This is a genomic window from Marivibrio sp. (genome assembly GCF_040218065.1).
Taxonomy (GTDB): Bacteria; Pseudomonadota; Alphaproteobacteria; order UBA8366; family Aestuariispiraceae; genus Marivibrio.
This window is the reverse complement of sequence record NZ_JAVJQE010000015.1, coordinates 280,419-393,789: the sequence shown is the minus strand read 5'-3', so window position 1 is coordinate 393,789 and position 113,371 is coordinate 280,419. Positions and strand designations below refer to the sequence as shown.

Annotated in this window: 105 protein-coding genes, 1 other RNA gene, 1 pseudogene and 1 riboswitch (2 of these 108 only partly in view); of the genes and pseudogenes, 60 read left to right on the top strand and 47 right to left on the bottom strand. The window is 69.3% G+C overall.

Translation table 11 applies throughout. The annotated features are described in order from the left end of the window. Nucleotides 1–81, bottom strand: the start of a protein-coding gene (phbB, locus tag RIB45_RS17690) for an acetoacetyl-CoA reductase (RefSeq protein ID WP_350051901.1). The gene continues 642 nt to the left of window position 1, outside the view; 81 of the gene's 723 nt are visible here — the first part of the coding sequence; the start codon lies at nt 79–81; its stop codon lies beyond the left edge, outside the window. A 326-nt stretch (nt 82–407) separates the two neighbouring features. On the opposite strand from phbB, the gene RIB45_RS17685 reads away from it, so the two are divergent. Continuing rightward, nucleotides 408–1,763: an MATE family efflux transporter gene (locus tag RIB45_RS17685; protein ID WP_350051899.1), complete on the top strand. Its 1,356-nt coding sequence runs from the start codon at nt 408–410 to the stop codon at nt 1,761–1,763. Nucleotides 1,764–1,974: 211 nt separating this feature from the next. Here RIB45_RS17685 and RIB45_RS17680 read toward each other — a convergent pair whose 3' ends face one another. The 4 genes from RIB45_RS17680 to irrA all read right to left on the bottom strand — a co-directional run bounded on the left by RIB45_RS17680 (nt 1,975) and on the right by irrA (nt 5,364). Continuing rightward, nucleotides 1,975–2,577, bottom strand: a complete 603-nt coding sequence (locus RIB45_RS17680) for a DUF3501 family protein (protein ID WP_350051897.1) — start codon at nt 2,575–2,577, stop codon at nt 1,975–1,977. A 43-nt stretch (nt 2,578–2,620) separates the two neighbouring features. Continuing rightward, nucleotides 2,621–3,979 (bottom strand): heterodisulfide reductase-related iron-sulfur binding cluster, encoded by a 1,359-nt coding sequence (locus RIB45_RS17675; protein ID WP_350051895.1) that lies wholly within the window; start codon nt 3,977–3,979, stop codon nt 2,621–2,623. A 280-nt stretch (nt 3,980–4,259) separates the two neighbouring features. Next, a complete protein-coding gene (locus RIB45_RS17670) occupies nt 4,260–4,679 on the bottom strand; it encodes a rubrerythrin family protein (protein WP_350051893.1) in 420 nt (139 codons plus the stop codon). Nucleotides 4,680–4,938: 259 nt separating this feature from the next. Beyond that, nucleotides 4,939–5,364, bottom strand: a complete 426-nt coding sequence (gene irrA, locus RIB45_RS17665; RefSeq protein WP_350051891.1) for an iron response transcriptional regulator IrrA — start codon at nt 5,362–5,364, stop codon at nt 4,939–4,941. Between the two features lie 341 nt (nt 5,365–5,705). Between irrA and RIB45_RS17660 the strand changes: the two genes are divergently transcribed. Continuing rightward, entirely contained in the window at nt 5,706–7,718 is a 2,013-nt protein-coding gene (locus RIB45_RS17660) for a transglycosylase domain-containing protein (protein WP_350051889.1), read from the top strand. A 12-nt stretch (nt 7,719–7,730) separates the two neighbouring features. Here the strand turns inward: RIB45_RS17660 and RIB45_RS17655 are convergent, their stop codons facing one another. From RIB45_RS17655 to RIB45_RS17640, 4 genes are all read right to left on the bottom strand, one after another. Continuing rightward, complete coding sequence (locus RIB45_RS17655; protein WP_350051887.1) at nt 7,731–8,336, bottom strand: LuxR C-terminal-related transcriptional regulator; 606 nt, start codon at nt 8,334–8,336, stop codon at nt 7,731–7,733. A 154-nt stretch (nt 8,337–8,490) separates the two neighbouring features. Continuing rightward, the gene (locus tag RIB45_RS17650) at nt 8,491–9,069 is read right to left on the bottom strand and encodes an ankyrin repeat domain-containing protein (protein WP_350051885.1); all 579 of its coding nucleotides are present in this window, start codon (nt 9,067–9,069) and stop codon (nt 8,491–8,493) included. A gap of 79 nt (nt 9,070–9,148) precedes the next feature. Continuing rightward, the gene (locus tag RIB45_RS17645; protein WP_350051883.1) at nt 9,149–9,913 is read right to left on the bottom strand and encodes a cobalt-precorrin-6A reductase; all 765 of its coding nucleotides are present in this window, start codon (nt 9,911–9,913) and stop codon (nt 9,149–9,151) included. Further along, entirely contained in the window at nt 9,910–11,025 is a 1,116-nt protein-coding gene (locus tag RIB45_RS17640) for a cobalt-precorrin-5B (C(1))-methyltransferase (RefSeq protein WP_350051882.1), read from the bottom strand. Before RIB45_RS17640 ends, RIB45_RS17645 begins: the two co-directional genes overlap by 4 nt. A gap of 154 nt (nt 11,026–11,179) precedes the next feature. Here RIB45_RS17640 and cobA point away from each other — a divergent pair, with 154 nt between their 5' ends. The 3 genes from cobA to RIB45_RS17625 are packed head-to-tail and all read left to right on the top strand — an operon-like array spanning nt 11,180 to nt 13,865. Further along, nucleotides 11,180–12,031, top strand: coding sequence for a uroporphyrinogen-III C-methyltransferase (gene cobA, locus RIB45_RS17635; RefSeq protein WP_350051881.1), 852 nt, complete (start codon nt 11,180–11,182; stop codon nt 12,029–12,031). Beyond that, entirely contained in the window at nt 12,028–13,359 is a 1,332-nt protein-coding gene (locus RIB45_RS17630) for a cobyrinic acid a,c-diamide synthase CobB (RefSeq protein ID WP_350051880.1), read from the top strand. The genes cobA and RIB45_RS17630 overlap by 4 nt, the downstream gene beginning before the upstream one ends. Then, the gene (locus RIB45_RS17625; RefSeq protein WP_350051879.1) at nt 13,356–13,865 is read left to right on the top strand and encodes a YcgN family cysteine cluster protein; all 510 of its coding nucleotides are present in this window, start codon (nt 13,356–13,358) and stop codon (nt 13,863–13,865) included. Before RIB45_RS17630 ends, RIB45_RS17625 begins: the two co-directional genes overlap by 4 nt. Before the next feature lie 87 nt (nt 13,866–13,952). Here RIB45_RS17625 and RIB45_RS17620 read toward each other — a convergent pair whose 3' ends face one another. The 3 genes from RIB45_RS17620 to cobO form a co-directional block, all read right to left on the bottom strand. Next, nucleotides 13,953–15,434, bottom strand: a complete 1,482-nt coding sequence (locus RIB45_RS17620) for a cobyric acid synthase (RefSeq protein WP_350051878.1) — start codon at nt 15,432–15,434, stop codon at nt 13,953–13,955. Nucleotides 15,435–15,500: 66 nt separating this feature from the next. Next, complete coding sequence (locus RIB45_RS17615) at nt 15,501–16,202, bottom strand: lipid-binding SYLF domain-containing protein (protein WP_350051877.1); 702 nt, start codon at nt 16,200–16,202, stop codon at nt 15,501–15,503. Between the two features lie 61 nt (nt 16,203–16,263). Next, nucleotides 16,264–16,887: a cob(I)yrinic acid a,c-diamide adenosyltransferase gene (gene cobO / locus RIB45_RS17610; RefSeq protein ID WP_350051876.1), complete on the bottom strand. Its 624-nt coding sequence runs from the start codon at nt 16,885–16,887 to the stop codon at nt 16,264–16,266. 199 nt (nt 16,888–17,086) lie between these two features. On the opposite strand from cobO, the gene RIB45_RS17605 reads away from it, so the two are divergent. Continuing rightward, nucleotides 17,087–18,388, top strand: a complete 1,302-nt coding sequence (locus RIB45_RS17605; protein WP_350051875.1) for an MFS transporter — start codon at nt 17,087–17,089, stop codon at nt 18,386–18,388. A 46-nt stretch (nt 18,389–18,434) separates the two neighbouring features. On the opposite strand, the gene RIB45_RS17600 is transcribed toward RIB45_RS17605, so the two are convergent. Both RIB45_RS17600 and RIB45_RS17595 read right to left on the bottom strand, forming a co-directional pair. Continuing rightward, complete coding sequence (locus tag RIB45_RS17600; protein WP_350051874.1) at nt 18,435–19,151, bottom strand: glutamine amidotransferase-related protein; 717 nt, start codon at nt 19,149–19,151, stop codon at nt 18,435–18,437. Further along, nucleotides 19,151–20,143, bottom strand: a complete 993-nt coding sequence (locus RIB45_RS17595) for an adenosine kinase (RefSeq protein WP_350051873.1) — start codon at nt 20,141–20,143, stop codon at nt 19,151–19,153. Before RIB45_RS17595 ends, RIB45_RS17600 begins: the two co-directional genes overlap by 1 nt. A 153-nt stretch (nt 20,144–20,296) precedes the next feature. Here RIB45_RS17595 and RIB45_RS17590 point away from each other — a divergent pair, with 153 nt between their 5' ends. Both RIB45_RS17590 and RIB45_RS17585 read left to right on the top strand, forming a co-directional pair. After that, a complete protein-coding gene (locus RIB45_RS17590; RefSeq protein WP_350051872.1) occupies nt 20,297–21,058 on the top strand; it encodes an EI24 domain-containing protein in 762 nt (253 codons plus the stop codon). Further along, nucleotides 21,055–21,570, top strand: coding sequence for a hypothetical protein (locus RIB45_RS17585; RefSeq protein ID WP_350051871.1), 516 nt, complete (start codon nt 21,055–21,057; stop codon nt 21,568–21,570). The genes RIB45_RS17590 and RIB45_RS17585 overlap by 4 nt, the downstream gene beginning before the upstream one ends. 315 nt (nt 21,571–21,885) lie before the next feature. Here RIB45_RS17585 and RIB45_RS17580 read toward each other — a convergent pair whose 3' ends face one another. The 7 genes from RIB45_RS17580 to RIB45_RS17550 form a co-directional block, all read right to left on the bottom strand. After that, nucleotides 21,886–23,124 (bottom strand): phenylacetate--CoA ligase family protein, encoded by a 1,239-nt coding sequence (locus RIB45_RS17580; RefSeq protein WP_350051870.1) that lies wholly within the window; start codon nt 23,122–23,124, stop codon nt 21,886–21,888. A gap of 46 nt (nt 23,125–23,170) precedes the next feature. Beyond that, nucleotides 23,171–24,025: an ABC transporter ATP-binding protein gene (locus RIB45_RS17575; RefSeq protein WP_350051869.1), complete on the bottom strand. Its 855-nt coding sequence runs from the start codon at nt 24,023–24,025 to the stop codon at nt 23,171–23,173. Between the two features lie 48 nt (nt 24,026–24,073). After that, nucleotides 24,074–25,414, bottom strand: a complete 1,341-nt coding sequence (locus RIB45_RS17570; RefSeq protein ID WP_350051868.1) for an ABC transporter substrate-binding protein — start codon at nt 25,412–25,414, stop codon at nt 24,074–24,076. 196 nt (nt 25,415–25,610) lie between these two features. After that, on the bottom strand, nt 25,611–26,690 hold the full coding sequence (locus RIB45_RS17565) for a branched-chain amino acid ABC transporter permease (RefSeq protein ID WP_350051867.1): 1,080 nt from the start codon (nt 26,688–26,690) through the stop codon (nt 25,611–25,613). A gap of 29 nt (nt 26,691–26,719) precedes the next feature. Then, entirely contained in the window at nt 26,720–27,643 is a 924-nt protein-coding gene (locus RIB45_RS17560; RefSeq protein WP_350051865.1) for a branched-chain amino acid ABC transporter permease, read from the bottom strand. Between the two features lie 16 nt (nt 27,644–27,659). Further along, the gene (locus tag RIB45_RS17555; RefSeq protein ID WP_350051864.1) at nt 27,660–28,511 is read right to left on the bottom strand and encodes an ABC transporter ATP-binding protein; all 852 of its coding nucleotides are present in this window, start codon (nt 28,509–28,511) and stop codon (nt 27,660–27,662) included. A gap of 54 nt (nt 28,512–28,565) precedes the next feature. Next, nucleotides 28,566–30,590, bottom strand: a complete 2,025-nt coding sequence (locus tag RIB45_RS17550) for an AMP-dependent synthetase/ligase (protein ID WP_350051863.1) — start codon at nt 30,588–30,590, stop codon at nt 28,566–28,568. A gap of 290 nt (nt 30,591–30,880) precedes the next feature. Here RIB45_RS17550 and RIB45_RS17545 point away from each other — a divergent pair, with 290 nt between their 5' ends. Next, a complete protein-coding gene (locus RIB45_RS17545; RefSeq protein ID WP_350051861.1) occupies nt 30,881–31,498 on the top strand; it encodes a TetR/AcrR family transcriptional regulator in 618 nt (205 codons plus the stop codon). Nucleotides 31,499–31,684: 186 nt separating this feature from the next. Here the strand turns inward: RIB45_RS17545 and RIB45_RS17540 are convergent, their stop codons facing one another. Then, nucleotides 31,685–32,710 carry a polysaccharide deacetylase family protein gene (locus RIB45_RS17540; protein ID WP_350051860.1) on the bottom strand — a complete coding sequence of 342 codons (1,026 nt, stop codon included), beginning with the start codon at nt 32,708–32,710 and terminating at the stop codon, nt 31,685–31,687. Nucleotides 32,711–32,969: 259 nt separating this feature from the next. Between RIB45_RS17540 and RIB45_RS17535 the strand changes: the two genes are divergently transcribed. From RIB45_RS17535 to RIB45_RS17400, 28 genes and pseudogenes are all read left to right on the top strand, one after another. Then, nucleotides 32,970–33,560 (top strand): malonic semialdehyde reductase, encoded by a 591-nt coding sequence (locus RIB45_RS17535; RefSeq protein WP_350051858.1) that lies wholly within the window; start codon nt 32,970–32,972, stop codon nt 33,558–33,560. 28 nt (nt 33,561–33,588) lie between these two features. Then, entirely contained in the window at nt 33,589–34,290 is a 702-nt protein-coding gene (gene tsaB, locus RIB45_RS17530) for a tRNA (adenosine(37)-N6)-threonylcarbamoyltransferase complex dimerization subunit type 1 TsaB (protein WP_350051857.1), read from the top strand. Between the two features lie 15 nt (nt 34,291–34,305). After that, a complete protein-coding gene (locus RIB45_RS17525) occupies nt 34,306–34,845 on the top strand; it encodes a GNAT family N-acetyltransferase (protein WP_350051856.1) in 540 nt (179 codons plus the stop codon). 277 nt (nt 34,846–35,122) lie between these two features. Next, nucleotides 35,123–35,545 (top strand): Ros/MucR family transcriptional regulator, encoded by a 423-nt coding sequence (locus tag RIB45_RS17520; RefSeq protein ID WP_350051855.1) that lies wholly within the window; start codon nt 35,123–35,125, stop codon nt 35,543–35,545. Between the two features lie 202 nt (nt 35,546–35,747). Then, on the top strand, nt 35,748–36,200 hold the full coding sequence (locus tag RIB45_RS17515) for a Fur family transcriptional regulator (protein WP_350051854.1): 453 nt from the start codon (nt 35,748–35,750) through the stop codon (nt 36,198–36,200). 153 nt (nt 36,201–36,353) lie between these two features. Then, complete coding sequence (locus tag RIB45_RS17510; protein ID WP_502882581.1) at nt 36,354–37,211, top strand: GNAT family N-acetyltransferase; 858 nt, start codon at nt 36,354–36,356, stop codon at nt 37,209–37,211. A gap of 24 nt (nt 37,212–37,235) precedes the next feature. Continuing rightward, nucleotides 37,236–38,180: a lysophospholipid acyltransferase family protein gene (locus RIB45_RS17505; RefSeq protein ID WP_350051853.1), complete on the top strand. Its 945-nt coding sequence runs from the start codon at nt 37,236–37,238 to the stop codon at nt 38,178–38,180. Nucleotides 38,181–38,350: 170 nt separating this feature from the next. After that, complete coding sequence (miaB, locus tag RIB45_RS17500; protein ID WP_350051852.1) at nt 38,351–39,766, top strand: tRNA (N6-isopentenyl adenosine(37)-C2)-methylthiotransferase MiaB; 1,416 nt, start codon at nt 38,351–38,353, stop codon at nt 39,764–39,766. Then, complete coding sequence (locus RIB45_RS17495) at nt 39,763–40,779, top strand: PhoH family protein (RefSeq protein WP_350051850.1); 1,017 nt, start codon at nt 39,763–39,765, stop codon at nt 40,777–40,779. Before miaB ends, RIB45_RS17495 begins: the two co-directional genes overlap by 4 nt. A gap of 1 nt (nt 40,780) precedes the next feature. Then, complete coding sequence (ybeY, locus tag RIB45_RS17490) at nt 40,781–41,308, top strand: rRNA maturation RNase YbeY (protein ID WP_350051849.1); 528 nt, start codon at nt 40,781–40,783, stop codon at nt 41,306–41,308. Between the two features lie 5 nt (nt 41,309–41,313). After that, entirely contained in the window at nt 41,314–42,258 is a 945-nt protein-coding gene (locus RIB45_RS17485) for a hemolysin family protein (RefSeq protein ID WP_350051848.1), read from the top strand. Nucleotides 42,259–42,271: 13 nt separating this feature from the next. Continuing rightward, nucleotides 42,272–43,867, top strand: coding sequence for an apolipoprotein N-acyltransferase (lnt, locus tag RIB45_RS17480; protein WP_350051847.1), 1,596 nt, complete (start codon nt 42,272–42,274; stop codon nt 43,865–43,867). 600 nt (nt 43,868–44,467) lie between these two features. After that, nucleotides 44,468–44,905 (top strand): helix-turn-helix domain-containing protein, encoded by a 438-nt coding sequence (locus RIB45_RS17475; protein ID WP_350051982.1) that lies wholly within the window; start codon nt 44,468–44,470, stop codon nt 44,903–44,905. A gap of 295 nt (nt 44,906–45,200) precedes the next feature. Further along, nucleotides 45,201–46,385 carry a methionine adenosyltransferase gene (metK, locus tag RIB45_RS17470; protein WP_350051846.1) on the top strand — a complete coding sequence of 395 codons (1,185 nt, stop codon included), beginning with the start codon at nt 45,201–45,203 and terminating at the stop codon, nt 46,383–46,385. 13 nt (nt 46,386–46,398) lie between these two features. Then, the gene (gene trmB, locus RIB45_RS17465; protein ID WP_350051845.1) at nt 46,399–47,100 is read left to right on the top strand and encodes a tRNA (guanine(46)-N(7))-methyltransferase TrmB; all 702 of its coding nucleotides are present in this window, start codon (nt 46,399–46,401) and stop codon (nt 47,098–47,100) included. 173 nt (nt 47,101–47,273) lie between these two features. After that, the gene (gene rimP / locus RIB45_RS17460; RefSeq protein WP_502882580.1) at nt 47,274–47,855 is read left to right on the top strand and encodes a ribosome maturation factor RimP; all 582 of its coding nucleotides are present in this window, start codon (nt 47,274–47,276) and stop codon (nt 47,853–47,855) included. Nucleotides 47,856–47,943: 88 nt separating this feature from the next. Further along, complete coding sequence (nusA, locus tag RIB45_RS17455; RefSeq protein ID WP_350051843.1) at nt 47,944–49,605, top strand: transcription termination factor NusA; 1,662 nt, start codon at nt 47,944–47,946, stop codon at nt 49,603–49,605. Between the two features lie 43 nt (nt 49,606–49,648). Beyond that, entirely contained in the window at nt 49,649–50,455 is an 807-nt protein-coding gene (locus RIB45_RS17450; RefSeq protein WP_350051841.1) for an RNA-binding protein, read from the top strand. Nucleotides 50,456–50,515: 60 nt separating this feature from the next. Then, nucleotides 50,516–53,146, top strand: a complete 2,631-nt coding sequence (infB, locus tag RIB45_RS17445) for a translation initiation factor IF-2 (protein WP_350051840.1) — start codon at nt 50,516–50,518, stop codon at nt 53,144–53,146. A 54-nt stretch (nt 53,147–53,200) separates the two neighbouring features. Next, nucleotides 53,201–53,629, top strand: a pseudogene (gene rbfA, locus RIB45_RS17440) (30S ribosome-binding factor RbfA); the annotation flags it as partial. A gap of 18 nt (nt 53,630–53,647) precedes the next feature. Next, complete coding sequence (gene truB, locus RIB45_RS17435; RefSeq protein WP_350051838.1) at nt 53,648–54,580, top strand: tRNA pseudouridine(55) synthase TruB; 933 nt, start codon at nt 53,648–53,650, stop codon at nt 54,578–54,580. Nucleotides 54,581–54,634: 54 nt separating this feature from the next. Beyond that, nucleotides 54,635–54,904: a 30S ribosomal protein S15 gene (gene rpsO, locus RIB45_RS17430; protein WP_350051837.1), complete on the top strand. Its 270-nt coding sequence runs from the start codon at nt 54,635–54,637 to the stop codon at nt 54,902–54,904. 459 nt (nt 54,905–55,363) lie between these two features. Next, entirely contained in the window at nt 55,364–57,544 is a 2,181-nt protein-coding gene (gene pnp, locus RIB45_RS17425) for a polyribonucleotide nucleotidyltransferase (RefSeq protein WP_350051835.1), read from the top strand. A gap of 465 nt (nt 57,545–58,009) precedes the next feature. Further along, a riboswitch (cobalamin riboswitch) is annotated at nt 58,010–58,270 on the top strand. Nucleotides 58,271–58,358: 88 nt separating this feature from the next. Further along, complete coding sequence (locus tag RIB45_RS17420; RefSeq protein ID WP_350051833.1) at nt 58,359–58,538, top strand: CbtB domain-containing protein; 180 nt, start codon at nt 58,359–58,361, stop codon at nt 58,536–58,538. Between the two features lie 34 nt (nt 58,539–58,572). After that, entirely contained in the window at nt 58,573–59,328 is a 756-nt protein-coding gene (locus RIB45_RS17415) for a CbtA family protein (protein ID WP_350051832.1), read from the top strand. Next, nucleotides 59,325–60,062, top strand: coding sequence for a HugZ family pyridoxamine 5'-phosphate oxidase (locus RIB45_RS17410; protein WP_350051831.1), 738 nt, complete (start codon nt 59,325–59,327; stop codon nt 60,060–60,062). The genes RIB45_RS17415 and RIB45_RS17410 overlap by 4 nt, the downstream gene beginning before the upstream one ends. 342 nt (nt 60,063–60,404) lie before the next feature. Further along, on the top strand, nt 60,405–62,012 hold the full coding sequence (locus RIB45_RS17405; protein WP_350051830.1) for a phosphoenolpyruvate carboxykinase: 1,608 nt from the start codon (nt 60,405–60,407) through the stop codon (nt 62,010–62,012). A gap of 146 nt (nt 62,013–62,158) precedes the next feature. Continuing rightward, nucleotides 62,159–63,544 carry a hypothetical protein gene (locus RIB45_RS17400; RefSeq protein ID WP_350051829.1) on the top strand — a complete coding sequence of 462 codons (1,386 nt, stop codon included), beginning with the start codon at nt 62,159–62,161 and terminating at the stop codon, nt 63,542–63,544. A 16-nt stretch (nt 63,545–63,560) separates the two neighbouring features. On the opposite strand, the gene RIB45_RS17395 is transcribed toward RIB45_RS17400, so the two are convergent. The 5 genes from RIB45_RS17395 to RIB45_RS17375 all read right to left on the bottom strand — a co-directional run bounded on the left by RIB45_RS17395 (nt 63,561) and on the right by RIB45_RS17375 (nt 68,374). Then, entirely contained in the window at nt 63,561–64,013 is a 453-nt protein-coding gene (locus tag RIB45_RS17395) for an RrF2 family transcriptional regulator (RefSeq protein ID WP_350051827.1), read from the bottom strand. Between the two features lie 13 nt (nt 64,014–64,026). Then, complete coding sequence (gene dut / locus RIB45_RS17390) at nt 64,027–64,476, bottom strand: dUTP diphosphatase (protein ID WP_350051826.1); 450 nt, start codon at nt 64,474–64,476, stop codon at nt 64,027–64,029. A 36-nt stretch (nt 64,477–64,512) separates the two neighbouring features. After that, on the bottom strand, nt 64,513–65,778 hold the full coding sequence (gene coaBC, locus RIB45_RS17385; protein WP_350051825.1) for a bifunctional phosphopantothenoylcysteine decarboxylase/phosphopantothenate--cysteine ligase CoaBC: 1,266 nt from the start codon (nt 65,776–65,778) through the stop codon (nt 64,513–64,515). A 235-nt stretch (nt 65,779–66,013) separates the two neighbouring features. Next, nucleotides 66,014–67,582, bottom strand: coding sequence for a 2-polyprenylphenol 6-hydroxylase (gene ubiB / locus RIB45_RS17380; RefSeq protein WP_350051823.1), 1,569 nt, complete (start codon nt 67,580–67,582; stop codon nt 66,014–66,016). Between the two features lie 42 nt (nt 67,583–67,624). Beyond that, nucleotides 67,625–68,374, bottom strand: coding sequence for a class I SAM-dependent methyltransferase (locus RIB45_RS17375; RefSeq protein WP_350051822.1), 750 nt, complete (start codon nt 68,372–68,374; stop codon nt 67,625–67,627). Between the two features lie 95 nt (nt 68,375–68,469). On the opposite strand from RIB45_RS17375, the gene mutM reads away from it, so the two are divergent. The 4 genes from mutM (at nt 68,470) to rpsT (ending at nt 71,137) form a co-directional block, all read left to right on the top strand. Further along, nucleotides 68,470–69,342, top strand: coding sequence for a bifunctional DNA-formamidopyrimidine glycosylase/DNA-(apurinic or apyrimidinic site) lyase (mutM, locus tag RIB45_RS17370; RefSeq protein WP_350051820.1), 873 nt, complete (start codon nt 68,470–68,472; stop codon nt 69,340–69,342). Nucleotides 69,343–69,385: 43 nt separating this feature from the next. Further along, nucleotides 69,386–69,760 (top strand): hypothetical protein, encoded by a 375-nt coding sequence (locus tag RIB45_RS17365; protein WP_350051819.1) that lies wholly within the window; start codon nt 69,386–69,388, stop codon nt 69,758–69,760. 146 nt (nt 69,761–69,906) lie between these two features. Then, the gene (locus tag RIB45_RS17360; RefSeq protein WP_350051817.1) at nt 69,907–70,683 is read left to right on the top strand and encodes an enoyl-CoA hydratase; all 777 of its coding nucleotides are present in this window, start codon (nt 69,907–69,909) and stop codon (nt 70,681–70,683) included. Between the two features lie 187 nt (nt 70,684–70,870). Then, entirely contained in the window at nt 70,871–71,137 is a 267-nt protein-coding gene (gene rpsT, locus RIB45_RS17355; protein ID WP_350051816.1) for a 30S ribosomal protein S20, read from the top strand. A gap of 111 nt (nt 71,138–71,248) precedes the next feature. Here the strand turns inward: rpsT and RIB45_RS17350 are convergent, their stop codons facing one another. Next, nucleotides 71,249–71,872, bottom strand: coding sequence for a TetR/AcrR family transcriptional regulator (locus RIB45_RS17350; protein WP_350051815.1), 624 nt, complete (start codon nt 71,870–71,872; stop codon nt 71,249–71,251). A gap of 918 nt (nt 71,873–72,790) precedes the next feature. Between RIB45_RS17350 and dnaA the strand changes: the two genes are divergently transcribed. The 4 genes from dnaA to gyrB all read left to right on the top strand — a co-directional run bounded on the left by dnaA (nt 72,791) and on the right by gyrB (nt 79,624). Further along, nucleotides 72,791–74,353, top strand: coding sequence for a chromosomal replication initiator protein DnaA (dnaA, locus tag RIB45_RS17345; RefSeq protein ID WP_350051813.1), 1,563 nt, complete (start codon nt 72,791–72,793; stop codon nt 74,351–74,353). 435 nt (nt 74,354–74,788) lie between these two features. Then, nucleotides 74,789–75,904 carry a DNA polymerase III subunit beta gene (gene dnaN / locus RIB45_RS17340; protein ID WP_350051812.1) on the top strand — a complete coding sequence of 372 codons (1,116 nt, stop codon included), beginning with the start codon at nt 74,789–74,791 and terminating at the stop codon, nt 75,902–75,904. A gap of 61 nt (nt 75,905–75,965) precedes the next feature. Continuing rightward, the gene (gene recF, locus RIB45_RS17335) at nt 75,966–77,108 is read left to right on the top strand and encodes a DNA replication/repair protein RecF (protein WP_350051811.1); all 1,143 of its coding nucleotides are present in this window, start codon (nt 75,966–75,968) and stop codon (nt 77,106–77,108) included. 41 nt (nt 77,109–77,149) lie between these two features. Further along, a complete protein-coding gene (gyrB, locus tag RIB45_RS17330) occupies nt 77,150–79,624 on the top strand; it encodes a DNA topoisomerase (ATP-hydrolyzing) subunit B (protein WP_350051810.1) in 2,475 nt (824 codons plus the stop codon). Nucleotides 79,625–79,644: 20 nt separating this feature from the next. Here the strand turns inward: gyrB and RIB45_RS17325 are convergent, their stop codons facing one another. The 3 genes from RIB45_RS17325 to def all read right to left on the bottom strand — a co-directional run bounded on the left by RIB45_RS17325 (nt 79,645) and on the right by def (nt 83,129). Further along, complete coding sequence (locus RIB45_RS17325) at nt 79,645–81,369, bottom strand: ATP-dependent nuclease (RefSeq protein ID WP_350051809.1); 1,725 nt, start codon at nt 81,367–81,369, stop codon at nt 79,645–79,647. A 259-nt stretch (nt 81,370–81,628) separates the two neighbouring features. Then, nucleotides 81,629–82,573, bottom strand: coding sequence for a methionyl-tRNA formyltransferase (fmt, locus tag RIB45_RS17320; RefSeq protein ID WP_350051808.1), 945 nt, complete (start codon nt 82,571–82,573; stop codon nt 81,629–81,631). A 28-nt stretch (nt 82,574–82,601) separates the two neighbouring features. Further along, the gene (gene def, locus RIB45_RS17315; RefSeq protein WP_350051807.1) at nt 82,602–83,129 is read right to left on the bottom strand and encodes a peptide deformylase; all 528 of its coding nucleotides are present in this window, start codon (nt 83,127–83,129) and stop codon (nt 82,602–82,604) included. Nucleotides 83,130–83,264: 135 nt separating this feature from the next. Here def and RIB45_RS17310 point away from each other — a divergent pair, with 135 nt between their 5' ends. From RIB45_RS17310 to folD, 5 genes are all read left to right on the top strand, one after another. After that, nucleotides 83,265–84,722, top strand: coding sequence for a DNA recombination protein RmuC (locus RIB45_RS17310; RefSeq protein ID WP_350051806.1), 1,458 nt, complete (start codon nt 83,265–83,267; stop codon nt 84,720–84,722). A 48-nt stretch (nt 84,723–84,770) separates the two neighbouring features. Next, nucleotides 84,771–85,199 (top strand): GFA family protein, encoded by a 429-nt coding sequence (locus tag RIB45_RS17305; RefSeq protein ID WP_350051805.1) that lies wholly within the window; start codon nt 84,771–84,773, stop codon nt 85,197–85,199. A gap of 156 nt (nt 85,200–85,355) precedes the next feature. Continuing rightward, the gene (locus tag RIB45_RS17300) at nt 85,356–85,652 is read left to right on the top strand and encodes a YggT family protein (RefSeq protein WP_350051803.1); all 297 of its coding nucleotides are present in this window, start codon (nt 85,356–85,358) and stop codon (nt 85,650–85,652) included. Then, complete coding sequence (locus RIB45_RS17295; RefSeq protein WP_350051801.1) at nt 85,649–85,981, top strand: DUF167 domain-containing protein; 333 nt, start codon at nt 85,649–85,651, stop codon at nt 85,979–85,981. The genes RIB45_RS17300 and RIB45_RS17295 overlap by 4 nt, the downstream gene beginning before the upstream one ends. Before the next feature lie 22 nt (nt 85,982–86,003). Further along, nucleotides 86,004–86,897 carry a bifunctional methylenetetrahydrofolate dehydrogenase/methenyltetrahydrofolate cyclohydrolase FolD gene (folD, locus tag RIB45_RS17290; protein ID WP_350051799.1) on the top strand — a complete coding sequence of 298 codons (894 nt, stop codon included), beginning with the start codon at nt 86,004–86,006 and terminating at the stop codon, nt 86,895–86,897. Between the two features lie 63 nt (nt 86,898–86,960). Here folD and argF read toward each other — a convergent pair whose 3' ends face one another. From argF to RIB45_RS17275, 3 genes are all read right to left on the bottom strand, one after another. Next, a complete protein-coding gene (gene argF / locus RIB45_RS17285) occupies nt 86,961–87,878 on the bottom strand; it encodes an ornithine carbamoyltransferase (protein ID WP_350051798.1) in 918 nt (305 codons plus the stop codon). After that, a complete protein-coding gene (locus RIB45_RS17280) occupies nt 87,868–89,091 on the bottom strand; it encodes an aspartate aminotransferase family protein (protein WP_350051797.1) in 1,224 nt (407 codons plus the stop codon). Before RIB45_RS17280 ends, argF begins: the two co-directional genes overlap by 11 nt. 133 nt (nt 89,092–89,224) lie before the next feature. Beyond that, nucleotides 89,225–90,211 carry a 2-hydroxyacid dehydrogenase gene (locus RIB45_RS17275; protein ID WP_350051796.1) on the bottom strand — a complete coding sequence of 329 codons (987 nt, stop codon included), beginning with the start codon at nt 90,209–90,211 and terminating at the stop codon, nt 89,225–89,227. Nucleotides 90,212–90,441: 230 nt separating this feature from the next. Between RIB45_RS17275 and RIB45_RS17270 the strand changes: the two genes are divergently transcribed. After that, the gene (locus tag RIB45_RS17270; protein ID WP_350051795.1) at nt 90,442–91,047 is read left to right on the top strand and encodes an SH3 domain-containing protein; all 606 of its coding nucleotides are present in this window, start codon (nt 90,442–90,444) and stop codon (nt 91,045–91,047) included. A 217-nt stretch (nt 91,048–91,264) separates the two neighbouring features. Here RIB45_RS17270 and nudC read toward each other — a convergent pair whose 3' ends face one another. Both nudC and RIB45_RS17260 read right to left on the bottom strand, forming a co-directional pair. Next, nucleotides 91,265–92,227, bottom strand: coding sequence for an NAD(+) diphosphatase (gene nudC / locus RIB45_RS17265; RefSeq protein WP_350051794.1), 963 nt, complete (start codon nt 92,225–92,227; stop codon nt 91,265–91,267). Between the two features lie 189 nt (nt 92,228–92,416). Further along, the gene (locus RIB45_RS17260) at nt 92,417–93,085 is read right to left on the bottom strand and encodes a DUF3800 domain-containing protein (protein ID WP_350051793.1); all 669 of its coding nucleotides are present in this window, start codon (nt 93,083–93,085) and stop codon (nt 92,417–92,419) included. A 183-nt stretch (nt 93,086–93,268) separates the two neighbouring features. Here RIB45_RS17260 and ffs point away from each other — a divergent pair. From ffs to htpX, 9 genes are all read left to right on the top strand, one after another. Further along, an RNA gene (ffs, locus tag RIB45_RS17255) (signal recognition particle sRNA small type) lies at nt 93,269–93,363 on the top strand. A 114-nt stretch (nt 93,364–93,477) separates the two neighbouring features. Then, nucleotides 93,478–95,706: a DNA polymerase III subunit gamma/tau gene (locus tag RIB45_RS17250; RefSeq protein ID WP_350051792.1), complete on the top strand. Its 2,229-nt coding sequence runs from the start codon at nt 93,478–93,480 to the stop codon at nt 95,704–95,706. A gap of 57 nt (nt 95,707–95,763) precedes the next feature. Continuing rightward, complete coding sequence (locus RIB45_RS17245; RefSeq protein WP_350051791.1) at nt 95,764–96,087, top strand: YbaB/EbfC family nucleoid-associated protein; 324 nt, start codon at nt 95,764–95,766, stop codon at nt 96,085–96,087. A gap of 46 nt (nt 96,088–96,133) precedes the next feature. Beyond that, nucleotides 96,134–96,724, top strand: coding sequence for a recombination mediator RecR (gene recR, locus RIB45_RS17240; protein ID WP_350051789.1), 591 nt, complete (start codon nt 96,134–96,136; stop codon nt 96,722–96,724). 19 nt (nt 96,725–96,743) lie between these two features. After that, a complete protein-coding gene (locus RIB45_RS17235) occupies nt 96,744–97,496 on the top strand; it encodes a type 1 glutamine amidotransferase (protein WP_350051788.1) in 753 nt (250 codons plus the stop codon). Further along, nucleotides 97,493–98,980: a DUF4139 domain-containing protein gene (locus RIB45_RS17230; protein ID WP_350051787.1), complete on the top strand. Its 1,488-nt coding sequence runs from the start codon at nt 97,493–97,495 to the stop codon at nt 98,978–98,980. The genes RIB45_RS17235 and RIB45_RS17230 overlap by 4 nt, the downstream gene beginning before the upstream one ends. Before the next feature lie 31 nt (nt 98,981–99,011). Further along, nucleotides 99,012–99,491, top strand: coding sequence for a DUF3429 domain-containing protein (locus tag RIB45_RS17225; RefSeq protein ID WP_350051786.1), 480 nt, complete (start codon nt 99,012–99,014; stop codon nt 99,489–99,491). Nucleotides 99,492–99,495: 4 nt separating this feature from the next. Then, nucleotides 99,496–100,401 carry a beta-keto acid cleavage family enzyme gene (locus RIB45_RS17220; protein WP_350051785.1) on the top strand — a complete coding sequence of 302 codons (906 nt, stop codon included), beginning with the start codon at nt 99,496–99,498 and terminating at the stop codon, nt 100,399–100,401. Nucleotides 100,402–100,474: 73 nt separating this feature from the next. Further along, a complete protein-coding gene (gene htpX, locus RIB45_RS17215; protein WP_350051784.1) occupies nt 100,475–101,335 on the top strand; it encodes a zinc metalloprotease HtpX in 861 nt (286 codons plus the stop codon). A 56-nt stretch (nt 101,336–101,391) separates the two neighbouring features. On the opposite strand, the gene RIB45_RS17210 is transcribed toward htpX, so the two are convergent. The 11 genes in view from RIB45_RS17210 to RIB45_RS17160 are tightly spaced (at most 41 nt apart) and all read right to left on the bottom strand, a layout consistent with a single transcriptional unit that may run on beyond the window. Beyond that, entirely contained in the window at nt 101,392–103,101 is a 1,710-nt protein-coding gene (locus RIB45_RS17210; protein ID WP_350051783.1) for a sulfotransferase, read from the bottom strand. Nucleotides 103,102–103,113: 12 nt separating this feature from the next. Further along, entirely contained in the window at nt 103,114–103,356 is a 243-nt protein-coding gene (locus RIB45_RS17205) for a tetratricopeptide repeat protein (RefSeq protein ID WP_350051782.1), read from the bottom strand. Nucleotides 103,357–103,373: 17 nt separating this feature from the next. After that, the gene (locus RIB45_RS17200; RefSeq protein ID WP_350051781.1) at nt 103,374–104,573 is read right to left on the bottom strand and encodes an ABC transporter permease; all 1,200 of its coding nucleotides are present in this window, start codon (nt 104,571–104,573) and stop codon (nt 103,374–103,376) included. Continuing rightward, nucleotides 104,570–105,568, bottom strand: a complete 999-nt coding sequence (locus RIB45_RS17195) for an ABC transporter permease (protein ID WP_350051780.1) — start codon at nt 105,566–105,568, stop codon at nt 104,570–104,572. The genes RIB45_RS17200 and RIB45_RS17195 overlap by 4 nt, the downstream gene beginning before the upstream one ends. A 13-nt stretch (nt 105,569–105,581) precedes the next feature. After that, nucleotides 105,582–107,552, bottom strand: coding sequence for an ABC transporter substrate-binding protein (locus RIB45_RS17190; protein ID WP_350051778.1), 1,971 nt, complete (start codon nt 107,550–107,552; stop codon nt 105,582–105,584). Further along, on the bottom strand, nt 107,549–109,465 hold the full coding sequence (locus RIB45_RS17185; protein ID WP_350051776.1) for an ABC transporter ATP-binding protein: 1,917 nt from the start codon (nt 109,463–109,465) through the stop codon (nt 107,549–107,551). The genes RIB45_RS17190 and RIB45_RS17185 overlap by 4 nt, the downstream gene beginning before the upstream one ends. A gap of 41 nt (nt 109,466–109,506) precedes the next feature. Then, nucleotides 109,507–110,151, bottom strand: coding sequence for a hypothetical protein (locus RIB45_RS17180; protein WP_350051775.1), 645 nt, complete (start codon nt 110,149–110,151; stop codon nt 109,507–109,509). After that, nucleotides 110,148–110,948, bottom strand: coding sequence for a polysaccharide deacetylase family protein (locus RIB45_RS17175; protein WP_350051774.1), 801 nt, complete (start codon nt 110,946–110,948; stop codon nt 110,148–110,150). The genes RIB45_RS17180 and RIB45_RS17175 overlap by 4 nt, the downstream gene beginning before the upstream one ends. A gap of 41 nt (nt 110,949–110,989) precedes the next feature. Continuing rightward, complete coding sequence (locus RIB45_RS17170) at nt 110,990–112,153, bottom strand: glycosyltransferase family protein (protein ID WP_350051773.1); 1,164 nt, start codon at nt 112,151–112,153, stop codon at nt 110,990–110,992. Beyond that, complete coding sequence (locus RIB45_RS17165) at nt 112,146–112,805, bottom strand: histidine phosphatase family protein (protein ID WP_350051771.1); 660 nt, start codon at nt 112,803–112,805, stop codon at nt 112,146–112,148. Before RIB45_RS17165 ends, RIB45_RS17170 begins: the two co-directional genes overlap by 8 nt. Next, nucleotides 112,802–113,371 carry the 3' portion of a glycosyltransferase gene (locus tag RIB45_RS17160; RefSeq protein ID WP_350051770.1) on the bottom strand. Its footprint extends 564 nt past the window's final position, so 570 of the gene's 1,134 nt are visible here — the last part of the coding sequence; its start codon lies beyond the right edge, outside the window; it ends in the stop codon at nt 112,802–112,804. The genes RIB45_RS17165 and RIB45_RS17160 overlap by 4 nt, the downstream gene beginning before the upstream one ends.

Here is a 113,371-nt window from a genome sequence, read left to right as displayed (position 1 = left end):
GTAGCCGGCGTCCTGCAACGCCGTCGCGATCGCGGCGCCGATGCCGCGGGTGCCGCCGGTGACCAGTGCAACACGTCCCATGACTTTCCTCCTCGTTCCTGCGTTGTCGCCCGCGCGTCCCTGACGAAGCCGAACCGCACCGCAGCCGGCGCGGCCGCCGCGTGCACGCGGGCCGCCGGTTTAATCCGGGTGCTCGACCGGAAGACCGCCCGATCGGGGCGGGTCCAAAGGATAAGCGCGTCAGATGACCGGCTTCTTAGATTCGATTGAAACAAATTAAGCGCCCGGCCTCAATGCCGCGTCCGTGTTTCAACGCAGACGCGCCGCGCCCCCGCGGGCGGTGTCGCCCAACCGTCTCGCCCAACGGTGTTGTCATGCGCCGCGCGGCGGAATAAGCGGGAGGGAGCATGTCCCAATGGCTGGTCTCCCGCCTCGCGCGGCACACCCACGAGCTGTTCCGTCTGGCCGCGCCCGTCGCCGTCAGCCGCGCCGGCGTGCTCATGCTGACCACCGTCGACATCGCGATGCTGGGACGCTATTCGGCCGAGTCGGTCGGCTACTACACGCTGGGAACCTCGCCTTTCATCATTCTTCTGGTGGTCGGCATCGGGCTGATGCAAGGGGTGCTGGTGGCGACCGCGCACCATCGCGGCGCGGAGCGCTGGTCGGAGACCGGCCAGGTCTGGCGGCGCGGTCTGCCCTACGCCTTTGTCATCGGCGCGATCGGCTTCGCCCTGACCACTCAAGGCGCGCCCTATTTCGCGCTGACCGGCCAGTCGTCCGCCCTGATCGAGGCGAGCGCCTCCGTGACCTTCTGGCAGGGCGCCGGTCTGATTCCGATGATGCTCTATATCACCACCGCCTTCTTCCTGGAGGGGATCGGCCGCCCGGCGCCGGTGTGGGTGGCGATCTGGACGGCCAACGTGATCAACCTGCCGCTCAACTGGTGGCTGATCTACGGCGGCTTCGGCGTGGACGCGCTGGGCGCGGACGGCGCGGCGATAGCCACCACGATCGCGCGGGTCTTCATGGCGGCGGCGCTGCTGGCCTATGTCTGGCGCTTGCGGGACCGCGACGCACTCGGCGTGCGCCTGCGGCCGGACCCCGGTTGGCTGAAGGGCGGGCGCGGCGACCGGCGCTACGGCTACGCGGCCGGCCTGTCGCTTGGCTTCGAGACGGGCGCCTTCGGCGTGATGGCGCTGTTCGCCGGCTGGCTGGGGCCGCAGGCCTTGGCGGTCTACGGCGTGGCCAATGCGCTTCTCGCGATGCTGTTCATGATCGCGCTCGGCCTGGCGACGGCGACGGGCGTGCGCGTCGGCGTCGCGCACGGCCGCGGCGACGGGCCGGACCGCGCGCTCGCCGGCTGGACGGGGTTCGGCTGGTGCATGGTCGCGATGGGTCTCTTCGGCCTTATCTTGAATCTGATACCGGGAGAGGTGGCGAGCCTCTACACCGACGAGCCCTTCCTGGCGGTCGCGGCCGTCCCGACCATCATGCTGGTCGGCTGGCTGCTGGTGGCCGACGGCGGGCAGGTCGTGCTGGCCAACGCGCTCCGCGCCGCCGCCGATCCCTGGGTCCCGACGGCGATCGCCTTCTTCAGCTATTTCGTCGTGATGATCCCGACCGGCTGGTGGCTGGGCGTGCATCTGGAGCGCGGACCGGAAGGGCTGTTCGAGGGGATCCTGATCGCCAGTTTCGTCAACGTGACGATCCTGGGCGCCCGGTGGGCGTGGCGGTCGGTGCAGGGGGTGCGGGCGGCGTGAGCGAGGGCGCCCCGCGCCGGGCTGGCCCGGGGGGCTGTAAAAAATCCCCGCCTTCGCGGGGACTGCGGCATGGCGAAAAGCGGGATGTCATCCCGGCCGGAGCGCAGCGCAGAGCCGGGATCTCGACGATCCTGCTCCTCCCTCGAGATCCCGGACGGCCTTAGGCCGTCCGGGATGACATCGGATGCGGTGGGAAAGCGCGCCCCGCCCCTCAGTCGAAATCCTCGGCCAGCGAGGCGCGGCTCGCCTCCTGCAGCACGACCATGTGGCTGTATTGCGGGTGGCTGAAGCCGACGACGATCTGCTCGTCCGTCTGCTTGAAGGCCCCGATCTGGTCGGCGGTGAAGGGGAAGTGCAGGAACTGAACGCTCGACGCCTTACCGTCGGCGGTGGTGCGGTCGACGTCGGCCTCCGGCACGCCTTTGACCTCATGGCCGGCGAAGCGGATGAACATCGTCTCCTCGATCCCGCCCAGCTTGGCGAGGAAGGCGTGGCGGCGCACCGGATCGTCGATCTCGAACATCACGGTCGCGACCAGTTCCCGGCCGTTAGGCACCATGCCGGCGTAGGCGGAGAGCTCGTCGTCGATCTGCTCCTCCCCGCCCTTCTCGATGCAGAGCATCTCATTGATCTGATGCACCATCGTCTCGAAGCATTCGAAATAGCAGGTGGCGACCGGGCCGATCTCGATGCGGCGCGGCTTCTTGATCGCGAGCAGCTCGGCGCGCTTCTCCTTGCGGACCTTGGCGTAGGCCTCAGGCTCCATCAGATCCGAGCGGTCGAGGCTGCGCTTCGAGGATCGGGCGGGGGTCATGGCGGCGGTCTCCATTGAACTCAGACTCCAGCGACGTCGGCGCTCAAAGCCCGTAGGCCTTGGCGAACAGGGTGATCGGATGCGGCGTGGTTTCGGGCAGGGACGCCTTCTCGTCCGCGTCCTTGGCCGACATTTCCATGCCTTGCGCGATGTGCAGGCCGGCGAGCGGGCATTCGGAGGCGACGTATTTGGCCTTGCCGTTCGCCTTGGCCTGGCGGAAAACCGGCCGGCCAACCTTGATCCCGACCTCGAAGTTCTCCTTCATCACGCCCCAGCTGCCGCCGTGGCCGGAGCAGCGCTCAACCACCGTCAGCTCGATCTCCGGGATCAACTTCAGCATCTCAGTCGCCTTCTGACCCATATTCTGGGCCCGGCTGTGGCAGGCGATGTGAACCGTAACCGGCCCGTCAAGCGGCTTCAGCCCGTCCGCCAGCCCGAACTCCTTGGCGAGGCGCACGACGTATTCGCTGGCGTCGCGGGTCGCGGCCGACAGCTTCTTGATCCGCTCGTCGTCCGGGAGGATCAGCGGCCACTCGAACTTCAGCATCAACGCGCAGGAGGGCACCAGCGCGATGACCTCATAGCCGTCGTCGACATATCTCTCCAGGGAGGCGGCGACGCGCTTGGCCTTCTCGGCCACGTCCTGGATCGCGCCCTGCTCCATCTGCGGCATGCCGCAGCATTCGGGGTAGACGACCTCGGCGGCGACGCCGTTCTTGGCCAGCACGCCGAGCAGCGCCTCGCCCACTTCCGGCGTGTTGTAGTTGCCGTAGCAGGTGGCGTAGATCACCGCCTTCTTCTTGCCGGCGGCGGGGGCCTTGTCGTCGGCCTTGGGCGGGTTGGCCTTGGCGCTGGCGACCAGGGTCTTCTTCGCGAATTTGGGCAAAGCGGCGTCGCGGTGGACGTCGGCCGCCTTCTCCATCAGCGGGCGGGTCAGGCCGTTCCCACGGTCGGTCGCCCAGTTGGCGACGCCCGACAGCGCGCCGGCGGCGAGCTTGCCGTTGCGGTCGGTCGCGGTGAGCTGTTTCTCGGCGAAGGGCGCGCCCTTCTTCTTCGCCTCGACTGCGCGGTAGCGCAGCATCAGGTGCGGGAAGTCCAGATTGAACTCGTGCGGCGGCACGTAGGGGCACTTCACCATGAAGCACATGTCGCACAGCGTGCAGGCGTCGACGACCGGCTTGAAGTCTTTGCTGTCGACGGTGTCGAGCTCCTCGGACGGCGCCTCGTCGATCAGATCGAAGAGCCGCGGGAAGCTGTCGCACAGATTGAAGCAGCGCCGGCAGCCGTGACAGATGTCGAAGACCCGGCGCAGTTCCTCGTCCAGCTTGGCCTCGTCGTAGAAGTCGGGGTTCTTCCAGTCGATCGGATGCCGGACCGGCGCTTCCAGGCTGCCTTCGCTCATCGTTTTTCTCCCGGCGCGACACGGGCCGCGCGCGCTGCTGCGGGTCCGGTGAAGAAGGCGGCGGGCGGGCGGGTCGCTTGCGGCGGACGCGCGACGCCACCGCCGCGGCGCCTGCGGCCGCCGGACCGGTGACTGTGGGGTCTGACTTTCAACCGTCTTTTGACGCGCCCGGATCAGCCTCTATCGGGCCGTGATGCGACCGGGCGCCGGATCGGACCCGCCGGCCGAGAGCCTTCAGCCCTCGGCCGGCGCGCCCTAACCATCGGCTCGGATCGGCCGATTAGCCGTCCAGGCTGTCGAGGGCCTTCTGGAAGCGGCCGGCGTGGCTCTTCTCAGCCTTCGCCAGGGTCTCGAACCAGTCGGCGATCTCGTCGAAGCCTTCCTCGCGGGCCGTGCGGGCCATGCCCGGGTACATGTCGGTGTACTCGTGCGTCTCGCCGGCGATGGCGGCCTTCAGGTTGGCGCCGGTGTCGCCGATCGGCTCGCCGGTGGCCGGGTCGCCGACCTCCTCCAGGAACTCCAGATGGCCGTGCGCGTGGCCGGTCTCGCCCTCGGCGGTCGAGCGGAACACGGCGGCGACGTCGTTGTAGCCCTCAACGTCCGCCTTCTGAGCGAAGTAGAGGTAACGGCGGTTGGCCTGGCTTTCGCCCGAGAAGGCGTCTTTCAGGTTCTGCTCGGTCTTGCTGCCCTTCAGCGACATGGGGTCTCTCCGTCTGTTCGTATGATCTCTTGCTAACGGATCGTCGCACGTCCGCGCCGGCCTCTACCGGGCCGCGGGGAACGCCGTCGACAGGCGGCATGATAGCCGCGCGCCATGCGCTGTCAACAGTTTAAAAAGGTTCTAAACTGCCGACGATGCGATTGTTTATGCGGAGAGAATGAGAAACGTTCGCACCCACAGATCCGGCACGGATCCGGCACAGATCTGGGCGTCCCGCCCGCGCGGGCGCGCCAGCGGATCAGCGCCGCGCGCCGACCCGGATCACCACCTCGACCCGGCTGATTTCCGCGCCTTCGGGCGGCTCCGGCAGACGGCTCAGCTCCACCGCCTCGTCCGGAATGTCGATCAGGCGGACGTCGTCCTCGTGGAAGAAATGATGATGCGGCCGCGTGTTGGTGTCGAAATAGGATCGTCCCGGCTCCACCACCACTTCGCGCAGGATGCCGACATCCTTGAACTGGTGCAGCGTGTTGTAGACGGTGGCGAGCGAAACCTTCACGTCGGCCGCCCGGGCGGCGGCGTGCAGCTGTTCGGCGGTGGTGTGATGATCGCCCTTGTCGAACAGCAGTTTGGCCAAGGCCAGGCGCTGACGCGTCGGGCGCAACCCCACCTCTTTCAGGCGGGCCAGCGCATCGGCAAAGGGTCGTTCCTGAACGCTCGCCATGGTCACAGCACTTCCCTGTCGTTCGCTTAAGCCGCGGTTCGCTCAAGCCGTCTGTCGCTCAACTCTGCGGCGACGGTCGCCGCCGGGGCCGCCCTTCGTCGAGAGGTCTCGGCGGGTGCGCCACCTTTACATAACCATGACAACTCAAAAATTAAAGTCCTTTGTTGCGAGCGCTCTAGCCATCTCTTTGGAACGAGTACAAGTCGAAACCCAACCCGGGAGCGCCTGACCCGCCGGCCAAGGCCCTGCCCTATCTGGCGAATTGAGGGCTGTGAACCCCAATATCTTGTGGCATAACCGGGCCTTACTCTCGCCATACGACGCAGGCAGAAGGCCGGGCCATGAGCGCGAAGAAATCAGCCGGGAAGAAGCGGCCCCAAAAGCAAGGCCGCCAGAAGAAGGCCGCGCCGCCGGCGCCCAAGGGGCGATGGCGGCTGCTGCGCGGCCTGGTGGCGGCTGCGATTTGGCTCATGGTGGCGGGCGCCGGCGTGATCGCCTGGTTCGCCTGGGATCTGCCCGATCCGGCCGCGGTCGCAGCGCGCACCGAACGCACGCCGATCGTGACTGTGGAGGCGGCCGACGGCTCGCCTCTACTGCGCCGCGGCCAGCTGTACGGCGAAGCGCTGACGCTGGCCGAGATCTCGCCGCATCTGCCCAAGGCCTTGCTGGCGACCGAGGATCGACGTTTCTACGAGCATCCGGGGATCGATCCGATCGGCGTGGCGCGGGCGCTGTGGACCAACATCGTCGCCGGGCGGGTGCGCCAGGGCGGCAGCACGATCACCCAGCAGCTGGCGAAAAACCTCTTCCTCACGCCCGAGCGCACGCTGCGCCGCAAGGTGCAGGAGGCGTTGCTGGCCTTCTGGCTTGAGCGGACCTTCACCAAACGGCAGATCCTGGAGACCTATCTGAACCGGGTCTATCTGGGCGCCGGCGCCTACGGCGTCGACGCCGCCGCGAAGCGCTATTTCGGCGTGGAGGCCAAGGATCTCGGCCTGTGGCGCTCAGCCGTGCTGGCCGGCTTGCCCAAGGCCCCCTCCGCGCTCAACCCCTTCGTCGCGCCGGAGCGCGCGGCCGAGCGCGCGCGCGAAGTCTTGCAGAACATGGTCGACGCCGGTTGGCTCTCGGCCGACGAGGCGAAGGCCGCCGCGCGTCAAACGGTCGAGACCCGCGCAACCGACGCCGCCGGACGCAACAGCCGCTGGTTCGCCGACTGGGCGATGGACCGGGCCGGCGATCTGTTGGGAGGGATCGATCAGGACGTGCGCGTCGAGACGACCCTGGAGCCGGCCCTGCAGCGCGCGGCCGAGGCCGCCGCCGCCGACGTCGCCGCCGCCGCGCAAGCCGACGGCGCGAGCCAGATGGCCTTCGCCGCGCTTCGGCCCGACGGCGCCGTCGCAGCCATGCTGGGCGGCTACGACCGTCGGCGGAGCGCGTTCAACCGCGCGGTGCAGGCGCGCCGCCAGCCCGGCTCCACCTTCAAGCTGTTCGTCTATTTGGCGGGGTTCGAGAACGGCGTCGCACCCGACGACGTGATCGACGACCGCGAGATCACGGTCGACGGCTGGACGCCGCGCAACGCCAGCCGCGGCCATCGCGGGCCGGTGACGGTGCGCGAAGGCGCGGCGCGCTCGATCAACACGGTCGCGGTCGCGGTGGCCGAGCGCGCGGGCCGCGGCGCCGTTATCGACACGGCGCGCAAGCTGGGCCTCACGACGGACCTGCAGCCGACGCCCTCGCTTGCGCTCGGCGTCTACGAGATGAGCCCGCTGGAGCTGACCGGCGCCTACGTCGCGCTGTCGAACGGCGGGCGAGCCGTCGCGCCGTTCGCGATCCGCCGCATCGTCGCCGCCGACGGGACCGTCCTCTACGAACGTCCCGTCACCTGGCCGCCGCAGGTGTTGAGCGGCCGCGCGGTGGCCGGCGCGCTGGACGTCTTCGGCGCGAGCATGACCTGGGGCACGGGCAAGACGGCCGCGCTGCCCGGGCGCGAAGCGGTCGGCAAGACCGGCACCAGCCAGGACTACCGCGACGCTTGGTTCGTCGGCGCGACCGCGCAGCTGACCGCCGGGGTGTGGATGGGCGCCGACGACGCCGCCCCGATGCAGGAGGTCTATGGCGGCCTGTATCCCGCACAGCTGTGGAAGGGTTTCATGCAGCGCGCGCTGGCCGACGCGCCGGCGAAGGCGTTGCCGCGTCCGCCGGCCGAGACGCGGCGCGCCCCCGAACCCGACGCCAACCCGATCGAGCGCCTGATCTTCTCCGCGCGCGAAGCGCTGTCAGACGCCGCGGCGCAGGGGGACGCCGGCGGCGCTGCCGACGAGACGCCGCTGTGGGAGCGCAGCAACCGCTAGCCGGTCCGCGCGCTATTCGATCAGCCCGTTGCAGATGAAGAGCGACAGCAGCTCGACCGTCGAGCCGACCTCGAACTTGCGCAGCATGCTGGCGCGATGGCTTTCCACCGTGCGATGGCTGATGGCGAGGTCGAGCGCGATGCCCTTGGCGCTGTCGCCGCCGAGCGTTCGGCGCAGGATCTCGCGTTCGCGCCGGGTCAGGCTTTGGAGCTTGTGGTAAAGATCGAGCCAGAGCGGCCAGTCGCGGATCGCCACGAAGGAGAGATGCAGCCGGCGCCCGCACGCCGCCTTTAAGGGGGTGACCAGATGCTCGGTCGCCACGATCTCGCCGCCGCGCCGCTTCATCCAGCCTCGCGCGGAAAACGGCTCGTTCCGCTCGAGCGATCCGTCCCCGATCCGCCCGAACATCGCGAACAGCTCCGGATCCGCGTGCAGAATGTGGGTCGGACGACCGACCAGCTCTTCGGCTGCGTAGCCGAACGCCGTCTCGGCGGCGCTGTTCACCTCGTCAATCAACCGGGTCTTGAACTCGACGACGAAGACCGGCTGGTGCAGGGCTTCGATGACGCGCCGCACGTCGTCGCGGTTGAGCGCGTCGGTCGGCGGTGACTGTGACATGACTTTCGGCCTCTTTGCGGCGGACGCCCCTCCACCGAATTTCCGCCGAGTGATCGCATACTCCTGGAACGTGGGAAGCACAGGACTTTCATGAAAGAGGGCGCCCGGCCGGTCAATTACGCAGGATTACGCAGGCTTGGAGCCGTACGGCCGCCTACTGCGCGCCGGCCTGACGCAGCACGTCCTCGATGCCGGGGCGGCGGCTGGTGCGGGCGTAATCCAGCACGCTGCGGCCGGTGTAGTCCTTGACGCCCAAATCCGCGTCGGCGTCGACCAGACGCTGCACGATGTCGCGATACCCGTCGCGCGCCGCCGCCATGATCGGGGTTAGGCCCTGCCGGTTGCGGGCGTTCGGATCGGCGCCGACGCCCAACAACACATCCAGGGTGTACCAATCGCCGTTCTCGACCGCCCAATGCAGGGGGGTGTTGCCGAAATCGTCCTGCCAGTTCGGGTTGGAGCCGCGCGCGACCAGCACCTCGATCATTTCGGCGTCGCCGTTGCGCGCGGCGATGATCACCGGGTTGCGGCCGTCGGTGTGGACCATGTTCGGGTTCTCGCCGCGCAGCAGTTCCGAGCGCACGGTCTCAAGGTCGCCGTCCTGCACCGCCCCGATCAGGGGCGGCGGCGCGCCGAGCACGGTCTGCGCCTGCGCCGGCCCCGCGGCCAGCAGCGCCGCGCCGAGGGCGGCGGCGCCCAGCAGAAGGGACGGACGGGGAAGTCGGCGGCGCATCGCGGTCTCTCTCAAGCTCAATCCTTACCGGCGGACGCGCCCGTGGCGTTATCGGCCCGCCCGTTTCACATGTAGCCCCTCAGAACCGCTCCGCCAACCGGCTTGCAAGCCAGTCGAGCGCGGCGGCCGGCGTCTCGACCCGCGGCGGCGGGACGGGCGGCGGGCGCCGGATCATCACAACCGGCAGGCCGAGCGCCCGCGCCGCGGCCAGCTTGCCCGCCGTGGCTGCGCCGCCGCTGTTCTTGGTCACCAGCACCTCGGCCCCGAGGTGCGTCAACAAGGCCTCCTCTGCGGCGGGCTCGAACGGACCGCGCGCGGCGATCAGGCGGAAGCCCGGCCGCTCGGCCGGCGCGCCGTCGGTCTCGATCAGCCGGACGGTCACCTCCAGATCCGGCCGCCCGGCGAAGCGCGCGGCCTCCTGAGCGCCCAGGGTCACGAACAGCCGCCGGCCGCACGCCGCCGCCTTCGCCAACGCGTCGGCGGCGTCGTCCGCCTCGATCCAACGATCCTGCGGGCCGGGGCTCCACGGCGGGCGTTCGACGCGCAGACGCGGGACGCCGGCCGTCTTCGCCGCCGCAAGCGCGTTCCAAGGCATCCGCCGGGCGAAGGGGTGGGTCGCGTCGATCAGCAGGTCGACGGCGCGGGCTTCCAGATAGGCCGCCAGTCCGGCCGCCCCGCCGAAGCCGCCGACGCGCACCCGGCCCGCCGGCTTGCGCGGTTGGCGCGTCCGCCCGGCGAGCGAGGTTTCGACATCGAGCGCATCGCCGAACCGCGCGACGGCGGCGTCGGCCAGCCCGCGCGCCTCCATCGCCCCGCCCAGAATCAGGAGCGTCGCGCGGCTCACGCCGGGATCCGCAGATCGGGATCGGTCGCGGCCAGCGGCGCGCCGGCCCGGTCGACGATCAACACGTCCAGCCGGACGCCGGAATCACCCAGCATGGCGCGGCCCGTCTCCCGCGCCTGGGCGGCGATCGTCCGGGGCAGCGGCAGATCGGCCGCCTGCGCCAGCGCGAGCGCTTCGGCGGCGGTGTTCGCGCCGGCGATCGCCGCGGCGAGTTCCGCGTCCGCGCCGATCCGCGCGGCGGTGCGGGCCAGCTTGTCGAAATCGACCTGCGCGCGGGCGGAGTGCAGATCGCCCGCCCCCTGCGCCAGCTTCACCAGCTTGGCGAAACCGCCTGCGACCGTGACTCGGGACACCGGATGACGGCGCAGATACTTCAACATGCCGCCGGCGAAATCGCCCATGTCGATCAGCGCCTCCAGCGGCAGATCGTAGAGCCGCTGGACGACGCCCTCAGAGGTCGATCCGGTCGAGCCTGCGACATGGCCGAAACCGTTCGCCCGAGCCACGTCGATCCCGCGGTGGATCGAATGAATCCAGGCGCTGCAGGAAAACGGATGCACCACGCCCGTGGTCCCCAGCACCGACAGACCGCCGACGATGCCGAGACGCGGGTTCCAGGTCTTCTGCGCCAGCGCTTCGCCGCCGGGAATCGCGATCTCGATCTCGAGGTCCAGAGGTCCGGTCCACTCGACGGCGTCGGCGGCCTCCCGCAGATTCGTCTCGATGATCTCGCGCGGCCTGGGATTGATCGCCGGCTCGCCGACGGCGATCGGCAGACCCGGCTTGGTGACCGTGCCCACCCCCTCGCCCGCCGTGAAGACAAGGCCGGCGCCGGGCGCGGCGCGCCGAACGGTCGCGCGCACCGTCGCGCCGTGGGTGACGTCGGGGTCGTCGCCGGCGTCCTTGACGACCGCGGCGCTTGCGGCGGCGTCGTTCAACGCCCGCTCGCTCAGCGCGAAGTCTGGAAGCTCGCCCTTCGGCAGGCGGATGCGCACGGGATCGGGAAAGCCGGCCCCGGCCAGCGCGCAAAAGGCGGCCTTGGCGGCGGCGGCGGCGCACGCCCCCGTCGTCCACCCGCTGCGAAGCTCTCCGGTCGGTCTGTTCCGCGCCATGGCGGCGGGGAGCCTACAGCCAAGTGCGGCGCACCGCCAGACGCTGCGCGCGCCCGAAGGCCTCGCAACGTCGGCTGACGCGACGCCGTCGCGGTCTTGAGAGTCGCATTCGGGCTAGGCGCAGCGGGCGCGCTTCGCTAGGCTCCCCTCCATCATGACGACGCGTTCGCTCTTCCCCTCGTCCTACGCCGCGCCCGACTTTCAGCCGGGCTGGGTCTGGCTGGTCGGCGCCGGGCCCGGCGATCCCGGGCTGTTGACGCTGAACGCCGCGCACGCGCTCGGCCGCGCCGACGTCATCGTCTACGACGCGCTGGTCGACGAGCGCATCCTGGACCTGGCGAGCCCCAAGGCCGAGCTGATCTTCGCCGGCAAGCGCGGCGGCCGGCCGAGCCCGAAGCAGCGCGCGATTTCGCTGCGCCTGGTCGAGCTGGCGCGCGAGGGCCGCCGGGTGCTGCGCCTCAAGGGCGGCGACCCCTTCGTCTTCGGCCGCGGCGGCGAAGAGGCCCTGACGCTGGTGGAGGCGGGCGTGCCTTTCCGCGTCGTCCCGGGCGTGACCGCCGGAATCGGCGGCCTCGCCTACGCCGGCATTCCGGCGACGCACCGCGACTGCAACTCCGCCGTCACCTTCATCACCGGCCATTCGGTGACGGGCGAGGTGCCGGACAATCTGGACTGGGAGGCGCTCGCGCGCGGCGCGCCGGTCATCATCCTCTATATGGCGGTCAAGCACATGGCGCGGATCGCCGACAAGCTGATCGAGGGCGGTCGCGACCCGGGCGAGCCGGTCGCCTTCGTCTCACACGCGGCGACCGAGCGCCAACAGGTGGTCGAAACGACGCTCGGCTCGGCCGCCGAAGCCGCCGCGCAGGTCGAGCCGCCTGCGGTGATCGCCATCGGTCCGGTGGTCAGTCTGCGCCCCGCGCTCGACTGGATGGCGGCGGCGAAAGGGGAGCGGGTGCTGATCGCCGACCTGCTCGGCGCTCGCCGCGCGGACGAGGCGGTGTGACGCCCGAGCGCTCCCCGCCCGGCCTGATTCTCGCCGCGCCGGCCAGCGGCTCCGGCAAGACGGTCGCGACGCTGGCGCTGATGCGCGCGTTCGCCGACCGCGGGCTGCGCGTCGCGCCCGCCAAGACCGGACCGGATTACATCGATCCCGCCTATCACGAGGCCGCCTGCGGCCGACCGTCGGTCAATCTGGACCCCTGGGGGATGCGGGCAGAGACCCGCGCCGGATTGGTCCGATCGCTGACGCGCGACGCCGATCTGGCGCTGGTCGAGGGCGTCATGGGCCTGTTCGACGGCGCCGCCGACGGGCGCGGCGCCACCGCCGACCTGGCGGCGGAAACCGGCTGGCCGGTGGTCCTGATCCTCGACGTCAAAGGCCAGAGCGCGAGCGCGGCCGCCGTCGCCAAAGGCTTCGCCGCGGTGCGCGAGGACGTCCGTCTGACGGGCGTGGTCCTGAACCGCGTCGGCTCCGCCGCCCACCGCGCGATGGTGGAGGCGGGCTTCGCCGCCCACGCCCCGCAGATCCCGGTGCTGGGCGCTATACCGCGCGACGCCCGCCTCGCCCTGCCGAGTCGGCATCTGGGCCTGGTGCAAGCGCGCGAACGCCCGGATCTGGACGCCTTCATCGCCGGCGCCGCCGAAATCGTCGCCGGCGGCGTCGACTTGGCCGCCCTGCGCGCCGCCGCCCGACCGGGCGCGGCGGAGGCTCGCGGCGAACCCGCGCCCGCGATCCCGCCGCCGGGTCAAACCGTCGCCGTCGCCGAGGACGAGGCGTTCGCCTTCCTCTACCCGCATCTGATCGACGGGTGGCGGCGCGCGGGCGCGGCGATCCGCGTCTTCAGCCCGCTGGCCGATGAAGCGCCGGACCCGGCGGCCCAGGCCGTCTATCTGCCCGGCGGCTATCCGGAGCTGCACGCCGGGCGCCTCGCCTCGGCCCGGCGCTTCAAGGCGGGCTTGCGCGCGGCGGCCGAGGGCGGCGCCTGGATCTTCGGCGAATGCGGCGGCTACATGGCGCTTGGCGCGGGGTTGATCGACGCGGACGGCGGGCGCCACGAAATGGCCGGGCTGCTGCCGGTCACGACCAGTTTCGCCGACCGGCGCCTCACGCTCGGTTATCGCCGTGCGACGGCGTTGGCGGACAGCGCCTTCGCGCCGGCCGGCGGGGCGTTGTTCGGCCACGAGTTCCATTACGCGACGCTGGCGAGCGAAGGGCCCGGCGAGCCGCTGTTTCGCCTCAGCGACGCGACCGGCGCCGATCGGGGAGCGGCCGGGCTGGTCGACGGGCGGGTGGCGGGAAGCTTCCTGCACGTGCTAGACCGCGCGCCATGACGACGCCCCGCTCCAAACCCGCCCGCCCGTTCTGGGAGGAAAAACGCCTCGATGAGATGAGCGAGGCGGAGTGGGAGAGCTTGTGCGACGGCTGCGGCCTGTGCTGCCTGCACAAGTTGGAGGACGTCGACACCGGCGAGGTGGCCTTCTCGAACGTCGCCTGCCGGTTGATGGATTGCGACAGCTGCCGCTGCACCGACTATCCCAACCGCAAGGCACACGTGCCCGATTGCGTGCAGCTGAGCTCGGAGACCCTGCATCAGATCTACTGGCTGCCGACAAGCTGCGGCTACCGACGCGTGGCGGAGGGGCGCGGGCTCGCCTGGTGGCATCCGCTGGTCTCCGGCGATCCCGAGACGGTGCATCAGGCGGGGATCTCGGCGCGCGGGCGCGTCGTCTCGGAAGCGGGATTGAGCGAGCCGGACCTCTATATCGAGCAATGGCTCAACGACGGCGGCGAGCCGCTGGTCCGCCTGCCCGGCAAGCGCCCGCCGCGCGTCGGGTGAGCCGGAAAGGTCCCGTCTGTTCTTCCTCCCAGGATAAAGGAAAACGACCCCGCGCCGCCGTCGCAGGGGGAGACCGGAGGAAGCCCGTCACCGGATCCGCGCGATCTCCAGCAATCGATCGACGGCGACGTAGCGCTCCAAATGCTCGGCGAGCGCATCGAGCGTGGTCTCGACCAGGGTCTCGAAGGCGGGGCCGGCCTCGAATCCGGGGCGCAGGCTTTTCAGGTAGGCGCGGCGGAATCCGTCGGCCGCGAACAGCGCGTGCAGATAGCAGCCGGCCGCCAACCCGTCCCGGCTGATCGCGCCCTCCGCCGTCCCGTCGTCGAGGCGCAGCAGAGCGCGCGCGCGATCTGCGCCGTCGGTCGCGCCCATGTGGATCTCGTAGCCGGCGACGGCCTCGCCGGTCTCGAGGTGGGTGGCCGCGCGCTCCGTCACCGTCTTCGGGCCTCTCAACACCGTCTCGACGTCGAGCAGGCCGAGCCCCTCGGCCTCGCCCGGCGGGCCTTCGATTCCGTGCGGGTCGGCGATGCGCCGCCCCAGCATCTGATAGCCGCCGCAAAGTCCCAGCACCCGGCCGCCGCGGCGCAGATGGGCGCGAAGGTCGACGTCCCAGCCGGCCGCGCGCAACGCCGCCAGATCGGCGAGCGTCGCCTTCGAGCCCGGCAGCAGCACGAGGTCCGCGTCCCCCGGCAGCGCCTCGCCCGGGCGAACGACGGTGAGGCGCACGCCCGGCTCCGCACGCAACGGGTCGAGATCGTCGAAATTCGCGATTCGCGGCAGACGCGGCACGACGACGTGCACCGGATCGACGCCCGCGCCCGCCGTCGCGATCGCCCCGCGGTCGAGGGCGACCGCGTCTTCGGCCGGCAGTCGGCCGGCCTCCGGGAAATAGGGGATTACGCCGAGAGAAGAGAGGGCGGTGCGCGCGGTGATGATCTCCAACCCGCTGTCGAACAGGCTGAGGTCGCCGCGGAACTTGTTGACGAGGTAGCCTTTGAGGCGCGCGCGCTCCCCCTCCTCCAACACCGCAACCGTGCCGACGAGACTGGCGATCACGCCGCCGCGCTCGATGTCGGCGACCAGCAGGACGGGCACGTCGGCGGCCTCCGCGAAGCCCATGTTGGCGATGTCGCCGCGGCGCAGATTGACCTCGGCCGGGCTCCCGGCGCCCTCGACCAGCAGGACGTCGGCGCCCTCGCCCAGGCGCTCGAAGCTTTCCAGCACGCGGGGAAGCAACTGATCCTTGAGGCGGTAATAATCGCGCGCCTTAGCGGTTCCGAAGACGCGGCCCTGGACGATGATCTGGCTGCCCATGTCCGATTGCGGCTTCAGCAGCACCGGGTTCATGTCGACCGAGGCCGGGCGGTTCGCGGCGCGCGCCTGAAGAGCCTGGGCGCGGCCGATCTCTCCCCCGTCCGGCGTGACGGCGGCGTTGTTCGACATGTTCTGCGGCTTGAAGGGCGCGACGACCAAGCCGCGGCGGGTCAACGCGCGGGCGAGGCCCGCGACCAGCAGGCTCTTTCCGACGTCCGAGCCGGTGCCCTGCAGCATCACCGCGGGCGTGCGCATCGGCGCTCCCTTCCCCCGTTTCGCACGCGACCTCGTGACGGCGTCTCAGCGGCGCGGGCCCGCGCCTCAGCGCGTGGCGTCGGCGAGCGCGTCGCGCAACAGATCCGCGTGGGGATTGCCCGCCTGGCCTTGCAGCACGATCGCCTCCGGCGCCAACCGTCTGCCGTAATAGGCCTCGTTCAGGCTGTCGCGCGGCAGGATCACCGACCCCTCGAAATTGACCCCAATATAGAGACCCTGCGCCACCGAATAGGAGAGAATGTCGACGTTCAGGTTGGTCGTCGTGGAGGCGTCGAGTCCGGCGCCGTACGGGCCGGCGGCGCCGTCCAGTTCGCCGCCGATCTTGACCATGTCCTCCAGGATCGCCTGGAGCCCGCTGCCCGTCATCACGAGCAGCAGCACCTCGGACGCCTGGCCGCCGAACTGCAGTCCGAAGGAGGCCGCGCCCATCGAATAGAAGGCGGGATAACTCCACCGCCCCTGCTCGTCGCGCGCCAGCAGCACGCCGGTGCCGCCCTCGCCGCCGACGATGAAGCCCCCCTTCAGGAGCTGCGGGACGATCAACACCGCCTTCGCGCGCTTCAGATACGCCTTCACATATGGACCCAGATCCGGGTGTTTCTGCAGCTTCTTCAAGGTGAACTGCGCTTCGGTCACCAGTTCTTCGGCGTCGGCCTGATCGGCCTTGGCCGGCGGCGCGGCGAGGACCGCCGCCGCCAGCATCAACGCGGCGATGACGACGGCTAGGCGGGTCTTCAAGAGCGGCATGGCGTGCCTCCTTTTCAGCGATCCGGGCTCACGCGGGCGGCGGGCGACGGGCCGAGCCTTCCTAAAATTCAATCCCAAGCTGCGCCTTCACGCCGTCGCGGAAGGGATGCTTCACCTGGGTCATTTCGGTCACGAGATCGGCGGCCTCGATCAACTCGTCCTTGGCGTTGCGGCCGGTGACGACGACGTGGAGCATCTCGCGTTTGGCGGCGAGCGTCTCCAACACCTCTTCGATCGGCAGATAGTCGTAGCGCAGCACGATGTTGAGCTCATCCAGGATCACCATCTGGATCGTCTCGTCCGCCATCGCCTCGCGCGCGAACTCCCAGGCGGCGCGCGCGGCGGCGATGTCGCGTTCACGGTCCTGGGTGTCCCAGGTGAAGCCTTCGCCCATCGCCTTCATGACGCATTGGTCTGGGAAGCGCTCCAGCACCTTGCGCTCGCCGGTCTCCCAGACGCCTTTGACGAACTGCACCACCGCGATCTTCATGCCCGAGCCGATGGCGCGCACGGCGAGCCCCATGGCCGCCGTCGTCTTACCTTTGCCCTTGCCGGTATGCACGATGATCAGACCCTTTTCGCGCGTCTTGCCGGCCAGCATCTTCTCGCGCGCGGCCTTTTTCTTCGCCATCTTCTCGGCGTGGCGGCGATTGATCTCCTCGTCGGTCATGCCGTCGGTCTTCATGGGCCCGTCCTTTGATCCTGCGCCGCGTCAGTGTGCGCCGATTCGCGGCGGAAATGAGGCGAGACCTGCATACGACGCCGAAGCCCCCACGCCAAGAGCCCGCTCGCCCCGCCGCTCGCGGGGCCGACCTCTTCCAAGGGAGGGCCGTCGATCGCCCCCCCATCGACCCGAGGCCCGATCCCCGCTATAGCGAAAGGCCATGAGCACCCTCGACGCCCCGCGCCCGCTTCCCAGCCCCTACATCCAGGTCGCCGGCCTGGTGGCCGCGATGGCGTTGATCGCCGTCGGCAACGGGCTGATGGCGACCTACGTGCCGGTGCGGCTCAACGATGTCGGCGTCGAGAGCCGAGCGGTCGGGGCGGTGGTGACGGCCTACGCCGTCGGCATGCTGCTGGGTTGCCTGCTGTCCGGCTATCTGGTGCGCCGCAGCGGCCATGTGCGCGCCTTCACCACGCTGGCGGCGATGGGCACGATCTCGGCGCTGCTCTTGTCGATCGAAACCGGCGCGCTCAGCTGGGGCGCGCTTCGGATCGCCGGCGGCTTCTGCACCACCGGCATGTTCATGATCGCGCAGAGCTGGCTCAACGCGGTGACGCAAAGCGCCTGGCGGGGGCGGGTCATGGCGCTGTTCTACGTCAGCTACACGGTCGGGCTGGCGACGGGGGCGCTGGCGCTCTCGCGGCTCGACGTCGCGGGCGACGACGCGCTGATGCTGCTGGCGGGCTGCTACGCGGCCGCGTTGGCCCCGATCGGCCTGACCCGGCTGCAGCAGCCCGACGCGCCGCAACGCATCACGGTGAAGCTGCGCGAGGTTTACGCGATCTCCCCCATCGGGTTGGTCGGGGCTTTCGTGTCCGGCGGGCTGGGGATGACGATGCTGGGCGTCGGGCCGCTTTACGGCACCGAGATCGGCCTGGCCGCGGCCCAGGTCGCGCTGCTGACCGCGGCGCTGCAGGGCGGCAATCTGATCATCCAATGGCCGCTCGGCGCGCTCAGCGACCGGATCGACCGACGGCTTGTGATTCTGGCGGCCTCGATCGGAGTCGCGCTCGCCTCGATCGCCGTTGCGGCTTTCGGAGCGTCGGTTCCAGGCGCGCTGTTCTGGGGTTTGTTGGCGGTGTTCGCGATCTGGGGCGGGCTTGCGGAATCGATCTACACGATCTCGACCGCGCATGCGAACGACCACGCGCAGGCCGACGACGTGGTGATGGTCTCCTCCACCATCCTGATCGTCTGGGCGACGGGCGCGACGCTCGGCCCGGCGGTCGCGACTGTCGCGCTGGAGGTCGCGGGCGTCGTCGGCCTTTGGGCTTTCTTCCTGGCCGAGGCGGCGCTGTTCGCCGGGTTCGTCATCTGGCGGCGCACCCGGCGGGAGCGCCCGGCCGACGCGGACCAGGAGGAGTTTCAGGCCTGGCCCGCCTCCTCGCCGCCGATACCGGAGCTGTCGCCGCTGTCGGAGCAGGAGGAGCGCGAGGGGGAGACTGAGGCGCAGCCCCGCTAGCCCGCCCGTCATCACCCAAGCGCAGGAGGTGCGCGGCGGCCGCTCCCTACCCCAGCCTCTCCCGGAAGAAGCGGGCGATCCAGTCGGCGACCCGCGCAGCGTGGATCGGCTTCTCCAGGCTCGCCAACGCCTCGTCGACCCGCGCGTCGCCGATCCGCTCGCGCCGGACCTCATAGAGATCGCGGCAATAGGCCGCCGGCATCTCGGGGTGGCTTTGCAGGGAGGCGACGTTGGGGAGGATTTGCAGCATGGCGTAGGGGCAGAAGTCGTTCGACGCCAGCACGGCGGCGCCCGGCGGCGGCGCGGTCACCTGATCCTGGTGGGAGACCAGCGTGCTCAGCGTCTCGCCCGGCTTTGCGTCGGTCATCCAGGAGGCGGTTTCGGCGACGGCGTAATCATGGACGCCGACGCCCCAGCCCTGCTCGGCCTTTTGGACCTTGCCGCCCATCACCTCGGCGACAAGCTGATGGCCGAAGCAAATTCCGAAGACCGGCTGGCCGCGGTCGATCGCTTCGCGCACCCGCTTCTTGAGCGCGCCGATCCAGGGATCCGGATCGTAGACCGAGTAGGCGCTGCCGGTGATCAGCCAGCCGTCCGCCTCGTCGAGCGATCGGGGCAGGTGGCCGTCGATCGCCGCGAAGTCGACGAACTCAGCCTCCGGCAGGGCGCCGGCCAGCAGGTCGCGGAACATGGCGCGGTAGTCGCCGTAGGCGTCGATCAGGCCCGCCGGCGGGCGGCCGGCCTCCAGGATGCCGATCTTCATCAGCCCAGACGCTCCGCGACCAGCGCCTTCAAATCGGCGTCGGGGCGCGCGCCATAGTGGCTGACCACCTCCGCCGCCGCGATCGAGGCGATGCGCCCCGCCTTCGCTAGGTCGTATCCCTGCGTGTAGCCGAAAAGGAATCCGGCGGCGTAGAGGTCGCCCGCGCCGGTGGTGTCGACCAGCTTGTCCACCGGCTCGGCGTCGACCACATGCACCTCGTCGCCCGACAGGATCACGGAGCCCTTCTCAGAGCGGGTCAGGCAGGCGATCTTGCAATGGCCGCGCACCTGCTGCAGCGCCGCGTCGAAGCTCTCCGCCTGGTAGAGGCTTTTGATCTCGTCCTCATTGGCGAACAGGATGTCGACATGGTCCTCGACCAGCGCGCGGAAGGCCTCGCGGTGACGGTCGACGCAAAAGCCGTCGGACAGCGTCAGCGACACCTCGCGCCCCGCCGCATGGGCGAGATCGGCGGCCTTGATGAAAGCCCGCTTCGCGTCGTCGCGGTCGAACAGATAGCCTTCGAGATAGGTGACCTTCGCCGCCTCGATCGCCGCCTTCTCGATATCGGCGGCGGTCAGCGCGTTGGCCGCGCCGAGATAGGTCACCATCGTGCGCTGCGCGTCCGGCGACACCAGGACGAGGCATTTGCCGGTCGGATCGGCGTCGGCCGAGGGCGCCGTCTCGAAGGCGACGCCAAGCGCCGACAGGTCATGACGAAAGACTTGTCCGAAGGCGTCGTCGCGCACCTTGCCGATATAGGCGCCGCGCCCGCCGAGCGCCGCAAGCCCGGCCATCGTATTGCCGCACGAGCCGCCCGAGCGCTCCGTCGAGGGTCCGAGCTTGGCGTAGAGCGCGTCCGACTGGTCGGCCTCCACCAGCACCATTCCGCCTTTCGGCAGGCTCTCGCCCTCGAGGAACCGATCCTCCACCGACACCAGCACGTCGACCAGCGCGTTGCCGATCCCGATCACGTCGTAGCGCGTCTCCGCCATGAGCTCCCCTCGCCCGTCCGTTCGATGAGTGACGGCGCGCGCCTGAGCGGCCGCGCCCTTGATCGCGCCGGTTCTATAGCGCGGCCGGGCGGGTGCGGCAATCGGCGGGCCGGCCTTGCGGGCGGGGATCGGCGCGGCTAAGTGTGGAGCGCCATGTTCAACGCACTCAGCAAAGCCCTCGCCCAGCTCTCCGACCCGCGCTTCAAGCGGGTGATCCTGATCGGGATCGGCGGCTCGATCGTCGTCTTCATCGCGCTCGGCGTCGCGCTGTGGGCGGCGCTGGACCTCGTGCCCTGGACCCAGATCCCCTTCGTGGGCGAGTGGATCGCCGATGCGGACGAGATCTTCTCGGTCCTCGGCGGGATCGGGCTCGCCGGCCTGATCGGGATTTTGACCTATTTCCTGTTCCCGCCGGTGATGACGGCGATCGTCGGGATATTTCTGGAGGACATCTGCGAAGCGGTCGAAGGGAAGCACTATCAAAATCTGCCCGAGGCGCGCGGGCAGAGCGTGACCGAGGCGGTCTTCTCCGGGATCCGCTTCCTCGGCATCGTGGTGCTGGTGAACCTGATCGCCTTTCCGGTCTATATCACGCTGCTGATCGTTCTCGGCGCGGGCGCCTTTCTCTATTACGGCGTGAACGGCTATCTGGTGGGGCGCGAATTCTATGAAGTGGTGGCGCTGCGCCGTCTGTCGCCCAAACGCGCGGAGGAGCTGCGCCGCCGGCACAAGGGGCGGATTACGCTGTTCGGCGTCCTGTTCGTCTTCCTGATGACGGTCCCGATCCTGAACCTGATCGCGCCGGTGCTGGCCGCCGCCGCCATGGTGCATTTCTTCGAAGGTCTGCCCGCGCGCAAGGACTTCCCAGACGATCCGCCGCCCGCCTCCGGCGGCTCCGCGGTGCAGACGGCGTGAGCGCGCGCGCGCGGGCGGCGGCCGTGGGCGCGATGGTCGCGCTGGCCGGATTGACGCTCGCCGGCTGCGCGGCGGACGGCGGCGGGCCGCCGGCTGAAGACCGCAGCGCGCTCGCGGCCGACGCGCCCGCGGGGGCGGCCAGCCGTCAGGCCTTGGCCCCGATCGCCGACCCGGCCCGCGATCGCGATCGTGCGGCGCGATTGGCCGCGCTGCCGACAATCTCCGACGATCCTGATCAGTTCCTCGGCCTCGACGCGCTGGAGGCCGCGCGCCGGCTCGGCGCGCCGCAGCTCGTTCGCCGCGACGGGACGGCCGAGGTGTGGGTGTTCCAAGGAACGGGCTGCACGCTGGACGTCTTCCTGTACGCCGGCGGCGCGGACGCCGACGAGGCGACGCTCGCCGTGCGCCATGTCGAACTGCGCAGCCCCGCGCAGACGCAGGCCGAGCGCCGCGCCTGCCTTAGGCGCCTGCTGGAGAACGAGGCCTTGCGCCGCCAGGGGGCGACATCCTGAACCCGCGCCGCGAATCCGTCGCGTCCCGCCGTCTGATCTTTTAAGAGGAAGACCCCGAAAGCAGAACGGCGGCCGCCGGATTTGGGGGGAGGGGGAGTCCGACGGCCGCCTGTCTGCTGCGACGATCGTTTCCGATCGCCTCGGGACCCTGGGGGGAGCCCCGATGAGAGGGGAGGTCTCAGCACCCCTCTATGTAAGGGGCGCAAGAGTTCGCGCTAGAGGCGCAATTTGGGCATTTTCGGGGCAGGTCATTCGCGGCGGAGGCGGGCGGCGCGAGCGAGCGGCGGCGCGAGCGAGCGGCGGCGCCGACGCCGCTCAACTCTCGAAGTCGCGCGCGTCCTCGATCACCTTGCCGTCGTCGGGGAGCGACCCCGGGGCGCAGGGCTCGATCGTCGCCTTCAGCTTGAAGACGCTTTGCGCGGTCTCGGCCAGCGTCGCGGGGTCGAGGTCCTGGGCGGTCTCGACCTTCACGGTCATGACGTCGTGCTTGTTCTTGTCGCTGGTCACGACCACGCGGGTCTTGGCGATTTCCGGGTGGCGTTTGGCGAAGGCGGCGACCTGTTCGGGCCGCACGAACATGCCGCGGATCTTGGTGGTCTGGTCGGCGCGGCCCATCCAGCCCTTGATGCGCGGCGCGGTGCGCCCGCACGGGCTTGCGCCGGCCAAGATCGCGGAGAGATCGCCGGTGGCGAAGCGGATCAGCGGATAGTCGCGGTTGGCGAGCAGCGTCACCAGCACTTCGCCGACCGCGCCCTCCTCGACCGGATCGCCCGTGCCGGGGGTGACGATCTCGACCACGACATGCTCGTCGCAGATCATGCCCTCCATCGCCTGGCTCTCATAGGCGACCATGCCGAGATCGGCGGTGCCGTAGCATTGGCGGGTGTGGACGCCGCGGGCTTCATACTCCTCGCGCATCGAGGGGAAGAGCGGGCCGGCCGCGACCATCGCCTTTTCGAGGCCGAGCGGGGTTCCCAGCGCGTCCGCCTTCTCCAGCAGGATTTTGACGAAGTCCGGCGTGCCGGAATAGGCGTTGATCTTGTAAAAGTCGGCCGCCTGGACCTGGCCCTCGGTGTTGCCGACGCCGCCGGGCAGCACGGGGATCCCCAGCGCATGGGCGGCGCTCTCGAACATATGGCCGGCCGGCGTCAGATGATAGCTGAAGCAGTTGATCACCCGGTCGCCCTTGCGGAAGCCGGCGGCGTAAAAGGCGCGCGCGAAGCGCCACCAGTCGCGCCCGAAGCCCTCCGGATCGGCGATCGGCCCGGGGGAGAGGAAGAGGCGGGCCAGATCCTCCGGCGCGCTCGCGGCCAACCCGCCATAGGGCGGCGCCTCGGCCTGGCGGGCCATCAGGTCGCTCTTGCGGGTGACGGGCAGGTCTTTCAGGCCGCCGAGCGTGATCTCGCCCGCGTCGACGCCGTCGAGCGTCTCCTTCCAATAGGCCGCGTTCGCCTTGGCGTTGGCGATCTGCTCGCGCAGGGCCTGGGTCTGGGCGACCGTGCGCTCGTCGGCGCTGCGGGTCTCGAGTTCGTCGTAGAAGTCGGCCTCGCTCATCGGGGCGCCTCTCTCGAAATCGGGGGGTTCGGGCGGTGCGCCGACCTCAGAGCCAGCGCTTGCGCCGCTTGTAGTGCTTCACCTGGCGGAAGTTCTTGCGGCCTTCGGTCGAGAGGCCGAGGTAGAACTCCTTCACGTCCTCGTTCGCCAGCAGCGCGTCGGCCGCGCCGTCCATCACCACGCGCCCGCTCTCCAGGATGTAGCCGTAGTCGGCGTAGCGCAGCGCGACGTTGGTGTTCTGCTCGGCCAGCAGGATGGTGACGCCCTCCTCCTGGTTCAGCTTCTTCACGATCTCGAAGATCTGCTCGACCAGCTGCGGGGCGAGACCCATCGAGGGTTCGTCCAGCAGAATGATCTTGGGGCGCGCCATCAACGCGCGGCCGATCGCGCACATCTGCTGCTCGCCGCCGGACGTATAGCCCGCTTGGCTGCGGCGGCGCTCCTTCAGGCGCGGGAAATACTCGTAGACCATCTCCAGGTCCTGCTTCACCTCCGCGCCGCCCCCGCGGGTGTAAGCGCCGGTCAGCAGGTTCTCCTCGATGGTCAGATGTTCGAAGCAGTGGCGGCCCTCCATCACCTGGACGCAGCCGCGCTTGACCAGATCGTTGGCGGAGAGGCCCTGGACCTGTTCGCCCGCCAGTTCGATCCAGCCTTTGGTGACCTCGCCCCGCTCGGCCTTGAGCAGGTTCGAGATCGCCTTCAGCGTCGTCGTCTTGCCGGCGCCGTTGGCGCCCAGCAGGGCGACGATCTTGCCCTTCGGCACCGTCAGGGAGACCCCTTTGAGCACCAGGATCACGTGGTCGTAGACGACCTCCACATTGTTGACGCTGAGCAGCGTCTCCCCGCGCTCTCCTTCGAAGGCGGGGGCGGCGGCGTCTCGATCCACGGTCTCGGCGCTCATCGGGATCTCCCTTTCGGCTTCTATCGATGCGTCAGGTCGGACGACGGATCAGGTCGTGCAGTCGCGGGGCTCGATGCCCTGCTCCTGCCCGTACTGGGCCGCCTCCTGCTCGACCAACGGGCGGGTCAGCTCCTTCATGGCCGGGACCCAGTCGGTGACGAGCTCGTACTCGGAGCCGTTCCACTGCTGAATCAGGACGGCCGGATTTTCGCCCTCATGGTTGGCGCAGGTGATCTGCGTCGGCGGCACCAGACCGGTGACGCCGAGATCGGCGATGTCCTGCGGGGTGAGCGTGAGCTGCTCGAGCGCCCACTGCATCTGCTCGCCGGTGATCACCTCGCCCTCGCCGAACTCGGCCTGGGCGGCGCGGATCGCCTCGACGGCGACGATCGCGTTGTTGAGCCCGCGGTTGTAGAGCACGCGGCCCATCTGATCGCCCTTACCGGCGGCCAGACCCTTATCGTAGACGTGGGTCTTGAGGTCGGCGTAGACCGGATAGTCGTCGCCCGGCCCGTGGAAGCTCGCGGCCTTGTAGCCGGTCGCCGCCTCGCCCGCGGCCTCGACCGCGTCCTCGCCGGCCGACCACCAGTTGCCGATGAACTTGTCCATCGGGAAGTTGATGTTGGCGGCCTCCTGCACGGCGGTGCCGTTCATCGCGCCCCAGCCCCACATCACGATGTAGTCCGGACGCTGACGGCGGATCTGCAGGAAGATCGACTTCTGCTCCGTCATCGAGGCCGGCGGCACCGGGTAGGGGGTGTAGGTGAAGCCGAACTCCGAGACCATGACGTCGAGGGTCGGGATCGGCTCCTTGCCGTAGGGGTGGTCGAGATGGATGTAGGCGATGTCGAGCCCGTCGAGCTTGTCCAGCCCGCCCTCCAGGTTGGCGATATGCTGCATGATCGCCGTCGCCTGGTTCCAGTAGGTCGAGGGGAAGTTGAAGACGTACGGGAAGTAGCGCCCGTCCGCCGCCGAGGTGCGGCCGTAGCCCATCGACAGGATCGGAATCTTGTCCTGCGTCGCCTTTTCGATCAGCGCGTAGGTGATGCCGGTCGACCAGGGGCTGTAGAAGGTGGCGCCCGACCCCTCGTTCTTGGTGCGGTCATAGCATTCGACGCCGCGGTCGGTGCTGTAGCCGGTTTCGCACTCGACGACTTCGAGCTTGACGCCGTTGATCCCGCCGTCGCGCTCGTTGATCAGCGTGAAGTAGTCGGCGAAGCCGTCGGCGAGCGAAATGCCGCCCGGCGCGAACGGGCCGGTGCGATAGACGAGCGACGGGATGACCTGCGTCTCCTGCGCCCCCGCGGGCTTCGGCTCGGCGACGAACGCGCCCGTCGCCATCACCGCCCCCGCGGCCAGGCCCAGCAGGGCCTTCCGGGTTATGTTCATGATACCTGTCTCCCACATGGTTGACGTTTTCTCCACTTGGTTCTCCCGCCGCCCCGCGGGCGCATCCCCCGGCGCGACAGGCCTTCGTCGGGCCTCCTTATGGTTGGAGGCTTGACGCTTGCGGCGGGCGTCCCGGGCGCCGGTTGCTCCGGCTTGCGGTCGCCCGGGCCTTAGGCCCTCCGATCCCGCGGAAAGCTTAGTGCGGGAACGGCCACAATCTCAATTTCTCCTTCGCGATCTGCCACAATCGGGCGAGCCCGTGCGGCTCCACGATCAGGAAGAAGATGATCGCCGCGCCGAACACCATGAACTCCAGGTGGCTGACCACATCGGTGGCCAGCGTCAGCCCGAACCAGGCCGGCACGTTGTTGAGCACGATCGGCAGCAGGAAGATGAAGGCCGCGCCGAAGAAAGAGCCGAGGATCGAGCCCAATCCGCCGACGATCACCATGAACAGCACCTGGAAGGAGCGGTCGATGTCGAAGGCGGTCGGCTCCACCGTGTTGATGTAGCAGAACGACCAGAGCGCGCCGGCGACGCCGCAATAGAAGCTGGAGATCGCGAAGGCGGAGAGCTTGGTCTGCAGCGGCCGGATGCCGATCAGCTCGGCCGCGATGTCCATGTCGCGGATCGCCATCCAGGAGCGCCCGATGCGCGAACGCACCAGATTGCGCGCCAACAGCGCCAGCACGATCACGAAGACCAGCACGAAGACGTACTTCGCCTCCGGGCTCGCCTGAGCGCCGGTGACGTAGACGCCGAAAATCGTCTCGGACGGGGCCGAGGGGACGCCGGAGATCGAGTTGTTGACGAACCACGGCACCTTCTGGAACAGCCAGCTCAGGAAGAACTGCGCGGCCAGCGTGGCGACCGCCAGATAGAAGCCCTTGATGCGCAAGGAGGGCAGGCCGAAGACCACGCCGATAGCGGCCGCGAACAGCCCGCCGCCCAGGATCGGCGCCCAGACCGGCAGAAAGTCCGGCATGTTGGTCGCGATCTTGTAAGACATGTAGGCGCCGGCCGCCATGAACCCGCCGGTGCCCAGCGACAGCTGACCGCAATAGCCGGTCAGGATGTTGAGGCCGATCGCCGCGATCGACAGGATCAACACCGGCAGCAGGATCGATTCCAACCAGTACTGGCTGCCGATCATCGGCACCACGATCAGCGCGAACAGCGCGACCGCGATGACGAACCACTTGTCCATCGGGATCGGCAGCAGCTGCTGATCGGCGGCGTAGGTGGTTTTGAATTGCCCGGCTTCGCGGTAGAACATCGCCCTAATTCCTCTTCAAAACCGCCTGGTTACACGCGTTCGATGATCTTCTCGCCGAACAGCCCCTGGGGCCGGAAGACGAGGAAGGCCATCGCGACGATGTAAGCGAACCATTCTTCGATCGCGCCGCCGACCATCTGGCCGAAATAGACCTCGGCCAGCTTCTCGCCGGCCCCGATGATCAGCCCGCCGATGATCGCGCCCGGGATCGAGGTGAAGCCGCCCAGGATCAGCACCGGCAACGCCTTCAGCGCCAGAATGGCGAGCGAGAACTGCACGCCCAGCTTCGAGCCCCACATGATGCCCGCGACCAGCGCGACGAAACCGGCGACCGACCAGACGATCACCCAGATCGTGTTCAGCGGAATGCCGACCGACATCGCCGCCTGGTGATCGTCCGCCACCGCGCGCAGCGCCCGGCCGATGCGGGTGTAGGTGAAGAACAGCGCCAGCACGGCGACCAGCACCGTCGCCACCGCGGCGGCGAACAGATCCGCTTCCTGGATCATCGCGTCGCCCATGAAGACCGCGCCTTCCGGGATTCCGACGTCGAGCGGCTTGATGCTGGAACCCCAGATCAGTTCGCCGAAGCCCTCCAGGAAGATCGCGATGCCGATCGTCGCCATGAACAGCGAGATGTGCGGCTGGTTGACCAGCGGGCGCAGCACCACGCGCTCCACCGTGAAGGCCAATGCGACCATCACGAGCATGGTCAGGATGAAGCTGGCCCAGGCCGGCACGCCGAGCCCGATGAAGCCGACGAAGTTCAGCGCCGCGAACAGCACCATCACGCCCTGGGAGAAGTTGAACACGCTGGACGCCTTGAAGATCAGCACGAAGCCGAGCGCCACCAGCGCGTACATCACGCCGCTCATCAAGCCGCCGATCAGCACTTCGAAGAAGAACCAGAGCTCGAACGGATCGATCCCGACCAGGCCTGCGATCGCTTCCATACCTAACCGCCCCCGCTTAGTCGTGCGCGACGCCGAGATAGGCGTCGATCACGGCTTGATTGTTGCGCACCTCGTCCGGCGTGCCGTCGGCCAGCTTCGAGCCGTAGTCGAGGACCACGACCCGATCCGACAGATCCATGACCACGCCCATGTCGTGTTCGATCAGCGCGATGGTGGTGCCGAAATGCTCGTTCACATCGATGATGAAGCGCGACATGTCCTCTTTCTCCTCGAGGTTCATGCCCGCCATCGGTTCGTCCAGCAGCAGGAGCGTCGGCTCCGCGGCCAGCGCCCGGCCCAGTTCGACCCGCTTCTGCAGCCCGTAGGGCAGCCGTCCGACCGGCGTCTTGCGCACCGCCTGGATCTCCAGGAAGTCGATCACCCGTTCGACATATTCGCGGTGTTCGATCTCCTCCGAACGGCCGCGTCCGAAATAGAAGGCCTGCTCGATCAGGCTCGCCTTCTGCTTCAGGATGCGGCCCGTCATGATGTTGTCGAGGGTCGACATGCCCTTGAACAGCGCGATGTTCTGGAAGGTCCTCGCGATGCCGTTGGAGGCCGCGTGATGCGGGCGCATGGGGCTGTAGGTCTTGCCCATGAACCAGATCCCGCCTTCCTGCGGCTGATAGAAGCCGTTGATGACGTTCAGCATCGACGACTTGCCGGCGCCGTTGGGCCCGATGATCGAGCGCACTTCGCCCCTGCGGATGTCGAAGGAGATGTCGGAGAGCGCCTTCACCCCGCCGAAGCGCAGCGTGATGTTCTCGGCGCGCAGGATGACCTCGCCGATGCGGTTTTGCTTGCCGACGGTCGGCGCCGCCGCCTGCGCGTCTTGGGCCTCCGCCGGTTGGGCCGCGCTGTCGTTCATCGTGATCGCCTCCCCAGGGCTTCTTTCTTTTCGGTCAACGCCGTCGCGCGCCCGTTATTCGGCCGCCGCAGCCCGTTCGCCGGAATGGCCGGCGGACTCGAAGGTCTCGACGTCGTAGATCGCGCAGTCCGCCTCCAACACGCCTTTGCGCCCGTCCTCGAAGGTGATCTCGGACGAGATCGAGGCGGTCTTGGCGCTCGGGTCGTAGAGCGCGTCGATCAGCGGCTTGTACTTCTCGGCGATGAAGCTGCGGCGCACCTTGCTGGTGCGGGTCAACTCGCCGTCGTCGGCGTCCAGCATCTTGGGCAGCAGAATGAAGCGCTTGATCTGCGAGCCGGCGACCATCTCCTCCTTCGAGAGGTCGCGGTTCACCTGCGCCACATGCGCCTGGACGATGTCGTAGACCTCCTTGCGCGAGGACAGGTCCTGATAGGAGGCGTAGGAGAGGTTGTTCCGCTCGGCCCAGTTCCCGACCGCTTCGAGGTCGATGTTGATGAACGCCGCGCAGTAGTCGCGCTCGTGCCCGAAGGCCACCGCCTCCTTGATGTTGGGGAAGAACTTCAGCTTGTTCTCGATGTATTTCGGCGCGAACAGGCCGCCGTGGTTCAGCTTCCCCACATCCTTCGCCCGGTCGATGATGTGCAGGTGGCCCGCGTCGTCCACGAAGCCCGCGTCGCCGGTCAGCACGAAGCCGTCCTCGGTCTTGGTCTTCTCGGTCGCCTCGGGATTCTTGAAATACTCCATGAAGACGCCGGGGCTGCGGAACAGCACCTCGCCATCCTCGGCGATCTTGATCTCGACGCCCGGCGCGGGCGTGCCGACCGTGTCGTCATAGACCTCGCCGTCCGGCTGGATGGTGACGAACACCGCCGCCTCGGTGGAGCCGTAGAGCTGCTTCAAATTGATCCCGATCGAGCGATAGAAGTCGAAGATGTCGGGCCCGATCGCCTCGCCGGCGGTGTAGCCGATGCGCACCCGCGTCAGACCCAGCACGTTCTTCAACGGCCCGTAGATCAGAAGCTCGCCCAGCCCGTATTTCAGCTTGTCCGCGAAAGGAACCGGCCGGCCGTTCAGGATGTCGATCCCGACGCGCTTCGCGTGACCGATGAAGTAGTGGAAGATCTTGCGCTTCAGGGCGCTGGCGTCCTCCATCTTGATCATCACCGTGGTCAGCAGATTCTCGAACATCCGCGGCGGGGCGAAGAAGTAGCTCGGCCCCAGTTCGCGCAGGTCGGTCAGCACCGTGTCCGAGCTTTCCGGGCAGGCGACGCAGAAGCCGCAGACGTAGGATTGCGCGTAAGAGAAGATGTGATCGCCGATCCAGGCCATCGGCAGGTAGGCGAGACACTCGTCGGTCTCCCGCAAGCCCTCGAAGCTGGCCCCGGCGTAGGCCGCCTTCATCACATTGTCGAAGCTGAGCACGACCCCCTTCGGATTGCCTGTGGTGCCGGAGGTGTAGGGGATGATGGAGGCGTCGGAACCCTTGCTCTTGTCGATCTCGGCGTCGATGAAGCCGGGCTCGGCCTTCAGCTTCTCCGCGCCGCGCGCGACCACCTCCTCGTAGGCGTGCAGAAAGTCGTGGCTGTAGTCGCGCACGCCGCGCTCGTCGTCATAGACGATGGTCTGCAGCATCGGCAGCCGGTCCTTGATCGAGAGCAGCTTGTCGACCTGCTCCTGATCCTCGACCACCGCGAAGCGCACCTCGGCGTGCTCCAGCGGGAAGTGGATCTCGGCCGCGACGGAATCCTGGTAGACCGGCACCGGCACCGCGCCCAGCGTCTGCGCCATGCACATGGTCCAATAGAGCCGCGGGCGGTTGTCGCCGATGATCGCCACCCGGTCGCCGCGCGCCAGGCCCAGCGCGCTCATGCCGGCGGCGTAGCGGTCGATCTCCGCCTTGACCTCCGACCAGCTCCAGGACTGCCAGATGCCGAGATCCTTCTCGCGCATCGCCGGCCGGTCGCCCCACTTCTGCGCGTTGTAGCGCAGCAGCTTGGGAAAGGTGTCGTGCTGGTCGATGTCCGGCAGGTGCGCCGCGCGCGGCATTTCAGCCGCGCCGTATAGCGTCGACGCGCTCATCGTTCCGTCGCCTCCCTAGGCCCTGTAAAAGTCTTGTTCTTGTTTCTTGTTTTTGTCTTTTCGTCGCGTGCGTCGACGCCCGGCGATCTTCGCCGCCTGGGCCGTCGATCGGCGCATCCTAATGGGGTTTTCCGGCTTTGCGAAAGCGGAATATCGCGCTGCGAGCGCCGGCGAAACCGAAGCCGCGCGATCGGACCGCCGCCGTCTGACCGGGGCCTCCTCCATACGGTTGCGTACGGACTTTAAGCGGGTCATGATATTGCGTCAATACGCTAGCGTATGGAATTCTCGTGCCGAACACGCGCCCGCCCGAGACAGGCTCCGACCCGGGGTCCTCGGCCGCCCCCAAGCTGGGGCGGGACGATTGGATTCAGGCCGCCTACGACATGTTGGGCGAGGGCGGCTCCGCCGCGATCAATGTGGAGCGCCTGGCCAAACGCCTGGGGGTCACCAAGGGCAGCTTCTATTGGCACTTCAAGGACCGGGCCGACCTGTTGGACGCCTTGCGCGCGCGCTGGACCGAACAGCTGGTGATCGGCCGGGTGGAGGCCGCCGGCGGCGCGCCGGAGGAGAAGATCCGCAACCTTCTCAACATCGTCGTGCGCTCGACCCGCCAGCGCCGGGGCGGCTCATTGGAGCTCGCGATGCGCAGCTGGGCGCGCCGCGACGCCGAGACCGCCCGCGTCGTCGAGGCCGCCGATCAGGCCCGCATCGATTACACCGCGCGGCTGTTCCGCGAGCTCGGCTTCGGTTCGGAGGAGGCGGAGGCGCGGGCCTTCCTGCTCTACGCCTACATCTTCTGTCAGGGGGTCTTCACCTTCGCCGAGGAAAAGGCCTTGCAGGCGCGCATCCACCAGCTCTGCTGCCGGGTGATCGCCGACGACGCGGGCGCGCTGGCGGCGGAGTGAGCGGCCCGCGGCGGGCCGTCGCACGCCTTCCGGAAAAATCGGCCTGCGTCGTCGGCGGCCCGCTCAGGCTCCGCTCGTCCCGGCTCTTCGGCCGGGACGACGGGCGGTTGGACCGTTCTCGATAACGAGCGCGTCCCGGCGGAAGCGAAGGATGAGAAAACCGCGGCGTTCGGCGCGGCGCGCCGCTCACGGCGCGACGTAGTACTGCATCCCGAACCAGCGCCAGCGGCCGTCGGCCCCCGGCGCGGTGCAGTTGATCCGGGTGCGGCCCGGCGGGAAGGGTCGGGCGAAGCGCAGCTCGATGCGCGGACCAAGCCGCTCCATATCCTCCACCCGGCCGACGGCGGAATGATAGCAGGCGAGCGCGTTGGTCCACGCCCCCGTTTCGGCCAGCGTGAAGCCGAAGGCGGGCGGGTTCTTCGGCCCGTCTGTCCCGTCCGACCCGCCGGCCGCGCCGAGGAACGGGTCGTCCGGCGTCAGGTCGGTCACCGGCAGCGGCAGCGAATTCACCACCCGGCGGAAGCGGTCCATGCCGCCGAAGGCTTCGTTCACCGGAAACCGCGGCAGGTAGAACCGGTCGAGCGTCGGGCCGATCGCGCCCGAATGCTGACCGAAGGCGGCGTCGTAGCCGGCCTCGCGGGTCAGGCGCATGATCTCGGCGCTGGCCTCGCCGTAGGGATAGGCGAACAGCGTCGGGCGCACGCCCAGCTCCTCCTCCAGCCGGTCGGCGGAGCGGACCAGCTCGCGGCGGTTGCGCACCGCCGATTGGGTCGGCATGTGCGGATGGGTGACGGCCTGGCTGCCGATCTCGACCCCGGCGGCGGCCAGCTCGCGCAGCTGGTCCCAGCTCATATAGCCGTCGAGCGACCGGTCGACCGGGTCGGTCGCGACGAAAAGGGTGAAGGGCAGCCCTTTCTCCTGCAGCAGCGGGAAGGCGCGGGTGTAGACGGAGGTGTAAGCGTCGTCGACGCTGATCGCCACCGTGCGCTCCGGCAAGGCTTCCCCCGCCTGCAACGCAGCCGCCACCGTGCCCAGCGTCACCACATTGTAGGCGCCGGAGGCGAGCTCCTCCACATGCGCCTCGAATTGCTCCATACGGATGTTGGTGCTGGGATAATCGGTCTCCCCGAAGCGGTGATAGATCAGCGCCGTCGCGTTCGGCCCTCCGACGCCGGCGTTCTGTGCGAGCGCCGGCGTCGATGCGAGCGCCAACGCCGACGCCAGCGCGCAGGCGAGCGCCGCCGGCGCCGTGAGACGGGCGTGCGAAAGAGACCGAGACCGACCGTTTCTCATCATATCGCCGCGACTGTAGACTCCCTCGACCCGCCCGAACAATGCACAAAACGATCCGTCGGCCCCGAGCGCGGCGCGGATCGGGCGGCGCGGCGGCCTTGCCATCGCCGGGCCGGGCGGCCACTTTCAGACCGGCACGCTAGCCTCATCCCGCCGCAAGCCGAGAGGAGAGACGACGATGAGCGAGGCGATCGACGACGCCGCCTTGGACGCCCTGTTCCGCGAGGCGCGCACCCACAACGCCTGGATCGACCGCGAGACGCCGGACGAGTTGCTGCGCCGGGCCTATGATCTCGCCAAGATGGCGCCGACCAGCGCCAACTGCCAGCCGATGCGCGTGATCTTCGTGCGCAGCGAGGCGGAGAAGAAAAAGTTGGAGCCCTGCCTGATGGAGGGCAACCGCGAGAAGACGATGAAGGCGCCGGCCACCGCGATCATCGGCTATGACGTCGAGTTCTTCGAGGAGCTGCCGCGGCTCTTCCCGCATACCGACGCGCGCAGCTGGTTCGCGGGCAAGCCGAAGGCGGCCGAGACGAATGCGTTCCGCAACGGCTCGTTGCAGGGCGCGTACCTGCTGCTGGCCTGCCGCGCGGTCGGGCTGGATTGCGGGCCGATGTCGGGCTTCGACAACGCCAAGGTCGACGAGGCCTTCTTCAAAGGCACGACGATCAAATCCAATTTCCTGATGAATATCGGCTACGGCGACCCGAGCGTGCTGCATGACCGCAGCCCGCGGCCCGCCTTCGACGACTTCTGCAAGATCGTCTGACGCGACGAGAGAGCGAGGATCCGGCGCCATGCGCCTTTTGGCGTTCGATACGGCGATGGACGCCTGCACCGTCGCGCTGGCCGAAGAGGGCGCGGTGGTCGCCGCCCGTCAGGAGGCCATGCGCCGCGGCCAGGCCGAAGCGCTCGTCCCGATGATCGACGCGCTGATGGCGGAGGTCGGCTGGCGGCCGGCCGCGTTGGACGGGATCGGCGTTTCGATCGGACCGGGCGCCTTCACCGGCATCCGCATCGGAATCGCGGCGGCGCGCGGCTTGGGGTTGGCGCTCGACCGTCCCGTGGCCGGAATCGCCACGACCGCGGCGATCGCGGCCGCGCAGCCCCCCGCCCCGAGCCCGCTGTTGATCGCGCTGGAGACCAAGCGCGACGATCTCTACGTCGCGCTGACGGGCGCGGGCGTCGATCCCGCGCCGCGGGCGCTGCCGCCGGGCGCGGTGGCGGGCTGGCTGCTCGATCGGCTGGGACGTCGGCCCGAGGCGCTGCGCCTCGCCGGCGACGCCCAGACGCGCGCCGGCGCCGCGCTGGACGCCGCGGGCCTCGCCTGGATCCGCGGCGGCGGTCCGGATCTGCCGAGCCCGCAGGCCCTGGCGCGCTTGACGCAGGAGACGCTCGCCGATTGGGCGGCGCGCGGCGAACGGCCGCCGCCTCCCTCCCCGCTTTACCTGCGCCCGCCCGACGCGACCCCGCCGCGCCCGCCGGCGAGCGCGCTCTGACGGGGTCGACGCGCGATGACCGCAGCCGCACCCGCGCCGGCCGACCGCCTGACGCTGAGCGCCGTCGGGGTTGAGAGTTTCCATGTGATCGCCGCGCTCTACGCCGAGGCCTTCGACGAGCCGTGGTCGGAGCCCTCGGTGCGCGAGTTGATGAGCGCCCCGGGCGTCTGGGGGCTGGTCGCGGCCGAGCCCGTGAAAGCGGAAGACGCGGCGGGCGCTTCGGCGGCCCGCGAGACGGGCGGCGACCCGGTCGGCTTCGTCCTGGCCCGCGTCGTCGCGCGCGAGGCGGAGGTTCTGGCGATCGGCGTGCGGCCGTGCGCGCGGCGACGGGGCGTCGCTCGACGCCTGATGCGGGCCGCCCTGCGTCTGGCCGCGCCGCACGCCGACGCCTTCTTTCTTGAGGCGGGCCGCGACAATCCGGCGGCGACGGCGCTTTACTTATCGCTCGGCTTTAGAGAGGTCGGACTGCGGCGCGACTACTATCGAAGAGCCGACGGCGCACGAGTCGACGCGGCGATCATGCGGTGCGATCTTGGGTCGGAATACTCGGATTAAAAGGCGAGAGTGATCGCCGCGCCGTCCATCAAATCGCCGTGACTTTTTGATTTGTATTGAATTCTATTTCTTGCCCAACTATGGACGCGCCTGATAAGACTGATGCAAGAAACGACTCGGCTTTCGGCAATCAAACCGACTTCGATTGTAGAGAGTGCGGGTCATTCATAAGAACTGGTTCCGGCGCGCCGCGCGCCGGCTTAAATCCCTCTCTCGGCGTCGCGCGTCAATCCGCCGTCCGACGAGGGAGCCTCACTGTGAAGGAAGTGGATAGATCATGGCTGACGCCCCTGAGAACGAGATCTCCTCGACCGAAATCCTCGGCCTGACCTCGGAGATCGTCGCGGCGCACGTCTCCAACAACACGGTCGCGACCGCCGACCTGCCCCAGCTGATCGAGCAGGTCTACAAGACCCTCTCGCAGGTCGGCAAAGGCGGCGAGCCGGCGCCCGACAAGCCGACCCCGGCGGTGCCGATCAAGAAGTCGATCACGCCCGACTACATCATCTGCCTTGAGGACGGGAAGCGGTTGAAGATGCTGAAACGGCATCTGAAGACCGCCTACAACATGACGCCCGAGGAGTACAAGGAGCGCTGGGGACTGCCGGCCGACTATCCGATGGTGGCGCCGAACTACGCCAAGCAGCGCTCGAAGTTGGCGAAGCAGATCGGCCTCGGCACGCGCTCGCGCAAGAGCTGAGCGTCCCCACCGACGGGTCGCTCGCCGTGTTACGGAGGACGCGTCCGCGGCTGTTGGCTGCGGACGCGTCCGTCTTTATACTGCTTGTCGGCAAAGAAGAACGGATGCGGCGCGGCGCGCGGACGCGCGGTGCGGCGACGTCTGAAACGGCTTTGGGACCATCGGCCTCGCCGCCGGTCGGGCTCCGAAGCGGGGAGTTGGGATGAGCGACGACAAGCCCGCGCGCGATCCGGAGCGGATCGAGAAGCTTTGCCTCGACAAGGGGCTTAAGATGACCGGGCAGCGGCGCACCATCGCCCGGGTCCTGTCCGAGAGCGACGATCATCCGGACGTCGAGATGTTGCACGCCCGGGCCACCGCCATCGATCCCAAGATCTCGATCGCCACGGTCTACCGCACCGTGCGCCTGTTCGAGGATGAGAACATCCTGACGCGCCACGATTTCGGCGACGGCCGGGCGCGCTACGAAGAATCCCCCGAAGAGCATCACGACCACCTGATCGACATCGATTCGGGAGAGGTGATCGAATTCACCAACGAGGCGATCGAAAAGCTTCAGGAAGAGGTGGCGCGCGCGCTCGGCTTCCGGCTGGTCGATCATCGGCTTGAGCTTTACGGCGTGCGCCTCGACAAGAAGGAGCGCGGCTCCTCTTGAGCCCCCGCGTCCGTGCGCCCGGCGCGTCGCCCGCCGGCCGCGCGCCCGCGGCCCCGCTCTTGACAGGCGCCGTCGCAGGGGACAGGTGACTTCTACGCCCCACCGCGCCGCCCGATCCCCGGGCGCGCCGCAATCCACGAGGTCCCTTCCGCCGTGACCGAGCCCGCAGCAGACACCCCGGACCTCGACCCCGCGACGCAGCCGGGCAGAGACAAGCTCGATGGTTATCTGGCGCAGCTGACCGACGGGGCGCTCCATATCCGGCTGGCCGCTACGGCCGAAGATCTCGCCGCCTCCCAGCGGCTGCGCTATCAGGTGTTCTATGAGGAGATGACGGCGAAACCGACGCCGGAGATGGCCGAATCCAAGCGCGACTTCGACGCCTTCGACCCCGTCGCCGACCATCTTCTGGTCTGCGATCGGGAGCGCGGCGAAGGCGCGGCCGGGGTCGTCGGGACCTATCGGCTGTTCCGCCGCCGCCAAGCGCAGAAGTTCGGCCGCTTCTACACGGTCGACGAATACGACATCACGCCGCTGCTCGCCATCGATAAGGAGATCCTCGAGCTCGGCCGGTCCTGCGTCGCCGAAGACTATCGCACGCGCCATGTGATGGAGCTCCTGTGGCGCGGCATCGCGGCCTACGTATTCCATTACGACATTGCGGTGATGTTCGGCTGCGCCTCCATCCCGGGCGTGGACGTCGACAAGCTCGCGACGCCGCTCAGCTATCTCTATCATCATCACCTCGCCCCGGAGGAGCGCCGACCCGTCGCGGTGCCCGAGCGCTATGTCGCGATGGACCGCATCCCGGCCGAAGAGATCGACCGCAAGCGCGGCCTCGCCGCCCTGCCGCCGCTGATCAAGGGCTATCTGCGCCTGGGCGGTTATGTCGGCGACGGCGCGGTCGTCGACCCCCAGTTCGACACGACGGACGTCTGCATCATCGTCGAGACCGAGCGGGTCACCGACCGCTACTTCAAACATTACGCCCGCCGCGCCGGCGAGGGCTGAGCCAACCCGCGGGAGCCCCAGTCGATGAGCCCGATGGAGACCTCCGCCATGCGGCCGTCGAAAGGGCTCGCAATCCTGCGCGCCGCGGGAATCGCCGGCTGGACGGCCTGGACGATCCTGCGCCATTTGCCGACCATCCTTCGCGGTCGAGGCGTCGGACCCGACATCTCGATCCCCTGGCATCGGCGGGTGGCCGAGATCGTCGGGCTGGAGGTGCGCGTCCACGGCCGACCGATCACCGGACGCGCGGCCCTCTATGTCGCCAACCATTGCTCCTATCTCGACATCGTGGCGCTCTCGACGACGTTGCCGTGCTGCTTCGTCTCCAAGGCCGAGGTGTACTACTGGCCGGTCTTCGGCTGGCTGGCGCGCCAGCAGCGCACCGTCTTCATCGAACGCCGCGCGCGCCGCGCGGGCGAGCAGTTGGAGGCGTTGAAGGAGCGGCTGGAGGCCGGCGACCACATGGTCGTCTTCCCGGAAGCGACCAGCACGGACGGCCAGCGCGTGATCCCGTTCAAGAGCTCGCTCTTCGAAGCCGCGCGCGCCGGCAGCCACGAGCAGGACATGCACGCCGGCGACACGGTCGCGATCCAGCCCGTCACCATCGCCTACACCCGGCTCGACGGCATGCCGATGGGCCGCGCCTTCCGCCCCCTGGTCACCTGGTTCGGCGATATGGAAATGGGCGGACATCTTATGACCATGCTGGGCCTGGGACGCGTCGGCGTCGATTTGGTGTTCCACGAGCCGGTGCGCCTGAGCGACTTCCACAGCCGCAAGCAGTTGGCCGACCATTGCTGGCGCGCGGTTTCCGGCGGCCTGCGCGACGCGTTGTCCGGCCGGCTGACGCCGGAGTCGACCGGCGGATCGGAGCCCGAGAGGCTTGCGGGGCCGAGCGTCGGCGTCGACGCCCTGAACCGCCGGCCGCGGGACGCCGCGGCGGGCGCGAAAGACGAGTCCCGCGCTTGAACCCGTCACAAACCGAGTGCTAGCTTGACTCACGCCCTGGACTATGGTGACGGAGCGCCCCATTTGATGCGACCGACAGACGCTCGCGCGATCGACCGGCGGCCCCGCGGGAAAGCGGGGGCGCGAGATCGGCGGCGGTCGGCCGGAACGGCGGCGCGAGGCCTATTCCCATGACGGATCGACGGACGGACGGCGCGCCGCGCTCGCGCACGCTTTTCATCAAGACCTACGGCTGTCAGATGAACGTCTATGACAGCGAGCGCATGCGCGACGCGCTGGCGCCGCTCGGCTTCCGCGCGGTCGACGCGCCGGACGGCGCGGACATGGTCATCCTCAACACCTGCCACATCCGCGAGAAAGCGAGCGAGAAGGTCTTCTCCGAGTTGGGCCGCCTGCGCGCGCTCAAGGCGCAGAAGGAAGAGGCCGGCGGGCGGATGATCGTCGCGGTCGCCGGCTGCACCGCCCAGGCCGAAGGCGAGGAGATCCAGCGCCGCATGCCGATGGTCGACCTGGTCTTCGGTCCGCAGTCCTACCACCGCCTGCCCGAAATGCTGGCGCGCGCCGAGCGCGAGACCGGCGCCAAGCTGGTCGAGACCGACTTTCCGGTCGAGGACAAGTTCGACCATCTGCCCGAGGAGCGCCGCGTCGACGGCGTCGCCGCGTTCCTGACGGTGCAGGAGGGCTGCGACAAGTTCTGCACCTTCTGCGTGGTGCCCTACACCCGCGGGGCCGAAGCCTCCCGCCCGGCGGCCTCGGTGCTGGCCGAGGCGCGGCGCCTCGCCGCCCAGGGCGTGCGCGAGCTGACCTTGCTGGGCCAGAACGTCAACGCCTATCACGGGACCGGCCCGGACGGGCGCGAATGGGGCCTCGGGCGGCTCGCCCGCGCGATCGCGGAGATCGAGGGGATCGCGCGCATCCGCTACACCACCAGCCACCCGCGCGATCTGGACGAGGACCTGATCGCGGCCCATCGCGACGTCCCGCAGTTGATGCCGTATCTGCATCTGCCGGTGCAAAGCGGATCGGACCGGATCCTGGCCGCGATGAATCGCAAGCATACCGCCGACGACTACCGCCGGCTGGTGGAGAGGCTGCGCGCCGCGCGCCCGGACATCGCGCTCACCAGCGATTTCATCGTCGGCTTTCCCGGCGAGACGGATGCGGATTACGCCGAGACGCTGAAACTGGTGGACGAGATCGGCTACGCCGGCGCCTTCAGCTTCAAATATTCGCCGCGTCCCGGGACGCCGGCCGCGCTGGCCGAGACGCAGGTCCCCGAGCCGGTGATGGACGAACGGCTGGCCGGCCTGCAGCAGCTGATCGACGCGCAGCAGGAGGCCTTCAATCACCAGACGGTGGGCCGCACCCTGCCGGTCTTGGTCGAAAAGCCGGGGCGCAAGCCGGGCCAGATGGTCGGGCGCTCGCCCTATCTGCAGCCGGTCCATATCGACGGCGATCCGGATCTGGTCGGCCGGCTGATCGCGTGTCGGATCGACGCGCTGCGGCGCTACAGCCTGTTCGCGACGCCGCTGGACGCATCCCCCGAGGCCGGCGCGCCGGCCGAGCATAGAAGGAACGTCGCTTGAGCTCGACGCGGACCTCGTCCGGGACCGGGGGCGCCGCCGGCGCGCCGCTTTTCCTCCAGTTCGACGACAATCGGCTTTTGCCGGAGCTGTTCGGCGAGCATGACAAGCATCTCGTGCGGATCGAGCAGTCGACCGGCGTCTCGCTGATAAACCGCGGGAACCGGCTGGCGATCGAGGGGCCGGAGGATTCGGCCGACATCGCCAAGGAGGCGATCTCGCGCCTGTACCAGCGCCTCAAGGGCGGCCAGTCGATCGACCCGGCCGACGTCGACGCGGCCGTGCGCATGGCGACCCAACCCGCCAATCTGTTCGGCGAGCAGGAGCCGATCATCCGCACCCGGCGCAAACAGATCAGCGCGCGCACCCCGACGCAGAGCCGCTACATCGAGGCGATCCGCAATAACGATCTGGTCTTCGGCCTGGGTCCGGCGGGCACCGGAAAGACATATCTCGCGGTCTGCATTGCGGTGGCGATGTATCTCAACAATCAGGTGGAGCGGATCGTGCTCACCCGCCCGGCGGTCGAGGCGGGGGAGCGTTTGGGCTTTTTGCCCGGCGACGTGAAGGAGAAGGTCGATCCCTATCTGCGGCCGATCTACGACGCGCTCTACGACACGCTGCCGGCCGATCAGGTGGCCCGCAAGATCGACAGCGGCGAGATCGAGATCGCGCCGCTGGCCTTCATGCGCGGACGCACGCTGAAGAACGCCTTCGTGCTGCTGGACGAGGGGCAGAACACCTCCATGATGCAGATGAAGATGTTCCTGACGCGCCTCGGCGAAAACAGCCGGATGATCATCACCGGCGATTTGAGTCAGGTCGACCTGCCGCCAGGTCAGAAATCCGGCCTGCGCGACGCGGTCGAGACGCTGCAGGGCGTGCGCGGGGTTGATTTCGTGCGCTTCGACGACAAGGACGTCGTCCGGCATCCGCTGGTCGCGCGCATCGTCAAGGCCTATGACGCGCGCCGCCCGCCGCGCGACCCGCTGGACGAGAGCGAGGAGGGGGCGTGAGATGACGCCTGCGCCTGCGCCCGCGCCCGACGCGGCGGCGCCGATCGCGCCGCTCGAGGCGGACGTGCTGCCGGAGTCCGACGGCTGGCCCGATTGGGCCGTCGCGGTCGTCAAGGCGGCGGCGGCGGCGGCGTACGCCGACGCGGCGCTCGCCGATCCGCCGCCGCCGGCGCAGGTGGCGGTGCTCTTGGCCGACGATGCGGCGCTGCGCCGGCTCAATCGCGAGTACCGCGGACAGGACGCGCCCACCAACGTGCTGAGCTTCCCCAACGACGACGAGCCGCCCGACGGCGAACCGCTGTTCCTGGGCGATATGGCGCTGGCGTGGGAAACGCTGGCCCGCGAGGCGGCGGCGATGGGAAAAAGCGACCGCGACCACGCGACTCACCTTGTCGTACACGGTATGCTGCACTTAATGGGGATGGACCATGAGGACGACGACGAGGCCGCCGAGATGGAGGCCCTGGAGATCGAGATCCTCGCCCGACGTTTCGGGATCGAAAACCCCTATGAGGAGGAGACGGCTTAACGCCGATGGCTGATACGTCCACGACCGGCACGACCGGACAATCCAACGGGTCCGGCGCCGCATCCGGCGGAGCGGAACCCAGTTCTCGCAAGCCGGGCGCGATGCGCAGCTTCCTGCGCGCGCTGCTCGGCCGAAACGGGGACTCAAACTTGCGCGACAGCTTCGAGGAACTCCTCGAAGAACACGACGATCGGGCGACCCCGATCGATCCGGACGAGCGCGCGCTGATCCACAATATCCTGAACGTCGGCGAGATGACCGCCTACGACGTGATGGTGCCGCGCGCGGACATCGTGTCGGTCGGCGCGGACGCGACGCTGGACGAAGTCATCCGCTTGATGAGCCGCCAGCCGCATTCGCGCTATCCCGTGCATCGGGAAAGCCTCGACGACGTCGTCGGCATGGTCCACATCAAAGACGTGCTGGGGGCGACGGTCGATCCGGATCCGGAGGCCTTCGACCTGCGCCACGTCATGCGCAAGGTTCTGTTCGTCGCTCCGTCTATGCGGGTGCTGGATCTGCTGCTGCAGATGCGCATGGATCGACTGCACATGGCGCTCGTCGTCGACGAATACGGCGGCATCGACGGGTTGGTGACGATCGAGGATCTGGTCGAAGAGATCGTCGGCGAGATCGAAGACGAGCACGACGTCGACGCCGGCCCGCGGATCGAGCGCAAGCCGGACGGATCCTACATCGCCGACGCGCGGATGCCGATCGAGGAGGTCGAGGAGAAATTCGGCCCCATCCTCTCCGACGAGGAGCGCGACGAGGATATCGACACGCTGGGCGGCCTCGTCTTCACGCTGGTCGGGCGGGTGCCGGTGCGCGGCGAGCTGGTGGCGCACGACGACTCCGGGGCCGAATTCGAGGTGCTGGAGGCCGATCCGCGTCGGATCAAACGACTGCGCCTGCGCAACATGCCGCCCGCGCGCGGCGAGATCGCCTGACGACGGCCGGATCATGAGCCGCTTTCCCGGCGTCGCGCTGGGCCGCTTCGACGCCCGCGTTCAGGCGTTGGGACCCTGGTCCTCGCGGCTCGCGCTATTTTCGGCCGGCGCCGCGGCCACGTTGGCCTTGCCGCCCGTCGGGGCCTGGCCGGTTCTCTATCCCTGCTTTTGGGTCCTGCTGCGGCTCGCGGATCGGGCGGCCGATCCGGCGCGCGGTTCGCGACGGGCCGCCTTCGGCGTCGGCTGGTGGTTCGCCTTCGGCTATCTTTCGGTCGGCTGGTATTGGATCGCCAACGCGCTGTTGGTCTATTCCGATCGGCTGTGGTGGATGACGCCCTTCGCGGCGCTCGGCCTGCCGGCGGCGATGGCGGTCTACTACGGGCTGGCGACGCTGGCGGTGCGGCCCCTGGCCTCCGGCCTGGCGCGCGCGCTGGGGCTGGCCGCAGCCTTTGTCGCGGCGGACTGGCTGCGCGGCCATCTGCTGACGGGCTTTCCCTGGAACGTCTGGGGTTACGCGTACGCCGACAGCGCCTGGCTGTCCCAAGGGGCCGCGCTGTTCGGGGTCTACGGGCTGGGGTTGCTGGCGCTCGTTTCGGCGACGCTGGCGGGCGCGTCGGCGACGCCGCGCGCGACCGGCCGGGCGCGCGCCGCGGCGCTGGTCGGCGCGGCGGCGATCCCGCTGGCGCTCGGAAGTTTCGGCGCGGCGCGTCTGTCGACGGCGCCGGACCCGCTGATCGCCGCCGCGGACGGGCCTGGTCTGCGCATCGTCCAAGCCGGCGTGCCGCAACGCGAGAAGTGGCCGCGCCGTTTCGCTGAGCGGAACTTCAACGCCCATCTGGACCTCAGCCTGAAGGGGCGGCCGGACTGGGTTTCGAGCGTGGTCTGGCCGGAGACGGCGGCGGCCTTCTTCCTCGCCGACGCCCCGCCGGCGCGCCAGGCGATCGCCGCCGTCCTGCCGCCGGGGGGAGTGCTGCTGACCGGCGCGCCGCGCCGCGGCGACGATCCGCCGGGCTTGCGCAACAGCCTGCTGGCGCTCGACGGCTCCGGCGCCGTGATCGCGCACTATGACAAGGCGCATCTGGTGCCGTTCGGGGAGTATGTGCCGTTCGCCGAGTGGCTGCCGATCGAGAAGATCGCCGAGGGGGGCTCGGGCTACGTTCCCGGACCCGGCCCGCGTACGTTGACCCTTCCCGGATTGCCGCCGGTGTCGCCGCTGATCTGCTACGAGGTGATCTTTCCCGGCGCGGTAACGCCCGAGGCGACGCGCCCCGCCTGGATTTTGAACCTGACGAACGACGCCTGGTACGGCGAGACCGCCGGCCCCTATCAGCATCTCCAGCACACCCGCATGCGCGCGATCGAACGGGGGCTGCCGCTGGTGCGCGCGGCGAACACCGGAATCTCGGCCGGTTTCGACGGCTACGGGCGAGAGCTGGGGCGACTCGGGTTAAACCAGGCCGGCGCGTTGGACCTGCGCCTCCCGCCGGCCTTGGAGACCCCGACGCCCTTCGTGCGTTGGGGGGCGGGCGCGCTGGCGATCGGGCTTGCGATCGTCGGACTGGCCGCCCTCCTCGCCGACCGTCGCGCCCGCCGGCGCGCGCAACCTTAAGGGCTTTTTTGACGCGACTTTTGCGATGAGGTTGCACGCCTTCATTTCTCGCTATGCGCGTTTTCCCGCTTAGCGGGCCTCGGGCTGAGGCGCGTCCCGCCGGCGCGCAAGAGCGCGCCCGACGCTCTGTAACTCGACCTTTCCTGTTGCTTTTTCGGCGCCTTTCGGGCGCTGCGGGCGCGCTTCAGCCATAAGCGCGTGAAAGGCCTACGGCCTATGAGCGTTGTCTATTCATCCCGCGCATGCGACCGTTCGTTGAAAGTGCGCTTGACCGACATACATGCGTATGTCTAGTTTTAAGGAATGAAAAACGCGGCGCGTTTCCTCTTAGGCGGGGCGCGCGCGGGTCGACGCGCGAAGTGACGGGAGGGGCGTGCGATGGCGAAAGGCGGGGGCGGGCGACCGATCGGCGGCGGCGACAAAGCCGTCCGCAAGAGCGCCTCAAAGGCCGCCGCCTCCAAATCCGCCGCCTCCAAATCCGCCGCTTCAAAATCCGCCGCCTCCAAATCCGCCGCCGCGAAGTCTGCGGCCGCGAAGCCGCCGAGCGGCGCCCCCTCCCGCAAGACGACGGCGGCGCGCGCATCGGATCAGCCGGTTCGAATTTCCGCCGGGCGCCCGGGCGTTCCCAATCCGATCGACATCCACGTGGGCGGTCGCGTTCGCCTGCGCCGCACGATTCTGGGGATGAGCCAGGAAAAGCTGGGAGAGGCGCTCGGCCTGACCTTCCAGCAGGTGCAGAAGTACGAGCGCGGTTCGAACCGCATCGGCGCCAGCCGACTCTACGATCTGAGCCGGGTGCTGGACGTGCCGATTTCTTTCTTTTACGAGGACATGCCGCCGGAGGTGGCGGGCCAATCGCCGCGGCTGCGCGCCGGTCTGGGCGAAGCGCCGCCGGAACCCTATCGCGAAACCGACCCGATGGCGCGCCGCGAGACGTTGGAGCTCGTGCGCGCCTACTACAAGGTCAAGGACCCGATGGTGCGCAAGCGCATCTTCGAGCTTTGCAAAGCGATGGCCCACGCCGACGGCGAGGAGTGACGATCGCGGCCGGGTTCGACCCGGAGGTCCGGGCGCGCTAGACGCTGCGCCCTCTTTCCCCCTCGTCTCAGCATCTTTTCCGGCCGCGCGCTTGACGCCTTGTGAAAAGCTTGCCAGAAACCCGCGGTCTTACGTGATCCCGTCGATTCGTCGAACGTTCAGGCGCGCCCCGTTCCCGGCGGCCGCGCCAACGTCGAGCGTCGCGACCGCCGGGGTGTCGGCCGACCCGCCGCGTCCGGTGACGCGGCGCGGAGCGGCGGTTGGGTTTAGTTGGGAAGGACGACGGGGGATCAGCATGGCGGATTCGTACCTCTTCACTAGCGAGTCGGTGTCCGAAGGGCATCCCGACAAGGTCTGCGACCGGATTTCGGACGAGGTTGTGGACCTGTTTCTCGCCGCGGACGAACACGCCCGCGTCGCCTGCGAGACGCTGGCGACAACCAACCGCATCGTCATCGCCGGCGAGGTGCGCGGGCCGGAGTCGCTGGTCACCGACGGCGAAGTCCACCGCGACAAGATCGAGGACCTGGCCCGCCGGGCGGTCAAGGACATCGGCTACGAGCAGGCCGGCTTCCACTGGGAGACGGCGGAGATCGACGTCTTCCTGCACGCCCAGAGTTCAGACATCGCCCAGGGCGTCGACGCCGCCGGCAACAAGGACGAAGGGGCGGGCGACCAGGGCATCATGTTCGGCTACGCCTGCCGCGAAACCGACGTGCTGATGCCGGCGCCGATCCACTTCTCCCACCGCATTCTGAAGAGCATGGCGGAGGCGCGCCACGCCGACCCGTCGCTCGGCCTCGGCCCCGACAGCAAAAGCCAGGTGACGCTGCAGTATGAGAACGGCCGCCCGGTGAAGACCACCTCCATCGTCGTCTCGACCCAGCATGACGAAGGGATGGACCAGGACCGCGTGCGCGAGATCGTGCGCAGCCATGTCGAGGGCGTGCTGCCCGCCGGCTGGATGTGCCCGGAAGACGAGTTCTACGTCAATCCGACCGGTCGATTCGTGATCGGCGGGCCTGACGGCGACGCCGGCCTGACCGGGCGCAAGATCATCGTCGACACCTATGGCGGCATGGCGCCGCACGGCGGCGGCGCGTTCTCGGGCAAGGATCCGACGAAGGTCGATCGGTCGGCCGCCTACGCCGCGCGGTACGTCGCCAAGAACGTCGTCGCGGCCGAGCTGGCTGAGAAATGCACGATCCAGCTCGCCTACGCGATCGGCGTCTCCAAGCCGCTGTCGATCTTCGTCGACACCTACGGCACGGGGAAGGTGGGGACGGACAAGCTGATCGCCGCGATCCGCGAGGTGATGGACCTCTCGCCCCGCGGCATCCGCGAGCATCTCACCCTCTCGCGCCCGATTTACGCGCCGAGCGCCGCCTACGGCCATTTCGGCCGCCTGCCGACCGACGAAGGCCATTTCAGCTGGGAGCGCACCGATCTGGTCGAGCCGCTGAAGGCGGCGCTGACCTGACAAGAGCGCCCGCATGAGCGAGAGCCGCGCCCCCAAATTCTTCGGCCGGCGCAAGGGCAAGGGGCTGAAGCCCAACCAGCAGCGTCTCCTCGCGGAGGCGCTGCCGGCGTTTCAGGTCCCGGTCGATCCGGACGCGCCGATCGCCGACCCGGCCGCCCTGTTCGACGCGCCGGTCGATCAGGTCTGGCTGGAGATCGGCTTCGGCGCGGGCGAGCATCTGCTCGCCCAGGCGCGGATGCACGAGCGGGTCGGGCTGATCGGGGCGGAGCCGTTCGTGAACGGCGTCGCCAAGGTCCTTCAGGCGATGGAGGCCGAGCCGGCGCTCAAGCCGCGCATCCGCCTTTTCGCGGACGACGTGCGCCTGCTGCTCCAGGCGCTGCCCGCGGCCTCGATCGACCGGCTGTTCGTGCTGTTTCCCGACCCCTGGCCGAAGCGCCGGCATTGGGAGCGGCGGATCGTCGGGCCGTCGACCCTGCCCGCGTTCGCGCGCGTCCTGAAGCCGGGCGGGCTGATGCGGCTCGCCACCGACCATCCGGGCTATTGCGCCTGGATGCTCTATCACCTGACCCGCACCGAGGCCGGCCGCACCGCTTTCGAGTGGCTCGACGAAGGTCCCGGCGACTGGGCGGCGCGCGAGGCCGACTGGCCCCGGACCCGCTACGAACAAAAACGCCTCGCCGGCCCGCCGACCTATCTGCGGTTTCGGCGGCGGTGACTCGACGCTGGGGCCGCCCTCTTGAGTTCGCGCCGCGATAGGCGTATATAACCGGTCATACTTTCTGTATCCGCTAACGCGGACGACGGGGGTGGGCCGCGGCCCGCCCTTTTTTGTTGCCGATGCGGGGTCCGCGCAGGGCCGCCTTCGGCGAAGAGGACGACCGACCCGTCATGACCGTGGAAGACCGCATTCGCAGCCTGATCGAACCGGCGATCGAGGATATGGGCTATCTGCTGGTGCGCGTGCGCTACAGCGGATCAAAGCGCCCGACCTTGCAGATCATGGCCGACCGGGCGGACGAGGCGCCGATTTCGGTCAACGACTGCGCGGACATCAGCCGCGCGGTCTCGGCCGTGCTGGACGTCGAGGATCCGATCCCCGACGCCTACAGCCTGGAGATCAGCAGCCCCGGCATCGACCGGCCGCTGGTCCGCCCGCGCGACTTCGAGCGCTTCGCCGGCTTCGAGGCGAAGATCGAGCTCGCCCGCGCGATCGAGGGGCGCAAACGCTATCGCGGCGAGATCGTCGGCCTGCAGGACGACGCCGTGCTGATCGATCTGGAGAACGAGGGCGGGCGCGTCGCCCTGCCCGTCGCCCAGATCGGGACGGCCAAGCTGGTGCTGACCGACGCGCTGATCGATTGGGCCGCCGCCCAGCAGGAAGAGCACGCCCTCTACGACGAGGACGACGTCGAGTTCGAAGACGCGGACGAAGAGGACGCGGACGAAGAGGAGACGGCCGGCGGCGCCTGAGGCGCGCGGCCTTGAAAGCTTTGGACGACAACCCGCCGGAGGCCGCGTTCTTCGCCCCCGGCCCGAAGACCGAAAGCGAGAGAGAGTGATGGAAGGCGTAACGATCACCCGGACCGACATGCTGGCCGTCGCCGACGCCGTGGCGCGCGAGAAGTCAATTGAGCGCGAGCTGGTGCTCGAGGCGATGGAGCAGGCGATCCAGAAGGCCGGCCGCTCGAAATACGGCCATGAGCACGACATCCGCGCCCACATCGACCGCAAGACGGGCGAGATCGTGCTGGCCCGCTACATCGAGGTGGTGGCGCCGGACGATCTGGAGAACGAGGTGACCCAGATCACCCTCGATCAGGCGCGCAAGAAGAAGCCGGACGCCGAGGCGGGGGAGTTCATCGTCGACCGGCTGCCGCCGATCGACTTCGGCCGCATCGCCGCCCAGACCGCCAAGCAGGTGATCGTCCAGAAGGTCCGCGAGGCCGAGCGCCAGCGCCAGTACGAGGAGTACAAGGACCGCGTCGGCGAGATCGTCAACGGCATCGTCAAACGCGTCGAGTTCGGCAACGTGACCGTCGATCTCGGCCGCGCCGAGGCCGTCATGCGCCGCGACGAGGTTATCCCGCGGGAGCATTTCAAGCGCGGCGACCGGGTGCGCTGCTACATCTACGACGTGCGCGAGGAGGTCCGCGGCCCGCAGATCTTCGTCTCCCGCACGCGGCCCGAATTCATGGCCAAGCTGTTCGCCCAGGAGGTTCCGGAGATCTATGACGGCGTGATCGAGATCCGCCGCGTGGCCCGCGACCCGGGCAGCCGGGCCAAGATCGCCGTGATCTCCAACGACAGCGGCATCGACCCGGTCGGCGCCTGCGTCGGCATGCGCGGCAGCCGCGTCCAGGCCGTCGTCGCCGAACTGCAGGGCGAGAAGATCGACATCATTCCCTGGTCGCCGGAGGATGCGAGCTTCGTGGTGAACGCCCTCGCCCCGGCCGAAGTCAGCAAGGTCGTGATGGACGAGGAGACCAACACGATCGAGGTGGTGGTGCCTGACGACCAGCTGTCGCTCGCCATCGGCCGGCGCGGACAGAACGTGCGTCTCGCCTCGATGCTGACCGGTTGGAACATCGACATCATGACCGAGGATCAGGAGAGCGAGAAGCGCCAGCGCGAGTTCAACGAACGCTCGGACGCCTTCATGCAGTCGCTCGACGTCGACGACGTGATCGCCCGCCTGCTGGTCACGGAGGGCTTCACCACCGTGGACGAAGTGGCCTATGTGCCGCTTGAGGAGCTCGCCTCCATCGAAGGGTTCGACGATGAGATCGCCGAGGAGTTGAGCGCGCGCGCCAACGCCTATCTCGAGGCCGAGGCCAAGCGTCTTGAGGAGCGTCGTCGCGAGCTCGGCGTCACCGACGAGTTGGCCGAGATGGACGGGCTGAGCCAGTCCATGCTGGTCGCGCTGGGCGAGAACGACGTCAAGTCGCTGGAGGATTTCGCGGGCCTGGCGGCCGACGAGCTGACCAGCCCCGAGGACGGCATCCTGAAGGACTACGATCTCGACGAGGAGCGGGCGACCGAGATGGTCATGAACGCCCGCTTCGCCGCCGGCTGGATCACCGAGGAAGACCTCGCCCAACTGCGCGCCGAGATGGCCGGCGAGGAGATCGCGGGCGATCCGGTCGACGAGGAGGCGCTCGCTGAAACCGAGGCCGAAGGCGGAGCCGACGCCGCGCCGACGGCCCCGGGCCGGGAGCTCTGAGGCCGGGCCCTTCGGGTCGGGTCTCGGCGGTCGAGCCGCGGCGATGAACGCGGGACGCCAGACGGTCGAGGATGGGACGACCGGCGCCGACGACGCGCCGATCGATCCGGCCTGCCTGGACGACGGCCCGCCGTCCGACCGACGCGGGCGCTCAGGCGGATCGTCGCACGGGTCTTCGGACCGGTCCGACGCCTCGGGCGACGCGCCGGAGGGGCCGGGCGGACCGATCCGCAAGTGTCTGGCGACGGGCGCGCGCAAGCCCCAGGCGGAGATGATCCGCTTCGTGCTGGGGCCGGAGGGCGAGGTGGTTCCGGACCTCGCTCAACGCCTGCCCGGGCGCGGAATGTGGTTGAGCGCGGACCTCGGAAGCATTAAGACGGCATGCGCCCGCAACCTGTTCGCCAAGGCGGCGCGGGCGCGGGTCCGGCCGCCGGCCGATCTGCACGCGCGGGTCGAGCGCCTGCTGACCCGGCGCTGCATCGATATCCTGTCGCTGGCGCGCCGCGCCGGCGAAGCGGTGACCGGGTTCGAGAAGGTGCGCGCGCTGATCGCGCGCGGCGAGGCGGTCTTGCTGGTCGAGGCCGCCGACGGCGCCGAGGACGGACGGCGCAAGCTTTCTGCGGCGCTGACCGCGGCCCGGGCGGCGAGTGGCGCAGCGGGGGGCGGCGGCGACGCGGCGATCGTCTCGACCCTCGACGCGGCCGAGATCGGCGAGGCCTTCGGGCGCGACCGCGCGGTGCACGCCGCGCTGAGCGCCGGCGGCCTGGCCCGTAAACTGGCGCGCGAGATGCGGCGCCTGGAAGGATTGAGAGCCGACGCGGGCGCGGATGAGGCCGGCGGGCGGCGGTGAGCTTTTTGGGGTCGCTTCTCGACGGCGAAGGCCGCGCGGAGGGACCGACGATTAGGGAAGATGATGAGCAGCGAGAACGAGAACGGCGGTAAGAAACTCACCCTCGGCAAGGGCAAGCTGGAGCTCAGCAAGCGCGTCGAGGCGGGTCAGGTGCGTCAGAGCTTCAGCCACGGCCGCTCCAAGCAGGTGCAGGTCGAGGTGAAGAAGAAGCGCACCTTCGACCGCAATCAGCCGTCCTCCGCCGCCGGCGGGTCCGGCGCGCAGGCCGCCGACATCGGCCCGATCAAGCGCCCGGAGGCGAAGAGCGCCGAGCCCGCGAAGTCTGCGCCGTCCAAGCAGGCGGATCCGGCCTCCAGCCCGGCGCTGAAGGGCTTGAGCGAGCAGGAGCGCGCCGCCCGACTGCGCGCCATCCAGACCGCCCAGGCCGAGGAGGAGCGCCGCAAGCGCGAGGCCGAGGAGGCCGAGCGTCGCGCCGAGGAGCGCCGCCGTCAGCGCGAAGCCGAAGAGGCCGAGCGCAAGCGCCTCGAGGAGGAGGAGGCCGCGCGCAAGGCCGCGGAAGCCGCCGCCGCCGAAGAGGCCGAAGAGGCCCCGGCCGGGGAGCCGGAAGAAGAGGCCGTCGACCAGCCCGCGGCGCCCAGCCCGGCCGACATCGAGGCCGAGGCCCAGGCGGCCGCCAAGCAGGCGGAGAGCAAATCCGGCCGCGAGAAGGCGGACGAGCTGATCGAGCGCGAGCAGAAGAAGCGCCCGACCATGCGCCTGAAGGGCGGCGAGAAGCGCCGCCAGGGCAAGCTGTCGATCTATCAGGTCGACGAGGACGCAGACCCCGACAGCGAGGCGCGCCGCGGGCGCTCGATGGCCGCGCTGCAGCGCCAGCGTCAGCGTGAGCGCGAGAAGAACCGTCAGGCCCTGGCGCGCGGCGAAAAGGTCGTGCGCGACGTGACCGTGCCGGAGGCGATCACCGTCGGCGATCTGGCCAACCGCATGGCGGCGCGCGGCGCGGACGTCATCAAGTCATTGATGAAGATGGGCGTGATGGCGACGGTCAACCAGACGATCGACCAGGACACCGCCGAGCTGGTGGTCGAGGAGTTCGGCCACCGGGCGCGCCGCGTCTCGGAGGCCGACGTCGAGGACCACCTGATCGAAGACGACGCGGACGAGGGCGCCCAGGCGCCGCGCGCGCCGGTCGTCACCGTCATGGGCCATGTCGACCACGGCAAGACCTCGCTGCTGGACGCGCTGCGCGAGACCGACGTGGCCGCGGGCGAGGCCGGCGGCATCACCCAGCATATCGGCGCCTATCAGGTGCAGATGAAGTCGGGCGGTCTGATCACCTTCCTGGACACGCCGGGCCACGAAGCGTTCACCGCGATGCGCAATCGCGGCGCCCAGGTCACCGACATCGTGATCTTGGTGGTGGCCGCCGACGACGGTCTGCAACCCCAGACGATCGAGGCGATCAATCACGCCAAGGCGGCCGAGGTGCCGATCATCGTGGCGATCAACAAGATCGACAAGGACGGCGCCGATCCGAACAAGGCCACCACGCAGCTGCTGGAGCACGAGCTGGTGCCCGAGAGCATGGGCGGCGACGTTCAGGTACTGCCGGTCTCGGCGCTCAAGCGCACGGGGCTTGAGGAGCTGGAGGAGGCGATCCTGCTGCAGGCCGAGCTTTTGGAGCTGAAGGCCGACCCCGACCGCCCGGCGCGCGGCGCCGTGGTCGAGGCGAAGCTGGAGAAGGGCCGCGGCTCGGTCGCGAGCGTGCTGGTGCAGACCGGCACGCTGCGCGTCGGCGACATCTTCGTCGCCGGCAGCGAGTGGGGCCGGGTGCGCGCGCTGCTCGACGATCGCGGCCGTCAGGTGCAAGAGGCCGGCCCCTCGGTTCCGGTCGAGGTGCTGGGCCTGCAAGGCACGCCCCAGGCTGGCGACGAATTCGCCGTGCTGCAGGACGAGCAGAAGGCGCGCGAGATCTCCGACTACCGGCAGCGCAAGCAGCGCGAAGCGCAGTTCGCGGTTTCCGGCCGCGCCGGCAAGAGCTCGCTCGAAGCGATGTTCGACCAGATCAAGGCCGGCGAGGTCGAGGAGATGCCGGTCATCGTGAAGACCGACGTGCAGGGCTCGCTGGAGGCGATCACCGCTTCGCTGGAGAAGCTGGCGACCGACGAGGTCAAGGTGCGCGTCGTGCACGGCGCCGTCGGCGGCGTGACCGAAAGCGACGTCAGCCTGGCCGCCGGTACGGGCGGCGTCATCATCGGCTTCAACGTCCGCGCCAATCCGCAGGCCCGCGATCTGGCCAAGCGCGACGGCGTCGACATCCGCTACTATTCGATCATCTACGACGTGATCGACGACGTGAAGTCGGTGTTGAGCGGCATGCTGGCCCCGGAGCAGCGAGAGAAGTTCCTGGGCTACGCCGAGATCCGCGAGGTCTTCAACGTCACCAAGGCCGGCAAGGTGGCGGGCTGCATGGTGACCGAAGGCACGGTCAAGCGCGGCGCCAAGGTGCGTCTGCTGCGCGACGACACGGTGATCCACGAGGGCTCGCTCAAGACCCTGAAACGCTTCAAGGACGACGTCCGCGAGGTGCAGCACGGCTACGAGTGCGGCATGGCGTTCGAGAATTACGACGACATCAAGGTCGGCGACTTCATCGAGTGCTTCGAGGTCGAGGAGGTGGCGCGCGCGCTGTAAGCGCGCGCGCGGCCTCCCCGGCTCGCCCCCCTCACTTCCACCGCAAGGCGGCATAGGGCGATGAGCGCGAAAGAACCCACGCAGCGCCAGCTTCGCGTCGGCGAAGAGCTGCGCCACGCGCTGGCGCAGATCATTCAGCGCGGCGAGCTGCGAGACCCGGCGCTGGCCGGCGTGTCGGTCACCGTCTCCGAGGTTCGGGTCAGCCCGGACCTGAAGAACGCGGACTGCTTCGTCACCCCGCTCGGCGCCTCGGCCCAGGATAAGGCGGCGGGCGAGGCGCGCGAGCGCGAGGTTCGCGAGGCGCTGCAGCGCGCGGCCTCCTTCCTGCGCGGTCAGGTGGCCCGCGAGGTGAAGCTGAAATTCACGCCCAACCTCCGCTTTAAGACCGACAAGAGCTTCGACGAGGCGGCGCGCATCGATGCGCTGTTGAGTCGTCCGGAGGTTCGGCGCGACATCGCGAAACCCGATTCCGACGACGACTGATCGGCGGGCGCGCAGGGCATGGGGCGCAGAAAGAAAGGCAAGCCGATCGACGGCTGGCTGGTCCTGGACAAGCCGGCCGGGCTGGGCTCGACCGACGCCGTCAGCCGCGCGCGCCGGCTGTTCGACGCCCGGAAGGCCGGCCACGGCGGCACGCTGGACCCGTTCGCGACCGGCCTTTTGCCGATCGCCTTCGGCGAGGCGACCAAGACCGTCCAGTACGTCATGGACGGCGAAAAGACCTACCGCTTCACCGTGCGTTTCGGCGAGACGACCGACACGCTCGACCCGGAAGGCGCGGTGACCGAGCGCTCCGACCTGCTGCCGGACGCGGCCGCGATTGAGGCGGCCCTGCCCGCCTTCATCGGCGAAATCCAGCAGGTTCCGCCGCAGTTCTCCGCCGTCAAGATCGACGGTCGACGCGCCTACGACAAGGCGCGCGCCGGCGAAGAGGTGGAGATCGCCGCGCGGCCCGTGACGATCCGCGCGCTGAGCCTGATCGAGCGGCCCGACCCGAGCCGGGCGGTGCTGGAGATGCAATGCGGCAAGGGGACTTACGTCCGCGCCGTCGCCCGCGATCTCGGCGCGTCGCTGGGCACCGTGGCGCTGGTCGAGGATCTGCGCCGCACGGCGGTCGCCGGCTTTGCGGAAACCCAGGCGATTTCCCTTGAAGCGCTGGAGCGATTGGGGCATAACCCCGCCGCATTGGCGGAGCGCCTGCTCCCCATCGAAGCCGCGCTGGACGGTATCCCGGCGATGGCTTTGAGCGAAGCGGAGGCCACGCGGCTCAGAAACGGCCAGGCGGTCTCGCTTCTCCGGAAGATCGATCTCGATCGGATCGGCGCGCTGCAGGACGGCGACGCGCTGGTCGCCCTCTACAGGGGCAGGGCCGTGGCGCTGGCGCGTTACGGCCGGGGCGAGATCAAGCCGATCCGGGTGCTGGCGGCGCGCTGAGCGGGCGCCGCGGATTTATCAACCCGATACCGTGGAAGAGGACGAACGCAAGAGATGTCGATCACCAAGGAACGCACCGCGGAACTGGTCAAGGAATACGGCGGATCGGACGGCAATTCCGGCGCGCCGGAGGCGCAGATCGCCATTCTGACCGAGCGGATCACGAACCTGACCGAGCATCTGAAGGGCCACAAGCAGGACAATCATTCCCGCCGCGGCCTCCTGATGATGGTCGGCAAGCGGCGGCGCCTGCTGGACTATGTCCGCCGGCGCGACGAGGCGAAATACAAGACGCTGATCGCCAGCCTTGGCATTCGCCGCTAAGCAGAATTGAGTTTCGGGCGGGGCGCCCGCGACCTGAAAAGTCGCCGGCGCCCCGTTCGCATTTGTCGCTCCCGTTTTTCGACCGCCCCGGCTCAGGCCGGTCGGCCGAAACGGGGCCCGCCGCGGGACAAGTCCCCCGCTCGGCGGAGGGGTCCGGGCCCGAGCCGCATGCGCGCGGCGCTCCCGGAGGCGACGACACCATAGGCGCATCGCCCGGCCGTCGGCCGGGGCCGCGAAACAGCCCGCGCGCCGACCAAGCGCATGAAGCGGGCTAGACCGATCCGGGTGGGGACGACCGACAGACCCGGGTTTCGCGACAGGCCCCGACGACGGCCCGACAAGGGGCGGCGCGCCGGCCGGACCCCCTCATGGGGAGGGGGCCGGTTGACCGCTGAAAAGAGATGCGGGCGGCCTCCGCGACGACGCGCGGGCCGCACGCCGAACGACTGAAGAGACGAGATGTTTCAAATCCACAAACGTGAAATCGAGTGGGGCGGCCGCACGCTGACCCTGGAGACCGGGCGCATGGCCCGACAGGCCGACGGCGCGGTGCTCGCCACCTACGGCGACACGGCGGTGCTGTGCACCGTCGTCTTCGAGAAGCAGGAGAAGGCCGGCCTCGACTTCTTCCCGCTCTCGGTCCACTACCAGGAGAAGACCTACGCGGCGGGCAAGATCCCCGGCGGCTTCTTCAAGCGCGAAGGCCGGCCGACCGAGAAGGAGACGCTGACCAGCCGTCTCATCGACCGTCCGATCCGCCCGCTGTTCGTCAAAGGCTTCAAGAACGAGACGCAGGTCATCTGCACCGTCTTGAGCCACGATCTCGAGAACGATCCCGACATCCCTGCGATGATCGGCGCCAGCGCGGCGCTGACGATCTCCGGCGCGCCCTTCATGGGTCCGATCGGGGGCGCGCGCGTCGGCGAGATCGACGGCGAGCTCACGCTCAACCCCTCGATGCTCGACACCAAGCTGAACAGCGCGCTCGACCTCGTGGTCGCCGGCACGCAGGACGGCGTCCTGATGGTCGAGTCCGAGGCCTCCGAACTCTCGGAGGAGCGCATGCTCGAGGCCGTCATGTTCGGCCACAAGGCGTTCCAGCCGGTGCTCGACATGATCATCGACCTGGCCGAGGACGCGGCGAAGGAGCCGTTCGACCTGCCGGGCGAGGATCCGGCGGCCGAGCCGGTTCGCGCGCGCCTGAAGGAGCTGGCCGAGGCCGGCCTCCAGGACGCCTATGCGATCAAGGACAAGCTGGAGCGTCAGAACGCCGTCGGCGAGGTCAAGAAGGCCGCGATCGCCAAGCTCGAAGAGGAGGAGCTTGACGTCTCCCTGGCGGGCAAGCTCTTCAAAGAGCTAGAATCCGGCGTCGTGCGCGGCAATATCCTGAAGACCGGCAAGCGCATCGACGGCCGCGGTCTGGCCGACGTGCGGCCGATCGACTGCCAGGTCGGCGTGATCCCGCGCGCGCACGGCTCGGCGCTGTTCACGCGCGGCGAGACCCAGGCGCTGGTGGTGACCACGCTTGGCACCGGCTCGGACGAGCAGATCATCGACGCGCTGGAGGGCGAATTCCGCCAGCACTTCATGCTGCACTACAACTTCCCGCCCTATTCGGTGGGCGAGGCCGGCCGCGTCGGCTTCACCGGGCGGCGCGAGATCGGCCACGGCAAGCTGGCCTGGCGCGCGCTCAACCCGCTGATGCCGGAGAAGGAGAGCTTCCCCTACACGATCCGCGTGGTCTCGGAGATCACCGAATCGAACGGCTCCTCCTCGATGGCGACCGTCTGCGGCACCTCGATGTCGATGATGGACGCGGGCGTGCCGCTGGAAAAAAGCTGTGCGGGCATCGCCATGGGCCTGATCAAGGACCCGGAGGGCGTCGCCGTGCTGTCCGACATCCTGGGCGACGAAGACCATCTCGGCGACATGGACTTCAAGGTGGCCGGCACGCAGCAGGGCGTGACCTCGCTGCAGATGGACATCAAGATCACCTCGATCACCGAGGACATCATGCAGACCGCGCTGGCCCAGGCCCGCGACGGGCGCCTGCACATCCTGGGCGAGATGGCCAAGGCCATCACGTCGGGTCGGGAGGAGGTCTCCTCCAACGCGCCGCGGATCGTCACGATCCAGGTGCCGAAGGACAAGATCCGCGACGTCATCGGCACCGGCGGCAAGGTGATCCGGGAGATCTGCGAGGTCACCGGCGCCAAGGTCGACATCGACGACGACGGGACGGTCAAGGTCGCCTCCGTCGACGGCGACGCCGGCCAGAAGGCGGTCGAGTGGATCCAGGGCATCGTCGCCGAGCCGGAGCCCGGCAAGCTCTATCGCGGCAAGGTCGTGAAGATCATGGACTTCGGCGCCTTCGTGAACTTCATGGGCAACCGCGACGGGCTCGTGCACATCTCAGAGCTGGCCGAAGGCCGCACCGAGAAGGTGAGCGACGTGGTCAACGAGGGCGACGAGGTCTGGGTCAAGTGCCTGGGCGTCGACGAGCGCGGCAAGGTCCGCCTCTCGATGCGCGTCGTCAATCAGGAGACCGGCGAGGACATCGAGGACCAGCTGCCCAAGCGCGAGCCGCGCGGCGGCGGCGACCGGGGCGACCGCCCCCGGCGGAACCGCCGCGAGGACTGATCGCGCCCCATCGGTCTGAGAGCAGCCTGAGACGAGAGACGCCCGCGGGTCCGCCCCGCGGGCGTTTTTCATCGCAGCCTCTCCCGGCGCCCCCGCGCAAGCGGGGGCCTTCCGCGGCCCGCGCCGCCGCCGGCGCGCCGCTCGACCAGGTCCCCGCTTTCGCGGGGACTCCCGACAGCGTTGTCGCGCTTGCCGCAGTTTTCCGCCCGGCGCCCCCGCGCAAGCGGGGGCCTCTCGCGGCCCGCGCCGCCGCCGGCGCGCCGCTCGACCAGGTCCCCGCTTTCGCGGGGACTCCTGCGGGGTTTATGGGGCCGGGCGTTTGTTATCAGGCGCCCCCGCGCAGGCGGGGGCCTCCCGCGGCCTGCGCCGCCGCCGGCGCGCCGCCCGACCCGGTCCCCGCTTTCGCCGGGGACTCTGGCGCGGGTCTGTCATCGCCGCTTGACCGTCGATAGCGTCGCGTCGTACTGATTCCGGCAGACGATCGGTTCCCCGGGACGGCCAAAGGCCTGGGGGATTAAAAGGGAACACGGGGAGAGCGCCTACCCATCAGGGGGCGCCGAGCCCGGGCTGCCCCCGCAACCGTAGGCGGCGAGCGGGGATCCCCGATCCGGCCCTGAGAGAGGGCGGATCGGCGAAGCCACTGGGGCGCGTTCGCGCGCGCTGGGAAGGCGGATCCTTCAGCGACGACCCGCGAGCCGGGAGACCTGCCGAGCGTTGAGGCGCGCCCATTCGGGGCCGCTTCGCCTGAAGGGCCTGCCGCTGTCGCGCGCAGGCGTGTTTCGTCGGGTGTGACGAAAGAAGGGGGAAGACTTCCATGCAGACCATGACCGCCAAGACGGGCGCCGTCGCGCGCCCGCAAACCCGTCTCGCCGCCGCGCTGTTCGCCGCGCTGTTCGGCGCCCTCCTCGTCTTCGGGGCGGGGCTCGCCAATTCGTCGACGCTGCACAATGCGGCGCACGACGCGCGCCACGCCTTCGCCTTCCCCTGCCACTAAGGCCGGGGATCGGCGTCACGCCGAGGACCGTTCCATGCTGAAACGCATCATCGCCCCGGCGCTGGCCGCGGGCGTGCTCGTCGGCGCGCTCATCTCGGGCCTGCAGACGATCACCACGACGCCGATCCTGATGGAGGCGGAAACCTATGAGAGCGCCGCCGCCCCGGCGCTCGACGGATTCCGCATCGTGCTCGCGCACGCCGAGCACGACCACGGGACGGGCGCGATCGGCGCGCCCTGGGCGCCGGACGCCGGGATCGAACGGCTGCTCTACACCGTCATGGCCAACATGGTGCTGGCGACGGGCTTCGCGCTGCTGCTGACTGCCGCCTTCGCCGTTTATGGCGGAAAAGTGGACGGCCGGCGCGGCCTGATCTGGGGCTCAGGCGGGTTTCTCGCGCTGACGCTGGCCCCGGCGGCCGGCCTGCCGCCGGAGCTTCCCGGGACCTTCGCCGCCGACATCGTGGACCGCCAGATCTGGTGGATCGGGACCGCTCTCGCCACGGCCGCGGGCCTAGCGCTCGCCGTCTTCGCGAAAGAGGGCGCGGCGAAATGGCCGATGATCCTGGGCGGCCTCGCCCTGATCGCGCTGCCCCATCTGATCGGCGCGCCGCATCCGGGCTACGCCGGCGGCGCGCCGCCGCCGGAGCTGGCGGCGGAGTACGCCGCCACCTCGATCGCGGTTTCCGCCGTCTTCTGGGCCTTGCTCGGCTGGACGGCGGGGACCTTCTGGGCCCGCGGCGAAGCGGAGGCGGCGGCCGAGGACGCCGCGCGCGCCGGGGTGCGATGACGCGCGGCGCCGACGATCCGGCGGAGGCGGTGCGGACGCTGGCCCGCACGGTCGACCGGGCCGCCCTGTCGACGCAGACGGCGGACGGGGGCGCGCCCTATGTCTCTCTCGTCCTCACCGCCTGCGATTTCGCCGGCCGGCCGGTGATGCTGTTGAGCGACCTGGCCGACCACACCAAGAACCTGAAAGCCGACCCGCGCGCCGCCCTGCTGCTGGACGGCACGGCCGGCCTCGCGGAGCCGCTGACGGGCGCGCGGGCCAGCCTTTTGGGCCGCATCGAGCGCGTGGCCGACGCGGCCGAGCGCGCCCGCCTGCAGGGGCGCTATGTGGCCCGCCATCCCTCGGCCGCGCTCTACGCCGGGTTCGGCGATTTCGCGCTCTATCGCTTCGAGATCGAGCGCGCCCATCTGGTCGCCGGTTTCGGACGCATCCATTGGATCGAGGAGGCGGACGCCCTGCTCTACCCCGGCTCGGCGGACGCGGCGGGGCTGTCCGCGGCCGAATCGGACGTCGTCCAGCACATGAACGAGGATCATTCCGACGCCGTCGCCCTCTACGCCAACCGGCTTCTCGGCCTCCCGGGGGCGGGCTGGCGGCTGACCGGGATCGACCCCGAAGGCGCGGACCTGCGCCGTGGCGGCGAGACCGCGCGGCTTCCCTTCGACAAGCCCGTGCGCGACGCCGAGGCCGCGCGGGTCGAGCTCGTACGGCTGGTCAAACGCGCGCGGGCGTAACGGGGTCTCGGCGCCCCGGGGCGGGCTGAACGGCTTTCGCGCGGACGCCTGCGCGCCGGGCGCGCCGTCGGGCCGCGGAATCGGTTGATCCCCCCGCCCCGCCCCGCTATGCAAACCCTCGGCCGTCGACCGCCCCGTCCCGCGGGTCGACCGGCGGCGTCGTCAGAACAGCCGAAAGCCGCGCCCGGCGCCGCCTCCCGACACGGGGAAAGCGGCCGGTCGCGGATCGGATGGGGTCCGGGGCGAGGCGCGCCGCTTGCAACGAAGCGCGCCCTCCCCGAAGAACCGCCGGGCCGCCGCCCTCAGGGCGCGGCCGGGCCGCTTGCAAGGAGGAGGAAAGCCTTGGCGTCGAAAGATCTCGGGACTCCCAGCGCGTTCGGGCTCGACAATCACGGGGTGGTCAATCCGGGCCCGGTTCACTGGAACTACGGCGCCGAGGCGCTCTACGAGGAGACGGTGCGCCGCGGCCTTGGGACCATTACGACGGGCGGCGCGCTCAGCGTCGAGACGGGCGCCTACACCGGCCGCTCCCCCAACGACAAGTTCATCGTCGACGAGCCGGCCAACCGCGACCAGGTCTGGTGGGGCGCGGTCAACAAGCCGATCGAGGAGCGCCGCTTCGACCAGCTGCACGCGCTGACCGCCAGCTACCTTCAGAACCGCGACGTCTTCGTCCAGGACCTCTACGCCGGCGCCGATCCGGAGCATCGGCTGCGGGTGCGGGTGGTCTCGGAGAGCCCGTGGCACAGCCTGTTCGCGCGCAACATGTTCATTCGCCCCGCGGCGAGCGAGCTGAGCGGCTTCGAGCCGGATTTCACGATTCTGCACGCGCCGCATCTGAACGCCCTGCCCGGACGCGACGGCACGAATTCGGAATGCTTCGTGCTGTTGAATCTGGCCCAGCGCCTGGTGCTGATCGGCGGCACCCGGTACGCGGGCGAGATCAAGAAGTCCGTCTTCTCGATCATGAACTACCTGCTGCCGGCCCGCGGCGTGCTGCCGATGCATTGCTCCGCCAATATCGGCGAGGCGGGCGACGTCGCGATCTTCTTCGGGCTCTCGGGCACCGGCAAGACGACGCTGTCGGCCGACGGCACGCGCCGGCTGATCGGCGACGACGAACACGGCTGGTCCGACAACGGCGTCTTCAATTTCGAGGGCGGCTGCTACGCCAAGGTGATCAAGCTCAACCCGGAGATGGAGCCGGAGATCTGGTCCACCACCCGGCGCTTCGGCACGATCCTCGAAAACGTCGTCTTCGATCCGCAGACGCGCGAGCTCGACCTCGACGACGGCACGTTGGCCGAAAACACCCGCGCCAGCTATCCGATCGACTTCATCCCCAACATCGAGCCGACGGGCCAGGGCGGACAGCCGAAGAACATCGTCATGCTGACCGCCGACGCCTTCGGCGTGCTGCCGCCGATCGCGGAGCTGACGCCGGAACAGGCGATGTACCACTTCCTGTCCGGCTACACCGCCCGCGTCGCCGGGACGGAGCGCGGCGTGACCGAACCGCAGGCGACCTTCTCCACCTGCTTCGGCGCGCCCTTCATGCCGCGCCATCCGACCGTCTACGCCCAGATGCTGCGCGAGCGCATGGCGCAGTCCGGCGCGCGCTGCTGGCTGGTCAACACCGGCTGGTCCGGCGGCTCTTACGGCGAAGGGCAGCGGATGTCGATCCACCACACCCGCGCCATGGTGCGCGCCGCGATCGAGGGCAAGCTCGGCTCCGTCGCCAAGGTCCCGGACGAGAATTTCGGCGTGTTGATCCCGGAGGCCGTCCCCAACGTGCCGGCGGAGGTGCTGCAGCCGAAAAGCACCTGGGCCGACGGCGGACGCTATGACGAAGTGGCCCGCACCCTGCGCGGCCTGTTCGAGAAAAACTTCGAGCAGTTCGAGGACCACGTCTCCGACGACGTCAAGAAAGCGGGAATCTACGCAGCCTAGGGACCCGGCGCGACGCCTCAGCGGATATCCGCCTGTGCGGGAGTTCCTGGGCGGGACCGATGTAGGGCTTTCGCTTTTGGTGGGGCGGCGCGTCGGAGCGTGTTAGACTGGACGCCAGACCAGTCGAAGAGGACGCCTGAGACCTCATGGAGCTCTATCCGGACGGACCGACGCCGACCGCGCCGATCGATCTGCCGCCCGCCGCGGTGCGGGTGGAGGCGGCGGAGGACGGCGGGCCGATCCTGCACGGCCTGCCCGAGCGGGCGCCGAGCTTCGGGGCGGCGGCCGAATGGCTGGACTGCGCGGCCGTCCGCACGCCGGACCGGCCGTTCCTGATCGCGCCCGGCCTGTCGCTCGGCTTCGACGAGGCGGCCGGCCTGACCGACGGCATCGCGCAGGCGCTGATCGATCGGGACCTGGGCGCCGACCGACCCCTGATGATCCACGGACCCGGCGAGCCGGCGGCGATCCTGATGCATATCGGCGCGGTCAAGGCGGGCGTGCCGACCGCGATCGCGCCGCGCGCGCCGGCGCGGCTGGCCGCCGAATCGGGGCCGGGGCTGGTCTACGGCCTGGACGGGCGCGCCGCCCAGGCGGTCAGCGACATCCTGGAGACCACCGGCGCCGGCCGGCCGGAGACCGTGATCGGGGTGCGCGGGGTGGAGCGCATTGCGCTGACCCGCGCGACGATCGAGATCATGGAGGCGCGCCAACGCACGCCGCTGGACCGGGCGTTCGCGCTCTATCCGGCCGCCCAGCGTTCGCCCTCGCCGCATTCGGTGATCGCCTCGCGGCGCTCCGCCGCGGCCGCGACCTCGGCCCTGTTGGCGGCCTGGCCCTTCGCGGCGGTCCGGCACACCGTGGTTCTCAGCTCCGGCGACCCGCTCGACCCGCTGGGGGCCGGACCGGCGACCCGGCTGGTCATGGCGGTGGGCGGCACGATGATCCTGCACGCCGGCCAGTCGCGGCGCGGCGAGATCGCCTCGCTGCTGAAGGCGTCCGGCGAGACGGGCCCGACCTTGATCGCCGAGCCGGCCGCGGCGCTGGAGCATTTGTTGGACGCGGCCGACGAAGACCCGCTGTTGGCCGATCACCTCGCCTCGCGCCTTGAGGCCGTGTGGGTGCTGGACGGCCCGGCGGAGCCGGGTCTGGCCCGCCGGCTGGATCTGTTCGGTCGGCGCACCCGCGGCGAGCGCATCGCGCTGCTCGATTGCCTGAGCCTGCCGGAGACGGCCGGTCCCGCCCTGTGGCGGCGGGCCGACGCGCTCGCCGACGGACGCGGCGCGGCGCCCGGTCTGGCCCCGCTGCCCGGCCTGTCGGCGCGCGCCCCCGGACGAGAGGCGGGCGGACGAGAGGCGGGCGGACGGGAGGCGAGCGGGCTTCGGCTGCGCGGCCCGGCGGTGGGGCCCGGCTGGTTCGGCGCGTCGGAGGAGGATGTGCTGTGGGACGGCGACGGTTTCCGCCTGACCGGCGCGGCGGCGCGTCTGATCGACCCGGCGCGGCCGGAAAAGGGGCTGGTGTCGGCCGCGTGACGCCCGCAGCCTCCGCTCAGATCATGAAATCGAACTGGCTTTGCGATTGGCTTTCGATGCCCGCCTTGCGGGCGGCGACGCACAGATGTTCGATCGTCGTCTCGGACAGACGCTGCATCGCGTAATCCTCGATCTCCTGCCAGATCGGGCGCAGCACGACATGGCCCAGTTCCGAGCCGGCGGGATCGGTCAGCGGGTCGCGGCCGCCTTCCATGTCGCTCACCACTTGCGCGATGTCGGCGATCGTGATGCGTCGGCGCTCTCGCGCCAGCCGGTAGCCTCCGCGCGGCCCGCGGACGCCGCGCAGGACGCCGGCGTGCACCAGCCCTTGCAACACCTGCTCCAGATAGCGGCGCGGGATGCCCTGACGCTCGGCGATCTCTTTCGACTGCACCGGCTGATCGGAGGCGTGGTAGGCGATGTCGAGCACCGCCTCGATCGCGAACATGAGCTTCTTGGTGAGCCGCATCCCGCCGCCTCTCTCAGTGCCCGGTGGACCCGAAGCCGCCGACGCCGCGGGCGGTGCGGTCCAGATCCGTCGTCTCCGCCCACGCGACGCGGGTCACCGGGGCGACCACCATCTGGGCGATGCGCATGCCGCGCTCGATCGTAAAAGGCGCGTCGCCCAGATTGACGAGAATAACCTTCACCTCGCCGCGGTAATCGCTGTCGACCGTGCCGGGCGTGTTCAGCACCGTCAGCCCGTGCTTCGCCGCCAGCCCCGAGCGCGGGCGCACCTGGGCCTCATAGCCCGGCGGCAGGGCGAGGCGCAGCCCGGTCGGGATCATCGCCCGCGCGCCCGGCGCCAGGGCGACCGGCCCGTCGATCGCCGCCAGCAGATCGCAGCCCGCCGCCTCCGCGCTGCCATAGTCCGGAAGCGCCAAATCCGCGCCGTGCGGCAATCTCTCAACTTTTACAGAAATTGTTTCCATATCGGATCGATGGTCCTTCGACTGACCGGCGCGGGACTATTCGGCGGCGTCCCGGGCGGCGGCCTTGAAATGATCGGCGATGCGCCGCGCCAGCGCCTCGGCCGCTTGGGCCTTGGTCTGGCGCGGCCAGGGCTCGGCCCCCTCGGCGGTGATCAGCGTGATCTCATTGTCGGCGCCGCCGAAGGTCCCGCTGCCTTCGGAAACGTCGTTGGCGAGAATCCAATCGCAGCCCTTGCGCGCCCGCTTTTCGGCGGCGTGCTCTGCGACCTTCTCCGTTTCGGCCGCGAAACCGACCACCAGCGCCGGCCGGCTCGGGCCCGGGGCGCTCAACCCCATGAGGATGTCGGGATTTTCGGCGAGCGGGAGCGGCGGCGGCGGCTCGCCCGGGCGCTTCTTCAGCTTGTGCGCCCCGCGGTCGGCGACCCGCCAGTCCGCGACGGCGGCGGCGCAGACGGCGACGTCCGCCGGCAGGGCGGCGCGACAGGCCGCCTCCATTTGCGCCGCGGTCTCGATCCGCACCACCGCGACGCCGGCGGGATCCGGCAATTGGGTCGGGCCTGAGACCAGCGTCACCTCTGCGCCCAGGGCGGCCAGCGCCGCGGCGATCGCATGCCCCTGACGCCCGCTGGAGCGGTTGGCGATGTAGCGCACGGGATCGATCGGCTCGTGCGTGGGGCCGCTTGTCACCAACGCCCGGCGGCCGGCGAGCGGCCTGTCGGCGCCCGCGGACGCCGCCGGCGCCGCATTCAGGCGGCGCAGGACGGCGGCCGTCAGCGCCTCCGGCTCCACCAGTCGGCCGGGGCCGTACTCGCCGCAGGCCATCGGGCCTTCGTTCGGTCCGATCACGGAGACGCCGCGCCGAACCAAGGTCTCCAGATTGCTTTGGGTTGCGGCGTGCTCCCACATCCGCACATTCATGGCCGGGGCGACGAGGACCGGCTTGTCGGTGGCGAGCAGCACGGTCGTCGCCAGATCGTCGGCCATCCCGGCGGTCATCTTGGCCAGGATGTCGGCGCTGGCCGGGGCCACGACCACCAGGTCGGCCTGCCGGGAAAGTTCGATATGGCCCATTTCGCTCTCGTCGGTCAGCGACCAGAGATCGTCATAGACTTTGTCTTCGCTCAGCGCCTGGAGGGAGAGGGCGGTGACGAATTGGGCGCCGCCGCGGGTCAGCACGCAACGCACCGCGACGCCCGCCTTGCGCAGCAGGCGGACGGTCTCCAGCGCCTTGTAGGCGGCGATCCCGCCGGAGACGATCAGCAGGACGCGGCGCTCGATGTCGGCGGCGGGAACGGCGGCCATGGCGGGACCCCTTCGGCTCGCGCGGAATTCACGTCCCTTCCATGTAAATTGAAGTCGGCGCGAGCGCAAGCGGCGCGGCGTTTCGAGGGGCCGGCGCCGCGCCGGCGCTCGGCGAGACGAAAAGTGAATCCGCAAGCGAAATGGTTAAGAGGAGGTTAACGCCATCCAAACTGCGTTTGAAGTTTTATCTGCGCCGAGCGCGTCGGCGCGGCGCGTCAAAAGGCCGGACGCGCGCTCAGAAAATCTCCGCGACCGCCAGCACGATCAGCGCGGCGGCGATCACCGGCAGCCAGAAGGACAGGCCGGGACGGTCGATCCGGGTCTCGTGGGTCGGGCCGCCGCGCGCCCCGTCGCGCGACAGGCGGGCCAGCGTGTCCTCGGCGCGCCGCAAGGTCTTGGGAAGCCGTTCCAGCGCCTCGACCGTATCGCGCACGACTTCCACCGCGCGCGCTTCGGGTCCGCGGTTCGCGATCACCCAATCCTCGATCATCGGACGGGCCATCAGCCACATGTTGACCCGGGGGTTCAGGGTGCGGCCGACCCCTTCCGCCACAAGCATGGTCTTCTGCAGCAGCAGGAGATCGGGCTGGGTCTCCATGTCGAAGCGCTCGGTCGTGCGGAACAGGTGAGAGAGCAGCCGCGCGACCGAGATCTCGGCGAGCGGCTTGTCCAACAGCGGCTCGCCGATCGCGCGCAGGGCTTGCGTGAACTCCTCCCGGCTCTTGGTCGGCGGCACGATCCCGTAATCGAAATGGGTGTCCGCGACCCGCCGGTAATCCCGATTCAGAAAGCCGACGAGAATATCGGCCAGGAAGAAACGCGTGCGCCGGTCGACCCGGCCCATGATGCCGAAATCCACCGGGCACAGCCGCCCGTCCGGCGCGACGAACATGTTCCCGGGATGCATGTCGGCGTGGAAGAAGCCGTCGCGGAAAACCTGCAGAAAGAAGATCCGCGAGGAGCGCTCGAGGATGTCGTCGATATCGTGACCGGCGGCGCGCAGGCCCTCCAGATCGTCGATGTTGACGCCCTCGAGCCGCTCGATCGTCAGCACGCGCCGGCCGGTGCGCTCCCAATCGACGCGAACCACATGAAAGCCCTCGTCGCCCTCGCAATTCTCGCGCAGTTCGGACGCGGCGGCGCCTTCCAGGCGCAGGTCCATCTCGGTCTCGATCCAGGTCTGGAAGGTGTCGACCACGGCGACGGGCCGCAGTCGGCGCATCGCCGGGACCAGCCGCTCGACCAGGCGGGCCAGCCAGCGGAACAGCGCGACGTCCTTCTCGAAGCGGGTCTCAATCCCCGGCCGCAGCACCTTGACCGCGACCAGATCGCCCGCCTCGCCCCCGAAATCGCCGGCGTCCGCCTCCGGCAGGCGGGCGAAATGAACCTGCGCGATGGAGGCGGCGGCCACCGGCTCGGCCCCGAATTCGACGAACAGATCCTCGATCGACCGGCCGAGCTCCGCCTCGATCGCGCGACGCGCCTCGGCCGCGGGGAAGGGCGCCAACTGATCCTGCAGGCGCGACAGGTCGGCGGCCACCGCCTCGCCGACCAGATCGGCGCGCACGCTGAGCGCCTGACCGAGCTTGACGTAGGTCGGCCCCAGCGCCGTCAGCGCGTCGGCCAGACGCTCGCCGGGTCGGCCCTGATTGGGCTTGCCCCAGAGCGCGCGCAACAAGCCGCGCAGCCAGCGCACGGGCTTCAGGCGCTCCGCCAACGGGTCGAGCGGCCAAAGCGCGTCGTGCCGCGCCAGCGTCTTCACGATGCCGATCAGTCGGGCGATGTGAGAAAGCGTCGTGAACACGGACCCTCAACAGATGAAACGGCGGGCGAGGCCGGCGCGGCGCTAAAGCCGGCGGCCGCGATGGATGGCGGCGATCCCGCCCGACAGATTGCGGCAGCCGACCCGCGCGAAGCCGACCGCCTGCATCCGCCGGGCCAGGCTTTGCTGATCCGGGAAGCGGCGGATGGATTCGGCGAGATAGCGGTAGCTCTCCTCGTCCTTGGCGACCCATCGGCCGAGCGCGGGCAGCACCTGGAAGCTGTAGGCGTCGTAGAGCCGGTCCAGGGCGGGCAGCACGACCCGGCTGAACTCGAGGCAGAGGAAGAGCCCGCCCGGCTTCAACACGCGTCGCGCCTCGCGGAGCGCTCGGTCGATGTCGGTCACATTGCGCAGGCCGAAGGCGATCGTGTAGGCGTCGACGCCGGCGTCCGCGATCGGCAGCGCCTGCGCGTCGCCGACCGTCCAGTCGACGCCCGAAAGCCGGCCGCGGTCGATCGCCCGGTCGCGGCCGACCGCCACCATGCTCTCGGTCAGGTCGCAGACGGTGACATGGCCGCCGCCGGCGTCGAGAAACCGAAAGGCGACGTCGCCGGTCCCGCCCGCGACGTCCAGCAGGCGCATGCGCGAATTGGGCTTCAGCTCGTCGATCAGGCTCGCCTTCCACAGGCGATGGACGCCGCCCGACATCAGATCGTTCATCAGATCGTAGCGCGCGGCGACGGAGGTGAAGACGCCGCGCACCAGCCCCGGCTTCTCCGCCGCGTCGACGGTGCGGTATCCGAAATCGGCGGTCTTGTCGTTCATCTCGCTCATCGGGGCGGGCCTTCGTCTGACGATAGGCGTGCGCGCCGGCCGTCCGACGCGCCAGGAACATAGCGCTCGCCCCCCGGCTTTGCTATAGGCGAGGCATGCCCGAATTGCCCGAAGTCGAAACCGTCGTCCGGGGCTTGCGCCCCGCGCTGGAAGGCCGCGTGATCGCTAGAGCCGATCTGCGCCGACCCGATCTGCGCTTCCCCCTGCCCGCGCGCTTCGCCGAGCGCCTGGAGGGGCGGCGGATCGTCGCGCTCAGCCGGCGCGCGAAATACATCCTGGCTGAGCTCGACGACGGCGAGGTCTGGCTCACCCATCTCGGCATGACGGGCCGGTTCACGGTGGACGCGGCCGCCGGCGCGACGGCGACCTCGGGTCAGGTCGGGCACAACAGCGGCTGGGCGCTGATCGAACCGCACGACCATCTGATCCTGGAGACAGAGGCCGGCGCGCGGGTCGTCTTCAACGACGCGCGGCGCTTCGGCTATATGGATCTGCTGCCCGCGGGCGGCGTCGAGACCTCGAAGCATCTGAAGGACCTGGGGCCGGAGCCGCTGTCGGGCGCCTTCGACGCCGCCTGGCTGACCGCGGCGCTGGCGGGCAAGCGCACGCCGATCAAGGCCGCGCTTCTCGACCAAAAGGTCGTGGCGGGTCTCGGCAACATCTATGTTTGCGAAGCGCTGTGGCGCGCCGGGATCAGCCCGAAGCGCAGCGCCCATACGGTCCCCGGCGCGCGGGCCCGCCGTCTGGTCCCCGCCATCAAGGCGGTGCTGGCCGCGGCGATCGAGGCCGGCGGCTCCTCCTTGCGGGACTATCGTCAAACCTCGGGCGAGCTGGGCTATTTCCAGCATGTCTGGGACGCCTACGACCGCGAGGGAACGCCCTGCCGCAAGCCCGGCTGCGCCGGCGTGATCCGACGGATTGTGCAGAGCGGGCGGTCCAGTTTCTATTGTCCGGCGCATCAAAGATAGGTAACGCTGGGCGCGATCGCGATGCGGAGCAGGAGCTGACCCGATGACAATCCGGCCCGTTCTGGCGGCCTTGATCGCGGCGCTGGCGCTGTGCGTCGCCCAACCGACCGGGGCGACGGCCCAAGAGGCGGCGTTCCTCGAAGGCTCGGAGGACATCCCGCTGATGACGGAATTGGCGGCCGTGCCCGACGCCGGCATCGTCTTCGACAGCCCGGCCGGCCGCATCGTGGAGAGCTTCGCCGCCGGCCCGACCAGCCGCGAGGCGGTGCTCGCCTTTTACGCGGATACGCTGCCCGCGCTCGGCTGGGAGCCTGAAAGCCGGGTGCGTTTCAACCGCGAGGGCGAGAGCCTGACCCTCGATTTCTTCGGGCCGGACGGGGAATTGACCGTGCGCTTCACCCTCGCCCCGGCGGACTAGGGCCCCGACGTTCTCGGACGACGCGCCGGCGCGACGTGTCGGATTGACGGACCGGGCGCAGCCATTAAGTATCGCGCAGCTCGCGCGCCCGGCCCGTCCGGCCGGTCGCCAGACAGGAACCTGAAGAGGGGAGCCGTCGTCAGACCATGGCTTACGAAATGATCCTGAGCGAGAAGAAGGGGCCGGTCGGTCTCATCACGCTCAATCGGCCCAAGGCGCTGAACGCGTTGTGCGCCCAGTTGATCGAGGAGTTGGGCCGGGCGCTCGACGACATGGAGGCCGACGAGGAGATCGGCGCCGTGGTCGTGACCGGCTCGGACAAGGCCTTCGCCGCCGGCGCCGACATCAAGGAGATGGCCTCCAAGAGCTTCATGGACGCCTATCTCGACGATTTCATCACGGTCGGGTGGGAGCGCATCAGCACCTGCCGCAAGCCGATCGTCGCCGCCGTCAGCGGCTACGCGCTCGGCGGCGGCTGCGAGGTGGCGATGATGTGCGACTTCATCCTCGCCTCCGACACCGCGAAGTTCGGCCAGCCCGAGATCACCATCGGCACGATCCCCGGGTCGGGCGGCACTCAGCGCCTGACCCGCTTCGTCGGCAAGTCGAAGGCGATGGAGATGTGCCTGACGGGCCGCCTGATGAGCGCCGAGGAGGCCGAGCGCGCCGGTTTGGTGAGCCGGATCGTGCCGCAGGACGAACTGCTGGACGAGGCGCTGAAGACCGCGACGAAGATCGCCGAGTTGTCGCGCCCCGCCGTCTTCATGGCGAAGGAAGCGGTCAACAAGGCCTATGAGACGACGCTGGCCGAGGGCGTCAAGTTCGAACGCCGCCTGTTCCACAGCACCTTCGCCACCGAAGATCAGAAGGAAGGCATGGCGGCCTTCGCCGAAAAGCGCACGCCGCAGTGGAAGAACAAGTGACCGCCTGATCGCCCGGACGGCGAGCTCAGACGGCGAGCTCAGACGGCGGGCGCGCGGGCTTGACGGCCCGTGCGCCCGCCGATATAAGCCCGCGGTTCCCGAGCGACGGGAAAAGACGCAGGCGATCGTTCGCGCCCTTCGGCGCAGACGGCCCGGACCAGTTCAAGAAGATCGGATTTCGACGACCATGGCGAACCACAAGTCGGCTGAAAAGCGCATCCGTCAGACCGCCAAGCGCCGCACGCGCAACATGGCGCGGCGCAACCGCATCCGCTCCTCGGTGCGCAAGTTCGAGGACGCGATGAAGGCGGGCGACGCCCAGGCGGCGCAGGCCGCCTTCGCGCAGGCGATGCCGGAGTTGCATCGCGGCGTGACCAAGGGCGTGCTGCACAAGAAGACGGCCGCGCGCAAGCTGAGCCGCCTCCAGAAGCGCCTCAAGGCTCTCGAGGCCTAAGACCGGCGCTTCGGGGTCGGGGGCCGCGTCGCCGGCCCGCGACGGGCGTCGAGCCGAAGCCTTGGATCAACCGCCCGCGCGCCGCGTCGGGCGGTTTTTCTGCGTCCGCCCCTAGGCGGGCGGCCGACGCCCCCGGGGGGCGCCGCGACGGCGCGGCGGCGGCATGCGGCCGGGCGCCGCGGCCATCGCGTCGCGCAACATCCCCGGATCGCCCCGCGCCAGGCTGAGCGCGCTTGCGCCCTGCCAATCCTGCAGAAACAACCCCGCGCCGCGACGCGCCGCCGGGGCGGAGCGACCGGCCTCCCGCAGACAGGACGCGGCGAACGCCTCGACCTCGGCGAGACCGTCCTGCAACAGCGCGCGCGCCTTGCGTTCCTCGCCCGTCGCGCCCGCGAGATCGGCGATCATGCGCATCACCGGGCACCCGTACCGGGCGACGACCGGGGCCGTTTCGGCCAGCGCCGCCGCCAACGCCGCGAAGCGCGCTTCGGGATCGTCGGGATGGGCGGCCCGCAGCCCCTCGAGCAGGCGCGTCGCCGCGGCGCGGCGCGCCTCCGCCGCGGCCAGCACCAGCCGCGCCTTGGTGGGGAAATGATAGAACACGCCGCCCGCCGGCACGCGCGCCGCCGCCGCGACGTCTCGCAGGCTGACGGCGCCGACCCCGGAGCGGTGGAAGAGGCGTTGCGCCGCCAGAGTCAAGCGCACGGCCCGATCGGATTTTTTCTTGCCCCTCATGCGCGGCGCCCCGGCCCTGCAATGCAACCATTGCGGCGGCATCGTTCAGTCAATTGACTAATGAAAAACCGATTTCGCATTGCGAGTCAAACCGCTCTCCGACCGCGCCTCAAGAGTCCGGCGGACGTTCCAAAAAGGCCGGTTTTCCGCCCGTTTTCCCTCCGTTCCGACCGGATTCGCCAGCCGGCGCGGCGACTCCCGCCGGATGGCGAATGTCAACTGCTTTATTTTCGTCGCCACCGGTTTGCGCGCTTGATTCGCTTCGCGCCCGGTGGTTAGAGTCAGCGGCGTCGCGGTTGGTCACGAACGCCGACGGCAAATAATCAACAAGCGCCGGACGCATGTTCGGCCCAAGCCTTCGGGAAGCGACGAGGGAAAGACGCAAGAATTTCAATAAAATTTGCGTCGATTACTTCTCCCACTGGCTTTTTACTACTCCGTTTGCTCGTCTCTTCGGGCGACGGTGCGCTGCGGTCTTTGTGCGCCCGGATGCGCGCAACGGATCGCCGTCGCCTGAGGCGTGCGGCTTGCCGCGCTCTCCCGGCGGCGCAGCGCGGGTCGGGCGCGCCCTTTTGGGGCGGGCGCGTCGGGCCGGGTGTTTTGGGGCGCCGGGTGTTTTGGGGCGAAAAGGATGAGCCGGTCGGTCGGCCGCCGCTAGGCGGGCGAGGCGGTCGGTGCGGGGCGAGCGAGCGGCCGGGGGAAATAAGCGTGGTCGGGACGATCGGAACGGGCGCTGACGGAGCGGGCGGCGGCGCAGACAACGGCGCAGACAACGGCGCCGGCGGCGGCGACCGGGGGGTCTCAAACGAGCGGCGGGACGGACGAAACGCCGCGAACAGGACGAACAGAGCGTCGGGGTCGACCCCGACGCACGACATCAGGCCGGGCGACGGCGGGTCAAAAGGCGGGTTCAACGGCATGACGCAGCAAGGTCGGGGCTTCGACGGCGCGGGTCGGCGGGAGGAGGCGGAGCGCGCCCCCTCGGGCGACTCGCCCTCCGCCAGACCTTCCGCCGGCCTCTCCGGCGCTCAGAGGCGCGACGCCGCCGACCAGCGCTGCGCCTCCCAGTGGGCCCGCATCCGCGCGCGGCTGCGCTCGGAGTTCGGCGAAACCGCCTTCAAGAGCTGGCTCAAGCCGCTGACCCTCGACGGGGTCGAGGACGGCGTCGTGCGGCTGACCGCCCCCAACCGCTTCATGCGCAATTGGATCGAAAGCCAGTACGGCGCCCGGCTCGAACGCATGTGGGTCGGCGAGAACGCCGCCGTGCGCGAAGTGGTGATCCACCACGCCCCGCAGTCCGCCGCCGCCCACACCGCCGCCCACGCCGCCCCCCACGCCGCCCCCCACGCCGCCGCCCGGGCGAGCGGCGCCGCGCCGGACGCGGCCGGGCCGCAGGGCGACGATCCGGCGCACCGCCCGGTGTTCGAGACGACGGGCGGGCAGTCGGCGGATCCGGACCTCTCGGCTCCGCTGAACCGGCAGTTCACCTTCGAGAGCTTCATCGTCGGCAAACCGAACGAACTGGCCTTCGCCGCGGCGCGCCGGGTCGCAGAGGCGGAAAGCGCGCCCTTCAACCCGCTGTTCCTCTTCGGCGGCGTGGGCCTCGGCAAGACGCACCTCATGCATGCGATCGCGCGCCACATTCGGGAGACGGCGCCGCACAAGCGGGTGCTCTACCTCTCGGCCGAGAAGTTCATGTACCAGTTCATCCGGGCGCTGCGCTATCGCGACACGATGGCCTTCAAGGAGCAGTTCCGCTCCGTCGACGTGCTGATGATCGACGACGTGCAGTTCATCGCCGGCAAGGAGAACACCCAGGAGGAGTTCTTCCACACCTTCAACACGCTGGTCGATCAGAACCGCCAGGTGGTGATCTCGGCCGACAAGTCGCCGGCCGAGCTCGACGGCATCGAGGATCGGATGAAGTCCCGCCTCGGATGGGGCCTGGTGGCCGAGATCCACGCCACCACCTACGAACTGCGCCTCGGCATCCTGCAGTCCAAGGCCGAGCAGCTGCAGGTCGAGGCGCCGCAGAAGGTGCTCGAGTTCCTGGCCCACAAGATCACTGCGAACGTCCGCGAGCTCGAGGGGGCGCTGAACCGTCTCGTCGCCTACGCCAATCTCGTCGGCCGGCCGGTCACGCTGGAGACCGCCCAGGACGTGCTGCACGATCTGCTGCGCGCCAACGACCGCCGGATCACCATTGAGGAGATCCAGAAGCGCGTCGCCGAGCACTACAACATCAAGCTCGCCGAGATGCATTCCGCCCGGCGGAGCCGGGCGATCGCGCGTCCGCGCCAGGTGGCGATGTATCTGGCCAAGCAACTGACCTCCCGGTCGCTGCCCGAAATCGGCCGCAAGTTCGGCGGGCGCGACCACACCACCGTCATGCATGCGGTCAAGAAGGTGGACGAGTTGCGCGGCTCCGACGCCGGCTTCGCCGAGGACGTCGAGCTGCTACGCCGCATGCTGGAGGGCTGACGGCGCGGGAGAATCCGCGCGGTCTCAGCGCTAAGCGAGCCTGCGCCGGACGCGGCGCGCCCGGGGTCCGCGCTCATCCGCGGCCCGCCGGCGGCGACACAGGCGGCGACACAGGCGGCGACACAGGCCGCGAGGCGGGCGAAGACGGCTTTTTCCGCGCGAAAGCAAGGGGTTGTCGCCGCGCTCTTCGACGGCGAACGCCGGCGAAAAATGCTGCGTCGCCGGGGCGCCCGTGTTATAACCTTTTCCCGTTCGAACCGAGCGCCGATTCGCCCTTTCCGAGGGTGGGGGAATCAGGCAGTTTTCCGGGAGAACGGGGCCGAAAAGGGAGGCGTCCGCTTCACCGATCCGAAACCGGCCGCACCGCAGTCGAAGCAAGGCTGCGCCGGGGCCGCACCCGCCTGATTGTTCGAACGGAAACGATAAGACAGATCCATGAAGCTCACGATTGAACGCGCCGCGCTGCTCCGTGCCCTCAACCATGTGCAGAGCGTGGTCGAGCGCCGCAACACCATCCCGATCCTGTCCAACGTCCTGATCGATTCGAAGGACGGGGCCTTGGGGTTGACCGCGACCGACATGGACATCGCCATCGTCGAGCGTACCGCCGCCGAGGTCGCGACGGCCGGGGCGGTCACCGCGCCGGCCCACACGCTTTACGACATCGTCCGCAAGCTGCCCGACGGCGCGCAAGTCGATCTGGACGCGACCGGCGAGGGCGATCGACTGACCCTGAAGTCGGGGCGCTCGCGCTTCACGCTGGCCACCCTGCCGACCGACGACTTCCCCGTCATGAGCGGCGGCGACATGCCGCACGAGTTCCAGCTCGACGCGGAGGCGCTGCGCGCGCTGATCGACCGCACGCGCTTCGCGATCTCCACCGAGGAGACGCGCTACTATCTCAACGGCATCTATCTGCACGCGGCCGACGGCGAGACGCCGATGCTGCGCGCCGTGGCGACCGACGGCCATCGGCTGGCGCGGGTCGAAATCCCGCTGCCCGACGGGGCGGGCGGCATGCCGGGCGTGATCGTGCCGCGCAAGACGGTCAGCGAGCTGCGCAAGCTGATCGAGGAGACGGACGGCGCCGTCTCGATCTCGCTGTCCGACACCAAGATCCGCTTCGCCTTCGGGGACGCGGTGCTGACCTCCAAGCTGATCGACGGCACCTTCCCCGATTACGAGCGCGTGATCCCCAGCGGCAACGACAAGATCATGACCGTCGATTGCAGCGATTTCGCCGAGGCGGTCGATCGCGTCTCCACCATCGCGACCGAGAAGATGCGCGCGGTGAAGATGAAGCTCGACGGCGACCAGATGGAGCTGTCCGCGTCCAGTCAGGAAAACGGCCAGGCGGTCGAGGAGTTGGCGATCGACTACGGCCGCGAGGCGATCGAGATCGGCTTCAACGCCCGCTACCTTCTCGACATCGCCAATCAGGTCGAGGGCGATGCGGCGGAGTTCGTGATGGCCGACGCCGCCTCGCCCACCATCGTGCGCGACCCGAAGGATCCGGGCGCGCTGTACGTACTCATGCCGATGCGGGTGTGACCGGCGGTTGACGGCGGCGGCTGACAGGCAGGCGGGGGCGGCGCGCGCAGGCTTCTGCGCCGTGACGCGCCTGCGCGTCACCGATTTCCGCAACTATCGCCGGGCCGGTCTGGATCCGGCCCCGCGGCCGGTGGTGCTGACCGGGCCGAACGGCGCGGGCAAGACCAATCTGCTGGAGGCGGTCTCGCTGCTGGCGCCCGGGCGGGGCCTGCGCGGCGCGCAGCTGGCGGAGCCCGACCGGCGCGAGACGGACGACGATCCGAACGCGCCCGCCGACCGCCCCTGGGCCGTCGCGGCGCGCATTGAGGGTCCGCACGGGCCCGTCGATCTGGGCACCGGGCGCGAGCCGACGGAGGCGGGCCGGGGCGAACGTCGCGCCGTGCGCATCGACGGCGCGCCCGCGAAGAGCCAACAGGCGCTGGGCGAACACGTCTCGGTCGTCTGGCTGACGCCGCAGATGGATCGGCTGTTTCTCGACGGCTCCAGCGCGCGCCGCCGGTTTCTGGACCGGCTGATCTACGGCTTCGATCCGGCCCACGCCGGCCGGATCAACGCCTACGAGCAAGCGCTGCGCCAGCGCGCGCGGCTGTTGAAGGAGGGCGGGGCGGACGGCGCCTGGCTCTCGGCGCTGGAGGCGCAGATGATCGAACGCGGCGTCGCCGTCGCCGCCGCCCGGCGCGATATGGCCGACCGCCTGGACCGCGCCTGCCGACAGGCGGAGGGACCGTTTCCCGGCGCGCGGGTCGGGCTGGAGGGGGCGCTGGACTCGTGGCTGGCCGAGGGCTCCGCGCTGGCGGCGGAAGAGCGCTTCGCCGCGGCGCTGGCGCGAAGCCGGCCGCGCGACGCCGAGACGGGCGGCGCCGGCGTCGGCCCGCATCGCACGGATCTGGCGGTGCGCCACGCCGCCAAGGGCCTTCCGGCCGATCAATGCTCGACCGGCGAGCAGAAGGCGTTGCTGACGGCGATCGTGCTGGCGCACGCCCGCCTGCAGGCGGCGGAGAAGGGCGCGGCCCCGATCCTGCTGCTGGACGAGGTGGCCGCCCATCTCGATTCCGAACGGCGCGCGGCGCTGTTCGGCCGAATTCTCGATCTGGGCCTTCAAGCCTGGGTCACGGGCACGGACCGCAACGCCTTCGAGGGGCTGGAGGGCCGGGCCGACTTCTTCCGCGTCGACGCCGCGCATGTGGCGCCCGATGCGGCGTGAGCCTTTCGTTTTGATGCGACCAGCGATCGGATGAGCCGACCATGAGCGACGAGACCGAGAACACCGAGAGCCCCGACGACGCCGCAGGCGCAGCCGGCGAGGCGGCCGCCTACGGCGCCGAGTCCATCAAGGTCCTGAAGGGCCTTGAGGCCGTGCGCAAGCGCCCGGGCATGTATATCGGCGACACCGACGACGGCACCGGCCTGCACCATATGGTCTATGAGGTCGTCGACAACGCGATCGACGAGGCGTTGGCCGGCTGGTGCGACACCGTGACGGTGACGCTGAACGGCGACGGTTCGGTCACCGTGACCGACAACGGCCGCGGCATTCCGACCGAGATGCATGAGGGCGAAGGGGTCTCGGCCGCGCAGGTCATCATGACCCAGCTGCACGCCGGCGGGAAGTTCGACCAGAACAGCTACAAGGTCTCCGGCGGGCTGCACGGGGTGGGCGTGTCGGTGGTCAACGCGCTCTCCTCCAAGCTGGAGCTGAAGATCAAGCGCGCCGGCAAGCTCTACCGCATGACCTTCACGCACGGCGATCCGGACGGCGATCTCGAGGCCGTCGGCGAGGCCGGCGAGGAGACGGGCACCGAGATCACCTTCCTGCCCTCGCCCCAGACCTTCACCATGACGGACTTCGACTTCGGCACGCTGGAGCATCGGCTGCGCGAGCTCGCCTTCCTCAATTCCGGCGTGCGGATCGCGCTGACCGACCGGCGCAGCGCCGAGCCGAAAGAGGCCGACCTGCACTATGAGGGCGGCATCAAGGCCTTCGTGGAGTGGGTGGACCGCTCCAAGCAAGGCCTGCACGGCGAGCCGATCATGATCGCGGGCGAGCGCGAGGGCGTCACCATCGAATGCGCGATGCAGTGGAACGACAGCTATCACGAGACGATGCTGTGCTTCACCAACAACATCCCGCAGCGCGACGGCGGCACGCATCTGGCCGGCTTCCGCGGCGCGCTGACGCGCCAGATCAACGCCTACGCCAACGCGACGGGGCTCGCGAAGAAGGAAAAGGTGGCGATCAGCGGCGACGACGCGCGCGAGGGGCTCAGCTGCGTGCTGTCGGTCAAGGTGCCGGACCCGAAATTCTCCAGCCAGACCAAGGATAAGCTCGTCTCCTCCGAGGTGCGCCCCGTGGTCGAGGCGATCGTCAACGAGAAGCTCTCCGAGTGGTTCGAGGAGCACCCGAACGAGGCCAAGCGCGTGGTCCAGAAGGTGGTCGAGGCGGCGGCCGCGCGCGAGGCGGCGCGCAAGGCGCGCGAGCTGACCCGGCGCAAGGGCGTGCTCGACATCTCCTCGCTGCCGGGCAAGCTGGCCGACTGTCAGGCGCGCGATCCCGCCGTCGCCGAGCTCTTCATCGTCGAGGGCGACAGCGCGGGCGGCTCGGCCAAACAGGGCCGCGACCGCAAGTTCCAGGCGATCCTTCCCCTCAAGGGCAAGATCCTGAACGTCGTGCGCGCGCGCTTCGACAAGATGCTCTCCTCGGCCGAGATCGGCACGATCATCACCGCGCTCGGCACCGGCATCGGGCCGGAGGAGTTCAATCCCGACAAGGCGCGCTATCACAAGATCATCATCATGACGGACGCGGACGTGGACGGCAGCCACATCCGCACCCTGCTGCTCACCTTCTTCTATCGCCAGATGCGCGAGCTGGTGGAGCGCGGCTATCTCTACATCGCCCAGCCGCCGCTCTACATGATCCGCCGCGGGCAGGAGAAGAAGCCCCAATACATCAAGAACGAGCGCGACATGGAGGCCTTTCTGATCGGCGAGGGCGTGAAGGAGGCCGTCTTCACCGACGCGCAGGGCGCCCAGCGCGCCGGCCCGGACCTGGAGGCGCTGGTGGAGCGCTGCCGCAAGGCCGCCCACTCGATCGACCCGCTGGCGCGGCGCTGCGGCTCCCACACGGTGATTGAGCAGCTCGCCATCTTCGGCATGCTGACGCCCGAGCTGGCGCAAGATCCGGAGAAGGGCCAGGCGGCCGTCGATTTCCTAGCCGGGGTGCTCGACCGCCTGTCGGAGGAGCACGCTAGGGACTGGAAGGGCGCGCTGACCGACGACGGCGGCTATCTCTTCCACCGCATGAACCGCGGGGTGGAGGAGCGCGTCACGATCGACGGCGAGATGCTGCGCACGGCCGAGGCGCGGCGCCTCGACGCCATGGCGGCCGAGCTGCAGGAGACCTTCGGCCCGCGCGCCGGGTCGTTCCAGGGCAAGGACGACGAGACGCGCATCAACGGCCCGTCAGATCTCGTCGCGGCCGTCATGGGCGCCGGGCGCAAGGGCATGACGACCCAGCGCTACAAGGGCCTCGGCGAGATGAACCCGGACCAGCTCTGGGAGACGACGCTCGACCCCGAAGCCCGCTCCCTCCTCCAGGTCAAGATCGCCCACGGCGACGACGCCGAGACCGTCTTCTCCACCCTGATGGGCGACGTCGTCGAACCGCGCCGCGATTTTATTCAAGAGAATGCGTTGAAGGTGGCGAATTTGGATGTGTAGAGCGTCAAAAATACTGCGAGTTATTCGTCGATCTGCAATTTCTTTGATAACGATAATGCAAAAGATTCAATAGGCGGAAATCTTGCCTCTATCAAAATATCGTTTATATTTTTCCTTGCGAATTCCGCAAGCCAAAGTTTTACTCTCATTTCGACACTGTCGTCCCAGACTTTGCCATGTGCTTGGAATTTTTTAGCCATGGCAGCGGACCATTTTTTTCCCTTAGCTGTTGGTGGTTTGATATTTGGGTCAACGCCAAATTCATTTAAAAATTCTTTTCCATACTTTTTCGGATCCAGAATATCCTCAATCTCTGCTTCTTTCTGTCCCTGAACAATAATAAGATTGTAGTCTGCGTCCCGCAAAATACCGTCATTTAACGCCTTGTTAACCCCATTATTTCCTGGCTCATCGCCGTCGAGAAAACAATGAACGAGAGTTGCGGAACTTCTGTAAGTGCGAACCTTGTATGAAAGATTTGACGCGCCCCCCAACGCATCAAATACTAAGTCGCCTTCTTTAATAGCCTGAGCAAGACGCGGGAATCTAGCCTCCAACAATGCTTTTAATATTATTACATCATCATCCCCCTCAACAATCGCAACCAGGCGTGCACTTTGCAAGTTATCCGACAAGCGAACACCTAGAACCTCTCTCACTTCAGCTATATTTTTTGCAATAGCCGCTTTACTTTCCTGAACGACGATCGTGCTATCCAAGCGCACCGGATTAACAAAAAGAGGCGAGTGACTTGTAAGTACAACTTGATTTTTTTCTGATAAATTTAGCAAAACATTCCTTAACTCGTGTATTGCTTGCGGGTGCAGGTGCGCTTCAGGTTCTTCAATCGCCACTATTGAACTTGCAGAACCACTCGCAACACTTGACGCATAACGCATGAGTGCGAGCGCTACTAAACTCTTGACGCCATCCCCTTTCCGTTCAAGAGGCGTCCGATTTCCATCATTAACCTCTATCGAAATTCCGCGGCGCATGGCTGTAAGCCGTGCTTCACGAGGCATACCAATATCAACGCTTGTGACAGACGGCAAAAACGAACAAATTGTTTCTGTTATGGAATTAGAAAGGTCATCTAGTACAGGTTTTTGGATTTCTTCTATTTTCTTAATTGCTTCTTTATATTCTTTATTATCTTGCAACCTCAACATTTCTTTCTCTAAAAGATCGTAAATGACACGTTCCGCACTTGCAGAGGTTCGGATCGCAGGAATATATTCAAAGCTTACATTTCTCGAAACAAAATCTGCTATCTTATTAGTTTTCCTGTTTAAAGTTGCGCCTCCAGGACCTTGCTTTGGGATAATAACTTCTTGTGTATCTGGAAAAATTTTTACTAACACTGGTAGCGTTCCATTAATTTTGCTTCCAATTTCTTCGTAAAATGTCGCATTTTCTTCAATTGATAATTGAAACTCAAATGTAATTTCAATGCATTGTTCGCTTTTTGATTTATTTTGCTTTGATATCGGAAAATCTTCCGTCCAATCTACTCTACCTCGACCACCTAAGAGCGTTGGTCGCATGCCGATAATTCGACCTAAGCTGTCTCGTCTAACCTCATGCTTAAAGGCCTCAATGATTTCCATACCCAGCGCTAAAGCGTGCAGGATATTGGATTTACCTTCATTATTGGCGCCCACCAAAACAGAGTAATTCGTAAGTGAAACTCTCTTGGCCGTGGTGATGCTCCGAAAATTCGATACGGTGAATGAGCTGAGCTGCATTTTGCATCCGTAAATTATTGGGTTGTCTCAATCAAAGAGATTAAAATCTCCGGCGCTCTAAAGCAACTGTTTACACGTTTTTCGATTATCACGAACTTGCTACGCGAGGGTGTGGCGTGCGCCTCTGACACCGACGACCGCCGCTTAGCGGTCGAGGACAGTGCTGGGTCGGCCTGACGGCCGCCCGGGATGACAGTCTTTCGCAGCAAGAAGCGCCGGCGCGCGCGCACCCGCCTGCGCGGGGACTCCGGGAGAGGGCTTAGAGCGCGTCGCCGGGGCCCAACCGCTCCCCGCGTAAAAACTCTTCCCCGGAGACCGGTTTGCGGCCCGGGCGCTGCACGCGTTCCAGGCGCAGCGCGCCTTTGCCGCAGGCGATGACAGCGTGCCGGTCGAGGATGGTTCCGGGCGCGGCGGGGCGGCCCAGCGCGTGGGCGGCGGGTTTGGCGGCGATGAGTTTGATGCGCGCGCGCTCTCCGCCGTCGGCCTCGCGCTCGAAAAAACAGCCGGGCCAGGGGGTCAGCGCGCGGACCCGGCGGTCGAGGTCGACGGCGCTTTCCGACCAGTCGATCAGCCCTTCCGCCTTCTCCAGCTTCGGCGCGTAGGTGACGCCCTCGTCCGGCTGGGGCTTGGGGTGCAGCGTCCCAGCCTGAAGGCCGTCCAGCGCCTCCAGCAGCAGGCGCGCGCCGAGCTGGGAAAGCTCGTCATGCAGCGCGCCGGCGGTGGTCTGGGCGGTGATCGGCGTCGGCTCCTCCAGGATCACCGGGCCGTCGTCGAGGCCGGGGCCCATCTGCATGATGGAGATTCCCGTCTGCGCGTCGCCGGCCAGGATGGCGCGCTGGATCGGCGCCGCGCCGCGCCACCGCGGCAACAAGGAGGCGTGGATGTTGAGGCAGCCGAATGTCGGCGCCTCCAGATAGGGTTTGGGGAGGATCAGGCCGTAGGCGACCACGACGGCCGCGTCGAGCCCGAGATGGCGGAAGCTGTCGAGGACGCCCGCGTCGCGCAGGCTTTCGGGATGGACGACGTCGAGGCCGAGATCCTGGGCCGCGCGGTGGACCGGCGTCGGCCGCTCCTGCTGGCCGCGGCCCGCGGGACGCGGGGGCTGGGTGTAGACCCGGCGAATGCGGTGGCCGGCGTCGACCAGGGCTTTCAGCGTCGGGACCGAGAAATCCGGCGTGCCCATGAAGGCGAGCGTCAGCGGCATCTCAGCTCCCGTCGGCCTGGCGCGGCCGTCACTCCGCCGCCGCCAGCCGGCCCTGCTTCTTCATCTTCTGCAGCTTGCGCAGGATCATGGCGCGCTTCAGCTGGGAGAGATGATCGACGAAGACGACCCCGTCGAGATGGTCGATCTCATGCTGGATGCAGGTGGCGAGCAGGCCGTCGGCGTCGATCTCATGGCTCACGCCGGTCTCGTCCAGATAGCGGATCCGGGCGCGCGCCGGGCGCTTCACCTCGGCGAACTGGTCGGGAAAGCTGAGGCAGCCCTCCTCGTAGGTCGCCATGTCCTCGGACGCCTCGATCACCTCGGGATTGACGATCTTCATCGGCTGCGGAGCCTCGTCGCCGCGCGCGATGTCGATCACCAGCATGCGCTTGGAGACGCCGACCTGCGGCGCCGCCAGGCCGATGCCCGGCGCGTCGTACATGGTCTCCAGCATGTCGTCGAGCAGCTTGCGCTCGACGTCGGTCACCTCGGCCACCGGCGCCGCCTTCTTTTTCAGCACCGGATGCGGGGCGACAAGGATGGGGAGAATCGCCATGGCGGATTCGGCCTTCGTTCCTGTCAGAATAAAGCGTAGGTAAGCCCGGCTGACTGCGGCGTCAAGCGGCCGGCTTGTCCCGCCGGGCCGGGGCTCCGTATGATTCGCGCCCGCCGTTCTCAAAGAGGGGTCGCCATGCCGTTCGATCCGACGCTGATCGTCTTGTCCCTGGTCGTCCTGGGCGCGGGCCTGACCGCCGGCCTGCTGATCGCGCGCCGGCGCGGACCCGCCGGCGAGGCCGACCAGGCCGCCGCGGCCGTCGACCAGCTGCATCAGGAGCAGCTCGCCCATTCCGAGACCCGCACGCGGCTCCAGGGCGCGGAGGCGCGCATCGTCGAGCTGAAGCAAGAGCAGGAGGCGCTCGAGGCCAAGCTGGAGGCGCGCGATCGCGCGCTCGCCGAAAAGGACAGCGAGATCGCGCGCGCCGGGCAGCGTCTGAAGGATCAGCAGGAGCAACAGGCCGATTGGGACAAGGCCCGTCATGAGTTCCTGACCATGGCCAAGGCGAGCGTCAGCGAGACGGCGGCCGAGCTCTCCACCAAGCTCTTGAAGGACCATAAGCAGGAGAACGAGGCGGCGAAGAAGGAGGCCGAGCAGCTCAAGACCAAGTTCACCGCCGAGATCCTCCAGAAGGTCGAGGCGCTGGGCAAGCAGTTCACCGAGGTCGACGCGCTCAGCCGCCAGAACAGCGACCATGTGGCGACCGTGCTGCGCGCGCTCTCGGCCCCGGGCACGTCCGGCCATGCGGCGCAGGTCTCGCTCGGCAACGTCCTCAAGGCGTTCGGGCTGGTGGAGGGCCGCGACTACCATCTGGAATACAGCGTCGACGGCCACGGCGACGCGCCCGGCAAGCTCAGGCCCGACGCGGTGGTCTTCCTGCCCTCGGAGACGGTGCTGGTGGTCGACAGCAAATCCTCCAAGCACCTGCTGGAGCTGGCCGAAGCGGAGGATGAGGGCGAGGCGGCGATCGACGCGGCGCGCCAGCAGTTCAAGCGCTCCATGAACCAGCATCTGCGCGATCTGACGACCAAGGATTACCGCGCCGCCGTGTCGGCCGCCCTGCGCGAGGCCGGCCGGGAGAGCGAGGCGCGCCAGGTGCTGACGCTCATGTGGCTGCCCAACGAAGGGGCGGTGGAGAAGCTGACCCACGCCGATCCCGGCTTCGCGGAGCGCGCGGCCAAGAGCGGGATCTACGTCGTCGGCCCCAGCGGCCTGTGGACGGGAATCGGCGTCGCCCAGCAGCGCATCCAGCTGGCGATCCACCAGGACAGCCTGCAGGACATCGCCGACGAGACCGAAGCGCTGATCGACCGCATCGCCACCATGCTGGAGCACGCCGCCAAGGTGGGTCAGGCGATCAACCGCGCGGCGGACAGCTACAACAAGATGGCGGGCTCGGCCAATTCGCGGGTGCTGCCGAAGCTCGGCCGTCTGACGGCGCTGGGCGTCACGCCGCCCGCCAAGGGCCTGCCGGAGAAGCTCACCTCCTTCACCATCCAGAAGGACGTGATCGACGCCGAATCAGAGCTGGTGGAGGAGCCGGCGCAGCTGTTCGCCCCGCGCGACGAGGCGGCGCGCGGCGGCTCGTCGTAACGCGGCCGCGGCCGCCCAGGCCGCGCCCGGCGCAGAGGGAGATGCGCGATGTCCGATCTTTCCGGCCGCTGCCGATGCGGCGGCCTGACGTGGCGCGCCGAAGGGCCGATCCTGTGGAGCGCGTTCTGCCATTGCGACGACTGCCGGCGGGCCGCCTCGTCGGATTACGTCAGTTGGCTCGGCGTGCGCCGGGCGGGCGTGATCTGGACCGGCGATCGGCGCCTCTTTCGATCCTCGCCCCGGGTCGTGCGCAGCTTCTGCGCGGTGTGCGGCGCGCCCGCCTCCTTCGAGACCGACGTCTTCCCGGACGAAACCCACCTCTACGCGCCGAGCCTGGACGACCGCAGCCTCTATCGGCCGAGCGCGCACATCTTCTGGTCGGAGCGTCTTCCCTGGGTGAGCGTCGGCGACGATTTGCCGAAGCACCCCAAAGGCCTGCAGGACGCGGCCGCGAACGGGCGATCTTTGCTGCGATAAGCATGCGGGGTTGCGATGAATGCGCGGGTCGGGCCGCGCGGCGAATGGTCCCGCGGGCGCCGCGCGTCCCGCCTTTTCTTGCGCCCGCGCGGCCCGCTGGCTACAGTCGCGCCGCGCGTGCGGGGGTGTATGATTTAGGAAAGGGCTGAGCGTCCGATGGACACGATTTTGATCCCGCTGATCCAGGTGATCTCGCTGGCGCTGGACCTCTATGTCTGGGCGATCATCCTGTCTGCGATCTTGAGCTGGCTGGTGGCCTTCAACGTCATCAACACCTCCAACCGCTTCGTCTACATGGTCGGCGACTTCCTTTACCGGATCACCGAGCCGGCGCTTCGCCCGATCCGCAATTTTCTGCCCAATCTGGGCGGCATCGACATCTCGCCGATCGTCGTGATCCTGCTGATCTTCCTGGCCCAGGGAATCCTGCAGCGCCTCGCCATGCAGATTTGAGCGCCGGGCCGATCGAGCGCGCGGGCGACGGCGTGCGGCTGCATCTGAAGGCGACGCCGAAGGCCGCCGCCGACCGTCTGGGCGGCGTGGTCGACGACCAGGGCGCGCGCGCGCGAAGCCGCCGGCTTGCGGTGCGGGTGACGGCGCCCCCCGCCGACGGAGCGGCCAATGCGGCCGTCCTCAAGCTCTTGGCGAAGGCGCTCAGTCTGCGGAAAACGTCGCTCACCCTCATATCCGGCGCGGCGTCCCGCCATAAGGTCGTGCACGTCGCAGGCGATCCGGATCGGCTGACGGCGGAGATCACGGCCCGGCTGGGCCTCGGTTCATGACGCGGGGAAGGGACTTAATCACATGACGGCAGAGATCATCGACGGAAAGGCCTTCGCCGAGGGCCTGCGGGCGCGCGTGGGCGACGCGGTCGCGCAGTTGCAGGCGGATCATGGGATCACGCCCGGACTCGCCGTCGTGCTGGTTGGCGAGGATCCGGCGAGCCAGGTCTATGTGCGCAACAAGGCGAAGCAGACCGTCGAAGCGGGGATGGAGAGCTTCGAGTTCCGCTACGACGCCGCGACCGACGAGGAGACGCTGCTCGCCAAGGTGCGGGAGCTGAACGCCGACCCCAAGGTCAACGGCATCCTGGTGCAGCTGCCGCTGCCCGATCAGATCGACGCGGAGAAGGTGCTGGCGACGATCGACCCCGACAAGGACGTCGACGGCTTCCACGTGATCAATGTCGGGCGGCTCTCGACCGGCTCGGCGGACGCGCTCATCCCCTGCACGCCGCTCGGCTGTCTGCTGCTGCTGCAGGATCGGTTCGGCAAGGACGGGCTGTCGGGCAAGAAGGCGGTCGTGGTCGGCCGGTCCAACATCGTCGGCAAGCCGATGTTCAATCTGCTGCTGCAACAGAGCTGCACGGTCACCGTCGCCCACAGCCGAACCCAGGACCTGCCGGCCGTCTGCCGCGAGGCCGACATCCTGGTCGCCGCGGTCGGGCGCCCGCAGATGATCCAGGCCGACTGGATCAAGCCGGGCGCGACCGTGATCGACGTCGGCATCAACCGGGTTCCCAAGGACGACGGCAAGACCCGCCTGGTCGGGGACGTCGACACCGAGGCCGCGAAAGCGGTCGCCGGCGCGATCACGCCCGTGCCGGGCGGCGTCGGCCCGATGACGATCGCCTGCCTGCTGCGCAACACGGTCACGGCCTGCTGCCGTCAACACGGGGTCGCCGAGCCGGCGATGTGACGGACGCCGGTCGCCGCGTCCGAACGCGTCGGCTCCGACGCGTCGGCGAAGCCGGTCGCGGGCTCACCCGCCGACCGAGCCCTCCAGGCACCACAACAACACCCCCTTCTGGGCGTGCAGGCGGTTCTCCGCTTCGTCCCAGACGACGGATTGCGGGCCGTCGATGACGCCTTCGGTCACCTCCTCGCCGCGGTGGGCCGGCAGGCAGTGCATGAACAGCGCATCGTCCTTGGCGCGCGCCATCAGCCGCTCGTCCACCTGATAGGGCTGCAGCTGGTTGTGGCGCACCGGCGCGTCCGGATCGCCCATCGAAACCCAGACGTCGGTGACGACGCAATCCGCGCCCGCCGCCGCCTCGGCCGGGTCGTGCGTGATGCGTAGATCGCAGCCCTCCGAGATCGCCCAGTCGACGACGTCGCGCGGCGGCTCGAGCTCCGGCGGGCAAGCGATCTTGAGGGTGAAGCGGAAGCGCGCGGCCGCATGGATCCAGCTGGTCGCCATGTTGTTGCCGTCGCCCGACCAGGCGATCGTCTTGCCGGTAATGGGCCCGCGATGCTGTTCGTAGGTCATCACGTCGGCCATCAGCTGGCAGGGATGCGTGCGATCGGTCAGGCCGTTGATGACGGGGACGCGCGCGTGCTCGGCCAGCTCCAGAAGCTTCTCCTCCGCCGTCGTGCGGATCATGATGGCGTCGACATAGCGCGACAGGACGCGCGCGGTGTCGGCGATCGTCTCGCCGCGGCCGAGCTGCGTCTCCGCCGGCGTCAGCACCACGACGTCGCCGCCCAGCTGCTTCATGCCGACGTCGAAACTGACGCGGGTGCGGGTCGAGGGCTTTTCGAAGATGCAGGCGAGGATCTTGCCCGCCAACGGCTTCGCCCCGCCCGGCTTGACGTCGCGGGCGGCGTTGCCGCGATCCAGCATGTCGCGCAGGCTCGCTTCGTCGAACCGATCGAGATCCAGGAAGTGGTTAGGCCGCATTGCGCCCCTCCTCAATCTCCCGCGCGACCGTCTCGAGGATCGAGAGCGCTTCGTCGACGTGGGAGTCCTCGATGATCAGCGGCGGCAGCAGGCGTACGACGTTCTGGGCGGCGCCGACGGTCAGCAGGCCGTGATCGCGCAGCCGGGCGACCACGTCCGCATTCACGACGCCCGCCGCCTCGTTGCACACCAGGCCCAGCATCAGACCGGCCCCGCGCGTCGAGGAATAGACCTCCGGCCTGGCGGCGCACAAATCCTCGAGCTTCCGCCACAGCCGCCGGGCGACGCGGTCCACCTCGTCGAGGAAGCCCTCTTGGGTCAGGACGTCCATCACGGCGTCGCCCACCGCCATCGCCAGCGGATTGCCGCCGAAAGTGGTGCCGTGGGTGCCGGGCGAGAGGCCTTCGGCCGCCGCCTCCGTGGCCAGGATCGCGCCCATCGGGAAGCCGCCGCCGACGCCCTTGGCGGCCGCCAGCGCGTCCGGCGCGATGTCGGCCCATTGATGCGCCCACAACTTGCCCGTCCGGCCGGCGCCGCACTGCACTTCGTCGAGAAGCAGCAGCAGACCGTATTCGTCGCAGGCGGCGCGCAGCTCGCGCAGAAAGCGCAGATCGGCCGGGCGGATGCCGCCCTCGCCCTGGATCGGCTCGACCAGGATGGCGGCGGTCTCGTCCTGGATCGCGGCGCGCACGGCGTTCATGTCGCCGAAGGGCGCGCTGTCGAAGCCCTCCACCTTGGGGCCGAACCCGTCGAGATACTTCGGATTGTTGGCGGCCGAGATGGTCGTCATCGTGCGGCCGTGGAACGCGCCCTCGCAGGTGATGATGCGGTATTTCTGGGGATTTCCGCGCATGTGGTGATAGCGCCGGGCGAGCTTGATCATCCCTTCCAGCGCCTCCGCGCCGGAATTGCAGAAGAAGACCCGATCGGCGAAGGAGGTCTCGCAGTAGCGGGTCGCGAGCCGCTCCTGCTCCGGAATCCGATAGAGGTTGGCGACGTGCCAAAGCTTTTCGGCCTGGGCGGTCAGCGCCGCGACCAGATGCGGATGCGCGTGGCCGAGCGCGTTGACCGCGATGCCGGCGTAGAAGTCGAGATAGCGTCGCCCGTCGCGGTCCGTCAGATAGACGCCCTCGCCGCGCTCGAACTGGATCGGGCTGCGGGCGTAGGTGTTCATGACGTGGGCGGACTCGGACTTCGGATCGGGCGCACTCATCGTCGCGCACTCCTTCTCTTCTCGATTACGCGCGGATCCCCGGGCTTTCCTGGCGGATTTGCGGGAAAGGCGGACAGTGCCGCCGCGGCGCGGCCCCGTCAATTCGCAAGGGCGTGCGGGCGCGGCCGGTCGGCTAAAACATCGTCTCGATGACCCGGTCGGGGGGATTGTGGCCGTCCACGAAGGTCTTGATGTTGATGATGACCTTCTCGCCCATCGCGACGCGCCCTTCGATGGTGGCCGAGCCCATATGCGGGAGCAGCACCGCATTCTGGGCCTTCAGGAGCTTGGGATTGATCTTCGGCTCGTTCTCGAAGACGTCGAGGCCGACGCCGCCGATCTGGCCCTGGGTCAGCGCCTTGACCAGCGCCTCCTCGTCGATCACCTCGCCGCGGCTGGTGTTGACCACGTAGGCGTGCGGCTTCATCAGCGCGAGGCGGCGCGAATTCAGCAAATGATAGGTGGCCGGCGTGTGCGGGCAGTTGATCGACAGGATGTCCATATGCGCGATCATCTGGTCGAGCGAGGACCAGTAGGTGGCCTCCAGCTCCCCCTCGATCTCCGGCGCGGCCCGGTTGCGATTGTGATAGTGGATCGACAGGCCGAAGCCGCGCGCGCGGCGCGCCACCGCCGCGCCGATCCGGCCCATGCCGACGATGCCGAGCCGCTTGCCCCAGATGCGATGGCCCAGCATGCCGGTCGGGCTCCAGCCGGTCCATTCGTTCGCGCGCACCAGCCGCTCGCCCTCGACCAGCCGCCGGGGCACGGCCAGGATCAGGGCCATGGTCATGTCGGCGGTGTCTTCGGTCAGCACGTCGGGCGTGTTGGTGACCAGGATTCCGCGCTTCTTGGCGCTGGGGAAGTCGATATGGTCGACGCCCGTGCCGAAACTGGCGATCAGCTTCAAGCGATCGCCGGCGGCCTCGATCACGTCGCGATCGATCCGGTCGGTGACGGTCGGGACCAGCACCTCCGCCTCGCGCGCCGCCTCGATCAACGCCGGCTTGTCCATCGCGCGGTCGTCGAGATTGAGATTGCAGTCGAACAGCTCCATCATCCGCGTCTCGATGATGTCGGGCAGCTTCCGCGTCACGACGACCTTGGGTTTCTTGTAGCTCATCGCCCCCTCGAACACTCGCGCGGCGCGCCCGCGCCCCACCGGCTGTGCGGCTTGTGGAACGCCGCGACTCGCGGCAGTTTGCACCCGATCGCCCCGGTCGCGTCAATCGACCTGTCGCCAAGCGCGCGACAGGCCTGCGGCGGCGACCGGGTCCTTATAGAAGCTCGACCCCCGGCGGGCCAGCGCGAACCCGCGCGCCGCCGGCGCCGACGCAAGACGGGTCAGACGCGATGCGCACTCCCGACTCGATCGATCGACGCCGTCCGATCGCGCCCCCCGCCCGGCTTTCCAGCCTGACGGGCGCCGCCGCGCGGCGGCGGGTGAAGGCGGCGCTGGCCGCGGCGGTCTTCCTGGCGGGCGGCGCGCTGGGCGCGGCGGCGTTGCCGGCGCTGGTCTCCCCCCGTGCGGCCGTCGCCCAAGCCGACGGGGAGACGGGCCGGCCGATCCCGCGCATGGTCTCGCTCGCCGCCGACGAGGTGAATGTGCGCACCGGGCCGGGCATTCGCTTCCCGGTGAAGTGGGTCTTCCAACGCGAGGACATGCCGGTCGAGGTCCTGGCCGAATACGAAACCTGGCGCAAGATCCGCGACTGGGAAGGCGCGGAGGGATGGGTGCATCGCGCCATGCTGTCCGGCCGGGCGACCGTGCTGGTGATCCGCCCGGAAGTGACGCTCCGCCGCAGCCCGGAGGAGACCGCGCCCGCCGTGGCGCGGCTGGCCGAAGGCATGACCGCCCGGGTCGACGGCTGCGAGGGCGATTGGTGCCGGGTCGAGGTTCGGGGCTATGACGGCTGGCTGAAGCGCGACGGGATTTGGGGGCTGGAAGCCGGGTCCTGAGCCGTGTTCACTTTGTGAACGAAGGCGCGGGCCACGGCGCGACGCGCCGCGGCGCCGTCGAGTACCGTGGCGCCGCGCGGGCGCCCTTGATATGTCGGACAACTCCCTGACTTTCTTGAGAAAAAAACCAAAGACGAGCGATCAGTCTCGGATGCGCCGGCCTTGTTCATCAAATGAACGTCAAATTTTACGGGCATTTTAGCGGGCGCTGCGCGCCTCAGGCGTCCTCGGACAGCCAATCCTCGATCAGCCGCCGCGCGATGCTGTCGGGGCGCGGCAGTTTGAACGTCTCGTCTTCGGGGCTCGCCAGCAGCTCGTCCCGGCTCATCCAGCGCGCGCTCTCGATCTCGTCCTCGGCGATCGTCAGCGCGTCCTCCGTAGCCCGCGCGGTAAAGCCCAGCATGATGGAGGAGGGGAAGGGCCAGGGCTGGCTCGATCGATAGGCGACGTCCGCGACAGGCAGGCCGACTTCCTCCATGACCTCGCGCGCGACCGCGTCCTCCAGGCTTTCGCCCGGCTCGACGAAGCCGGCGAGCACCGAATGCAGACCCGGGGGCCAGACCGCCTGGCGGCCCATCACGACGCGATCGCCCCCGTCATGGACCAGCATGATGACCGCCGGATCGGTGCGCGGGAAATGCACCGCGCCGCAGGCCGCATGGTTCGTGCAGCGCCGCTCGTGCCCGCCCTTGGCGGCCTCCGCCGGCGCGCCGCAGGCCCCGCAGAAGCGGTGCCGACGGTCCCAATGCACCATGCCGCGGGCGTACGCCAGGACCGCGCCCGCCTCGTGGCTCAGCATCGGGCCCACTTTACGCAGATCCTCAAAGACGCCCTCCTCGGCCAGCGGCGGAGGCGCGCCCCCGCCGGACGGGCCGCGCCCCAGATCGATCGCGAAATGCGGCCGCCCGTCCGGGTCGAGGCCGAGGAAGACCACCGCCTCCGCCGCCTCCAGGAGGGACAGCGCGCCCGGGAGATGGCGGGCCTGCACGCCGTCGGCAGCGTAGGCCACCAGATTGGCCTGACCCCATATCGGCGTGAACAACGCTTGAGGATCGCTCATCAGCCGATGCACGGCGGCGGCGTCGTGGCGCACCAGATCCGCCCGGTCGAGCGGACCGGAGGCGTAGCGATTGGCCGGATGGGCGTGGTGCGGAACGGTCCGCCGCGGGAGCGTCGTCATGATGGCCGCAAACCTCGCACGCGCAGGCGGGGTCGGCAATGCGGGAGGCGAGACTCCCCTTCTGCAAGGGGGAGGAGGTTCGGACGGAGGACATTGCGAAACGGCGCGGAAAAGCGCATATTGACCTTGGATCGCCCCTTTGCCGAGGAGGGCCCTCCCTTTGGGGGACCGTTAGTCACTGAGGCAGAGCTACGGCGATCCGTTTTCTTTTTCGCCCGTAAGCCAATCTGGCGCGACCTCGCTCAGGTCCAAGGCCGTTGCGCCACCGCCGTAGCGCTTGTCGAGCACACGGAATAAACCCTCTAACGGCGCCGCCCCGAAGTCCGGCGTTCCGTTCAGCCTTCGAAAGGCCAAGTTCGCCGAAAGATCGGCCAATTGCACGCCCGGCGATGTTTCCGAGCGTCGAAAAGCGATGGGGATAGGCCGATTGCTGGCGCGCTCAAGGCGATCTTGCAGGCGACGTTGCACGCTTCTCTTGAAGCGGCCGTGGTCAATCGTGAGGCCTTGTATATCAACGCCCCCGAGAGACACCATGCGGCGAACTTGCTCAATCATTCGAGCATAGAGCTCTGGCTCTCCAAGCTCCTTCGCCGCCCATGCATGCCTTGGATCGCTCAATCGGACAAAGACCGTCGCGAATCGCGTTTCAATCGGAAGGTCGGACAACACTTCGTATTCGGCGATCCGAGCGAGGTCGGCGCCTTTGAGTTCCGTCAACGGTCTGCGTCCGCGTCCAATGCGCCTGCGATGCTTGGTCACCCGCTTAGCGAACGCGTCCGCGTCGCCGCAAACACCCGAGACCACAAATAGACGGTCTTTGCCCTCGAGACCTCCGCTCTCATCAATGAACAATTGCATTTGCGCGAATCCGTCCGGCGACATTCGATCATGCATAGAGATAACCGAGTCGGTCGCGCCCGTCACAAGAACAAATGCGAACGCCGCCTGTGGATAGAGAGGATATCGGGCTTGGCCGGAGCGAGCCGTGAAGAGGAATCGGGTTGCATCCCCCCGCCCTGATCCTGATATAAGGCGCTTGGAAGGCCGGAGCGCGGACGGGCGCCTCGCCAACCCGGTCAGGTCCGGAAGGAAGCAGCCGTAACGAGTTTCCGCTCGGGTCGCCGCTCCGGTCTTCCGCCTTCCCTCCGTCCCCCGATCGTCGCGCCGGCGCCGCCCCAACTATCTGTTGGGTTCGCCGGAGCGCGCCGTTATTGTCGGGGCATGCAACGGGCGAGCGGAAGAGTGAGCGGATGACCAGCGGCGCCAACGACCGCGACGAGGATTTCGAGGACGAGTCCGAGGAGGGCGCGCCCGAGCCGCCGCCGCCCGGCCCCAACCTGTTCGGCGAGGAGACGCCGCCGCCGGGATCTGAGCCTGAACCGGAGCCGGAGCCGCACGCCGCGCGCGAAAGCGACGCGGCCGCCGGAGGCGCCCCCGCGCCGCCCGCTTCGCCCGCGCCCGCCGAGAAAAAATCCGACGCCTACCGCGTCCTGGCGCGCAAATACCGCCCGACCAATTTCGACGAGTTGATCGGCCAGGAACCGCTGGTCCGCACGCTGACCAACGCGATCCAGGCGGGCCGCATCGCCCAGGCCTTCGTGCTGACCGGCGTGCGCGGCGTCGGCAAGACCACGACCGCGCGAATCATCGCCAAAGCGCTGAACTGCATCGGCCCCGACGGCGACGGCGGGCCGACGGTGAAGCCCTGCGGCGTGTGCGAGCATTGCACGGCGATCGCCTCCGACCGCCATGTCGACGTGATCGAGATGGACGCGGCCAGCCGCACCGGCGTCGGCGACATCCGCGATCTGATCGACGGCGTGCGCTACCGCCCGACCTCGGCGCGCTACAAGGTCTACATCCTGGACGAGGTGCACATGCTCTCGACCCAGGCCTTCAACGCGCTCCTCAAGACGCTGGAGGAGCCGCCGGAGCATGTGAAGTTCGTCTTCGCCACGACCGAGATCCGCAAGGTGCCGGTGACGGTGTTGAGCCGCTGCCAGCGCTTCGATCTGCGCCGGGTGCCGGTGGAGCAGCTGTCCGCCCATTTCCGCCGCGTGGCCGAGGCCGAAGGCATGGGCGTCGACGACGAGGCGCTGGCGATGATCGCGCGCGCCGCCGACGGCTCGGTGCGCGACGGGCTCTCGATCCTGGATCAGGCGATCGCGCTCTCGTCCGAGCGGGTGGCGGCCGAGCGGGTCCGCGACATGCTGGGCCTCGCCGACCGCGCGCGCATCTACGATCTGTTCGACGCGGCGATGAAGGGCGACGCGCCGGGGTCGCTGCAGATTCTGGAGGACCTCTACGATGTCGGCGGCGACCCGGCGGTGGTGATCCAGGACCTCCTCGACGTGACCCATTGGCTGACCCGCGCGAAGCTGGTCCCCGATCTGGCGGACCGGGCGACGACCCCGGAGCTTGAGCGCACTCGCGGGCGCGAGATGGCCGCGACGCTGGGCCTGCCGGCGCTGGCCCGGGCTTGGCAGATGCTGATGAAGGGCCTTTCAGAGGTGCGCGAGGCCCCGAGCCCGATCCAGGCGGCCGAAATGGTGCTGATCCGCCTGATCCACGCCGCCGACATGCCCCCGCCGGGCGAGTTGGCGAAGCGCTTGAAGGCGGCCGGCGAGGGGCCGGCCCCAGCACCCGGGGTTGGGTCGAGCCCGGCCTCCGCGCCCGGGACTCCCGCCTCTGGGCCTCCCGCCTCTGGGACGCCCGGCCCTGGGGCGTCCGCCTCTGGGGCGACGCCGGCGCCGACGGCGGGCCAGGTCTCAGACCCGGCGGCGCCCGATCGGGCCGCATCGCCTCAGGGCGCGCCTTCCGGCGAGTCGCCGCGCGCCGCTGCGCGCGGGGCGGACGCCGGGGTCCAGACGGCCGCGGCGGTTCGGCCGGCCTCGCCGGAACCCGAGGCGCAACCTGCGCCGGCGCCGGCCGGGCCGCTGGAGCCGCCGCCGGGCGACCTGCGCGCGCTGGCGGCGCTCGCCGACAAGCGCCGCGAGTTGCGCATGGCGAGCGCGCTGCGCCGGCACGTCCACCCGGTCGCCTTCGAGCGCGGCCGGATCGAGTTTCGCCTTTCCGAGGCCGCGCCGCGCGATCTGAAGGAACTGCCCGGCCGTCTGGCGCGGAAGCTTTCGGAATGGACGGGCGAGCGCTGGATGGTCAGCCTGTCCAACGCGCCGGGCGGCCCGACCCTGGTCGAGGAAGACGAGCGGGCCGAGCAGGCGCGGCTGCGCCGCGCCGAACAGGACCCGCTGGTCCAGGCCGTGCGCGCCGCCTTTCCCGGCGCGGAGATCGCCCGCATTCTGGCGGCCGAAGCGGAGCGCGCGGCGGGGGATGGTCAAGGCCTCGCCGCGCTCCCATCTCCAGACCCGGACGGAGGCGCTCCGGCCCCCGACGACGACGCGGCGTATGACGAGGACGCCCCTTTCGATCACGGGCCGCCCCCCTGGGAGGACGGCGACCCCGGTCCTGAGGATTTCTGATCCGCCGCCGCCCGACATGTGTCGGGCGCGGCCTGGCGAGAAGCGAGCGAGCCGACGATGAAGAATATGGCGAACATGATGAAGCAGGCGCAGGAGATGCAGGAAAACCTCCAGCGCATGCAGCAGGAAATGGAGCAGGTGGAGGTCATGGGGACGGCCGGCGGCGGCATGGTCTCCGCCACCGTCTCGGGCAAGGGCAAGCTGCGCCGGATCGAGGTCGACCCCTCGCTCGTTTCAGCCGACGAGAAAGAGGTGATGGAGGATTTGATCGTCGCCGCGATCAACGACGCCCAATCCAAGGCCGAAGCCCGTCTGCAGGAGGAGACCCAGAAGCTGATGGGCGGCCTGCAGCTGCCGCCCGGCATGAAGCTGCCTTTCTGACCCGCGAGACGGTCCGGCGCCGTCCCGACGAACCTCCGGCGAACGCATGCAGGAAATCGAGCGTCTGATCCAGTTGCTGGCCCGACTTCCGGGCCTCGGCCCCCGATCGGCCCGGCGCGCGGCGCTGGAGCTGGTCAAGAAGCGCGAAAGCCTGATGCGCCCGCTCGCGACCGCGCTGTCGGAGGCGGCCGACAAGGTGGCGCCGTGCTCGGTGTGCGGCAACCTGGACACGACTGATCCCTGCCGGATCTGCACCGACGAGACTCGCGACGCCCGGACGATCTGCGTGGTGGAGCAGGTCGGGGATCTCTGGGCTTTGGAGCGCGCGTCCGGCTTCACCGGCCGCTATCACGTTCTCGGCGGGACCCTTTCGGCGCTCGACGGAATCGGACCGGAGGATCTGACGATCGGCCAATTGCTGGCGCGCGTCGGCCCGGATCGGCCGACGGCGGAGATCATTCTGGCCACGAACTTGACCGTCGACGGCCAAACCACCGCCCACTACATCACCGAACGTCTGGAGGGCGCCGGGGTCAAGGTCACCCGCCTGGCTCACGGGGTGCCGGTGGGCGGCGAGTTGGATTACCTGGACGACGGCACGTTGAGCGCGGCGCTCAAGGCGCGTCAGGCGCTCTAGCGCGTGTGAGGAGAGTGCGATGACGACCCGTCTGAAACGGTTCGCGTTCCTCGGCCAGCTGGGCGCGCCCGGGCGCTACGACCCGGCGATCTTCGCCGACGAGCCGGGCGGCGACGACGAAACCGTCTGGTTCGAGGGGACCCTGGAGCGCGCCGGCGTGCGCGATCGGCTGGAGTATGACGGCCGACGCATCTGCCACGGCGCGCCGCTGCCGCCGCTCGACGGGTCGGAGGCGCCCGACGCCGTGGTGATCGGCGGCTCCTTCCATTCGGTGCATGACGATCTGGCCTGGCAGCGCGCGCTGATCGAGTGGCTTCGGGCCGCCCGCGCGCGCCCGGACGGCGGACCGCCGATCTTCGGGGTGTGCGGCGGCCATCAGATCATGGCGAAGGCGTTGGGGGCCCCGGTGGAGACCGTGGCCGCGGGAACCATGGCCGCAACCCTGCCCGTCGACCTGACCGAAGCGGGCCGCGCGCACTGGCTGTTCGAGGGGCTGGACGATCCGCCCGCCTTTCATTTCGGCAATGAGGAGCATGTCGCCCGTCCGCCGGACGGCGCGCAGGTGCTGGCGACGCGCGCCGAGCTGCCGGCCGCGGCGATCGACTACGGCGGCGGCTGGGTGTCGGTCCAGTTCCACCCGGAGGCGGAGGCGGACTCCTTCGCGCGCGGCTGGCGCGGCAGCCATCCCGAATTCATGCAGAACTACCGACCGGTCCCGCTGACGCCGCTGGTCTTCAAGAATTTCCTCTACGCGACGGCGGTGCTGTCATGAGCCGGCGCGCCGCCTTGGCCGTCGCCGCCGCGATGCTGGCGCCGCTGCCGGCGCTGGCGCAGACCGCGAGCGCCCCGCCGCCCAACGCCCATGTCGCGACGCTGTACCGCGGCGGGCCGGCGGAGTTGCGCGAGACGCGGCCCGTCGCGCTCGACGGTCCGGCGGACGTGCTGATCGCGCGCGATCTGCCCGACGGCGCGCTCGGCGACAGCCTCGCCGCGCGCTTCCTGCCGGCGGCGGGCGGCGCGGCGGTCGTCCCCGACACCCTCGCCCTGCAAGAGGCGGAGGCGGAGCCGGCCGCGCTGCTGGCGCGCATGGTGGGGCGCGAGATCACCTGGCTGACGCGCAACCCCGCCACCGGCGCCGAGGAGGAGATCACCGGCCTGCTGCGCAGCGCCGGGCGCGGCTGGCCCGTGATCGAACGCGCCGACGGCGCCCTGGAGGTGCTGCCGCCCGGCCGATTGCTGCTGCGCCGCCCACCCGCCGATCTGGCGCTTCAGCGCAGCGTCGCGGTCCGGTTCGTCGCGCCGGTGACGACGGGAACCCTGCAATTGCGCTACGAGACGCCGAGCCTCGGCTGGGACGCGCGCTATGACGGGGTGTTGCGCGAAGACGGCGCGCAGCTCCGCCTCTCGGCCGATTATCTGATCCGCAACGACGGCGCCGAGGACGTCCTGAACGCAGCGGTGACGCTGGTCGCCGGCGACGTCCCGCGCGCGGGCGGCGGCGGGCCGGGCCCGCAGGCGGACGCCGCGATGCAGGCCCGCGCGATGAGCGCCGAATCCGCCGGTCCGCCCCAGGCCCAGGCCGTCGGCGACCGCCAGTTGTACCGACTGGCCGCCCCGATCGATCTGCCCGGCCGATCCACCGTGCGCCGGGTGCTGATGGGCGAGACCGCGGTCCCGGTGACGCGTCGCTACGTGCTGGAAGGCCGCGGCGAGGCCTGGCCCGGCCGTGTCGAGAGCGGGGAGGAGCTGCTGCGCCCGCACGTGCGGCTCACGCTGGCCAACGCCGCCGACGGGCCGCTGGCCCGGCCGCTGCCGGCGGGCACGATCACGGTGCGCGCGCCGGACGCCTCGACCGCCTCGGCCGATCGCCCGGGGGCCGGCCTCTCCACCCGGCTGCTGGCCGAGGCGCGGCTGCCCGACCTGCCGGTCGGCGCCGCGGCGACCCTCGATCTCGGCGCCGCCTTCGATGTGACCGCCCGGCGCACGATGACGGCCTTCGAGTGGCGGGGTCCTGACGAACAGCGCCGAAACGGCCCGCGCCCCTACGAGGCCGAGCACGAAATCATCCTGAAAAACGCCAAGGATGCGGCCGTGACGGTCGACGTCGTGGAGCGCTTCAACGCGCCCTGGACGATCCTGCAGACCAGCCATCCGGCGCAGACCGCCGACGCCGGCGCCGCGCGCTTCGCGGTCGAGATTCCCGCCCGAGCCGAGACCGCGCTGACCTATCGCGTGCGGGTCGGCGGCGAAGACTAGCCCCAAGCGTTTGACGAGAGGATTGCCGCCGATGCGCGACGCCTTCGCGAAGATTCCGACCCCGGCGCTGTTCATCGGGCTGGCCGGCCTCATTCCCTTCGTCGTCGGCGCGGCGGGCGCCTGGTTGGCGGAGCCCGCGGCGGCGGCGCTGGCGCTCAACGCGATGCTGGGCTACGGCGCGGTGATCCTGAGCTTCCTCGGCGGCGTGCATTGGGGGCGCGCGCTGGCCCCGGACCTTGCGATGCGGCCCAACTGGATGCAGCTGATCTGGTCGGTGACCCCGGCCCTGATCGGTTGGGGCGCGATGTTCACCGGCCAGATCTATTCGGTGCTGATCGTCTATCTGATCGCCTTCACGCTGGCCTTCATCGTCGACGCGAAGGCGGTGCGCGGCGGCCTGTTCCCCGCGTGGTACGGAACGCTGCGCAAGATCCTGACGACCGGCGTCATCCTGTCGCTGGCGGCGGCGCTTTACGCCGTCTTCGACGCCAGCCGCTTCGCCGGCGGCTGAGCCGATGGCCGCGCGCGGGACGCCCGTCTGGCTGGAAGTCGCGCTGAACGGCCCCTGGGGCCCGGCGAAGCAACCGCGCGCGCCCTATTCGATCGCGGACTGCGTCGCCGAGGGGATCGCCTGCGCGCGCGCCGGCGCGGCCGTGATCCACGTCCACGCCTTCGATCCCGACAGCGGCCGGCAGAGCGACGATTGGCGGACCTACGCCCGCATCATCGAGGGCGTTCGGGCCGAGGTCGACGCGATCGTCTACCCGACCTTGCCGTTCAACGGGGCGGAGGGACATGGCGGCGGCCTCAGCGTCCAGGCGCGCTACGCCCACACCGTGGAGTTGGCGCGGCGCGGCCTGATCGAATGGTCCGTGGTCGATCCGGGCACGGTCCATATCGCCGATCTGGCCGGCGTCGCGGCGGACCGGCCGGGTTTCACCTACTCCAATCCCGAAGACCACGCGCGCGAGGGGCTGCGGCTTGCGGCGGAGTACGGCTTCCATCCGGGCTACGCGATCTACGAGCCGGGGTTCCTGCGCTTCGGCGCGGCGCTGGCCGCGCGCTATGCGGACGCGCCGCAGGCGGTCTATCGGTTGATGTTCTCCGATCGGTTCAGCTTCGGCTATCCGCCGCGCTCCTATGCGCTCGACGCCTACCGCGCGCTGTTGGCGGACTGCGCGCCCGGCGCGCCCTGGATGATCGCGGGCCTGCAGGTCGATCTGCGCGCGCTGATTCCAGAGGCCGTCGCAGCCGGCGGGCATGTGCGCGTCGGGCTGGAGGACGCGCCGCTCGGCCTCGATATCCGCAATCCCGCGCTGGCGGAGGAGGCGGCCGGCCTGATCCAGGCGGCGGGCGGGCGCCCGGCCTCGGCCGCGGAGATCCGCGCGGCGCTTGAAACGCCGCCCCGTTCGCCCATCTAAAAGCCGCCTCGACGGCGAGGCTGTCGGTCGCGATCGGCGCGGTCGGCTTTCTGTTCAAGGTGGAGCGACGTCGATGAATTGGGTGCGCACCAGCCTACTGATGGCCGGCCTGACGGCCTTGTTCGTCGGCTGCGGCTATCTGGTCGGCGGCGAGGGCGGGATGCTGATCGCCCTGGCGCTGGCCGGCTTCGGCAACGTCTTCGCCTATTGGAACGCAGACAAGATCGTGCTGCGCATGTACGGCGCGCGCGAGGTCGACCGCACCAGCGCGCCCGATCTTGTGCGCCTGGTGGAGCAGCTGGCCCAGCGCGCCGAGCTGCCCATGCCCAAAGTCTACATCATCGAGCAGGACCAGCCGAACGCCTTCGCCACCGGCCGCAATCCGGACAACGCCGCCGTCGCCGCCACCACCGGCCTTTTGCGCATGCTGAGCCATGAGGAGATCGCGGGCGTCATGGCGCACGAGCTGGCCCATGTGAAGAACCGCGACACGCTGATCATGACGATCACCGCGACGCTGGCCGGCGCGATCTCGGCGCTCGCCAACATCGCGATGTTCGCGCAGCTCTTCGGCGGCAATCGCAACAGCCCGCTCGGCTTCGTGGGCGTGATCCTGGTGATGATCCTGGGGCCGATCGCCGCCATGCTGGTGCAGATGGCGATCAGCCGCACGCGCGAATACGGGGCCGACAAGATGGGGGCTGAGATCTGCGGCCAGCCGCTGTGGCTCGCCTCGGCGCTGGAGAAGATGCAGAACGCCGCCGCGCGCACCGACATGGACACGGCCGAGAAGAACCCCGCGACCGCCCAGATGTTCATCGTCAACCCGCTGCACGCCAACGCGATCGACGGCCTGTTCTCGACCCACCCCAAGACCGAAGAGCGCATCCGCCGGCTGCGCGCGCTCGCCGGCGAAGCGCGCCCCTGGGGCTGAGGGGGGGGCTGAGGGGGGCTGAGGGGGGCTGAGCGGCCTGGCTCCCGCCTGCGAAGCTACCCGTCGTAGCCCAGCCGCGCGCGCCACGGCTGCAACAGCGGCGCGGTCTCGGCGAGCGCGTCCTCGTAGCGCCGCCAGCGGGCGACGGCCCGCTCGGTCACGGGGCCGGCGATCTGGTGGTAGCTCGGCGTGCGCACGCGCCGCGCGCGCGCGCCGGCGCGAGTCTCGTCCGCGGCCAGCGCCTCCTCGTACGGGATCTCCAGGAAGCCGCACAACGCCTGCAGCTCGCGCTCGTAATCGCCCGCCAGTCGCTCATAGAACAGGGTCAGACGCCGCTCGTCCGGCAGATGGCGGGCGAGCGCCTCCAGGCAGGTCAGCGTCGCGTCGTAGAGCCGGGCCGCCCCGTTGAGCGTGCGGAAGCCGTGCAGCAGATCGGAGCCGCGGAAATTCTGCAGATAGGCGCTCAACACCACGTCAAACGGGTCGCGGTGCATCAGGATCAGCTTCGAGTCGGGCGCGGCGCGGAACAGCTTCGGAGCGTCCAACGCCGCCATCGGCGCCTTGATCAAGACAAGCTTTCCGTCGAGCGCTCGGGCGTCTGCGAGGCCGGCCGCCGCCGCCAGCGCGTCGAACAACGCGGCGCGCAGGCGCGCAGGCGGCTCGTCGAGCGACAACCGCGCCAGGCCCAGCGCCGGTTCGTCCAGCGCGATCAGACGGCTCGACGCCTCCAGACTGCGCACCAGCAAGGTCGAGCCCACGCGCGCCGCGCCGGTAAGGAACACGAGCCGCGGCGCCGGTCCCCCGTCCATGAGGTCCTCCGCAAGCCCGTCCTCGAGCCCGTCCTCGAGCCCGTCCTCTGGCGCGGCCAGCGGCGCCGCCTCTTGCAGTCGGCGCGTCGTCTCGGCCAGCCGGGCCAAGTGCCGCTCGGCGTCGACGCCGGCCGCCGCTTCCCGGGCGGCCATCAATTCATTGCCCGCCCGCGCGTGCGCCAGCGTCTCCTCGGTCCGTCCCAGCAGGTCGGCGGCGCGGGCGATCTCGAAATGGATTTCCGCGGCCAACAGAGCGCGGCCGGCGGCGTGGCGCCCGGGCTCGGCGCCCGCCAAGGCCTCCAACGCCGCCGCCGCATCACCGGCCCGGCGCGCCAGGCGCGCCCGGATCACCAGGGCCCAGTCGCGGGTCTCGGCGTCGTCGCCCGCGCCGGCCAGCGCGGCCTCGGCCCAGACTTCGGCGTCCGACAGTCGCCCGCATCGTTCGGCGATGGAGGCGGCCTGCCCCAGGACGGCCGGCGAGGCCTGAGCGCCCTCGAGCAACGGGCTGAGAACGTCGAGCGCCTGCGCCGACAGCGCGGCGTCGTCCAGAGCGGCGGCCATCAGGCTGCGGGTGACCTCGGCCGGGCCGGGCTCGCGGGCCAACAGGGGCGCCAGCGCTTCCGCCGCCTCCTCGGGCCGGCCCGCCGCCTTGACCGCGCGGGCCCAATTGCGCAGCGCCGTCGGGTCGTCCGGCGCGCGGCGCCGCGCCTCGGCGAAGGCGGCCTCCGCCTCCAGCGGCCGGCCCGCCGCCAAATGCGCGAGGCCCGAGGCGTTCGCGGTCTCCGGCGCGTCGGGGTTCAGGCGCCGACAGGCCTCGGCGTGCGTCTCGGCAAGCGCGACGTCGCCCGTCTCGGCCGCCAGCAGCACCAGATTGTAACGCACCGCCCAATCGTCAGGGGCCCGGGCGAGCGCCCGCAGCAAGGCGCGCCGCGCCGGCCCGAGCCGGCCCAGCCCCAAGAGGGCGGCGCCCTAATCCGCCAACGCCGCGCCCTGCACCGGCCCGACGGGCTTGGCGGCGCGCTCGAACGCCGCCGCGGCCTCCGACAACCGGCCCAGGGCGCGGAGCACCCGCCCGTAATAAAGCGCGGGCCCCGGGGCGGCGGGCGCGCGGGCGACCGCCTGACGGAGCAGCCGCTCCGCGTCCGTGAAGGCGCCCTTCTGCGCGCAGCGCAGCGCCTCGTCGCACAGGGCTTGCAGGCTCAGCTCAGTCATGGGCGCGCCCGGACCGCTTACTTGTACGGATCGGCCGCGTCGCGCAGCCCGTCGCCGAGGAATTGGAAGGCGAGGACGACGAGGATCACCGGCACGGCGGGGAACAGCAGCCAGGGCGTGTTGACGATGGCGTTGAAGTTCTGCGCCTCGTTCAAGAGCACGCCCCAACTGGTGATCGGCGGGCGCAGGCCGAGGCCTAGGAAGCTGAGCGCCGTCTCCCCGAGGATCATCGCCGGAATCGTCAGCGTCGCGCTGGCGATCAGGTGGCTGGAGAAGCTGGGCAGCAGATGCCGGCCGATGATGCGTTTCGGCTTTGCGCCCATCAGTTCGGCGGCGACGACGAAATCCTCCTCGCGCAGCGCCAGCAGTTTGGAGCGCACGGCCCGCGCCAGGCCCGGCCAGTCGAGCAGCCCCAGGATCACCGAAATTCCCATGAAGACGATGATCGGCGACCAATCGACCGGCATCGCCGCCGACAAGGCCATCCACAGCGGCAGCGAGGGAAAGGAGCGCACGATCTCGATCGCGCGTTGGACGGCCGAATCGACATACCCGCCGTAATAGCCGGCGAGCCCGCCGAGCACGACGCCCAGCGCGAAGGAGATCACCACCCCGATCAAGCCGATCGTGAGCGAGATGCGCGCGCCCTGGATGATCCGGCTCAGCATGTCGCGCCCCAGCCGATCGGCGCCCAGCGGAAAGAAATAACCGCCTTCGGCCGGACAGACGATGTGGAAGCTCGCCTCGACCAAGCCCCAGAACTGGTAGGTCGCGCCGGGATAGTCGGCCTCGGTGCAGAAGAAGCGCAGCGGCATGACGTCGCTTTTATCGACGTCATAGCGCCACGCCATCATCTCCATATCCAGGCTGACGTCGTAGCCGTAGACGAAGGGGCCCACGAACTCCCCCTCGTGGAACAGATGGATCGCCTGCGGGGGGGCCTTCAGATACTCGGTGTTGCGGTGGTTGTAGTCGACCGGCGCCAACACCTCCGAGATCAGCACCGAGGCGTAGACCAGCAGCAGAAAGACGCCGCTCACCACCGCCAGCCGGTGGCGCTTGAATTTCAGCCACATCAGCCGCCATTGGCTGGAGAGGTAATAGCGCTCCTGCTCCGGCGTCAGCGTGACGGCGGCCTGCGGATCGAACGGCGCCTGGTCGACATAGTGCGAGAGCGGCTCGTCGCCGCGGTTCGGAAGGCGCGGGCTCTCGCTCATCGGGCGGACTCCGCGCCCAGCCTGATCCGCGGGTCCAGCGCGGCCAGCGCCAGATCGCTGAGCAGGTTCCCAACCACCGTCAGCAGGGCGAGCGCCATCAGGAACGAGCCCGCGAGATACATGTCCTGGCTCTGCAGCGCGCCGAGCAGCATCGGCCCCGTGGTCTCCAGGCTGAGCACCACCGAGACGATGGCCGAGCCCGAAATGATCTCCGGCAGCAGGTTGCCGATGTCGGCGATGAAGGGATTGAGCGCCATACGCAGCGGGTACTTGCGCAGCAGCTTGCCCGGCGGCACGCCCTTGGCCTTGGCGGTGACGACGTACTGCTTGTGCAATTCGTCCAGCAGATTGGCCCGCAGCCGCCGGATCATCCCGGCCGTGCCCGCCGTGCCGATGACGATCACCGGCACCCACAGATGGCCCAGCACGTTGACGAGCTTCTCCCAGCTCATCGGCGCGTCGCGCAATTCGGGATCGACCAGTCCGCCGATCGAGACCCCGAACCATTGATTCGCGAAATACATCAGGATCAGCGCCAACAGAAAGTTCGGCGTCGCCAACCCGATGAAGCCGACGAAGGTCAGCGTGTAGTCGCCGAGCGAATATTGGCGGACCGCCGAATAGACGCCGATCGGAAAGCTGACCAGATAGACGAAAAGGATGGTGGTGAAGCTCACCAGGATGGTCAGGAAAACCCGGTCGCCGACGACGTCGGAGACCGGCAGCTCGTATTCGAAGCTGTAGCCCATGTCGCCCTGCAGCAGGCCCCAGAACCAGACCGCGAACTGCTTCCACATCGGCTCGCCCAGGCCGTACTGCTCGCGATAGAAGGCGATCCGCTCCTGGCTCACCTCCTCGCCCTGGCTCTGCAGTTCGGCCACCATCGTCTCAAGATAGTCGCCGGGCGGCAGTTGGATGATCACGAAGACCAGGACGCTGATGATCAGCAGCGTCGGGATCATGACGAGCAGACGGCGCGCGATGTAATCCAGCATAAGCCTGTGCGCCCTATCCGTCGTCCGCCGCGGCCGCGGCCGCGGCCGCCCGATCGGCGTCCGCGGTCTCGCCGACGCCCGGGTCCCACCAGAAGCCGTCCATCCCGTAGAGGCCGAAATGGGCGCCCGGGTCCCAGTTCCAGATCCCCTGGTCGGGCACGTTCATCAGGCCGTGGCGCACGGCGATCGGCTGCATCACGCCGGCCACCAGGCCGATGGTGAAGACGTTGTCGGAGTGGATCTCCAGCATCTCGCGCCACAGGCGGGTCCGCTCGGCCTTGTCGGCGGCCCCGTACCAGCGGTGCAGCAGATCGACGAGCCGCTTGCCGACCGCCATGTCGGGCGGCGATCCGGCCTCGCCGTTGGTCTCGAAATACTGACCCCAGTCCGACCACTGGTACTGGATCTGATGCACCGGCGCGAGCTCGTCCGGCGTCATGTCCGCCGTCGCCATGCCGTTCTCCAAGCCGGAGGAAATCGCCATCTGCGTTTCGCCCGCGTAGATCCGCCGACGCATGGTGTCGAGGTTGATCGGCTTGATGAACACGCGGACTCCGACCTCGTACCAGCTGTCCTTGATCAGCTGCAGCACGTCGGTCTCCTCGGTCGAGGTGCCGGCGCTTTCGACCACGATCTCGATCGGATCGCCGTTCGGATAGGTGCGCACGCCGTCGATCATGCGGCGCTCCAGGCCCATCTCGTCGAGCAGCGCGTTGGCGCGCTTCAGGTCGAAGCCGGTCCACTGCTTTCGGTATTCCCGCTTGTAGAGCGGACTTTCCGGCAACAGCGTGTTCTGCCCTTCGATCGCCAGGCCGTAATAGACGACGCGGTTGATCTCATAGCGGTTGGTCGCAAGGCTCAGCGCCTGCCGGAACCGCGGGTCGCGCACCAGGTCGCGATAGCGCGGATCGCCGTGGGTCAGGTTGGGAAACAGCGCCAGATGCGCGCCCTTCGCGATGCGCCAGAGATGGACGTCGTAGCCCACCTGGTCGGCGTTGCGCTTGAGCAGCGTGTAATCGTCGAACGTGAGGTAACGACCCTGTAGATCGACGTCGCCGGTCGCCACCTTGCCCGGGATCAGCTTGGATTCTGTGACGTCGAAAATCACCCGGTCGGCGTAGGGCAGCTGCCGGCCGTTGCGGTCGATCTTGTGGTAGAAGGGGTTGCGCTCGAAGATCAGGCGCTTCGCCGTCTGCTCCGTCACCGGAAACCAGGGCTGGAGGAGCGGCAGCTCCGGATTGTCCATGCGGTAGAGCCGGCCGTTCTTGGTGTGCAGAGCCGCCCAGTTGCGCTGACCGCTCTCCGCCACCGCCTCCGCCAGCGCCTCCGGATCGGCGTAGTCGAGGTGAAAGCGCTTCAGATAGTGAGCGGGCGCGTAAATGTATTCCGGCGTCGCCCCGGCCAAGCCCGGCAGGAAGTCGGGATTGGGATAGCGCCATTCGTAGCGCACCCGCGTCTCATCGAGGATCGTGACCGTCGGGTATTCGCCGCGCACCTTCAGGAAGGCCGGCGGTCCGACCGGATAGAGCTCCTCGTTGTTCGCCATATCCTCCCAGAAGTACCGGAAGTCGGCGCTGGTGAAGGGCGCGCCGTCGGACCAGCGATGGCCTTCGCGCAGGTGAAGCGTGAAGACCCGGTCGCCCTCGTTGTCCACCCGCTCCAGCAGGTCGGGGACCAGCTCCAGATCGCGGTCGTACTTCACCAGACGCGCGTAGCCGTAGACCGTCAGCTGGCGGGCGTCCTTGGCCCGTTTCATCAGCATGCGGATATCGCCGCCATGCCGACCCGGCGCCTGACCGCGCGCGTCGAAATCGACCAGCTGCGGCGCGTCCGGGAGGCGCGCCGCCACAGGCGGCAAGTCGCCCCGATCCAGACTTTCCGCGAAGAAGGGCGTCTCCTGCAGCGGCGGGAGGATCTCGCTCGCCGGCGCCGGCGCGGCGGCTGCGAACAGCAGCGCGGCGAGAAGCGGCGCAAAGCCTCTCATTCCGCCGCCTCCGGGGCGGCGGCCGCGTCGGCCGCCTTGCGCACGAAATGGCCCGGCGCGATTTCGACCAGCCGCGGGCGGGTCTCGCCGCGCTCGCTCAGATCGGTGAAGGGGGCGGGCCAGGCCGCAGGCTCCGAGGCGCGCGCGTTCATCAGATGCGCGAAGTCGAGCGGCCGATCCGGGTTCGGATCCGGCACCGCCTTCAGCAGCGCCTGGGTGTAGGGGTGCTGGGGTCCGCGGAACAGCGTCTCGCGCGGGGCCAGCTCCACCAGCCGGCCCCGGCACATCACCGCGATCCGATCGGCGATGTAGTCGACGACCGCCAGATTGTGACTGATGAAGAGGTAGGTCAGCCCCAGCTCGCGCTGTAGATCCTTGAGAAGATTGAGGATCTGCGCCTGAATCGAGACGTCCAACGCCGAGACCGGCTCGTCGCAGATCAGGATTTCCGGGCGCAAGGCCAGGGCGCGCGCGATGCCGATGCGCTGGCGCTGCCCGCCGGAGAAGCTGTGCGGGTAGCGGTTGAGATGGCGGGTGTCCAGGCCGACCAGCGCCATCAGCTCCTGCGCGAAGGCCTTTCGTTCGCCGGGAGTCCCCAGCCCGTGGATGTCCAGCGGCTCGGTCACGATGTCGAGCACCGTCATCCGAGGATCGAGGCTGGAGAACGGGTCCTGAAAGATGAACTGCATGGTGCGGCGGAAGACCTTCAGCCCGTCCCCGTCGAGCGCGAGCACGTCGACGTCCTCGACCCCGTCGGAATAGACGACCGAGCCTTCATCCGGCGACAGCGCGCGCATCAGGATCTTCGAGACCGTGGTCTTGCCGCATCCGCTTTCGCCCACCAGCCCGAGACATTCGCCGCGCCGCAGTTCGAAACTCACCCCGTCGACGGCGATCACCTGGTTGGCCGCCGCCGGCCCGCGCGAGAACAGCCCCGACTTGCGGATCGTGAAGCGCTTGGCGAGGCCGGATACGCTCAGGATCGGCCGGTTCGGGTCCGCGCCCGCCGGCGGGACGACCTTGCGCGCGGTCAGCGCCTCGCTCGGGGGGGCGATCTCGCGGATCGGGACGAGGCGTTCGTCCCGGCCCATGTCGAAGCGCGGCACCGCGCGCAGCAACGCCCTCAGATAGGGGTGCTGCGGATCGCGGAAGATATGGTCCAGCGTGCCGTGCTCCATCACCCGGCCGTGATACATCACGACCACCTCCTCCGCGACGTTGGCGACGACGCCCAGATCGTGGGTGATCATCAGCACGGCCATGCCGAGCTCGCGCTGCAGATCGCGGATCAGCTTCAGGATCTGGGCCTGGATAGTGACGTCCAACGCGGTCGTCGGCTCGTCCGCGATCAACAGCGCGGGATGGCAGACCAGCGCCATCGCGATCATCGCGCGCTGGCGCAGGCCCCCGGACAATTCGAACGGATAGGTCTTGAGGGCGCGCTGGGGGTCGGGGAATCCGACCATCTCCAGAATGCCGCGCACCAGCTCTTCGACCTCCGCGCGGCCGCCGCCGCGATGCAGCGCGACAGCTTCGCCGATCTGATCGCCGATCGTATGCAGCGGCGAGAGCGAGGTCATCGGCTCCTGGAAGATGATCGAGATGCGGCCGCCGCGGATTTTGCGCATCGTCTCGCCGTCGCGGTCGAGATGGGCGATGTCGAGCGGCGGCGCGTCCGGCGGGGCGAGCGGGTCGCGGAACAGGATCTCGCCGCCGGCGATGCGCGCGGCCTTGGGCAGCAGGCCCATGATCGCCTGACTGACGACCGACTTGCCGGAGCCGCTCTCGCCGACGAGCGCGACGGTTCCGCCCGGCGGCACGCGGAAGCTCACGCCGCGAACGGCCTCCAGCGGGCCTTCGGCCAGGTCGAAGACGACCTGCAGATCCCGCACTTCCAAAAGATTGGCCGTCATGCGACGCCCTCGCCCTTCCTCGGCGCGGCGACGCCGAGTCGTCAGTCCGCCTCTCCCCCAACGGAGAGGCGCAACGGTCGGCCGGCGGCGGCGAAATTGTGGACGGTGGTCTCGTCCATCTCGAGTCCGCGCCGCACGGCCGTCTCGGCGACCGCAGTTAGAAGATCATCGAATCGCTCAAGCGTCGATTCAACAGAGATTTTTTTTCGCGCCCGCGGCGCCGGTCCCGGCTCTTCCGGATCGGCCGGATCGGGTTCGCCGGCCAACGTCAGCACCAGCCAGCCCGCTCCCTCGCGCCCGCGCTTGGTGCTGTAGTAGCGCAGCTTGACATGGTCGATCCCGTCCCAGGCGATCCGCTTCACGCCGAGCGCGCGCTCCTCGACGCCCGAGGCGTCGATGCGGATTTCCGTGCGGTAACGCAGCAGCGTGCGCGTCAGATAGAGCGCAAAGATCGCCGCGCACGCGCCGAGCGCCAGATCGACCGCCAGCAGCGCGTCCACCGCGAGGATCGGCGTCAGCGTCAGCGCAAGGCCGATCGCGGCCCGCGCGGCGTCGCCGTGCAGGCTCTTGCGCCCGTAGGCGAGGCGCGCGGTGAGCGGCGCGCCGGCCGTTTTCGGGCCGCCGCCGCTATCGCCGCCGGTCACGCCGCCGCGCTCCTGATGCAGTCTGCGCAACCGTTCGCTCACGGCTCGAGCCCCTGCTCGGCGTCGACGAAGCGCGCGGCCGGATGATCGGCGACCGCGCGGTGCAGCCGCTCCAAGAAGCGCCAGCATGCGCCGTCATGGACCGGATGATGGGTCAACAGCCCGGTCGGCTCCTGCGGGTCGCCGGGAAACTCGGGATCGAGGCGCGCCGTCAGATGCCCGATCGCCTGCTCAAGCGCCGGCGCGTCGCCCAGAAACCGCTTGCCGGCCTTCCAATCGATCGGATCGACATGCACGTTCAGGCGTCGGCCGCGCTCCGCCGGCGTGCGCGGCTTGACCGTCGACAGCGCGGCGAGGCCGGCCTCCGGCAGGCGCGCGGCCAAGCGCGCGTCGATGCGGTTCCACGGCGGAACGAAGATCGGCCGCGCCGCCGTCGGGGCCAGCGTCCGCAGCCGTCGCCAGGCCGCCGCGATCTCCGCCAGCATGGCCTCAACCGGCCGGTGGGCCCCGAATTCCGCTTTCTTTTCGCCCTCGGGCGCGTGGTTCGCATGCGCCCAGCCGTGCGGGGCCAGCGTCACGCCGGCGGTCGCGTCCAGCCGCGCCGCCGCCGCGGCGTCCAGGTCGCGGGGGATCGCCGCCAGGGTGACGGGCCCGCCGTCGGCGAGCGCCAGCAGCCGGTCGAGCGCCGGGCCCGCGACGCGCAGATCGTCGTCGCGCCGCCAGAAGGTCGCAGTGCGGCCGGCGGCGGCGTAGCGATCGAAGACCTGGCGCAGGCGATCCCACGGATCGGCGGCGGGGTCGACGTGATCGCTCTGGCGGCGGGCGGCGGCGGCCTGCATCGGGCGGGCGCTCCTCATCGAAGAAAACCGGACGGTCAGGCTTAGCCGAGACCCGTTTCCCGCACAAGGGCGGCAAGCGCCGCCGCGCCGGCGCTCGCCCCGTTCAGATCGGGCGCGCGCGCCGGTCCCGGACGCGGCCGGCTCATGACCGTCTCGACCGCGCAGGTCAGCGCGGGCCCGTCGAGCGCCGCCTCGGCGCAGACCGCCGCGCGGCCTTGGGCCGCGATCTTGGCGGCCCGCAGCGGCTGTTCGCTCTCGCGCCCGTCAGGGCCGGCGAAGGGAACCAGGACCGCCCGCGGTCCGGCGCGCCAGAGATCGACCGCCGTATTGTACCCGGCCTGGCTGATCGACAGCGCCGCCCCGGACAAGGCGGCGCGAAACGCCGCACCGTCCAGCGCCGGCTCGATCGAGACGTCCTCGAGCGCGGCGGTCCGCGCCGCCAGACGCCCGCGCGCGTCGGAGTCGAGGTTCGGACCGCCCAGCAGCCGCCAGCGATGATCGGCCAGAAGACCCGCGGCGCGGGCGTCCAACGCGGCCGTCATGAGCCCTTCCCCCACCGCGCCGCCGCCGGCGGAGACGATGACCGTCTCGCCCGCCGGGGCCTCGGCGACCGGCGGCGGCGCGACGTAGCCGGTGTAGACCAACCGGGCGGCGGGCAGCGCGTCGGCGGCGGGGAAGCTCTCCGACAAGGCGGCGAACGCGGGATCGCCGTGCACCAGAATGCGGTCGTAAAGCGCAGCCGCTTTGGCGGCGATGCGATCGTTGCGCGCCCGATCCGGTTTGGCGACCAGGATGTCGCGGATCGAACAGGCGACGCGCCCGCCGGCGGCCCGCACGGCGGCGATCAAGGGTTCGATCTCGGCTTCGAACTTGCGGCGGGCGAACGGATAGCCTTCGACCAGCAACGCGTCCGGCGGGCGCGACGCGACGGCCGCGGCCAACGCGTCCGTCCGCGCGCGCCACAGGGCCTCGTCGGCCGGCCGGCCGTCCGCCCCCACCAGGGTCGAAAAGCGCGCGTCCGCCGCCCGGACCGCCGGCAGGCGCAGCGCCGCGACGCCCTCGGGGACCGGCTCTCCCGGCGCGGCGGTCAGCGTCACGTCGAAGCCGGCGTCCCGGGCCGCCTCGGCCAACCGATGCGCGCGCGCCCGGTGCCCGACTCCCAGCAGATGCTGGACGTGAAACAGCAGGCGCGGGCGCTCAGTCATCGCGGCGCCTTGCCTCGCCGGGTCCCGCCGGATCGCCCGGGGGGCGCTGCGGGCCGGGCGGCGGCGCGGCGGTGAGCGGCAGATTGAGCCGCTCCACGCTGGGTCCGCCGTCCGCGTCGAGTTGGAAGAAATGCGCCGCCCCGTCGCGCAGCTTGGCCGGCGGCTTGCCGGTGAAGTTCCAGCCGGTCGCGACCGCCAAGATCGTGCGGATCACCCCGTTGTGACACACGGCCACTCGGTCGACGCCGGCGGCGGCGGAGTCCCGCAGGAAGGGGGCGAGACGCGCCCAGACCGCTCGCGGACTCTCGCCGCCGGGCGCGTGGAAGTCCCAGCCGGCCGCCTCCAGTCGGGCGAGCTCCCGGCCGAGGCGCGCGCGGAGATCGGGCAAGCGCTCCCCCTCCCAGGCGCCGTAGCCCATCTCAGCCAGCCGCGGGTCGGTCGCCACGGGGCCGTCGAGCAGAATTTCGGCGGTGCGTCGGGCCCTCGCCAGCGGGCTGGAGACGGCGTCGACGCCGCGCGCCTCTTCAGGCAGGCGCCAGCGCGCGACCCACCGTTCGCCGGCCGCGTCGAGCGGCGTATCGGTGCGCCCTTGCAGCCGCTTTTCGCGGTTCCAAGGCGTCGGCGCGTGACGGATCAGGACCAGCCGCGTCATCGAAGCCAGGGCCCCAACGCCGCCATAAGGCGGGCGGCGGCGGCGGGCAGGTCGCGCTCGGCGGCGCGCGCCGCCGCGGCGGCGCCCATCCGCCGGCGTCGGTCGTCATCGCGCAGCAATCGGGCGACGGCGTCGGCGAAGGCCTGCGCGTCGCCCTCTGGGACCAGCAGGGCGGTCTCGCCGTCGGCCGCGACGGCCCGGACGCCCGGACGGTCGCCGACGACGGCGGGCAGCCCGGCCGCCTGCGCCTCAAGCAACGCCAGACCGTAGGCCTCCCCCACCGCCGGCCAGACGAAGAGATCGGCGTCGGCGAACAGGTCGGCCAGCGCCGGCTCCTCCAGCGCGCCCAGGAAGCGCGCCTCGGGTCGCTCGGCGAACAGCGCCTCGACGTCCGGACGCGCCGGGCCGTCGCCGGCGATCGCCAGGCGCCAGGGCGGCGCGTCGGCCGGCAGCCGGGCGAGCGCGTCGGCCAGCACGGCGTAGGAGCGCTGTTTCGCGCCGGCCCGCATCATCGCGGCGGTCGCCAGCCGCCGAGCCGCGCCGCGCGCCAGCCCTTCCCCCGGCGC

Coding starts and splice junctions, on each gene's coding strand:
- RIB45_RS17685 (WP_350051899.1), top strand. CDS start 408: ATGTCCCAATGGCTGGTCTCCCGCCTCGCGCGGCACACCCACGAGCTG.
- RIB45_RS17680 (WP_350051897.1), bottom strand. CDS start 2,577: ATGACCCCCGCCCGATCCTCGAAGCGCAGCCTCGACCGCTCGGATCTG.
- RIB45_RS17675 (WP_350051895.1), bottom strand. CDS start 3,979: ATGAGCGAAGGCAGCCTGGAAGCGCCGGTCCGGCATCCGATCGACTGG.
- RIB45_RS17670 (WP_350051893.1), bottom strand. CDS start 4,679: ATGTCGCTGAAGGGCAGCAAGACCGAGCAGAACCTGAAAGACGCCTTC.
- irrA (WP_350051891.1), bottom strand. CDS start 5,364: ATGGCGAGCGTTCAGGAACGACCCTTTGCCGATGCGCTGGCCCGCCTG.
- RIB45_RS17660 (WP_350051889.1), top strand. CDS start 5,706: ATGAGCGCGAAGAAATCAGCCGGGAAGAAGCGGCCCCAAAAGCAAGGC.
- RIB45_RS17655 (WP_350051887.1), bottom strand. CDS start 8,336: ATGTCACAGTCACCGCCGACCGACGCGCTCAACCGCGACGACGTGCGG.
- RIB45_RS17650 (WP_350051885.1), bottom strand. CDS start 9,069: ATGCGCCGCCGACTTCCCCGTCCGTCCCTTCTGCTGGGCGCCGCCGCC.
- RIB45_RS17640 (WP_350051882.1), bottom strand. CDS start 11,025: ATGGCGCGGAACAGACCGACCGGAGAGCTTCGCAGCGGGTGGACGACG.
- cobA (WP_350051881.1), top strand. CDS start 11,180: ATGACGACGCGTTCGCTCTTCCCCTCGTCCTACGCCGCGCCCGACTTT.
- RIB45_RS17625 (WP_350051879.1), top strand. CDS start 13,356: ATGACGACGCCCCGCTCCAAACCCGCCCGCCCGTTCTGGGAGGAAAAA.
- RIB45_RS17620 (WP_350051878.1), bottom strand. CDS start 15,434: ATGCGCACGCCCGCGGTGATGCTGCAGGGCACCGGCTCGGACGTCGGA.
- RIB45_RS17615 (WP_350051877.1), bottom strand. CDS start 16,202: ATGCCGCTCTTGAAGACCCGCCTAGCCGTCGTCATCGCCGCGTTGATG.
- cobO (WP_350051876.1), bottom strand. CDS start 16,887: ATGAAGACCGACGGCATGACCGACGAGGAGATCAATCGCCGCCACGCC.
- RIB45_RS17605 (WP_350051875.1), top strand. CDS start 17,087: ATGAGCACCCTCGACGCCCCGCGCCCGCTTCCCAGCCCCTACATCCAG.
- RIB45_RS17600 (WP_350051874.1), bottom strand. CDS start 19,151: ATGAAGATCGGCATCCTGGAGGCCGGCCGCCCGCCGGCGGGCCTGATC.
- RIB45_RS17595 (WP_350051873.1), bottom strand. CDS start 20,143: ATGGCGGAGACGCGCTACGACGTGATCGGGATCGGCAACGCGCTGGTC.
- RIB45_RS17590 (WP_350051872.1), top strand. CDS start 20,297: ATGTTCAACGCACTCAGCAAAGCCCTCGCCCAGCTCTCCGACCCGCGC.
- RIB45_RS17580 (WP_350051870.1), bottom strand. CDS start 23,124: ATGAGCGAGGCCGACTTCTACGACGAACTCGAGACCCGCAGCGCCGAC.
- RIB45_RS17575 (WP_350051869.1), bottom strand. CDS start 24,025: ATGAGCGCCGAGACCGTGGATCGAGACGCCGCCGCCCCCGCCTTCGAA.
- RIB45_RS17570 (WP_350051868.1), bottom strand. CDS start 25,414: ATGAACATAACCCGGAAGGCCCTGCTGGGCCTGGCCGCGGGGGCGGTG.
- RIB45_RS17565 (WP_350051867.1), bottom strand. CDS start 26,690: ATGTTCTACCGCGAAGCCGGGCAATTCAAAACCACCTACGCCGCCGAT.
- RIB45_RS17560 (WP_350051865.1), bottom strand. CDS start 27,643: ATGGAAGCGATCGCAGGCCTGGTCGGGATCGATCCGTTCGAGCTCTGG.
- RIB45_RS17555 (WP_350051864.1), bottom strand. CDS start 28,511: ATGAACGACAGCGCGGCCCAACCGGCGGAGGCCCAAGACGCGCAGGCG.
- RIB45_RS17550 (WP_350051863.1), bottom strand. CDS start 30,590: ATGAGCGCGTCGACGCTATACGGCGCGGCTGAAATGCCGCGCGCGGCG.
- RIB45_RS17535 (WP_350051858.1), top strand. CDS start 32,970: ATGAGCGAGGCGATCGACGACGCCGCCTTGGACGCCCTGTTCCGCGAG.
- tsaB (WP_350051857.1), top strand. CDS start 33,589: ATGCGCCTTTTGGCGTTCGATACGGCGATGGACGCCTGCACCGTCGCG.
- RIB45_RS17525 (WP_350051856.1), top strand. CDS start 34,306: ATGACCGCAGCCGCACCCGCGCCGGCCGACCGCCTGACGCTGAGCGCC.
- RIB45_RS17520 (WP_350051855.1), top strand. CDS start 35,123: ATGGCTGACGCCCCTGAGAACGAGATCTCCTCGACCGAAATCCTCGGC.
- RIB45_RS17515 (WP_350051854.1), top strand. CDS start 35,748: ATGAGCGACGACAAGCCCGCGCGCGATCCGGAGCGGATCGAGAAGCTT.
- RIB45_RS17505 (WP_350051853.1), top strand. CDS start 37,236: ATGAGCCCGATGGAGACCTCCGCCATGCGGCCGTCGAAAGGGCTCGCA.
- miaB (WP_350051852.1), top strand. CDS start 38,351: ATGACGGATCGACGGACGGACGGCGCGCCGCGCTCGCGCACGCTTTTC.
- ybeY (WP_350051849.1), top strand. CDS start 40,781: ATGACGCCTGCGCCTGCGCCCGCGCCCGACGCGGCGGCGCCGATCGCG.
- RIB45_RS17485 (WP_350051848.1), top strand. CDS start 41,314: ATGGCTGATACGTCCACGACCGGCACGACCGGACAATCCAACGGGTCC.
- lnt (WP_350051847.1), top strand. CDS start 42,272: ATGAGCCGCTTTCCCGGCGTCGCGCTGGGCCGCTTCGACGCCCGCGTT.
- metK (WP_350051846.1), top strand. CDS start 45,201: ATGGCGGATTCGTACCTCTTCACTAGCGAGTCGGTGTCCGAAGGGCAT.
- trmB (WP_350051845.1), top strand. CDS start 46,399: ATGAGCGAGAGCCGCGCCCCCAAATTCTTCGGCCGGCGCAAGGGCAAG.
- rimP (WP_502882580.1), top strand. CDS start 47,274: ATGACCGTGGAAGACCGCATTCGCAGCCTGATCGAACCGGCGATCGAG.
- nusA (WP_350051843.1), top strand. CDS start 47,944: ATGGAAGGCGTAACGATCACCCGGACCGACATGCTGGCCGTCGCCGAC.
- RIB45_RS17450 (WP_350051841.1), top strand. CDS start 49,649: ATGAACGCGGGACGCCAGACGGTCGAGGATGGGACGACCGGCGCCGAC.
- infB (WP_350051840.1), top strand. CDS start 50,516: ATGATGAGCAGCGAGAACGAGAACGGCGGTAAGAAACTCACCCTCGGC.
- truB (WP_350051838.1), top strand. CDS start 53,648: ATGGGGCGCAGAAAGAAAGGCAAGCCGATCGACGGCTGGCTGGTCCTG.
- rpsO (WP_350051837.1), top strand. CDS start 54,635: ATGTCGATCACCAAGGAACGCACCGCGGAACTGGTCAAGGAATACGGC.
- pnp (WP_350051835.1), top strand. CDS start 55,364: ATGTTTCAAATCCACAAACGTGAAATCGAGTGGGGCGGCCGCACGCTG.
- RIB45_RS17420 (WP_350051833.1), top strand. CDS start 58,359: ATGCAGACCATGACCGCCAAGACGGGCGCCGTCGCGCGCCCGCAAACC.
- RIB45_RS17415 (WP_350051832.1), top strand. CDS start 58,573: ATGCTGAAACGCATCATCGCCCCGGCGCTGGCCGCGGGCGTGCTCGTC.
- RIB45_RS17410 (WP_350051831.1), top strand. CDS start 59,325: ATGACGCGCGGCGCCGACGATCCGGCGGAGGCGGTGCGGACGCTGGCC.
- RIB45_RS17400 (WP_350051829.1), top strand. CDS start 62,159: ATGGAGCTCTATCCGGACGGACCGACGCCGACCGCGCCGATCGATCTG.
- RIB45_RS17395 (WP_350051827.1), bottom strand. CDS start 64,013: ATGCGGCTCACCAAGAAGCTCATGTTCGCGATCGAGGCGGTGCTCGAC.
- dut (WP_350051826.1), bottom strand. CDS start 64,476: ATGGAAACAATTTCTGTAAAAGTTGAGAGATTGCCGCACGGCGCGGAT.
- coaBC (WP_350051825.1), bottom strand. CDS start 65,778: ATGGCCGCCGTTCCCGCCGCCGACATCGAGCGCCGCGTCCTGCTGATC.
- RIB45_RS17375 (WP_350051822.1), bottom strand. CDS start 68,374: ATGAGCGAGATGAACGACAAGACCGCCGATTTCGGATACCGCACCGTC.
- mutM (WP_350051820.1), top strand. CDS start 68,470: ATGCCCGAATTGCCCGAAGTCGAAACCGTCGTCCGGGGCTTGCGCCCC.
- RIB45_RS17365 (WP_350051819.1), top strand. CDS start 69,386: ATGACAATCCGGCCCGTTCTGGCGGCCTTGATCGCGGCGCTGGCGCTG.
- RIB45_RS17360 (WP_350051817.1), top strand. CDS start 69,907: ATGGCTTACGAAATGATCCTGAGCGAGAAGAAGGGGCCGGTCGGTCTC.
- rpsT (WP_350051816.1), top strand. CDS start 70,871: ATGGCGAACCACAAGTCGGCTGAAAAGCGCATCCGTCAGACCGCCAAG.
- RIB45_RS17350 (WP_350051815.1), bottom strand. CDS start 71,872: ATGAGGGGCAAGAAAAAATCCGATCGGGCCGTGCGCTTGACTCTGGCG.
- dnaA (WP_350051813.1), top strand. CDS start 72,791: ATGACGCAGCAAGGTCGGGGCTTCGACGGCGCGGGTCGGCGGGAGGAG.
- dnaN (WP_350051812.1), top strand. CDS start 74,789: ATGAAGCTCACGATTGAACGCGCCGCGCTGCTCCGTGCCCTCAACCAT.
- gyrB (WP_350051810.1), top strand. CDS start 77,150: ATGAGCGACGAGACCGAGAACACCGAGAGCCCCGACGACGCCGCAGGC.
- RIB45_RS17325 (WP_350051809.1), bottom strand. CDS start 81,369: ATGCAGCTCAGCTCATTCACCGTATCGAATTTTCGGAGCATCACCACG.
- fmt (WP_350051808.1), bottom strand. CDS start 82,573: ATGCCGCTGACGCTCGCCTTCATGGGCACGCCGGATTTCTCGGTCCCG.
- def (WP_350051807.1), bottom strand. CDS start 83,129: ATGGCGATTCTCCCCATCCTTGTCGCCCCGCATCCGGTGCTGAAAAAG.
- RIB45_RS17310 (WP_350051806.1), top strand. CDS start 83,265: ATGCCGTTCGATCCGACGCTGATCGTCTTGTCCCTGGTCGTCCTGGGC.
- RIB45_RS17305 (WP_350051805.1), top strand. CDS start 84,771: ATGTCCGATCTTTCCGGCCGCTGCCGATGCGGCGGCCTGACGTGGCGC.
- RIB45_RS17300 (WP_350051803.1), top strand. CDS start 85,356: ATGGACACGATTTTGATCCCGCTGATCCAGGTGATCTCGCTGGCGCTG.
- folD (WP_350051799.1), top strand. CDS start 86,004: ATGACGGCAGAGATCATCGACGGAAAGGCCTTCGCCGAGGGCCTGCGG.
- argF (WP_350051798.1), bottom strand. CDS start 87,878: ATGCGGCCTAACCACTTCCTGGATCTCGATCGGTTCGACGAAGCGAGC.
- RIB45_RS17280 (WP_350051797.1), bottom strand. CDS start 89,091: ATGAGTGCGCCCGATCCGAAGTCCGAGTCCGCCCACGTCATGAACACC.
- RIB45_RS17275 (WP_350051796.1), bottom strand. CDS start 90,211: ATGAGCTACAAGAAACCCAAGGTCGTCGTGACGCGGAAGCTGCCCGAC.
- RIB45_RS17270 (WP_350051795.1), top strand. CDS start 90,442: ATGCGCACTCCCGACTCGATCGATCGACGCCGTCCGATCGCGCCCCCC.
- nudC (WP_350051794.1), bottom strand. CDS start 92,227: ATGACGACGCTCCCGCGGCGGACCGTTCCGCACCACGCCCATCCGGCC.
- RIB45_RS17260 (WP_350051793.1), bottom strand. CDS start 93,085: ATGCAATTGTTCATTGATGAGAGCGGAGGTCTCGAGGGCAAAGACCGT.
- RIB45_RS17250 (WP_350051792.1), top strand. CDS start 93,478: ATGACCAGCGGCGCCAACGACCGCGACGAGGATTTCGAGGACGAGTCC.
- RIB45_RS17245 (WP_350051791.1), top strand. CDS start 95,764: ATGAAGAATATGGCGAACATGATGAAGCAGGCGCAGGAGATGCAGGAA.
- recR (WP_350051789.1), top strand. CDS start 96,134: ATGCAGGAAATCGAGCGTCTGATCCAGTTGCTGGCCCGACTTCCGGGC.
- RIB45_RS17235 (WP_350051788.1), top strand. CDS start 96,744: ATGACGACCCGTCTGAAACGGTTCGCGTTCCTCGGCCAGCTGGGCGCG.
- RIB45_RS17230 (WP_350051787.1), top strand. CDS start 97,493: ATGAGCCGGCGCGCCGCCTTGGCCGTCGCCGCCGCGATGCTGGCGCCG.
- RIB45_RS17225 (WP_350051786.1), top strand. CDS start 99,012: ATGCGCGACGCCTTCGCGAAGATTCCGACCCCGGCGCTGTTCATCGGG.
- RIB45_RS17220 (WP_350051785.1), top strand. CDS start 99,496: ATGGCCGCGCGCGGGACGCCCGTCTGGCTGGAAGTCGCGCTGAACGGC.
- htpX (WP_350051784.1), top strand. CDS start 100,475: ATGAATTGGGTGCGCACCAGCCTACTGATGGCCGGCCTGACGGCCTTG.
- RIB45_RS17205 (WP_350051782.1), bottom strand. CDS start 103,356: ATGACTGAGCTGAGCCTGCAAGCCCTGTGCGACGAGGCGCTGCGCTGC.
- RIB45_RS17200 (WP_350051781.1), bottom strand. CDS start 104,573: ATGAGCGAGAGCCCGCGCCTTCCGAACCGCGGCGACGAGCCGCTCTCG.
- RIB45_RS17195 (WP_350051780.1), bottom strand. CDS start 105,568: ATGCTGGATTACATCGCGCGCCGTCTGCTCGTCATGATCCCGACGCTG.
- RIB45_RS17190 (WP_350051778.1), bottom strand. CDS start 107,552: ATGAGAGGCTTTGCGCCGCTTCTCGCCGCGCTGCTGTTCGCAGCCGCC.
- RIB45_RS17185 (WP_350051776.1), bottom strand. CDS start 109,465: ATGACGGCCAATCTTTTGGAAGTGCGGGATCTGCAGGTCGTCTTCGAC.
- RIB45_RS17175 (WP_350051774.1), bottom strand. CDS start 110,948: ATGCAGGCCGCCGCCGCCCGCCGCCAGAGCGATCACGTCGACCCCGCC.
- RIB45_RS17170 (WP_350051773.1), bottom strand. CDS start 112,153: ATGACTGAGCGCCCGCGCCTGCTGTTTCACGTCCAGCATCTGCTGGGA.
- RIB45_RS17165 (WP_350051771.1), bottom strand. CDS start 112,805: ATGACGCGGCTGGTCCTGATCCGTCACGCGCCGACGCCTTGGAACCGC.